Source organism: Actinomyces massiliensis 4401292 (genome assembly GCF_000269805.1).
Taxonomy (GTDB): Bacteria; Actinomycetota; Actinomycetes; order Actinomycetales; family Actinomycetaceae; genus Actinomyces; species Actinomyces massiliensis.
Map to the genome: position 1 here is coordinate 1438634 of NZ_JH711481.1, position 113364 is coordinate 1551997.

At 68.9% G+C, this 113364-nt stretch carries 101 protein-coding genes (1 of these 101 running past the window's edge); 67 read left to right on the forward strand and 34 right to left on the reverse strand.

From position 1 onward, the window contains the following. Window positions 1-670 precede the first annotated feature (670 nt). From rplM to W5W_RS0106100, 4 genes are all read left to right on the forward strand, one after another. Complete coding sequence (gene rplM / locus W5W_RS0106080; protein ID WP_017194745.1) at window positions 671-1114, forward strand: 50S ribosomal protein L13; 444 nt, start codon at window positions 671-673, stop codon at window positions 1112-1114. Window positions 1115-1157: 43 nt separating this feature from the next. After that, window positions 1158-1652 (forward strand): 30S ribosomal protein S9, encoded by a 495-nt coding sequence (gene rpsI / locus W5W_RS0106085; RefSeq protein WP_008732069.1) that lies wholly within the window; start codon window positions 1158-1160, stop codon window positions 1650-1652. A 176-nt stretch (window positions 1653-1828) separates the two neighbouring features. Further along, window positions 1829-2950 carry a daunorubicin resistance protein DrrA family ABC transporter ATP-binding protein gene (locus tag W5W_RS0106095; RefSeq protein WP_008732068.1) on the forward strand — a complete coding sequence of 374 codons (1122 nt, stop codon included), beginning with the start codon at window positions 1829-1831 and terminating at the stop codon, window positions 2948-2950. After that, the gene (locus W5W_RS0106100; protein ID WP_008732074.1) at window positions 2947-3780 is read left to right on the forward strand and encodes an ABC transporter permease; all 834 of its coding nucleotides are present in this window, start codon (window positions 2947-2949) and stop codon (window positions 3778-3780) included. The genes W5W_RS0106095 and W5W_RS0106100 overlap by 4 nt, the downstream gene beginning before the upstream one ends. Before the next feature lie 37 nt (window positions 3781-3817). Here the strand turns inward: W5W_RS0106100 and W5W_RS16675 are convergent, their stop codons facing one another. The 4 genes from W5W_RS16675 to coaA form a co-directional block, all read right to left on the reverse strand. Then, a complete protein-coding gene (locus tag W5W_RS16675; RefSeq protein WP_081486212.1) occupies window positions 3818-7195 on the reverse strand; it encodes an ATP-binding protein in 3378 nt (1125 codons plus the stop codon). Further along, a complete protein-coding gene (gene glmM / locus W5W_RS0106110; protein WP_017194748.1) occupies window positions 7192-8553 on the reverse strand; it encodes a phosphoglucosamine mutase in 1362 nt (453 codons plus the stop codon). The genes W5W_RS16675 and glmM overlap by 4 nt, the downstream gene beginning before the upstream one ends. Window positions 8554-9030: 477 nt before the next feature. Then, window positions 9031-10530, reverse strand: a complete 1500-nt coding sequence (locus W5W_RS0106125; RefSeq protein WP_008734247.1) for a dihydrolipoyl dehydrogenase family protein — start codon at window positions 10528-10530, stop codon at window positions 9031-9033. A gap of 293 nt (window positions 10531-10823) precedes the next feature. Further along, on the reverse strand, window positions 10824-11807 hold the full coding sequence (gene coaA, locus W5W_RS0106130; RefSeq protein WP_029574111.1) for a type I pantothenate kinase: 984 nt from the start codon (window positions 11805-11807) through the stop codon (window positions 10824-10826). Between the two features lie 114 nt (window positions 11808-11921). On the opposite strand from coaA, the gene glmS reads away from it, so the two are divergent. The 10 genes from glmS (at window position 11922) to W5W_RS0106180 (ending at window position 24379) form a co-directional block, all read left to right on the forward strand. Beyond that, window positions 11922-13826, forward strand: a complete 1905-nt coding sequence (gene glmS / locus W5W_RS0106135; RefSeq protein ID WP_017194750.1) for a glutamine--fructose-6-phosphate transaminase (isomerizing) — start codon at window positions 11922-11924, stop codon at window positions 13824-13826. 165 nt (window positions 13827-13991) lie between these two features. Beyond that, window positions 13992-15776, forward strand: coding sequence for a bifunctional ADP-dependent NAD(P)H-hydrate dehydratase/NAD(P)H-hydrate epimerase (locus tag W5W_RS0106140; RefSeq protein ID WP_017194751.1), 1785 nt, complete (start codon window positions 13992-13994; stop codon window positions 15774-15776). Further along, entirely contained in the window at window positions 15764-17098 is a 1335-nt protein-coding gene (gene alr, locus W5W_RS14740; RefSeq protein WP_050980348.1) for an alanine racemase, read from the forward strand. The genes W5W_RS0106140 and alr overlap by 13 nt, the downstream gene beginning before the upstream one ends. A 96-nt stretch (window positions 17099-17194) precedes the next feature. Beyond that, window positions 17195-17836: a tRNA (adenosine(37)-N6)-threonylcarbamoyltransferase complex ATPase subunit type 1 TsaE gene (gene tsaE, locus W5W_RS0106150; RefSeq protein WP_017194753.1), complete on the forward strand. Its 642-nt coding sequence runs from the start codon at window positions 17195-17197 to the stop codon at window positions 17834-17836. 11 nt (window positions 17837-17847) lie between these two features. After that, window positions 17848-18813: a hypothetical protein gene (locus tag W5W_RS0106155; protein WP_232611796.1), complete on the forward strand. Its 966-nt coding sequence runs from the start codon at window positions 17848-17850 to the stop codon at window positions 18811-18813. Between the two features lie 150 nt (window positions 18814-18963). Further along, window positions 18964-19671 carry a tRNA (adenosine(37)-N6)-threonylcarbamoyltransferase complex dimerization subunit type 1 TsaB gene (gene tsaB, locus W5W_RS0106160; RefSeq protein ID WP_008731464.1) on the forward strand — a complete coding sequence of 236 codons (708 nt, stop codon included), beginning with the start codon at window positions 18964-18966 and terminating at the stop codon, window positions 19669-19671. Then, entirely contained in the window at window positions 19668-20513 is an 846-nt protein-coding gene (locus W5W_RS0106165) for a GNAT family N-acetyltransferase (protein WP_017194755.1), read from the forward strand. Before tsaB ends, W5W_RS0106165 begins: the two co-directional genes overlap by 4 nt. A gap of 303 nt (window positions 20514-20816) precedes the next feature. After that, window positions 20817-21596, forward strand: coding sequence for a succinate dehydrogenase cytochrome b subunit (locus W5W_RS0106170; RefSeq protein ID WP_017194756.1), 780 nt, complete (start codon window positions 20817-20819; stop codon window positions 21594-21596). Window positions 21597-21608: 12 nt separating this feature from the next. Then, the gene (locus tag W5W_RS0106175) at window positions 21609-23609 is read left to right on the forward strand and encodes a fumarate reductase/succinate dehydrogenase flavoprotein subunit (RefSeq protein WP_017194757.1); all 2001 of its coding nucleotides are present in this window, start codon (window positions 21609-21611) and stop codon (window positions 23607-23609) included. After that, on the forward strand, window positions 23606-24379 hold the full coding sequence (locus tag W5W_RS0106180; protein ID WP_017194758.1) for a succinate dehydrogenase/fumarate reductase iron-sulfur subunit: 774 nt from the start codon (window positions 23606-23608) through the stop codon (window positions 24377-24379). The genes W5W_RS0106175 and W5W_RS0106180 overlap by 4 nt, the downstream gene beginning before the upstream one ends. 73 nt (window positions 24380-24452) lie before the next feature. Here W5W_RS0106180 and W5W_RS0106185 read toward each other — a convergent pair whose 3' ends face one another. Next, window positions 24453-25160, reverse strand: coding sequence for a TetR/AcrR family transcriptional regulator (locus tag W5W_RS0106185; RefSeq protein WP_017194759.1), 708 nt, complete (start codon window positions 25158-25160; stop codon window positions 24453-24455). A gap of 177 nt (window positions 25161-25337) precedes the next feature. Between W5W_RS0106185 and W5W_RS15650 the strand changes: the two genes are divergently transcribed. Both W5W_RS15650 and tsaD read left to right on the forward strand, forming a co-directional pair. After that, window positions 25338-29087: an ABC transporter ATP-binding protein gene (locus tag W5W_RS15650; RefSeq protein ID WP_154650257.1), complete on the forward strand. Its 3750-nt coding sequence runs from the start codon at window positions 25338-25340 to the stop codon at window positions 29085-29087. A 725-nt stretch (window positions 29088-29812) separates the two neighbouring features. After that, window positions 29813-30859: a tRNA (adenosine(37)-N6)-threonylcarbamoyltransferase complex transferase subunit TsaD gene (gene tsaD / locus W5W_RS0106200; protein ID WP_008731474.1), complete on the forward strand. Its 1047-nt coding sequence runs from the start codon at window positions 29813-29815 to the stop codon at window positions 30857-30859. 1022 nt (window positions 30860-31881) lie between these two features. Here the strand turns inward: tsaD and W5W_RS0106210 are convergent. Both W5W_RS0106210 and W5W_RS0106215 read right to left on the reverse strand, forming a co-directional pair. Then, window positions 31882-33066: a glutamate--cysteine ligase gene (locus tag W5W_RS0106210; RefSeq protein WP_008731471.1), complete on the reverse strand. Its 1185-nt coding sequence runs from the start codon at window positions 33064-33066 to the stop codon at window positions 31882-31884. A 66-nt stretch (window positions 33067-33132) separates the two neighbouring features. Then, window positions 33133-34449 carry a class I SAM-dependent methyltransferase gene (locus W5W_RS0106215; protein ID WP_017194763.1) on the reverse strand — a complete coding sequence of 439 codons (1317 nt, stop codon included), beginning with the start codon at window positions 34447-34449 and terminating at the stop codon, window positions 33133-33135. Between the two features lie 116 nt (window positions 34450-34565). On the opposite strand from W5W_RS0106215, the gene W5W_RS0106220 reads away from it, so the two are divergent. Continuing rightward, on the forward strand, window positions 34566-35270 hold the full coding sequence (locus tag W5W_RS0106220) for a SanA/YdcF family protein (RefSeq protein WP_050980349.1): 705 nt from the start codon (window positions 34566-34568) through the stop codon (window positions 35268-35270). Between the two features lie 267 nt (window positions 35271-35537). After that, the gene (groES, locus tag W5W_RS0106225) at window positions 35538-35834 is read left to right on the forward strand and encodes a co-chaperone GroES (RefSeq protein WP_008729888.1); all 297 of its coding nucleotides are present in this window, start codon (window positions 35538-35540) and stop codon (window positions 35832-35834) included. A 194-nt stretch (window positions 35835-36028) separates the two neighbouring features. Here groES and W5W_RS0106230 read toward each other — a convergent pair whose 3' ends face one another. Next, a complete protein-coding gene (locus W5W_RS0106230; protein ID WP_017194765.1) occupies window positions 36029-36331 on the reverse strand; it encodes a WhiB family transcriptional regulator in 303 nt (100 codons plus the stop codon). Window positions 36332-36589: 258 nt separating this feature from the next. On the opposite strand from W5W_RS0106230, the gene guaB reads away from it, so the two are divergent. Further along, window positions 36590-38119, forward strand: a complete 1530-nt coding sequence (gene guaB, locus W5W_RS0106235; RefSeq protein ID WP_017194766.1) for an IMP dehydrogenase — start codon at window positions 36590-36592, stop codon at window positions 38117-38119. 110 nt (window positions 38120-38229) lie between these two features. Here guaB and W5W_RS0106240 read toward each other — a convergent pair whose 3' ends face one another. After that, on the reverse strand, window positions 38230-39015 hold the full coding sequence (locus W5W_RS0106240; protein WP_017194767.1) for an exonuclease domain-containing protein: 786 nt from the start codon (window positions 39013-39015) through the stop codon (window positions 38230-38232). Window positions 39016-39207: 192 nt separating this feature from the next. Between W5W_RS0106240 and W5W_RS0106250 the strand changes: the two genes are divergently transcribed. Beyond that, window positions 39208-40332: a GuaB3 family IMP dehydrogenase-related protein gene (locus tag W5W_RS0106250; RefSeq protein ID WP_017194769.1), complete on the forward strand. Its 1125-nt coding sequence runs from the start codon at window positions 39208-39210 to the stop codon at window positions 40330-40332. 53 nt (window positions 40333-40385) lie between these two features. Here the strand turns inward: W5W_RS0106250 and W5W_RS0106255 are convergent, their stop codons facing one another. Further along, window positions 40386-40652 (reverse strand): Txe/YoeB family addiction module toxin, encoded by a 267-nt coding sequence (locus tag W5W_RS0106255; RefSeq protein ID WP_017194770.1) that lies wholly within the window; start codon window positions 40650-40652, stop codon window positions 40386-40388. Continuing rightward, window positions 40649-40891, reverse strand: a complete 243-nt coding sequence (locus W5W_RS0106260; protein ID WP_008729875.1) for a type II toxin-antitoxin system Phd/YefM family antitoxin — start codon at window positions 40889-40891, stop codon at window positions 40649-40651. The genes W5W_RS0106255 and W5W_RS0106260 overlap by 4 nt, the downstream gene beginning before the upstream one ends. Window positions 40892-41423: 532 nt before the next feature. Between W5W_RS0106260 and W5W_RS16930 the strand changes: the two genes are divergently transcribed. Both W5W_RS16930 and W5W_RS0106280 read left to right on the forward strand, forming a co-directional pair. Beyond that, window positions 41424-41858: a type II toxin-antitoxin system VapC family toxin gene (locus W5W_RS16930; protein ID WP_081486214.1), complete on the forward strand. Its 435-nt coding sequence runs from the start codon at window positions 41424-41426 to the stop codon at window positions 41856-41858. A 9-nt stretch (window positions 41859-41867) separates the two neighbouring features. Continuing rightward, on the forward strand, window positions 41868-42920 hold the full coding sequence (locus W5W_RS0106280; RefSeq protein WP_017194773.1) for a S66 family peptidase: 1053 nt from the start codon (window positions 41868-41870) through the stop codon (window positions 42918-42920). Here W5W_RS0106280 and W5W_RS0106285 read toward each other — a convergent pair. Continuing rightward, window positions 42911-43552, reverse strand: coding sequence for a TetR/AcrR family transcriptional regulator (locus W5W_RS0106285; RefSeq protein ID WP_008729884.1), 642 nt, complete (start codon window positions 43550-43552; stop codon window positions 42911-42913). The two genes, W5W_RS0106280 and W5W_RS0106285, sit on opposite strands and share 10 nt — an antisense overlap. Window positions 43553-43676: 124 nt before the next feature. Here W5W_RS0106285 and W5W_RS0106290 point away from each other — a divergent pair, with 124 nt between their 5' ends. Continuing rightward, window positions 43677-44639: an alpha/beta fold hydrolase gene (locus W5W_RS0106290; RefSeq protein WP_017194774.1), complete on the forward strand. Its 963-nt coding sequence runs from the start codon at window positions 43677-43679 to the stop codon at window positions 44637-44639. A 156-nt stretch (window positions 44640-44795) separates the two neighbouring features. After that, entirely contained in the window at window positions 44796-45062 is a 267-nt protein-coding gene (locus W5W_RS0106295) for an HPr family phosphocarrier protein (RefSeq protein WP_008729880.1), read from the forward strand. A 170-nt stretch (window positions 45063-45232) separates the two neighbouring features. Here W5W_RS0106295 and W5W_RS0106300 read toward each other — a convergent pair whose 3' ends face one another. Next, entirely contained in the window at window positions 45233-45529 is a 297-nt protein-coding gene (locus W5W_RS0106300; protein WP_008731810.1) for a hypothetical protein, read from the reverse strand. A 12-nt stretch (window positions 45530-45541) separates the two neighbouring features. Then, complete coding sequence (locus W5W_RS0106305; protein ID WP_008731811.1) at window positions 45542-47299, reverse strand: sodium:solute symporter family protein; 1758 nt, start codon at window positions 47297-47299, stop codon at window positions 45542-45544. 171 nt (window positions 47300-47470) lie between these two features. Between W5W_RS0106305 and W5W_RS0106310 the strand changes: the two genes are divergently transcribed. The 3 genes from W5W_RS0106310 (at window position 47471) to W5W_RS0106320 (ending at window position 49651) form a co-directional block, all read left to right on the forward strand. Beyond that, window positions 47471-48139: a MarC family protein gene (locus W5W_RS0106310; protein ID WP_008731808.1), complete on the forward strand. Its 669-nt coding sequence runs from the start codon at window positions 47471-47473 to the stop codon at window positions 48137-48139. A 210-nt stretch (window positions 48140-48349) separates the two neighbouring features. Continuing rightward, window positions 48350-48964, forward strand: a complete 615-nt coding sequence (locus W5W_RS0106315) for a ribonuclease H family protein (RefSeq protein WP_017194775.1) — start codon at window positions 48350-48352, stop codon at window positions 48962-48964. Between the two features lie 174 nt (window positions 48965-49138). Continuing rightward, window positions 49139-49651, forward strand: a complete 513-nt coding sequence (locus W5W_RS0106320; RefSeq protein ID WP_008731449.1) for a GtrA family protein — start codon at window positions 49139-49141, stop codon at window positions 49649-49651. 85 nt (window positions 49652-49736) lie between these two features. Here W5W_RS0106320 and W5W_RS0106325 read toward each other — a convergent pair whose 3' ends face one another. From W5W_RS0106325 to W5W_RS0106370, 9 genes are all read right to left on the reverse strand, one after another. After that, entirely contained in the window at window positions 49737-50450 is a 714-nt protein-coding gene (locus W5W_RS0106325; RefSeq protein ID WP_008731442.1) for a response regulator transcription factor, read from the reverse strand. After that, entirely contained in the window at window positions 50447-51742 is a 1296-nt protein-coding gene (locus W5W_RS0106330; RefSeq protein WP_008731452.1) for a sensor histidine kinase, read from the reverse strand. Before W5W_RS0106330 ends, W5W_RS0106325 begins: the two co-directional genes overlap by 4 nt. 251 nt (window positions 51743-51993) lie before the next feature. Further along, the gene (locus W5W_RS0106335; protein ID WP_017194776.1) at window positions 51994-52815 is read right to left on the reverse strand and encodes an ABC transporter permease; all 822 of its coding nucleotides are present in this window, start codon (window positions 52813-52815) and stop codon (window positions 51994-51996) included. Then, entirely contained in the window at window positions 52812-53579 is a 768-nt protein-coding gene (locus tag W5W_RS0106340) for an ABC transporter permease (RefSeq protein WP_017194777.1), read from the reverse strand. Before W5W_RS0106340 ends, W5W_RS0106335 begins: the two co-directional genes overlap by 4 nt. 113 nt (window positions 53580-53692) lie before the next feature. Next, on the reverse strand, window positions 53693-54709 hold the full coding sequence (locus W5W_RS0106345; protein WP_017194778.1) for an ABC transporter ATP-binding protein: 1017 nt from the start codon (window positions 54707-54709) through the stop codon (window positions 53693-53695). A 326-nt stretch (window positions 54710-55035) separates the two neighbouring features. After that, window positions 55036-56220, reverse strand: coding sequence for an acetate/propionate family kinase (locus tag W5W_RS0106350; protein ID WP_017194779.1), 1185 nt, complete (start codon window positions 56218-56220; stop codon window positions 55036-55038). A gap of 151 nt (window positions 56221-56371) precedes the next feature. Then, on the reverse strand, window positions 56372-58426 hold the full coding sequence (gene pta / locus W5W_RS0106355; protein WP_017194780.1) for a phosphate acetyltransferase: 2055 nt from the start codon (window positions 58424-58426) through the stop codon (window positions 56372-56374). Window positions 58427-59132: 706 nt separating this feature from the next. After that, window positions 59133-59879, reverse strand: a complete 747-nt coding sequence (locus W5W_RS0106365; protein ID WP_008731453.1) for a GntR family transcriptional regulator — start codon at window positions 59877-59879, stop codon at window positions 59133-59135. 458 nt (window positions 59880-60337) lie between these two features. Continuing rightward, the gene (locus tag W5W_RS0106370) at window positions 60338-62002 is read right to left on the reverse strand and encodes an MFS transporter (protein ID WP_017194782.1); all 1665 of its coding nucleotides are present in this window, start codon (window positions 62000-62002) and stop codon (window positions 60338-60340) included. 245 nt (window positions 62003-62247) lie between these two features. Here W5W_RS0106370 and W5W_RS0106375 point away from each other — a divergent pair, with 245 nt between their 5' ends. The 4 genes from W5W_RS0106375 to W5W_RS0106390 all read left to right on the forward strand — a co-directional run bounded on the left by W5W_RS0106375 (window position 62248) and on the right by W5W_RS0106390 (window position 66310). Beyond that, entirely contained in the window at window positions 62248-62880 is a 633-nt protein-coding gene (locus W5W_RS0106375; RefSeq protein ID WP_029574116.1) for an HXXEE domain-containing protein, read from the forward strand. Continuing rightward, a complete protein-coding gene (locus tag W5W_RS0106380) occupies window positions 62877-63323 on the forward strand; it encodes an HXXEE domain-containing protein (RefSeq protein ID WP_008731444.1) in 447 nt (148 codons plus the stop codon). The genes W5W_RS0106375 and W5W_RS0106380 overlap by 4 nt, the downstream gene beginning before the upstream one ends. A gap of 53 nt (window positions 63324-63376) precedes the next feature. Continuing rightward, window positions 63377-64975, forward strand: coding sequence for a glutamine-hydrolyzing GMP synthase (gene guaA / locus W5W_RS0106385; RefSeq protein WP_017194784.1), 1599 nt, complete (start codon window positions 63377-63379; stop codon window positions 64973-64975). 162 nt (window positions 64976-65137) lie between these two features. Continuing rightward, a complete protein-coding gene (locus W5W_RS0106390; RefSeq protein WP_238533270.1) occupies window positions 65138-66310 on the forward strand; it encodes an ATP-binding protein in 1173 nt (390 codons plus the stop codon). Here the strand turns inward: W5W_RS0106390 and W5W_RS0106395 are convergent. Continuing rightward, the gene (locus W5W_RS0106395) at window positions 66262-67371 is read right to left on the reverse strand and encodes an alpha/beta hydrolase (RefSeq protein ID WP_017194786.1); all 1110 of its coding nucleotides are present in this window, start codon (window positions 67369-67371) and stop codon (window positions 66262-66264) included. The two genes, W5W_RS0106390 and W5W_RS0106395, sit on opposite strands and share 49 nt — an antisense overlap. A gap of 319 nt (window positions 67372-67690) precedes the next feature. Here W5W_RS0106395 and W5W_RS0106400 point away from each other — a divergent pair, with 319 nt between their 5' ends. After that, entirely contained in the window at window positions 67691-68485 is a 795-nt protein-coding gene (locus W5W_RS0106400) for an SDR family NAD(P)-dependent oxidoreductase (protein WP_029574118.1), read from the forward strand. Between the two features lie 247 nt (window positions 68486-68732). On the opposite strand, the gene W5W_RS0106405 is transcribed toward W5W_RS0106400, so the two are convergent. From W5W_RS0106405 to W5W_RS0106415, 3 genes are read right to left on the reverse strand one after another with little or no spacing between them, the layout of a single operon-like run. Then, a complete protein-coding gene (locus W5W_RS0106405) occupies window positions 68733-69917 on the reverse strand; it encodes an ABC transporter permease (protein ID WP_029574119.1) in 1185 nt (394 codons plus the stop codon). Further along, window positions 69904-71076 carry an ABC transporter permease gene (locus W5W_RS0106410; protein ID WP_017194788.1) on the reverse strand — a complete coding sequence of 391 codons (1173 nt, stop codon included), beginning with the start codon at window positions 71074-71076 and terminating at the stop codon, window positions 69904-69906. Before W5W_RS0106410 ends, W5W_RS0106405 begins: the two co-directional genes overlap by 14 nt. Window position 71077: 1 nt before the next feature. Then, entirely contained in the window at window positions 71078-71986 is a 909-nt protein-coding gene (locus W5W_RS0106415; protein ID WP_232611490.1) for an ABC transporter ATP-binding protein, read from the reverse strand. A gap of 340 nt (window positions 71987-72326) precedes the next feature. Here W5W_RS0106415 and W5W_RS0106420 point away from each other — a divergent pair, with 340 nt between their 5' ends. The 3 genes from W5W_RS0106420 (at window position 72327) to W5W_RS0106440 (ending at window position 76028) form a co-directional block, all read left to right on the forward strand. Continuing rightward, a complete protein-coding gene (locus W5W_RS0106420) occupies window positions 72327-73505 on the forward strand; it encodes a sensor histidine kinase (RefSeq protein ID WP_238533271.1) in 1179 nt (392 codons plus the stop codon). Next, complete coding sequence (locus tag W5W_RS0106425) at window positions 73502-74158, forward strand: response regulator (protein ID WP_017194791.1); 657 nt, start codon at window positions 73502-73504, stop codon at window positions 74156-74158. Before W5W_RS0106420 ends, W5W_RS0106425 begins: the two co-directional genes overlap by 4 nt. 859 nt (window positions 74159-75017) lie before the next feature. Beyond that, entirely contained in the window at window positions 75018-76028 is a 1011-nt protein-coding gene (locus W5W_RS0106440; RefSeq protein WP_029574120.1) for a nucleotidyltransferase domain-containing protein, read from the forward strand. A gap of 91 nt (window positions 76029-76119) precedes the next feature. Here the strand turns inward: W5W_RS0106440 and W5W_RS0106445 are convergent, their stop codons facing one another. Then, window positions 76120-76815, reverse strand: a complete 696-nt coding sequence (locus W5W_RS0106445) for a helix-turn-helix transcriptional regulator (RefSeq protein WP_008729971.1) — start codon at window positions 76813-76815, stop codon at window positions 76120-76122. A gap of 554 nt (window positions 76816-77369) precedes the next feature. On the opposite strand from W5W_RS0106445, the gene W5W_RS0106460 reads away from it, so the two are divergent. From W5W_RS0106460 to W5W_RS0106470, 3 genes are all read left to right on the forward strand, one after another. Then, entirely contained in the window at window positions 77370-77900 is a 531-nt protein-coding gene (locus tag W5W_RS0106460) for a GNAT family N-acetyltransferase (RefSeq protein WP_017194797.1), read from the forward strand. Window positions 77901-78249: 349 nt separating this feature from the next. Then, window positions 78250-80670 carry a glycoside hydrolase family 3 N-terminal domain-containing protein gene (locus W5W_RS0106465; protein ID WP_017194798.1) on the forward strand — a complete coding sequence of 807 codons (2421 nt, stop codon included), beginning with the start codon at window positions 78250-78252 and terminating at the stop codon, window positions 80668-80670. Between the two features lie 56 nt (window positions 80671-80726). Further along, the gene (locus W5W_RS0106470; RefSeq protein ID WP_017194799.1) at window positions 80727-81497 is read left to right on the forward strand and encodes a carboxymuconolactone decarboxylase family protein; all 771 of its coding nucleotides are present in this window, start codon (window positions 80727-80729) and stop codon (window positions 81495-81497) included. A 43-nt stretch (window positions 81498-81540) separates the two neighbouring features. Here W5W_RS0106470 and W5W_RS0106475 read toward each other — a convergent pair whose 3' ends face one another. Beyond that, window positions 81541-82104 (reverse strand): NAD(P)H-dependent oxidoreductase, encoded by a 564-nt coding sequence (locus W5W_RS0106475; RefSeq protein ID WP_017194800.1) that lies wholly within the window; start codon window positions 82102-82104, stop codon window positions 81541-81543. A gap of 564 nt (window positions 82105-82668) precedes the next feature. Here W5W_RS0106475 and W5W_RS0106480 point away from each other — a divergent pair. From W5W_RS0106480 to W5W_RS14750, 5 genes are all read left to right on the forward strand, one after another. Beyond that, a complete protein-coding gene (locus W5W_RS0106480; RefSeq protein WP_017194801.1) occupies window positions 82669-83502 on the forward strand; it encodes a class I SAM-dependent methyltransferase in 834 nt (277 codons plus the stop codon). Between the two features lie 50 nt (window positions 83503-83552). After that, window positions 83553-84131, forward strand: a complete 579-nt coding sequence (locus W5W_RS0106485; RefSeq protein WP_029574123.1) for a methylated-DNA--[protein]-cysteine S-methyltransferase — start codon at window positions 83553-83555, stop codon at window positions 84129-84131. 778 nt (window positions 84132-84909) lie between these two features. Continuing rightward, a complete protein-coding gene (locus tag W5W_RS0106490) occupies window positions 84910-85119 on the forward strand; it encodes a type II toxin-antitoxin system HicA family toxin (RefSeq protein ID WP_008729968.1) in 210 nt (69 codons plus the stop codon). Between the two features lie 14 nt (window positions 85120-85133). After that, window positions 85134-85520 carry a hypothetical protein gene (locus tag W5W_RS0106495; protein WP_008729973.1) on the forward strand — a complete coding sequence of 129 codons (387 nt, stop codon included), beginning with the start codon at window positions 85134-85136 and terminating at the stop codon, window positions 85518-85520. Window positions 85521-85551: 31 nt separating this feature from the next. After that, window positions 85552-85956: an alpha/beta hydrolase family protein gene (locus W5W_RS14750; protein WP_017194803.1), complete on the forward strand. Its 405-nt coding sequence runs from the start codon at window positions 85552-85554 to the stop codon at window positions 85954-85956. Here the strand turns inward: W5W_RS14750 and W5W_RS15655 are convergent. Further along, the gene (locus W5W_RS15655; RefSeq protein WP_008734219.1) at window positions 85874-86293 is read right to left on the reverse strand and encodes a type II toxin-antitoxin system death-on-curing family toxin; all 420 of its coding nucleotides are present in this window, start codon (window positions 86291-86293) and stop codon (window positions 85874-85876) included. The genes W5W_RS14750 and W5W_RS15655 overlap by 83 nt on opposite strands. Continuing rightward, window positions 86290-86493 (reverse strand): hypothetical protein, encoded by a 204-nt coding sequence (locus W5W_RS0106505; protein WP_008734221.1) that lies wholly within the window; start codon window positions 86491-86493, stop codon window positions 86290-86292. Before W5W_RS0106505 ends, W5W_RS15655 begins: the two co-directional genes overlap by 4 nt. 150 nt (window positions 86494-86643) lie before the next feature. On the opposite strand from W5W_RS0106505, the gene W5W_RS0106510 reads away from it, so the two are divergent. From W5W_RS0106510 to W5W_RS0106520, 3 genes are all read left to right on the forward strand, one after another. Next, window positions 86644-87567 (forward strand): alpha/beta hydrolase family protein, encoded by a 924-nt coding sequence (locus W5W_RS0106510; protein ID WP_017194804.1) that lies wholly within the window; start codon window positions 86644-86646, stop codon window positions 87565-87567. A 55-nt stretch (window positions 87568-87622) separates the two neighbouring features. Beyond that, on the forward strand, window positions 87623-89122 hold the full coding sequence (locus W5W_RS0106515; protein WP_017194805.1) for an alpha-amylase: 1500 nt from the start codon (window positions 87623-87625) through the stop codon (window positions 89120-89122). A gap of 105 nt (window positions 89123-89227) precedes the next feature. Further along, entirely contained in the window at window positions 89228-89812 is a 585-nt protein-coding gene (locus tag W5W_RS0106520; RefSeq protein WP_008731637.1) for a DJ-1 family glyoxalase III, read from the forward strand. Between the two features lie 98 nt (window positions 89813-89910). Here W5W_RS0106520 and W5W_RS0106525 read toward each other — a convergent pair whose 3' ends face one another. Both W5W_RS0106525 and W5W_RS0106530 read right to left on the reverse strand, forming a co-directional pair. Beyond that, entirely contained in the window at window positions 89911-90471 is a 561-nt protein-coding gene (locus tag W5W_RS0106525) for a hypothetical protein (protein ID WP_017194806.1), read from the reverse strand. A gap of 26 nt (window positions 90472-90497) precedes the next feature. Continuing rightward, complete coding sequence (locus W5W_RS0106530; protein WP_017194807.1) at window positions 90498-92852, reverse strand: PspC domain-containing protein; 2355 nt, start codon at window positions 92850-92852, stop codon at window positions 90498-90500. A 399-nt stretch (window positions 92853-93251) separates the two neighbouring features. On the opposite strand from W5W_RS0106530, the gene W5W_RS0106535 reads away from it, so the two are divergent. The 16 genes from W5W_RS0106535 to W5W_RS0106610 all read left to right on the forward strand — a co-directional run bounded on the left by W5W_RS0106535 (window position 93252) and on the right by W5W_RS0106610 (window position 107051). Beyond that, the gene (locus W5W_RS0106535) at window positions 93252-94418 is read left to right on the forward strand and encodes an ATP-binding protein (protein ID WP_017194808.1); all 1167 of its coding nucleotides are present in this window, start codon (window positions 93252-93254) and stop codon (window positions 94416-94418) included. A 6-nt stretch (window positions 94419-94424) separates the two neighbouring features. Further along, window positions 94425-95120 (forward strand): response regulator, encoded by a 696-nt coding sequence (locus tag W5W_RS0106540; protein WP_008731644.1) that lies wholly within the window; start codon window positions 94425-94427, stop codon window positions 95118-95120. Between the two features lie 60 nt (window positions 95121-95180). After that, window positions 95181-95663, forward strand: a complete 483-nt coding sequence (locus W5W_RS0106545) for a DUF456 domain-containing protein (RefSeq protein ID WP_008731641.1) — start codon at window positions 95181-95183, stop codon at window positions 95661-95663. A 27-nt stretch (window positions 95664-95690) separates the two neighbouring features. Continuing rightward, window positions 95691-96926: an exo-alpha-sialidase gene (locus W5W_RS0106550; RefSeq protein WP_238533272.1), complete on the forward strand. Its 1236-nt coding sequence runs from the start codon at window positions 95691-95693 to the stop codon at window positions 96924-96926. A 65-nt stretch (window positions 96927-96991) separates the two neighbouring features. Beyond that, complete coding sequence (locus W5W_RS0106555; protein ID WP_017194810.1) at window positions 96992-97762, forward strand: L-threonylcarbamoyladenylate synthase; 771 nt, start codon at window positions 96992-96994, stop codon at window positions 97760-97762. Further along, window positions 97759-98892 carry an MraY family glycosyltransferase gene (locus tag W5W_RS0106560; protein ID WP_017194811.1) on the forward strand — a complete coding sequence of 378 codons (1134 nt, stop codon included), beginning with the start codon at window positions 97759-97761 and terminating at the stop codon, window positions 98890-98892. Before W5W_RS0106555 ends, W5W_RS0106560 begins: the two co-directional genes overlap by 4 nt. Beyond that, window positions 98889-99380, forward strand: coding sequence for a hypothetical protein (locus tag W5W_RS14755; protein WP_029574127.1), 492 nt, complete (start codon window positions 98889-98891; stop codon window positions 99378-99380). Before W5W_RS0106560 ends, W5W_RS14755 begins: the two co-directional genes overlap by 4 nt. A 108-nt stretch (window positions 99381-99488) precedes the next feature. Further along, the gene (atpB, locus tag W5W_RS0106570) at window positions 99489-100313 is read left to right on the forward strand and encodes a F0F1 ATP synthase subunit A (RefSeq protein WP_017194813.1); all 825 of its coding nucleotides are present in this window, start codon (window positions 99489-99491) and stop codon (window positions 100311-100313) included. Window positions 100314-100491: 178 nt separating this feature from the next. After that, the gene (atpE, locus tag W5W_RS0106575; RefSeq protein ID WP_008732544.1) at window positions 100492-100695 is read left to right on the forward strand and encodes an ATP synthase F0 subunit C; all 204 of its coding nucleotides are present in this window, start codon (window positions 100492-100494) and stop codon (window positions 100693-100695) included. Between the two features lie 15 nt (window positions 100696-100710). Continuing rightward, entirely contained in the window at window positions 100711-101325 is a 615-nt protein-coding gene (locus tag W5W_RS0106580) for a F0F1 ATP synthase subunit B (protein WP_017194814.1), read from the forward strand. Then, window positions 101322-102146 (forward strand): F0F1 ATP synthase subunit delta, encoded by an 825-nt coding sequence (locus tag W5W_RS0106585; protein WP_017194815.1) that lies wholly within the window; start codon window positions 101322-101324, stop codon window positions 102144-102146. The genes W5W_RS0106580 and W5W_RS0106585 overlap by 4 nt, the downstream gene beginning before the upstream one ends. 67 nt (window positions 102147-102213) lie before the next feature. Next, window positions 102214-103845, forward strand: coding sequence for a F0F1 ATP synthase subunit alpha (gene atpA, locus W5W_RS0106590; protein WP_017194816.1), 1632 nt, complete (start codon window positions 102214-102216; stop codon window positions 103843-103845). A 1-nt stretch (window position 103846) separates the two neighbouring features. Next, complete coding sequence (locus W5W_RS0106595; protein ID WP_008732547.1) at window positions 103847-104791, forward strand: F0F1 ATP synthase subunit gamma; 945 nt, start codon at window positions 103847-103849, stop codon at window positions 104789-104791. Window positions 104792-104844: 53 nt separating this feature from the next. After that, the gene (atpD, locus tag W5W_RS0106600) at window positions 104845-106284 is read left to right on the forward strand and encodes a F0F1 ATP synthase subunit beta (RefSeq protein ID WP_008732543.1); all 1440 of its coding nucleotides are present in this window, start codon (window positions 104845-104847) and stop codon (window positions 106282-106284) included. A gap of 1 nt (window position 106285) precedes the next feature. Further along, window positions 106286-106624, forward strand: coding sequence for a F0F1 ATP synthase subunit delta/epsilon (locus tag W5W_RS0106605; protein WP_008732550.1), 339 nt, complete (start codon window positions 106286-106288; stop codon window positions 106622-106624). A 16-nt stretch (window positions 106625-106640) separates the two neighbouring features. After that, entirely contained in the window at window positions 106641-107051 is a 411-nt protein-coding gene (locus W5W_RS0106610; protein ID WP_008732549.1) for a DUF2550 family protein, read from the forward strand. A 39-nt stretch (window positions 107052-107090) separates the two neighbouring features. Here the strand turns inward: W5W_RS0106610 and W5W_RS0106615 are convergent, their stop codons facing one another. Continuing rightward, a complete protein-coding gene (locus W5W_RS0106615; protein ID WP_017194817.1) occupies window positions 107091-108602 on the reverse strand; it encodes a DUF418 domain-containing protein in 1512 nt (503 codons plus the stop codon). Between the two features lie 108 nt (window positions 108603-108710). On the opposite strand from W5W_RS0106615, the gene nucS reads away from it, so the two are divergent. From nucS to W5W_RS0106640, 5 genes are all read left to right on the forward strand, one after another. Then, window positions 108711-109406: an endonuclease NucS gene (gene nucS / locus W5W_RS0106620; protein WP_017194818.1), complete on the forward strand. Its 696-nt coding sequence runs from the start codon at window positions 108711-108713 to the stop codon at window positions 109404-109406. A 30-nt stretch (window positions 109407-109436) separates the two neighbouring features. Further along, on the forward strand, window positions 109437-110711 hold the full coding sequence (locus W5W_RS0106625; protein WP_017194819.1) for a DNA glycosylase AlkZ-like family protein: 1275 nt from the start codon (window positions 109437-109439) through the stop codon (window positions 110709-110711). A gap of 485 nt (window positions 110712-111196) precedes the next feature. Further along, window positions 111197-112111: an ABC transporter ATP-binding protein gene (locus W5W_RS0106630; RefSeq protein WP_017194820.1), complete on the forward strand. Its 915-nt coding sequence runs from the start codon at window positions 111197-111199 to the stop codon at window positions 112109-112111. Window positions 112112-112176: 65 nt separating this feature from the next. Then, the gene (locus tag W5W_RS0106635; RefSeq protein WP_017194821.1) at window positions 112177-112983 is read left to right on the forward strand and encodes an ABC transporter permease; all 807 of its coding nucleotides are present in this window, start codon (window positions 112177-112179) and stop codon (window positions 112981-112983) included. Further along, on the forward strand, window positions 112983-113364 hold the 5' portion of the coding sequence (locus tag W5W_RS0106640; protein WP_017194822.1) for a hypothetical protein. 119 nt of this gene lie beyond the right edge of the window; the window shows 382 of its 501 coding nt (coding positions 1-382); it begins with the start codon at window positions 112983-112985; the stop codon falls past the right edge of the window. Before W5W_RS0106635 ends, W5W_RS0106640 begins: the two co-directional genes overlap by 1 nt.

Sequence of the window (113364 nt, forward strand, 5' to 3'; positions counted from 1 at the left end):
AGGGGGTGGCCTGCGTCCGGGGCGACGGATGGTCCGTGGGGCTCGCGGGGATTCTGGGGGCTTGTGAGGCTCTGCCGTCGGCTCCGCGGCAATGAGCGGTTCCGACTGGGTGGTGTTCCACCCGCCGGGCCGGTGCGCATCCCGCCCCGCCGGCCTCCCGGAGCATCCGGCGCCGACTTGCCGGCAGATGCTGAGACGCGCTCTCCGGGAAGCCAGTTGCTTCAGTCGTCTCTGGCCGCTGACGAGCGCTGAGGGCCGTGCGGGCTGTTCGGGCGGATGGGGTGGTGCAGGCTGTGCGGCCTGCACGGGCGCTTACACGGCCGATGGAGCCCAGATCTCTTCGCCGGCTTCCTCCGCGTCCCCTGGGATGTGGTCGTGGCGATGGGGGCGGGTGTGAGTCGGGTGTGAGTCAGGTGTGGGCCGGGTGCGAGCCGGCTGCGTGGTGCGATTCACGCGAATGAGAAGCCGCGTCTTTTGACCCTTCTCCGGCGCCACCGGTATCGTTGGTGACCGTCGTGCAGCACGCGATTGCATCCGCGGTGTTATCCCACTCGCCCCGGGTCGCCGGTGCGCCGACCACTCACCTGACCATGGTGGTCTCGTCGTCCAGTGATGCTTCAGCGCTGGAGTCGGCGCGTCCACCCGCCAAAGAGAAACGAAGGCAACGCCCGTGCGCACGTACACACCGAAGCCCGGCGACGTCGAGAAGAACTGGTACGTCATTGACGCCACCGACGTCGTCCTCGGCCGCCTCGCGGCTCAGGCCGCGAACCTGCTCCGTGGGAAGCACAAGCCCCAGTTCGCCCCCAATGAGGACTGCGGCGATTACGTCATCATTGTCAACGCCGACAAGGTCGCCCTGACCAACGGCAAGGCCGACAGGAAGTTCGCCTACCGCCACTCGGGCTACCCCGGTGGTCTCAAGGCGATCTCCTACCGCGAGCTGCTGGCGACCCGGCCCGAGCGCGCCGTTGAGAAGGCCGTCAAGGGCATGGTGCCCCACACCAAGCTCGGTCGCGCGCAGCTCAAGAAGCTCAAGGTTTACGCAGGCGCGGAGCATCCGCACGCCTCGCAGAACCCGCAGGCCTTCGAGATCACCCAGGTCGCCCAGTAAGCGCTCCGGCGCCCGGCATACCGCGACAAGCAAAGGACATATCGTGGCTGAGACCACTGTCGACATCGACGCGCTGGATGAGGAGAACGCCCCTTCCAGCTACACCACCGAGACCACCGGCTCCTCCGAGGGCCGCGGCCAGTCCGTCACCGCTCCCGGCGCCGGCCTGGGCCGCCGCAAGGAGGCCGTCGCCCGCGTCCGTCTCGTCCCCGGCACCGGCCAGTGGACGCTGAACGGCCGCAGCCTGGAGGACTACTTCCCCAACAAGCTGCACCAGCAGCTGGTACGGGCTCCTTTCACTGTTCTCGACCTTGAGGGTCGTTTCGACGTCATCGCCCGCATCGACGGCGGCGGCGTTTCCGGGCAGGCGGGCGCGCTGCGCCTCGGCATCGCCCGCGCTCTGAACGAGATCGACCGCGACGCCAATCGCGCCACCCTGAAGAAGGCCGGTTTCCTCACTCGCGACGCCCGCGTCGTCGAGCGCAAGAAGGCCGGTCTGCACAAGGCCCGCCGCGCTCCGCAGTACTCCAAGCGCTGATCCAGCCGCTGGAGCGGCCAGTCGCCCTGCAGTGCCCCGCCTCCCCGTCATGATGACGGCGGACGGCGGGGCACTGCTCTGCTCGCGCTCCGCCATTGAAGGCGGCTGGAAGCGGATGAAAGCAGGTGAAGTCGCGCTGAAGGCGATCTGAAACCGCGAGGGGCCAGCCTCATGGCATGACATCGCAAACAGCACCACGATCAACGCTACGAACTGCGTCACAGGCAGCCCCGAGTCCGTCTTCCGGCCCGGCCATCGAGACCCGTGGCCTGACCCGCAGATTCGGCACGTTCACCGCCGTCGACTCCCTGGACCTGACGATCCCCGCGGGCATCGTCTACGGCATGTTGGGACCCAACGGCGCCGGGAAGTCCACGGCGCTGCGCATGATCACCACACTGCTGGCGCCCAGTGGCGGCACTGCCCGGGTCCTGGGGCACGACGTCGTCCGCGAGCGCCATGCGGTGCGCAGCGTCATCGGGGTGACGGGCCAGTACGCCAGCGTCGATGAGATGCTCACCGGGGTTGAGAACCTGTGGCTCTTCGGCCGCCTGCTGGGTCTGAGCCGGCGTCGGGCCCGCGAGCGGGCCGACGAGCTCCTGGACTCCTTCAGCCTGACGCAGGCCGGGGGTAAGCGGGTGAGCGGGTACTCCGGCGGCATGCGGCGCCGGTTGGACCTGGCCGTCTCGCTGATCGCCAGGCCCCCGCTGATCTTCCTCGATGAGCCCACCACCGGGCTGGACCCGCGCACGCGCGAGCAGATGTGGGACGTCATCCGCTCCCTGGTGGACGGCGGCTCCACGATCCTGCTGACCACGCAGTACCTGGAGGAGGCCGATCGCCTGGCCCACCACGTCGGCATCATCGACGGCGGCCGGCTCATCGCCGAGGGCACCCCGGACGACCTCAAGGACAGGGTGGGCTCCAGCGCCCTCATCCTGACCCCGGCCACGCCCGAGGATCAGGCAGCCACCGCGACGATCATCGAGCGGGTGACCGGTCACGCACCCGCCGTCGTCGACCAGGGCGCCCATCTCCAGGCGCCTCTGGCCGAGGCGTCCGTGGCCACCGAGGTGCTCGTGGCCCTGCGCGACGCCGGGCTGCCTCCCAAGACGGTCTCGGTGGACCGCCCCAGCATGGACGCGGTCTTCATGGCCCTGACCGGCGAGCCCCGGCAGAGCTCCGGGCAAGGGTGCCCGGCCCGAACGACGTCTCGCACGACGCCGTCGGCTCCTGGTCCAGCAGCCGCCTTCACTCGTCCTTCCGCCCGCGCCTCCGAGAACCAGGAGCAGTCATGACCTCCACCGCCACTGCCGCAGCCACTCCCACGACTTCCTTCTCCTCAACCGGTCTCTCCCGCTTCAGCGAGGCGCGCCTGATCCCGGACACCCTGTCCATGGCCTGGCGCTCGCTGATCACGATGGTGCGCAACCCGGGAGAGTTCTACGACATCCTCCTCCAGCCGGTGCTCTTCACCATCATGTTCGGGCAGATCTTCGGCGGCGCCATTGCCGGGGACGTCAAGGGCTACCTGCCCACGATCGTCTCCGGCCTGGTCATCATCAATGCGCTCACCACCAGCCAGAGCGTGGGTGTGGACCTGCGCGAGGACATGGACAAGGGGGTCTTCGATCGTTTCCGCACGATGCCGATGTCCCGCATCGCCCCGGTGCTGGGCCCCATGGTGGCCGATGTGCTGCGCTACGCCGTGTGCACCTCGCTGACGATCCTGACCGGTGTGGTCATGGGCTACCGCCCGGTCAACGGCTGGTCGGGGGCGCTGGGCGCCGTCGTCCTGGCGGGCGGCTGCGCCTGGGCCATCGCGTGGGCCTTCCTGTTCCTGGGGACGGTCTTCTCCTCCTCCCAGGCGGTCACCTCGTTCGCGATGATCGTGCTGTTCCCCCTGACCTTCCTGTCCAACGCCATGGTGCCCACCTCGACGCTGCCGGGCTGGCTCAAGGCCTTCACCCGCAACAACCCGGTCTCGCACATCGTGGACGGCTGCCGCTACCTGCTGGACGGGGCGGGATCGTCCGCCGATGTGCGCTCGGCGATCATCGGCTCGCTCCTGGTGCTGGCCGTCATGGCGCCCTGGACGATCGCCCGCTACCAGCGGCGCAACGCCTGATACTGCAGGCCCGCACCGTCGTCGTCCGCACGTGCGGTCAGCCGGCCTCGTTCGCCAGACGGCGGGCGAGGCCGGCCGCATGCGTGAGAAGGCGGGCGCGGTCCAGGTGCCGCACCCGCGTCTCGGCGTCGGCGAACAACCGCGCATCTGCCGTCCGGGCGCGGTCCCGCAGGTAGCCGTGGGAGAGCAGGCGACAGGTCTGGTTGGTGCCCACAGTCAGGGCGGTGGCCACCAGCTCGGCTCCCGTCGCCGGTTGGGTCGTACCCGAGGCCGCGGCGACCATGGTCGACAGTCCCACCGCCGCGGTCAGTGCCATGATGGTGGGCACATCGCGCTGCTGAGGGGCGGGATCGGTCAGCATGTCGCACAGGAGGCGCACGGCCCGGGCGCGGATGTCGGGCGCATCGAGCTCGGCCGCCTCGGCCTCGTCGAGCTCGACGTCCGTGACCAGGCACATGCCCAGGATGTAGAGCTCCCACGGGGATCCGGCCCCCATGATGGATCGCCACCTCCCGGCGTAGCGCAGGCTCTCGCGCTGGATGAGGGCGGCCCGCCGGGCGCGCCCCTGAATCAGTTCCAGTTCGCCGCTCACGGATCGGGCCACGAAGCGCAGCGTTCCGGGAAGAGAGCTGACGTCGGTCGCGGCCAGGAGCGCGGAGGCCAGATCATTACGGGGACTGATGTAGGCCTGGCAGTAGGCCCTGTCGAGTTCCAGCGCCTTCCGGTAGGAGACTCCCCAGGCCGGCAGCAGACGGTCCACCAGCTCCAGCGCCCGGGTGCACTCGTCGGCCACCTGCTCGTACCTGCCCAGGGTCATGAGCACCTGGAGTCGGCTGGAGCTCAGCTCGAGCAGGTAGATCCCGGCCAGGTCCGCTTCCCGCAGCCGGTTCAGCAGGTTCTCGACGATGTCCAGCGCAGCTTCGGACATCCCGGCGTTCTCCAGCTGGGCCGACAGGCAGCGGCCCGCGATCCAGGCCACCCACGGGTCGGCGTCGTGGACGAGGTCCGGCCAGTGGCCGGCCGGGGCGCGCAGGAAGCGCCGGACTCGGGCCATGGACGGGTCCTCGCCGTCGAAGGAGCGGGGCAGTTCCTTCCCGATTCGCTCGGGCAGGGGGCCGAGGAGTCCCGAAAGACTGGCGTACAGCGCCATGAAGGTGAGTCGGGCCTCATTGCCGCGCAGGCTCCGAGCGGGTCGCGCGGCCAGTTCGATGAGGCGCGGCGCGTAGTCGGCCACGCGGTCGTAGCTCCAGGTGACGCTCCACAGTCTCATGAGGGCGGCGCCGATGAGGCAGGCGTCATCCTGCGGGTCCGTCGCGCCTCGTCCGGCATCCTCGCCGCACTGCTCCTGGACCTGTTCCCGGTCCTGGTTCCGGTCCTGGTTCCGGTCGCCGCCCGCGCCCCCGCCGTCCCGGTGCGCCCGACCGGATACGGTCTTCTGGGTCTCCTGCGTCTCTCGCACCTCCTGCAGGACGTGCTCGAGCACCTGGATGACGACGGCCTCGTCGTCTCTCAGCTGCTGGAAGAGGCGGTTCTGCCTCTCGGCCTGCGGGCCGCCGGCGTCGCCGAAGCTGCGCGCACCGGAGGACAGACGGATCTCGGAGCACATGTCCAGCACCCAGTCGCGCAGGCGGCCCGCGGTCTCCGCCTCGTCGCCGGAATCGGCCAACTGCGCCAGAGCGAAGTCTCTGACGGTGACGAGCATGTGGAAGCGGGGGACGCCGTGATCGCGCACGCTGAGCAGGGAGTGCGCCACCAGGGCGTCGAGGATGTCTGCGGCGCCGACCCCGATCAGCGCCTCGGCGGCGGCGAGGGTGAAGCCGTCGGCGAGTACCGCCAGCCGCGCCAGACCGCGGCGCTCGGCGGCGTCGAGCAGGTTCCAGGACCACTGGATGACGGCGGTCAGGGTGCGTTGGCGCGCCGGGGCGTTGCGTGCGCCCGTCAGCAGGTCGGGGCGTCCTGGCAGGCGGGCGAGGATCTGCCCCGCGGAGAGGGTGCGGGTGCGGGCGGCCGCCAGCTCGATGGCCAGGGGGATGCCCTCGAGGCGGTCCAGGAGCAGCTCGAGATCCGCCTCGTCGATCATCTGGCCGGGCCGGGCGGCCAGGGCGCGCACCCGGAAGAGCCCGGCGCTGGAGGCGTGATCCAATGGCTGCAAACGGTGGACGTGCTCCGCGCCCAGGTCCAGGGGGCGGCGTGAGGTCGCCAGTACCCGCAGGCCGGTGCAGCTCGCCAGGAACGGCCCGATGAGATCGGCCACCTCCTCGGCCACGTGTTCGCAGTTGTCCAGGACGAGGAAGGTCCCCGGCGAAGCCAGGGCGGCGCCCAGCGATCTGCGAGAGTCGGCCTCGGCGACGGGCGGGCTCCCCAGGGCGTCGAGCAGGACCCTGATCAGGTCCGCTCCGGGCGCGACATCGGCCAGGGCGGCCACGTACACCGCGGGGCGGCGGCTGCGGGCCGCCACGGCCTGGGCGAGTGTGGTCTTGCCGACGCCGCCCGGCCCGGTGATGGTGACCAACTGGCGGGTGCTCAGGGCCTTGAGGACGGCTGTCACATCCTCCTCGCGGCCCAGGAAGTGCTCGGGAGCTGGCTCAAGCCCCCGGCGCACGGGGCTCTCCGAGGCCAGGGCCGCCTCGTGGGCGGCGCGCATCGCCGGGCCCGGCACGGCCCCCTGCTCGCGCAGCCGGAGGCGGTAGTCCTCGTAGATCTCCAGGGCGGTCGCGGGCGAGCGCACCCAGGCCTCGGCGCGCATGAGCGCGGCCAGGACGGCCTCGTCGCCGGGGTCGCCGTCCGCCGCGGCGCGCAGCATGGGTACGGCCTGCTCGTACTCGCCGGCGGCCTCCAGGGCGAGGGCCCGGTCGCGCCGGGCCGTGCTCGCATGGGCGGCGGCCCGTCCGAGAAGCTGGGCCAGGGGGCCGGAGACCTGATCGCCCGCCTCGGGCGGTCGGGGCAGGCCGGCGGTCAGCTCCAGCACCCGGCTCCACTGGCCCGCCTGCGCGCAGATGTGCGCCTGCTCCGTGCGAGCAGCCAGGTCTCGGGCGTCAATGTCTGAGGCGGGCAGCGCCAGCCGGTACCCGCGGCCGACGCGCTCAATGACGTCCTCGCCCGTCAGAGCGCGGGTTCTGGAGACGACGACGTGCAGGGCGCGCAGCGGGCGGGCGGGGGCGTTCTCCGGCCACAGGGCCTCAATGATCTCCTGATCGCTCGCGTCCTGCCGTCCGGCCAGGACGGCGAGCAGGTCGAGGGGCCTGCCGCTCAGGCCGATGCCGCGCCAGGTCGGCACCGGCTCCAGCACAGCCAGGGGATAGGCGGGTGATGAGAGCCGGGGGAGTTCCGCCCGACTGTCCCGCGGTCCCCGGCGAGCTGCGGGCCCGGGGCGTCCGGAGCCATCTGCGGCCGCCCCGGGCCCGGAGGAGCTCATAGCGAGAGGTTGTCCTTGACGACACCGGCCAGGTGGTTCGCGACGCGGTCGGCCTCCTCCTGGGTGGCGGCCTCGACCATGACGCGCGCGAGCGGCTCGGTGCCGCTGGGGCGCAGCAGGACGCGGCCGGTCTCGCCGAGCTCGTCCTCTGCCGTGGCGACGGCGTCCTGAACGACCTGGTTGGTGCCCGCGGCCGCCTTGTCCACTCCCTTGACGTTGATGAGGGTCTGGGGCAGGCGCGTCACGATGCTCGCCAGCTCGGCCAGAGTCTTGCCGGTGCGCTTGAGGCGGGCGGCCACGCGCAGGGAGGTGAGGACTCCGTCTCCGGTGGTGGCGTGGATGGTGTCGATGACGTGACCGGACTGCTCGCCGCCCAGTGTGAAGCCTCCCTGAAGCATCTTCTCCAGGACGTAGCGGTCGCCCACGCCCGTCTGGACGATGCGGATGCCGTGCTCGCGCATGGCCAGGATCAGGCCGAGGTTGCTCATGACGGTCACCACGAGCGTATCGGAGCCGAGCGTGCCGTCGGCTTTCATGCCCACGGCGAGCATTCCCATGATCTGGTCGCCGTCGACGAGGTTGCCCTCGGTGTCCACGGCGAGGCAGCGGTCGGCGTCGCCGTCGTAGGCCACGCCCATGTCCGCGCCCACGGACCGCACGTAGTTCTGGAGCTGCTCGGGGTGGGTGGAGCCGCAGTCGGAGTTGATGTTGAGGCCGTCCGGGGAGGCGTTGATGGCGATGACCTCGGCGCCGGCGGCGCGCAGGGCGGCGGGGCCGACGTTGCTGGCGGCGCCGTTGGAGGCGTCCACGACGATGCGCAGCCCCGACAGATCGGTGGCGACGGAGTCGACGAGGTGGTTGATGTAGTTCTGGTCGGCGACCGTCTCGCCCTTGATCACGCGGCCCACGCCCGCCCCGGTCGGCAGGTCCTCGACCTTGCCCAGCAGGGACTCGATCTCGTCCTCGACGGCGTCCTCGAGCTTGTAGCCGCCGCGGGCGAAGAACTTGATGCCGTTGTCCTGGAAGGGGTTGTGCGAGGCGGAGATCATGACGCCCAGGTCGATGTCCTGAGTGGCGGTCAGGTGGGCGATGGCCGGAGTGGGAAGGATGCCGACACGGGTGACGTCGACGCCGGAGGAGGCCAGACCCGCACTGATGGCGTGGTCGAGGAATTCGCCGCTGGCGCGCGTGTCGCGCCCGACGATGGCGCGCGGGCGCCCGGAGCGGGAGTGGTTGGAGGCCGGGTTCTCTCGGGTCAGGACGCGGGCTGCGGCCTCGCCGAGCTGGACTGCGAGGGCCGGCGTGAGCAGATCGTTGGCCAGGCCCCGCACCCCGTCGGTGCCGAAGAGTCGTGTCATGAGCGGATTCCTCCTGTGCGGTAGGTGTCGCGAGTGCACCACATATCCTTCCACTCCTTTCACGTGTGCGAGGGCACTGGGCGATGGCGGAGGTGCCTGGAGGTGCCTGGAGGTGCCTGGAGGCGCCTGGCCGGGGGCATGAAGGCGCGTGGGGAGGTCCGCCCGGCGCCTCGGGGAGGGCTCAGGGCGGGCGCGAGGCTTCCCTTCGACGCGCTTCCAGCGAATTCTCTACCGACGGCTACTGAGTTCCACTGAGTTCGACTGAGTTCGATTGAATTCCAGCTGGATTCCGCTGACTTCCAGCAGACCTCTACGGGCCTTCGAAGCTGTATTCTGCTTTTCCTCGAATCCGCTTTCGCGGTTTCCGTCATACTTCTATCATTGCGTCATCTCCGGGCGTGCGGTGATGATGACCGTCATCGTCATTTTCCGGATTTCATGGAATTCGCCGGGCTCCATTCGCTGGATTCACCGGATTCACCGGATCTCCTGGCCGGGGTGGAGCATGTCGGTGGGCAGGGACTCGATGAGGCGCAGCCAGATCTCACTGGCGGTGGGGTAGGCGGGTATGGCATGGCGCAGCAGCGGAATCGGAACCTTGGCGGTGATGGCGATGGTCGCGGCGTGGATGAGCTCTCCGGCCTCCGGTCCCACGAAGGTCGCTCCCACGACGGTTCGACTGGCGCGGTCCACGACCAGGCCGGCCTCGCCGTGGGCGTCGTCGCGCATCAGGGCGGCGCCCGCCGCGGAGGTGTAGGCCACGCGGGCGGTGACGATATTCATGCCCGCATCGCGCGCCTGCGCCTGAGTGAGCCCGCTGGAGGCCACCTGCGGGTCGGTGAAGACCACCTGGGGAACCGGGATGTCGGTGGGGATCGGCTCGGGGGGCCATCCGGCGGCGCGCGCCCCGATCCGCTCCCCGATGATCCGGGCCTGATACTTGCCCATATGAGTCAGCGTCGCCTGGCCGCTGGCATCGCCGACCGCGTAGAGCCACTCCGGGAGCCTGCCGCTGACGACGTCGTCGGGGCTCAGCCCCACCGTCTCCAGACCGACCCGGTCCAGGGCGGGCCTGCGGCCGGTGGCCACCATGATCTCGTCGGCGTCGAAGGCCTCCTGATCGCACAGGATGCGCACCGCACCGCCGTGGATGCGGCCCGTACCCCGATCGGAGGCCCCGGCGCGCTTGCAGGAGGTCACTCGGGCCCCGGTGAGAATCCTGACCCCGCGTTCCGCCAGGGACTCGGTCACGATCTTGGAGGCGAAGGGCTCGGCCCTGGCCAGCAGGCGCGGGCCGCGCACGAGCATGGTCACCTTGCTGCCCAGGGCGGACATCCAGGTGGCGGCCTCGCAGGCCACGACGCCTCCGCCGACGATGATAAGCCGCTTGGGCACCTCCTTGACCCCGGTGGCGTCGCGCGATCCCCATGGATGAACATCCTGCAGCTCGGCGGGGATGACGGGCTGCGAGCCGTTGGCCAGGACGACGGCGCGGCGCGCCTCCAGCAGGCGCACCCCCTCGGGGGTGCTCACCACCACTCGGCGCTCTCCGTCCAGGCGCGCCCAGCCGCGCATCACGTCGATGCCGGTGCTGGCGGCCCAGAAGACCTGCCCGGCGTCGTCGTAATGGGAGACCCACTTGTCGCGACGCTCGAGCAGGCCGGGCGCCGATACCCGGGCGGCCTCCAGGCCGGTGAGGTGAGCCGAGGCGCCCGCAACCTCCAACGGGCGGAGCAGGGCCTTGCTCGGCATGCAGGCGTAGTACGAGCAGTCCCCGCCCACCAGCCCGCCCTCGATGAGCACGGCGCTCAGGCCGCTGCCCTGGGTGGCGTATTGCGCAACGTTCTCGCCGGCCGGTCCCGCGCCGATGACGGCGACGTCATAGACGTTGTGCTCGTCATGGGTGTTGGCGAGGTGGTGCCCGGGAGCCGTGTTATTGCTCGCGCTATTGCGGCTGATGTCGGCGGTGCTGTTCATGGCGCCGATACTGTCACACGCGGGTGCCTGTCGGATCGAGCCGTGCCGCTATTCGATTAATTTCGAGCGATTCCGATGGATTTCCTAGGATCGGTCGTCGGCGACTGTCCGGAGATGCCGGAGACGCAAAGGAGTTCTATCCCAGGATCATTCATGGTGCCAGTCGCCGCCCCGGGAGAGCCGGGAGGGTCGGGAGGGGAAGGACCGTGCGGGCGAGCCGCCGAGGCTCGGAAAATATCAGATGATTATTCGGTAGATATTCGCCGAACATTCGCCGAATGTTCGGAGAGTACTCAGATCTTGCGCAACAGAACCCGACTCATGTGGTGCTGGGAGTCCTTGCGCAGCACCAGGGTCGCCCGCCCCAGCGTCGGGGCGATGTTCTCCCGCAGGTTCACCAGGTTCACGCTCTCCCAGACCTCGTCGGCCGCCGCGACGGCGATGTCGTCGGGGATGGCGGCGTAGCGCTGGAAGTAGGAGCCCGGCTCCCTGAATGCCGTGCGCTTGAGCGTGAGGAAACGATCGAGGTACCAGCGGCGGATGTCCTCGGGATCGGCGTCCACGTAGATCGAGAAATCGATGAAATCGCTCACCGCCAGTGCTGAGGCCGCCGCCTCGCGCGCGGGCGAGCCGGTGCCCCGTCCGCGCGGGGCCGGCTGGAGGACGTTGAGCCCCTCCAGTACCAGGACGTCGGGCCGCTCCACGACGACGGAGCGCCCCGGCACGATGTCGTAGACGGTGTGGGAGTACACCGGGGCCTCGACCCGCTCGGCCCCCGACTTGACGGCCGCGACGAAGTCGAGCAGCGCCCGGCGGTTGTAGGACTCGGGGAAGCCCTTGCGGGCGGCGAGTCCCCGCTCGTCCAATACCTTATTGGGCAGGAGGAAGCCGTCGGTGGTCACCAGCGCGACCCGCGGGGTCTGGGGGAAGCGGGCCAGCAGATGGGCGATGAGGCGGGCCGTCGTCGACTTGCCGACCGCCACCGAACCGGCCACCGCGATGACGAAGGGCGTCGGATGGGGGTCGACGCCCAGGAAGTCGGATATGCGCCGGGCCTGCTCGCGGGAGGTCGTGATGTAGTCCTCCAGCAGCGCCGTCAGCGGCCGATAGACGACATCGACCTCCGCCAGGTCGATCGGGTCGCCCAGGCCCCGCAGTTTCTCGACGTCCGCCTGGGTCAGCGGCAGGGGAGTGGTCGAGGCGAGCGCGCGCCACTGGTCGCGGCCGAACTCGATATAGGGGGACGGGGCGGAGCACACCGACCAAGTGTGACTCATCCGCACGGGCGGTGCGCACATGCGGGCGCTGCGCGTCCCGGAATGCCGCAGGTCTCACGTGATGCGGGAAACGATCCGTTGTCTCCTCGGGATGAGCGTGATTCCATCATCCCCATGTGTGGAATTGTCGGCCACGTCGGCCCCCTGCCCCCGTCCGAGCGCTCGTTGACCGTCCTGATGGACGGGTTGGGGCGTTTGGAGTACCGCGGCTATGACTCCGCCGGCGTCGCCCTCGCGGGTCCGAGCGGGCTCGACGTCGTCAAGGCGGCGGGCAAGCTCGACAACCTCCGCGATGCGCTGGCGGCCGCTCCGCCGCACCCCGCCGTCTCCGGCATCGGTCATACGCGCTGGGCGACCCACGGCGGCCCGACGACGGCCAACGCCCACCCGCACCGGGCGGGCAGCATCGCCGTGGCCCACAACGGCATCATCGAGAACTTCCGCGCCCTGCGCGCCGAGGTGGAGCAGGCCGGCCGCGAGCTGCTCTCCGCCACCGACACCGAGGTCGTGGCCCACCTGCTCGACATCGACCTGGCGGCGCGCCTCGACGCCGCCGGCGAGTCCCACGACGCCATTGACGAGCAGCGGGCCGCCGCCCTTCTCGTGGAGTCCATGCGCGCGGTCACCGCCCGCCTGGAGGGCGCTTTCGCGCTGCTGGCCATCACGCCGCTGGCCCCCGGCGTCATCGTCGCCGCCCGTCGCTCCAGCCCCCTGGTCATCGGACTGGGCGAGGGCGAGAACTTCCTGGGCTCGGATGTGGCCGCCTTCGTCGCCTTCACCAAGCGCGCCGCGGAGGTCGGCGACGACCAGGTCCTCCTGCTCACCGACGAGGACGTCACCGTGTGGGACGCCGACGGCGCCGTCGTCCAGCCGGCCACCTGGGAGGTCTCCTGGGACGCCTCGGCCGCCGTCAAGGGCGGATATGAGACCTTCATGGACAAGGAGATCCACGAGCAGCCCACTGCCGTGGGCGACACCCTGCTCGGACGCGTCGATGAGGCGGGCGACCTCATCCTGGACGAGATGCACATCGACGCCTCGGTGCTGCGCAGCGTCGACAAGATCATCGTCGTGGCCTGCGGCACCGCCGCCTATGCCGGGCACGTCGCCAAGTACGCCATCGAGCACTGGTGCCGCATCCCGGTCGAGATCGAGCTCGCCCACGAGTTCCGCTACCGCGACCCGATCGTGAGTGAGAAGACCCTCACCGTCGCCATCTCCCAGTCCGGCGAGACCATGGACACCATCCAGGCCGTGCGTCACGCCCGCGAGCAGGGATCGCGCGTGCTGGCGATCGTCAACACCTACGGCTCGACCATCGCCCGCGAGGCCGACGCCGTCCTGTACACCCATGCGGGGCCGGAGGTCGCCGTGGCCTCCACCAAGGCATTCCTCGCCCAGATCACCGCCTGCTACCTGCTGGGCCTCTACCTGGCCCAGCTGCGCGGCAACAAGTGGCACGACGAGGTCGCCGACTACCTGACCCAGCTCGGGCGGATGCCTGCCAAGATCCAGAAGCTCCTCGACGAGCAGCAGGAGGCCGTCGAGGATCTCGGCGCGAAGTTGGCGGACCACGCCTCCTTCCTCTTCCTGGGCCGGCACGTCGGCTTCCCCGTGGCGCTGGAGGGGGCGCTCAAGCTCAAGGAGCTCGCCTACGTCCACGCCGAGGGCTTCGCGGCCGGCGAGCTCAAGCACGGCCCCATCGCCCTGGTGGAGGACGGTCTGCCGGTCTTCGTCATCGTGCCCACTCCGCGCCGGCCCGTCCTGCACGACAAGGTCATCTCCAACATCCAGGAGATCCGCGCCCGCGGCGCCCGGACCATCGTTATCGCCGAGGAGGGCGACGAGGCGGTCACGCCCTTCGCCGATCACGTCATCCGCGTCCCGGCGACACCCACGCTCATGTGGCCGCTGCTGACGGTCGTCCCGCTGCAGATCTTCGCGGCCGCCCTGGCCAAGGCCAAGGGCCTGGACGTGGACCAGCCCCGCAACCTGGCCAAGTCCGTCACCGTGGAGTGAGCTCGGGGGCGCGGGAGTGAGCTCGCCGAGATCGGTCGCTCTCCGGCTCGAGATCGGTCCTAACCCGCGCTGAGATCGGTCCGGTTTCCGCTCCGAGAACACGAGAGCGGATGGGACGGGCGCGTGGGGCCGCGCGCAGGCGCTTCCCGATGACACCATGGGACTGTGAGCAGCGCGTCCACCCTCGTATCCACTTTCTCGCCGAATCTCTCGCAGACCCTTTCGCAGACCTTTTCACCAGGCACCGCCTACCGCGCCGAGGCCGTCGCCCGGGCCGAGCGGGACCTGACCGCTTCGACGGATCGCTACATGCGTCATGCCGCCCACGCCCTCGCGCTCGCGGCCGTGCGCGAGCTGCGCGACGCCGTGGGCCGGGTGGCGGGGGCCGGTGTCATCCTCCTGATCGGGGGCGGGCATAACGGCGGTGACGCCCTGCTGGCGGGCGCCTTCCTGGCCGGCCGCGGCTGCGCCGTCACCGCGGCGCTGGCGACCGACCACCCGCATCCGACGGCCATGGAGGCGGCCGAGCGCGCCGGAGTGCGCGTGGCTCACGAGCCCCTGGAGGCGTGCGAACGCGCCGCGGCGGGCGGGGTCGCCCTCGTGATCGATGGCCTGACCGGTATCGGTGCGACCGGTCCTCTGCGCTCTCGGGCGGCTGCTCTGGTGGCGCCCTTGAGAGCGGCCGGGAGGAGAGGGGCGCGTCCTTTCCGGGTCGTGGCGGTTGATCTGCCCTCGGGCACCGGCGTGGACGACGGCGCTGTGGCCGGCCCCGTTCTGGCGGCGGATCTCAGTATCACCTTCACCTGTCTCAAGGGCGCGCATCTGCTGCCGCCGGCGGCGGGGCTGTGCGGGCGCGTCGAGGTCGCGGACCTCGGCCTGCCCCTCCCCGCCGATCCTGATGCCATCCTGGTCTCACGCCCCGCCGACTCCGAGCTCGGGCGCCTCCTGCGCGTTCCCGGTGATACGGACCATAAGTACACTCGCGGGGTCGTCGGCCTGTGGGCCGGCAGCCGGGCCTACCCGGGAGCCGCCGTCCTGACCGCGTCGGCGGCCGTGCGCACGGGAGCCGGAATGGTCCGTCTGGCCGCACCCCAGCGCGTCGAGGACCTCGTCGTGGCGCATCGCCCCGAGGTCGTCCTCGCCTCCGGCCGCTGCCAGGCCGCCGTCATCGGCCCGGGCACCGACCCGGCCGACATCATGCGCGGTGCCGAGCTCGACGCCGTCCTCATGGACCTGCTGGGCCAGCACGACGACTCGTACTCGTCGTGCTCAGTGTCTCCCGGGAGCAGGCCCGCCGTGATCGACGCCGGCGCCCTCCTGCTGCTGGCCGAGCGTCTGCGGGGCGGAGTGCGCTGCGCGCCCACACATGTGCTGACGCCGCATGCGGGGGAGGCCGCCGCGCTCCTGACGACGCTGGGCGCCTCGATCAGCCGCACCGAGGTCGAGGCCGCGCCGGCCGCGTGCGCCCTCGACCTGGCCCGGCTGACGGGAGGCACCGTCGTGCTCAAGGGCGCGCCAACGCTCATCGCCGGTCCCGTCAGCCCCGCGGCACCCTCTGGATCATCTCCTGAGTCTTCTGCGTCCTCCGACTCCTCTGCGTCATCCGCTGGCTCTTCCGGGCCCGCCGCCTTTTCTGAATCCGCTGCGCCCGCAGCGCTGCGCCTCCTGTCGGTCAATGCCGGGCCCGGATGGTTGGCGACCGCCGGCAGCGGTGACGTGCTGGCAGGAATCCTCGGCGCCGTACTGGCGGCCGCACAGTCCGAGGCCGAGCGCGGCGGCCCCGCCGTCGCCGTGTCGCACTGCGCCGCGCTGGCCGTGCGCCTTCACGCTGTCGCCGCCGAGCTCGCCTCGGATTGCCGCCGGCCCTCGTCCGGGCGCCCGCTGGCCGCTCTCGATCTGGCCGATCATCTGCCCCGCGCCTGCGCGACAGTGGGAGGATGGGCGGCGTGACCCGTTCGGCTTCCGCAGCTCCCGCCTCATCCGTCCCTTCTGCTCTTTCCTCGTCTCCCGCGCCTCCCACCACGTCGCGGGCCGTCGTCGATCTGGAGGCGCTGGCCCACAATGCCCGCGTACTGGCCGGCTGCACCGACGCTCCCTGGATGGCCGTGGTCAAGGCCGACGCCTACGGGCACGGCCTGGGCCCGGTGTCCCTGACCTGCTTGCGGGCCGGCGCCACCTGGCTCGGCGTCGCCCAGCTCGCCGAGGCCCTTCACCTGCGCCGTCTGCTCGACGCCGCCGGCGTCGCGCGCCCGCAGCCCGAGGACGAGCCCGCCCCCGACCGCCCGCGACTGCTGTGCTGGCTCGTCCCGGTGCTCTCGCCGGAGCGCGCCGCCGCCCCGGGCTCCGCGCTGCGCGCAGCGCTGGACGCCGACCTCGACCTGACGGTGTCCACCGTCGGCCAGCTCGCCGCGGTAGCCGCGGCGAGTCGCGCGGCCGGCCCCGGCGCGCGGCCGGCACGCATCCATATCAAGGCCGATACCGGCATGTCCCGGGGCGGCGCCGTCGCTGCGGATCTCCGGGCGCTGGCGGTCGCCGCGCGCGAGGCCCGGGATGCCGGCGACGTCGAGGTGGTCGGCCTGTGGTCCCATCTCTCGCGCGCGGATGAGCCCGCCTCCGGTTCGACCGAGGAGCACCTGTCCCGCTTCCGCGAGGCCGAACAGGTCGTGCGCGGCGTTGGACTGAGCCCGCGCGTGCGTCACCTCGCCGCGACCGGCGGGCTCCTGTGGCACCCCGCCACCCATCTGGATCTGGTGCGCGTCGGCATAGGCCTTTACGGGCTGTCGCCCGACCCGTCCGTGGCCACCGCCGCCGAACTGGGGCTGCATCCGGTCATGCGCCTCGAGGCGCCCCTGATCCAGGTCAAGCGCGTGCCCGCGGGCGAGGCGGTGTCCTACGGAGGCACCTGGAGGGCGCCCACCGAGCGCTGGCTCGGTCTTGTCCCTCTGGGCTACGCAGACGGCCTGCCGCGCGCGGCCGCCTCGGCCGGCCCCGTCGCCGTCAACGGCCTGCGCACGAGCGTGGTCGGCAAGGTGTGCATGGACCAGATCGTCATCGACCTCGGGCCGGGCGACGTCGACGCCCCGGCCGAGGCGGGCGACGTCGCCGTGCTGTGGGGCGATCCGACGGCGGCCGACGGCGATCCGGCCACTCCGACGGCCCAGGACTGGGCCGAGGTCTGCGGCACCATCGGCTATGAGATCGTCGCCCGCCTGGGACCCCGGGTTCCCCGTGTGAGCCCGTGTGAGTCTCAGCCGCGGATGGGACGGCGCTAACGGTTCTGATACGCCCGCCTCTGTCGAGCCCGTCCGAGAACCCCGAGAACAGGGGTCCGCTACAGTCGGGGGCAGGACAGAGCCTCAGGAGGAGTGATGACCGGCCAGACCCCGGATGATCTGGATGAGCAGCGCCGCGAGGTGGTGATCGAGACCGCCGACGCCGAGTCGACCCGGGCCCTGGGCGGCCGTCTGGCCGTCCTGCTGAGAGCGGGTGACCTCGTCATGCTCTCCGGTGATCTTGGAGCGGGCAAGACCACCCTCGCTCAGGGCGTGGGCGCCGCCATGGGCGTGCGGGGCCGTGTGTCCTCCCCGACATTCATCATCGCCCGCGTTCACCCGGCCCTGGCGGACGGCCCGGACCTCATTCACGTGGATGCCTATCGTCTGAGCTCCTTGGAGGAGGTCGACGCCCTCGATCTGGACTCCTCCATGGACGATTCCGTGACCCTGGTCGAGTGGGGCCGGGACAAGGTTGAAGCGCTGTCTGCGGATCGCCTCGAGATCACCATCGCCCGGCCCCGCGGCGGCCTCGTGGGGGGCGGGGCCGAGGCCCCGGATGAGTCCTCCGGTGCTGGCTCTGGCTCCGCTGATTCGGCTGACTCGGCTGGCTCGGCTGGCTCTGACGTGACCGACCTGACCGAGGCGGACGACTCCCGGCGCTCAGTACGTTCAGTGACCGTCACCGCGGTCGGCCCCAGGTGGACCGGCGTCGACCTGACCCGCCTCCAGGTATGAGGCGGGTGCTCATGCGCGTGCTCCCGGGCCTGAGCGCTCTCCTGCTGGCCGTCGTCCTTCTGCCGGTTCCGCGGGCGCTCGCGCAGACCTCGGCGCCGGACCCCGGATCGACCGCGGTGGCCTCGCAGGTCCAAGGGCAGCTCCAGGAGCAGGTCGAGGAGTGGGCGGCCGGCGCAGGGCAGGACGTGGCTCGTCAGGCGACCTCCGAGGATGCCTCCGTGAGTAGCCCCGTCAACGTCGAGACCTGGTCGGAGGGCGTGCTGGAGGCCGCCGATCTGGACGATCCCACCGACCCGACGACCACCTGGGTCGCCGTCATCTCCACCGCGGAGGGGCCGGTCGGCGTGCTCGTGATCGATGCCGACGGCTCCGAGCCGTCCGGGGCGGTGCAGCAGGACGCCGAGCTCGCCGCTGCTCTGGCCGCTCTGCCCGAGCGGGCCATCGTCCTGCGCCAACCGGCGCCTCCTTCTGCGGCGATGGGCAGCGCGACTCCTTCCGCGGCCTCACCGCAGTCCTCATCGGAGGGGACGGCCGATACCGATATGACGAGCCCGGCGAGCCCGGCGACGGCGGCCGGCCGCGGCGATGCTGGCGATGCTGATGCTGAGAACTATGCGGATGCTGGGGATTCAGCGGACCCCGCCGCGAGTGACGCCTGGTACGCCCTGGTTGACGAGGTCGTCACCGCATTGGACGAACAGGCGATGGCGGGTATGTCCGGACCGGTCGGCCTGCCGGCCTACGCCCAGGTCCTTTACGACCGGACGCATCACGTCAGCGACACTGACAAGGCCGAGCCCCAGGAGACCTCGCGCACGCTGGACATGGCCATCGTGTACACGGGCCTGGGAGTCCTCGTCATCGGCATGATCATCGTCACCACCACGTTCGTGCACGAGCGGCGCGTGATGGCGCCCTTGCGCGAGGGACCCGAGTCGCAGAAGGCGAAGGAGCCCGATCAGACTCGGACTCCGTGAGAGTGAGCGTCGAGATCGACTTTTTCGAACGAGATCGACGGTGGCACCGTCGATCTCGTTCGAAAAAGTCGATCTCGATAAGGGGGCGGTGGCCGGACACCCGAAAACCCGTCCCGCACACCGCCGGAACCAACCATCTAGGCTGTGGCCGTGCGCATCGTCTCCATCGACTCCTCCCACGGTTCCCAGCTCCTGGTCGCAGACGCGGTCCTCGACGCCGAGCATGCGACCCTGAGCGTGCTCAGCCTTGCCGAGCAGGCCGAATCCCGTCGCCATGCGGAGTCGCTGGGAGGCATGCTCGCCGAGGCTCTGAGCAGCCCGGCTGTTGCGGAGCGCCGGCTGGACGCCGTGGTGGCGGCTACCGGTCCTGCGCCCTTCACCGGGCTGCGCGCCGGGCTTGTGACCGCTCGGGCGCTCGGCCGCGCCCGCGGCATTCCCGTTCACGGCGTGCCCAGCCTGGATGCGGTCGCCCGAGCGGCTCTCGATGAGCTCGCCGATGAGGGGGCCACCGTTCTCGTGACCACGGACGCCCGCCGCCACGAGGTCTATGCGGCTCGCTACCGGGCCAGGGGTGCGGACGACGTCGAGTGCTTGGACGGGCCCGCGGTCCTGACCCCCGAGGCTGCGGTCGCTCTGGGCGATGTCGATGCCGTGGCCGGCTCAGGCGCCGCGCTGTACCCGCAGATCGGGGAGGGCCGGCGGAGTCTCGCCCCCATCTCCGGCGATGCCCGCGCCCAGGTCCGTATCGCCATGGCCCGGCTCGCCCATGCCGGGCCCGATGCGACGTTGTCCGCCGAACCTCTGTACCTGCGCCACGCCGACGTGCAGGTGTCGTCCGCGCGCAAGCGAGTCCGGTGACAGTGTCCGATCCGCCCAGCTCGTCCAGTCCGTCCGTATCGCCCGATTCCTCCGAACCGCCGTACTCGGCTGATGCGCCCTCCTCGGACGCGCCGGATCGGGAGGATCAGGGGCCGGGAGCGGCCCAGGGGCCGGGACGGGCGTCTGCCGACGTCGAGGGTGCGGGGGACGCCCTGCCCGGCGATGCGGTGCTCAGGCCCATGGGATGGCTCGATGTGCCGGCCGTCGCCGCGGCTGAGGAGGCCCTGTTCGGCGCGGAGGCTTGGAGCCCGGCGCTGCTGCGCACCGAGCTGGCGGCCGCCTCCGGCCCCGCGGCCGATCGGTACTACCTCGTTGCCGAACGGATGCCGCGGATGTCGGGGCGGGGGAGCGCCGGGGCGGGCGCGGATAGCGCGCTCGACGGTGTCAATGCGCCTGGCGGAGAGCTCCTGGGCTACGCCGGGCTCTGGTTCGGCGACGGCGCCGGCGACGCCGATCTGCTGACCATTGCGACGCTCCCCGCGGCGCGCAGGCGGGGCGTCGCGACCGCCATGCTCACCCGTCTCGTGGGGCGTGCTCGGCAGGCGGGCTGCGGCGCCGTCCTGCTGGAAGTGCGCGTCTCCAACACGGGCGCCCAGGCGCTCTACCGCCGCCACGGCTTCGTCCCGATCGGCAGGCGGCGTCGCTACTACCTCGCGCCTGTGGAGGATGCGCTCGTCATGCGCGTCGATATTGGCGCGCATTGCGCTCCAGGGCCGGCGGGTCCTGCAGAGCTCGCAGGCCCTGTGGGACCCGTGGGGGCGGAGGCGGTGGACGCCGATCTCCGGGGCGGCCGGATGAGGCGTCGAGGCCCCGGGGACTGATCAGCGACTGACCGGCGGCCGATCGGCAACTGTTCTGCGGCCGACCGGTGGCTTGCCTGCGGCCGACCGGCGGCCCACCGGCGGCAGCCGCCCTCCGGCGTCGTCGTTATTTGTCTGACTAGCGCGTCACGAAATGGTGGATCGTACGGCCCTCCAGAGACGCGCAACCGGGTCTCGATTCCCTCTCGACGACAGCGGCCGACAGGGCTCTTTCGTTGTTATAGAGCGCCTTCTCGCCGATGGCCTCGAGCAGCCCGCGGGAACCGGGACCATTGACTGGACGGTTTTCGTTAACCTGTACTCGTGGTCAAAACGTCTGTTCCCTCCAAGAAGAGGACCGCCTATACGACGACGGTCTTCATGAAGCGCCTGATGGCCTGGTCGGGCCTGTTCTTCCTGGTGTTCGTCCTCTTCCACGCCTACGGCAACACCCATTACTTCGAGGGCGAGATCGCCTACGACCACTACGCCTACTTCCTGCGCCAGCTGCTCGTGCCGATTCTTCCCCCCAGCGGTGTTCTGTGGCTGCTGCGCGCAGCGCTCATGGCCTGCCTGCTGGCTCACGCCGGCAGTGCCTTCCACCTGTGGGCCCGTAACAAGAAGGCGCGCGGCACTGACAAGTACGCCGTGAAGAAGCCGGGCGCCGATTACTTCGCATCCCGCTACGCCATGCGCACCATGCGCTGGGGCGGCGTCATCCTGCTGCTGTTCATCATCTGGCACATCCTGCAGTTCACCACCTTGACGATCACGCCCGGCGGTCACTACGAGCACGGCCGCGCCTATATGAACATGTGGTACGGCTTCCAGCTGTGGTGGGTCTACCTCATCTACCTCGTCGCGCTCGCCGCCCTGTGCCTGCACCTGTGGCACGGCGTGTGGTCCGCTCTGCAGACCTTGGGCGCCACTCGCGGCAACACCGTTCCCTTCGTCCGGCTCATCGCATTCGTGGTCGCCTTCGGGGTGTTCGTCGCCTTCATGTGCGTGCCCACGGCGATCCTCTTCGGCTGGGTGCCGGAGCCCATGGGCGCCGCCGACTATGCGATCAAGGCCGCCGAGGCCGGCATCGTCCTTTCCCACTGAGAGTGAACGATCATGACTGAACTCATCGACGGCCTGTACTACGAGGGCGAGAAGATCGCCGACACCAAGGCGCCCCACAGCGTTCCCATCGACCGGCGCTGGGAGCAGCGCAAGTTCGAGGCCAAGCTTGTCAACCCCGCCAACCGCCGCAAGCTCGACATCATCGTCGTCGGCTCCGGCCTGGCGGGCGGCGCCGCGGCCGCGTCCCTGGGCGAGCAGGGCTACAACGTCAAGTGCTTCTTCTACCAGGACTCCGCCCGCCGGGCGCACTCGATCGCCGCCCAGGGCGGCATCAACGCCGCGAAGAACTACCGCAACGACGGCGACTCCACGTACCGCCTCTTCTACGACACGGTCAAGGGCGGCGACTACCGCGCCCGCGAGGACAACGTCTACCGCCTGGCCGAGGTGAGCGCCAACATCATCGACCAGTGCGTCGCCCAGGGCGTGCCCTTCGCCCGCGAGTACGGCGGCCTGCTCGACAACCGCTCCTTCGGAGGCGTCCAGGTCTCCCGCACCTTCTACGCCCGCGGTCAGACCGGTCAGCAGCTCCTCATCGGCGCCTACCAGGCCCTGGAGCGCCAGGTCCACGCCGGCACGGTCAAGGAGTACCGCCGCCACGAGATGGTCGAGCTGATCATCGTCGACGGCCGCGCTCGCGGCATCGTCACGCGCGACATGGCCACCGGCGAGATCGAGACCTTCACCGCCGACGCCGTCGTCCTCGCCACCGGCGGCTACGGCAACGTCTTCTTCCTGTCGACCAACGCCATGGGCTGCAACGCCACGGCCATCTGGCGCGCGCACCGCAAGGGCGCCTACTTCGCCAACCCGTGCTACACGCAGATCCACCCCACCTGCATCCCGCAGTCCGGGGACTTCCAGTCCAAGCTCACCCTCATGAGCGAGTCCCTGCGCAACGACGGGCGCATCTGGGTGCCCAAGCGGGCGGAGGACTGCGACAAGGACCCGCGCGACATCCCCGAGGAGGACCGCGACTACTACCTCGAGCGCATCTACCCGGCCTTCGGCAACCTGGTGCCGCGCGACATCGCCTCGCGTCAGGCCAAGAACATGTGCGACGAGGGACGCGGCGTCGGCCCGGCCATCAAGGAGCGGGACGCATCCGGCAATGAGCGCATGATGCGCCGCGGCGTCTACCTCGACTTCTCCGAGGCCATCGGGCGTCTGGGCAAGGACGCCGTCTCCGCCCGGTACGGCAACCTGTTCGAGATGTACCAGCGCATCACCGGCGACGACCCCTACGAGGTGCCGATGCGCATCTACCCGGCGGTCCACTACACGATGGGCGGCCTGTGGGTCGATTACGACCTGGAGTCCAACGTCCCCGGCCTGTACGTGGGCGGCGAGGCCAACTTCTCCGACCACGGCGCGAACCGCCTGGGGGCCTCCGCCCTCATGCAGGGCCTGGCGGACGGCTACTTCGTCCTGCCGGACACCATGAACGATTACCTGGCCGACATGCTCCGCCTGGGCAAGGTGGATCCGAACGCCCCCGAGATCGCCGAGGCCAAGCGCAGTGTCGAGGAGCGCATCGCGCGCCTCATGGCGCTGCGCGGCACCCGCAGCGTGGATGACTTCCACATGGCGCTCGGGCGCATCATGTGGGAGTACTGCGGCATGGAGCGCCGGGATGCCGGTCTGCGCGAGGCCATCAAGCAGATCCGGGCTCTGAAGGAGGAGTTCTGGCGCGACGCCCGCATCACGGGCAAGGCCGACGAGCTCAACCAGGCCCTGGAGAAGGCGGGCCGCCTGCTCGACTTCTTCGAGCTCGCCGAGCTCATGTGCATCGACGCCCTGCATCGTCGCGAGTCCTGCGGTGGTCACTTCCGCGGGGAGTCCCAGACTCCCGAGGGCGAGGCGCTGCGCCACGACGACGAGTTCCTCTACGTCGGCGCCTGGGAGTGGGGCGGTGAGGGGCAGCCCCCGATCCTCCACAGGGAGGACCTCATCTACAAGGACATCGAGCTCAAGCAGCGGAGTTACAAGTGAACATCAAGCTCAAGATCTGGCGGCAGCAGAACCAGAACTCCGAGGGGTACTTCGAGGAGTATCCGATGTCCGGCATCGAGGAGCACATGAGCTTCCTCGAGGTCCTGGACCTGCTCAACGAGCAGCTCTTCGCCGAGGGCAAGGAGCCGGTCGCCTTCGACTCGGATTGCCGCGAGGGCATCTGCGGCCAGTGCGGCGTGGTCATCAACGGTCAGGCCCACGGCCCGATCCGCTCGACGACGTGCCAGCTGCACATGCGCCACCTGGCCGAGGACCCCTCCTTCAAGGATGGCGACACCATCACCATCGAGCCCTGGCGCTCGGCGGGCTTCCCGATCCTCAAGGACCTGATCGTCGATCGCTCCGCCCTGGACCGCGTCGTCCAGGCCGGGGGGTACATCTCGGTCAACACCGGCGCCGCTCCCGAGGCCCACTCGGTGCCCGTGCAGAAGGAGAAGGCCGACGCCGCCTTCGAGGCCGCGGCCTGCATCGGCTGCGGCGCATGCGTGGCGGCCTGCCCGAACGCCTCGGCCATGCTGTTCACCGGTGCGAAGATCTCGCATCTGGGTCTGCTCCCGCAGGGCCAGCCCGAGCGCCTCGCCCGGGTGGTCAACATGCTCAACCAGCACGACGCCGAGGGCTTCGGGGGCTGCACGAACATCGGCGAGTGCGCCGCGGTGTGCCCCAAGTCGGTGCCGCTGGAGGTCATCACGCGTTTGAACCGCGACCTGGGCCACGCCCTGTGGAAGGGGCAGAAGGCGCACGCCTGAGTTCGCCCGGCCCCAAGCCCTCGGCTGCCTCGACTGGTTCGGCGGCCTCGGGCGGCTAGCCCGAGGCTTCACCTCACCTCGAGGCTTCAACGCCGCGGATGATGATCTCGATCTTCCGATCCAGTCCGCCCCGCTGGATCCAGCTCTCATCGGGGGTCAGGACCGCGGGCATGGTGCGGGTGCGAGTGGAGGCGAAACGACTCGCCTCCTCCAGCCCCGTCGGGCGGTTTGCCCGATTCGCCTGGCGCCCTTCGTCGTCTGGGCCCCTCTCGCCCGCTGCTGCGGGTGATGGTGCGGCCTGATCGATGGGGGAGCGCATGACCTCGATCTGCGCGTGCATGGTGATGACGGTGTCGCCCACGAAGTCGAGGACGACGCCGGCCTCCTCGGGGTCCAGGCCGCGCTCGACCAGGCTCTGGTGCGCTTGGGCGAAGGGACCGGCGAAGAGTTGATGCGCCCAGGGCACACTCACGACCACTCCGGCCAGTCCCGGGTACTGCTCGAGCAGATTCCACATGCTCTCGGCGTGAGCGCGTATCGCGTCCTGCCAGGTGGTGCCCGGGTGGGTGAGGTCCATCTGAGTCGCCACCCGTTCGAGGCAGGCGGCCAGGAGGTCCTCGCGCGAGGAGATCGTGCGGTACAGCCCGGAGACGGCCACCCCGAGGCGCCCGGCCACAGCGGTCAGGGTGAAGTCGGCTATTCCGAGGGCCAGGGCGGCCTCGACGACGTCCGCGCGCGAGAATCGAGGCTTCGGCCCGGTGGGATTGCCCAGTCGTGTCATGGGTCCACCGTAATGCGCGGGGACGGTGGTTGCCCTCTGTGCAGCACTAAGAGTAAGGTCGCCCTTCGTCAGATCTGAAAGTCATTCAGTATTGGATTCGGCATTGGATTGAGGCGCTCGATGAGCAGGCGAACCAGGCGAACCAGGCGAACAGAGTCAGCGGAATCATCAGCATCAGTGGAATCTCGCACCGCATCCGACGGCGGCCCAGCCAGCCCAACCAGCCCAACCAGCCCAGCCAGCTCAGGCGGCTCGAACGGCTCGGAGATCTCGGACAGCAAGGCCTCCAGGCAGAGGCGCTCCCGTGAGGGGCAGGCGGCCATCAAGCGACTCGGCGCGCCCGTGCGCACCCGGTTGCGGATAGGGCAGGTCCTGGTCCTGCTCTCGGGCATCCTCGCCGTCGCGCCCTACCTCGCCCTGGTCCGGCTCGGAGACATCCTCCTGGACGCCTACAACGCCGGCGCCGCCCCCGACCCGCAGCGCGTGCGCACCGTCGTCATGATGCTCATCAGCGCCTACTCCACGCGCCTGCTCCTGTACATGGTGGCCCTGATCATCACCCATATGGCCGACCTCTCCCTGCGGGACCAGATGCGCCGCGACATCGTCCAGCGCATCTCCCGCGCCCCGCTGGCCTGGTTCACCGCGTCCACCTCCGGGCGGATCCGCAAGGCCGTCCAGGACGACACCACCACCGTCCACACCGTCATCGCCCACGGCCCCGTCGAGCAGCTCAATGCCATCGTCACCCCGCTGGCGCTCGTCGCCTGCGCCTTCTGGACCGACTGGCGCCTGGCCCTGCTGGCGCTGTCAACCCTCCTGCTGTACGTACTGACCTACTCCTTCTCCATGCGCGGCATGAATGAGAAGACCGTCGAGATGGACCGCAAGCTGGCCGCCGTCTCCTCCACCATGGTCGAGTTCGTCTCCGGCATCGGCGTGGTCAAGGCGTTCGGGCGCGTCGGGCGCGCCCATGCCGCCTACCTCAACGCGGCCGACGACTTCTCCGCCTTCTACCGGGCCTGGGCGATGCCGTTGGTGACCATGACCTGCCTGTCCTTCACGTGGGTCTCGGTCCCCGTTCTGCTCCTGGTCAACCTGGGCGGTGGGGCGCTGCTCATCAGTGCCGGGCTCGTCACCCTGCCCGAGGTCCTGGCCACCACCCTCATCGCCCTGGTGCTGCCCGGCGCCCTCCTGACCGTCGCGTCGATCTCCTGGTCCTACCAGATGGCCGGCGCCGCCGCTCTGCGACTGTGCGAGGTCATCGACACCCCCGTCCTGCCCACGGCCGAGGAGTCCCGGCGGCCCGAGCGGGCGCGCGTCGAGATCGACCGCGTCTCCTTCTCCTACGGGGACACTCTCGCCGTTGACGAGGCCTCGCTCACCCTGGAGCCCGGCACCGTCACCGCTCTGCTCGGCCCCTCGGGCTCGGGCAAGTCGACGCTGGCCACCCTCATCGCCCGCTTCGCCGACCCCGACTCCGGCGCCGTGCGCGTCGGCGGGGTGGATCTGCGCGACATGGATGAGGAGACGCTCTACTCCACGGTCTCCTTCGTCCTCCAGGACGCCCAGCTCCTGGGCGCGACGGTGCGCGAGAACATCGCGCTGGGACGCCCCGACGCCGACCTGGAGCAGGTGCGCGACGCCGCCCGGGTCGCCCATGTCGATGAGGAGATCATGGCCCTTCCCGATGGTTACGACACCGTCCTTGGGAGGGATACGGCCCTGTCCGGCGGCCAGGAGCAGCGCATCGCCATCGCCAGGGCCGTGCTGCTGGACACCCCCGTTCTGCTGCTCGACGAGGCCACCGCCATGGCCGATCCCGAGTCCGAGGCCGAGATCCAGGAGGCGCTGAGCGCCCTCGTCGCGGGGCGCACGGTTCTGGTCATCGCCCATCGCCCGGCCGCCGTGCGCGGCGCCCACCGCATCGCCGTCATGGAGCGCGGGCGCGTGGTCGCCGCGGGCAGTCACGAGGAGCTGCTGGACGAGCCCCACTACCGCGCCCTGCTGCGTCAGTCCGGTGCACTGGACGACGACGCCCCCGGAGGTGGGGCGGACACCGCTCGCGAAGCCGACGTGTTGAGATCCTCGGCGCCGCGCCCGGTCGGTGCCGATGCCTCCGAGGGCGCCAGGCCCCGGGCCTCCCGTCCGGCCTCCGCGTCCACGGGCCCCGGCGGGGCCTCGAGCTCCCTGCTGTCCCGATTCCGCCGGCTCATGGCCGAGGCCTCGTGGCAGCAGACGCGGGCCGGCCTCATCCTGGGCGGAATCAATGGCGTCGTGTCGGGCCTCGCACTCCTGGCGCTGCTGCCCGCCTCGGTCGCCCTGGCCACCGGCGAGCCCCATTGGGGACTGTCCTTCGGCGGCTGGCTGGCGGTTCTGGGCGCCTGCGCCGTTGGCGCTGCCGTCACCGAGTTCCAGGGCCAGCGCAAAAGCATGTCCGGAGCACTCGGTTTCATGCACGACGTTCATTATGCGGTCGGCGACCAGATAGCGCGGCTGCCCCTGCGCTGGTTCACGGCCGAGACCGCCGGCACCATGTCGAGGGCCGTCAGCCAGGAGATGGTGTCTCTGGGGGAGTCCGCCGCCCACTTCATGTACACGCTCACCTTCACGATCGCCGGCTGCGTCGTCGTCGGTATCGGATCGTGGGCCTGGGACTGGCGCCTGGGTCTGCTGCTCACGCTCGCCGCTCCGCTGTTCGCCGGGCTCATCCGCGGCGCGCGCCGTCTGCTGGACCACGGCAAATCGATCTCCGAGCTCGCCGAGCGCGAGCTCGCCATCCGCGTGGTTGAGATCGCCCGCTGCCAGGGCGCTCTGCGCTCGTGCCGGGCCACCACGCGCTACGGCCGTCTCAAGGCCGCCTTCGACAATGGGGCCCGAGCCTCCAGGCGCAGCCTGTGGTGGGAGACCGCGGGCAATGTCGTCAACGGTGCACTGGCGCAGATCATCATCATCGCCATGATCGTCCTGACGGCGATGCTCGCTGTGGGCGGCTCCATGGCGCCGCTCGCCGCGGTGGCCACCATCGGCATGTGCCTGCGCTTCACCACCATGCTCGACGACATCGGCGCCTCGGTGATGGCCATGGAGGAGCGCCGCCAGATGATGAACCATCTCGATGCGGTCATGGACGCCGAGCTCATGGCCGAGCCCGAGACGCCCGCCGCACTGCCCGCTCCCGGTGCCGTTCAGTTCGACGACGTCGCCTTCGGCTATCGGGCCAGCGAGCCCGTGCTGAACGGGGTCTCGCTGAGCGTGCCCGCCCACGGCATGTGCGCGATCGTGGGTCCCTCCGGCAGTGGCAAGACGACGATCGCCAGGCTCATCGCCCGCTTCTGGGACGCCGACTCCGGGACTGTGCGCGTGGGCGGCACCGATGTGCGCGATATGCCGACGGCGCAGCTCATGGAGCAGCTGTCCATGGTCTTCCAGGACGTCTATCTCTTCGACGACACCCTGGCCGCCAATGTCCGCGTCGGCGATCCGAGCGCCACTGAGGAGCAGGTGCGCCGGGCGGCCGATCTGGCCGGTGTCACCGAGGTCGTCGATCGGCTGCCGCACGGCTGGGATACCCGGGTGGGGGAGGGCGGTCGGGCTCTGTCCGGCGGGGAGCGCCAGCGCGTCTCCATCGCCCGGGCGCTGCTCAAGCGCGCGCCGATCGTGCTGCTCGACGAGGCCACCAGCGCATTGGATGCGGAGAATGAGGCCAATATCGTCGCCGCCATGGAGGAGCTGCGGCGCACCTCGACGCTCATCGTCATCGCCCACAAGCTCGAGACGATCGCCGCGGCGGATCAGGTGGTCGTTCTCGGCGACGACGGACGGGTGGCTCAGCGCGGTCGGCACGAGGAGCTCGTCAATGTGCCCGGCCCCTACCGGGAGTTCTGGGAGCAGCGCTCCCGGGCCCATGGTTGGGCGCTTGTGTAAGACGGCCGCGCCCCTTTCGTCGAGATCGGTCCGGTTCCGCGTCGAGATCGGTCGAAACTCGCGTCGAGATCGGTCCGGTTCCGCGTCGAGATCGGTCGAAACTCGCGTCGAGTTCGGTCCGGAGCGGCAGCCGAGTGCCTGCCGGGCGCCGCTGTCATGAGAGAAGGCGGCGCTCCTGCGCGGCTCCTGCGCGCTTTTGGTGCTGGGCCCGCTTCGCCTGCGCTGAGGAACCTCGAGATCACGCGATCCGCGTCAGGTGCGACCATGGTGATCACGTCAGAAGTGCGTGGGAACCAACTCTTCTCGACCGAGGACGGGACGTGGCGAGGGCCTTTCGAGGCCTCAGCAAGCTCCATGGGTCCGGTGCCGGCTGGCGTCCCGGGCCGTTGTCTTGGTCGTCGGCCAAGGCCGACGGCAGCTGGTGACGTGAACGTGCTTTTCCAACACGGACGTACCTTTCTCCCACTCTTCTGAAGGTAAAGCTCAGAGAAATGGGAGAAAGGTACGTCCGTATGACAAAGGTACGTTGATGTTCCGTCTCGCCTGGGAGCCGTGGGCCCGGGCGGGTATCCCCGAACAAGTCTCGGTACGGAGGCCGGCCGATCTCGGTGGAACGTTGAAGGGAACTGGCGGAGACGGTCGGATGCCGGGCGACCGGGCGCCCGTCCGGGACTCCTGCGCTGTCTCGATCCTTCCCTGCGGTAGGCGCGCTAGGCTGGACGCTCGTGAGCGACCCCTTGATTCTCGGCATCGAGTCCACCTGCGATGAGACCGGCGTGGCGCTCGTGCGCGGCCGCGAGCTCCTGGCAGACGTCACCGCCACCTCCATGGACGAGTACGCCCGCTTCGGCGGCATCATCCCCGAGATCGCCTCGCGCGCCCACCTGGAGTCCTTCATACCCACCCTCGACGCCGCCCTGGAGGCCGCGGGTGCGGACCTGGGCGAGGTCGACGCCGTCGCCGTATGCGCCGGACCCGGCCTCATCGGCTCCCTGACTGTCGGCATCTCAGCGGCCAAGGCGCTGGCCGCCTCGCTGGGCAGGCCCGTCTACGGCGTCAACCACGTCATCGGGCACCTGGCGGTCGATGAGTTGGTGGACGGCCCCCTGCCCGAGCGCTTCATCGGGCTCATCGTCTCCGGCGGCCACTCCAATCTTCTGCGCATCGGGGACATCGCCACCGACGTCGTCGAGCTGGGCGGCACCCTCGACGACGCCGCGGGCGAGGCCTTCGACAAGGTCGGCCGTCTGCTCGGTCTGCCCTACCCCGGCGGGCCGCACGTGGACCGGCTCTCCCAGCAGGGGGACCGCAAGGCGATCCGCTTCCCCCGCGGACTGGCGGCCGCCAAGGACAGGGAGCGCCACCGCTACGACTTCTCCTTCTCCGGGCTCAAGACCGCGGTGGCCCGCTATGTGGAGTCCCTGGAGGATGCCGGGAAGCAGGTTCCCGGCGCGGACGTGTGCGCGGCCTTCTCCGAGGCCGTCAACGACTCCCTGACCGCCAAGGCCGTTCAGGCCTGCCTGGATACGGGCTGCGACACCCTTGTGGTGGGCGGCGGCTACTCGGCCAACTCCCGTCTGCGCGAGTTGGCCGCTGAGCGCTGCGAGGCCGCGGGCATCACCCTGCGCCTGCCGCCTCTGCGCTTCTGCACCGACAACGGCGCCCAGATCGCCGCCCTGGGCTCGGCAGCCGTGCGGGCGGGCGTGGAGCCCAGCCCCATGGGCTTCGCCCCCGACTCGGGCATGCCCCTGGACATCGCCGTCGCCTCCTGACGCCTTCCGCCCCTTCGCCGAGATCGGTCGTACTCCGCGTCGAAATCGGTCCGCTTCCGCGTCGAGATCGGTTGATGCGGTTGCTGTCGACCGGTGCGCGTGGCTCTCTGTCTGCCGGTCAGGCGAGTGCGCGCTCAAGTACCTCCCGTATGAGCTGGCTTCGCGTCCTGCCGCGAGCCCTCGCCTCGCTCCGCCGCTTCTCCGAGGCGCTCGATATCCTCGTCTGTGAGGTGTGCGCCGCTCTTCGTCCTATAGGCGCTCATCTGTTCTCCTTCCCGATACAGAGTTCGTCGGCCATCTTCGTTGTCAGTCGCATCGCGTGGAAGATTAGGAGGCGGCTGTCCTCGAGCTCCACGCCCACCATCTCGATCATCCGTCCGCGCGGGTCCGCACCCGCGGCTGCGTAGTAGTCGGGGGATTGCATACAGGGGTGTGACTCGTAGTGAATAGAGCCCTGGAATTCTGAAGAAATACCGTTGCGCGGTAGATGATTCGCTCCTCCCATGTGCGCTGACCCCCATTGGTGCGTATGGGAGTTGATGAGCTATTTGCGACGAATATTGAGGAAATTCAGGAACATGACTAGAAAAGGCTTTCCGTCAATGAGGGAGCCTTACTCCCAGGCGCAATCTTCGCGTGTAGCCGTCCTGATCGGAAGAGCGGACGAGGCCAACGGGCATGGAAGTAAACGGGCATGGAAGTAGCGGAATCGGCGGGACTGGCGGAACCGTTCTTGAGAGGCATCGCGTGCAGTTGCCCGATTGATGTGATGTTCCGATTTCCGGCCGGGTGGGGTCAGAGACGGCGTACCCCAGCCAGGACCGATCTCGGTGCGGAAGTGAACCGATTTCGAGGCGGAGTTCGACCGATCTCGGTGCGGAACTGGACCGATTTCGGTGCGGAAGTGAACCGATCTCGGCGAATCGGGCCGGCCTGACGCTTTGTTCGCGCGCTCGACGACGCCGGGCCCTCGCATGAACCGCACGGCCCGCATGACCCGCACGGCCCGTATGAGCAGGGCGTCAGCCCGAGGCCACCAGCGACGCCACCTCATCGGGCCGCAGCGGGCGACCCGCCCGCACCTCGGCCAGCAGGAGCCGCACTGCCGCCTCGTTGCCGCCCCCGGAGCGCACGGCCGCCAGCTGGCGCTGGTAGGAGGCCCCCGCCTCCAGGGTGGCCCGTACTCCCTCCAGCTCGGCCTCGCATCCCAGGTCTGCCGCCACGGGCGCCAGCTCGGTCACCATCCGCTCCACCGTGTCGGTCACCAGCTCCTCGTTGCCGAGGGAGTCGGTGATGAGGATGGCGTCCATGCCGTAGCGGGCCGAGCGCCATTTGTTCTCATCGACGTACCACGCCGGCATGGCGTCCAGTTCCTCGCCGCGATCCAGGGCCCGCGAGAAGCTCTCCACCAGGCACTGGGTCAGCGCCGCGATGCCGGCCAGTTCGGTGAGATTGGTGGCGGCGTCGCAGGCCCGCACCTCGATCGTGCCCAGGCGCGGCGAGGGCCGCACGTCCCAGCGGACCTCGGTGAAGTCCTCGATGACCCCGGTGTGGATCATGTCCCCGGCGTAGGCCTCGAGTTCGTCCCAGGTCTCCAACTGGTGCGGCGCTCCCGCCGTGGGCAGCTGCTGGAACATCATCGCCCGGTTGTCGGCGTAACCGGTGTCCAGGCCCGCCCAGAACGGCGAGGATGCGCTCAGGCACTGCAGGTGGGCCGTGCGGGTCAGCAGCGCCCGCAGGATCGGCAGCGCCTTGGCCCGGTCCTCCAGGCCGACGTGCACGTGGGTGCCGAAGATGAGCATCTGATGCCCCCACAGGCGCGTGCGGTCCACCAGCCGCGCGTAGCGCTCGGTGTCCGTCACCTTCTGCACCAGGGGGTCGGCGAAGGGGTGGGTGCCGGCGCTGGACAGATCCACGCGCAGAGGCTCGGTCACCGGCAGGAGCCGGTCGAAGGCCAGCGCTATGTCCTCCAGGCATTCAGCCACGGTGCGCCGCGCTCCCGATACCAGCTCGACGGTGTTGAGCATCATCTCGCCGTGGATGTGCGGGTCGGGCCGCACTGCTCGGAGGATCTCGGCCGCGCACTGGCGCAGGTCGAGGCTGTCGCGGTCGATCAGCTGGAGCTCCCACTCCACTCCGAGTGTGGAGCGCTCGGAATGGGCGAAGGGCAGGGGCTGACGATGGACGAGGCGTGCAGACGGGCTCACGGCGGCTCCTCAATGGTTCAGGGGTGGCCGGGACTGTGATCGGACGCTTGACGCGACGGGCGGGCCTTAGGATACGGGGACGTCGGGCTCGGTGCTCAGGGGGGCCGCCTGACAGGGCTCCGCGACGACGACCACGCCGCGCGCGCGCTCCCCGTGCTCCCCGGGAGAACCGATCCGGGTCATGATCCAGGTCTCGTGGGCCTCGCCGCTCGGGCGGACGGCCGAGCGCACGATCTCGGGCGCAACCGGTACGCCGCGCTTGTGGATATCCAGACGGCCGATGTCGCGTTCACGGACACGAGCCTTGAGAGACTTCAGGCTCAGCGGCAGTACCTCGCTCACCCGCCACGAGCGCACGAACGGGGCCAGGTCGGAGTCGGGGAGCTGATCGCCGCTGAGGTAGGCGATGCGCTCGCCCACCGGTGTCGCCTCGAGCCGCTCGGCGAGGTGCGCCACGAGTCCCGCGCGGATCACCGCGCCGTCCGGCTCGTGGATGTAGGCGCCCAGGTCCTCGACGCCGGTCAGCGGCGCGAGTTGGACGGGCGGCATCGAGGGGTCGTGGCAGTCGGGGTCGCGCAGCGTGCGCGCGATCGGGTGGGCTCCGGGGACGTGCGGGCCGTCCCCGGTCGGCAGGATGAGAGCCGAGCGCCCGGGGCCCTCGACGGCGAGCGGACCGCACCAGATGCCGGCTTCGACGACGTCGCCGCCCACACTGACCCACTGCACGTGGGCGTCGGCGGGGAGCGCCGCGTGGTCGATGCCCGGCGCGACCTTGATGCCGAGCGCCTCCACGTCGTCGCGCAATGCCAGGATCCGGCCGAGCGCCGGCGACCACTGCTCGGGATCGGCGATACGACGGCCGTCGGCCCGGCGCGCCGGGTCGGCGAAGACGGCGTCGATGCCGCGGGCCGCCAGGTCGAGCTCAAGCGCATCGGCGCACAGCACCTCGACATCGGGGAAGGCCATGAAATTGACTGTCGCCAGTGCCGCCGTCGCCTCGTCGCGCTCGACGGCGAGCACGGGGAGGCCGAGCCCCGCCAGGGCCAGTGCGTCCCCGCCGATGCCGCAGCCCAGGTCGGCCACGCGCCGGGCGCCGGCGCGGGCGTAGCGGGCGGCATGGTGGGCCGATACGGTCAGGCGCGTGGCCTGCTCCAGCCCGTCGGGCGTGAAGAGCATCTGGGAGGCGAATGGCCCGAATTTGGCCTCCGCCCGGGATCGCAGTCGCTGCTGGGTCAGAGCGGCCGACACGAGCTCGGGCGCATGCCCCTGGTCGCGCAGGGACTGGCCCACCGACAGCGCCGCGGATTCGTCGTAGGGCGGAAGCTCGGCGAGCAGGGCCCAGCCCTCGGGCGTGAGCAGGGGGGCGAGGTGCGAGGCGTCCATCGGGCGATCATGGCACGCATCGGGGCGGCGCGGAGCGACGAATCGCCTGAGAGCGGCTACGGTTGTGATGCGCCCGGCCGTCGAGACCGGGGCGGCGGAAGGGAAAGGGGCTCCTCATGAGCGCGGGTAGTCGAAGCGCGCGTCGGATCTGGCTGACCCGAGTGACCTGGGGCATCGCGGTTCTGGCCGCCGTCGTCCTCGTCCTGCCCAATGCGTGGATCCTGGTGGCGAGCGCCGGCCGGGTGAGCGACTACGGTAAGAGCGGGGACACGGCGAAGGCGCCCGTGGCCATCGTCCTGGGTGCGTCGGTATGGGCTCCGGGGGAGCCCTCGCCGTGGTTGAAGTACCGCCTTGAGACCGCCGCCGGTCTGTACCAGTCGGGGCGCGTGGACGCCATCCTGGTCTCGGGGGACAACAGCCGTATCGACTACGACGAGCCCACCGCCATGCGCGACTACCTGGTGGGTCTGGGGATTCCCTCCGAGGCGATCGCACTGGACTACGCCGGGTTCGACACCTATGACACCTGTGTGCGCGCCCACAAGATCTTCGGAGTCGATGAGGCGCTCCTGGTCTCCCAGGACTTCCATGTGAGCCGGGCGGTGGCGGTCTGCCGCGCGGCAGGAGTGGATGCTCGCGGCGTGGGCGACACTCGGGCCAGCCAAGACCGCAGCACTTGGGCGGCCAGTTGGCTGCGCGAGCGCCCGGCCGCCGCCAAGGCGGCCTGGGACGTGGCCACGAGGCGCGAGCCCACGCTGGGGAACAGGGAGACCACCGTGGATGACGCCCTGGCGTGGACGCGGGCGAACCGCGGGAAGTGAGGCGGTGAGAGCGAGTCTGATCTCGCGTCGCGGGCGTTTGTTGGCTGCGCTGCACGCCCAGGGCGAACCCGGGTCGCTTTCTTGGCACTCGCGTTGACTGAGTGCTAATCGCCCGCGTACATTCCTCGTCAGGCGCGGGGCCTGTGCGGTCCCGCGGCACGCGCCCTCGGCGCTGACGGACCGACCCCCGCGACGGCGGACCGGCACCGTCAGGACGCGGACCCAGACACTATCCGCATACGAAAGAAGCGAGAAGGGGAGGACGACATGTCGATCTCCATCAAGCCGCTCGAGGACCGGATCGTCGTGCAGACGGTCGAGGCCGAGCAGACCACCGCATCCGGTCTGGTCATCCCGGACACCGCCAAGGAGAAGCCCCAGGAGGGCAAGGTCGTGGCCGTGGGCCCCGGCCGCATCGACGATTCCGGAAAGCGCGTCCCGGTTGACGTTGCCGAGGGCGACCTCGTCATCTACTCCAAGTACGGCGGCACCGAGGTCAAGTACGCGGGCGAGGACTACCTCATCCTCTCCGCGCGCGATGTCCTCGCCGTCGTCACCAAGTGAGCTAGTGAGCTGACGCGAGTCGAGTCTGTTCCGCGGACCAGACGACCAGACGAAGGGCGGCGCTGCCAGTAGGCAGCGCCGCCCTTGATCGTCGTGTCGCCTCGGAGCGCAGCTGGAGCGTTCGCGCCCGAGAGCGAGCGGTGGATGATGATGGAGATGAAGAGGAGGCGGAGCGGGGGGAGGACCAGAAGCCCTCAGGCCACGGGAGTCCCGCGTCCGTTCTCCTCTCGGTCTATCCAGGCACGGCGCTCCTCCTCCGTCATGCCGCCCCACACGCCATAAGGCTCGTGAGTGGCCAGAGCATGGTTGCGGCAATCGACGATGACGGGGCAAGTGCTGCACACGGCCTTGGCATCCTCGTCGCGCTTGCGGCGTGAGCTGCCGCGTTCGCCTTCGGGGTGGAAGAACCGCATGGAGTCCATGCCAATGCAGGCGCCCTGGTACTGCCATTCCCACAGCGTCGTGATGGGCTTGGGGAGACGTGCATTCCCTGCCATCACGCCCCTTTCTCGCGCGGATGCACGATCGCACTTGGACACGTTGTGCCCGGTACAACAGTAGGTACAGCTCACGGGCGATATCAAGCACTTGGACGATGATTTTCTTAGGAAATCCGCCAAGTCTTGTTGTGCAAGATGGCCTTTTCGGGGCCTTTAGCCAACAGGTCGCCTCTGACGCACGATGGGCACAGCGGAACGTTTTCAGACAATCTGCAACAACGGTGCAAGGTGCATTCACGTCCGTACGGCCCTACCATGCGAAGCGTGAGCGACTCGATCACCAACCCCGACCTGTTTGCCCCTACCGGACTGACCTACGACGATGTCCTCCTGCTGCCCAGGCTGACCGACGTGGTCCCCTCCGAGGTCGATACGACCTCGCGCCTGACCGGCAGGATCAGTCTGGCCACCCCCCTGCTGAGCGCGGCGATGGACACCGTCACCGAGTCGAAGATGGCGATCGCCATGGCCCGTCAAGGCGGTATCGGCATTCTTCACCGCAATCTGTCCATTGAGGATCAGGCTCAGCAGGTGCGTCTGGTCAAGCGCTCCGAGTCGGGCATGGTCTCCGACCCGGTGACCGTCGGCCCCGACGCCACCATTGCGCAGCTCGATGAGCTGTGCGGCCACTACAAGGTCTCGGGATTGCCCGTCGTCGATTCCGACGGCAACCTGCTGGGCATTATCACCAACCGCGACCTGCGTTTCGTGCCCCCCGAGAAGTGGAACGCGCTGACCGTGCGCGAGTGCATGACGCCGCGCCAGCGCCTCATCACCGGTGCTACCGGCATCTCGCGCGAGGACGCCAAGTCGCTGCTGGCCGAGCACCGTATCGAGAAGCTTCCGCTCATTGACGACGCCGGTCGGCTCACGGGCCTGATCACCGTCAAGGACTTCGTCAAGACCGAGCAGTACCCCCGCGCCACCAAGGACGAGGCGGGACGCCTGGTGGTCGGAGCGGCCGTCGGCTACTGGGGCGACACCTGGGAGCGGGCCGGGGCGCTCGCCGAGGCGGGCGTGGACGTCATCGTGGTCGATACCGCCAACGGCGGCGCTCGGCTCGCTCTGGATATGATCGCCCGGCTCAAGCAGGACCCTGCTTTCTCCGAGGTGCAGATCATCGGCGGCAATGTCGCCACCCGCGAAGGCGCCCAGGCTCTCATCGACGCGGGTGTCGATGCCGTCAAGGTGGGGGTGGGCCCGGGCTCTATCTGCACGACTCGGGTTGTGGCCGGTGTGGGCGTGCCGCAGGTGACGGCGATCTACGAGGCGGCCCGTGCCTGCTCGCCGGCGGGCGTGCCGCTCATCGCCGATGGCGGTCTGCAGTACTCGGGCGATATCGCCAAGGCACTGGTGGCCGGTGCGGATACCGTCATGCTGGGCTCCCTGCTGGCTGGCTGCACGGAGTCCCCCGGGGATCTCGTCTTCGTCAATGGCAAGCAGTGGAAGCGCTACCGCGGCATGGGCTCACTGGGCGCCATGAGCTCGCGCGGCCGCACGTCCTACTCCAAGGACCGCTATTTCCAGGCCGATGTCTCCTCCGACTCCAAGATCGTCCCCGAGGGCATCGAGGGGCAGGTTCCCTACTCCGGGGCGCTGGGCGATGTGGTCTACCAGCTCATGGGCGGTCTGCACCAGTCAATGTTCTACGTGGGTGCTCGCACGATTCCGGCGCTCAAGGAGCGGGGGCAGTTCGTGCGCATCACCAGTGCGGGGCTGAAGGAGTCCCACCCCCACGACGTCAAGATGACCGTCGAGGCTCCCAATTACGCCGGTCGGGAGTGACGACGGGCAATGATGACGACTCGGCGTGAGGGGCGCGCCGGGTGCTCCGGGTACCGGGCTCAGGGCTCACAGGCCGAGTAGCCACAACCGGGTAGTCTCGGGCCGGGCGGTTACAGGCCGGCGGGCAGGGGCCAGTCGAGCTCGGCGCGCGGGCGATCGGGATTCTTGCGGGCCAGCCACTCGTTGAGGGACTCGGCCCACTGCCGGTGGGCGGCGGCTTGGAAGGGGACGAGCTCGTCGAGCTTCAGGCGGGCCAGCTCGGGGTAGACGTGCACCATCGCCTCCAGGATGTCGAGCGTCGCCATGACATCCACCTCGGCCGTGTGCAGTGACTCGTCCACGCTCACGCCGTAGACCTCGCACAGGTCACTCAGACGCCGCTTGCCCCGGCGGTAGCGGTCCACCCGACGGTCCAGTACGAGCGGGTCGAGCACCGGGCCCAGCTCGCGCCCCAGGCGCTCGCGCACAGTCGGCAGGGCGTGCCGGGCCAGCTCGGACTCCATGAGCGTGAGGTCGTAGGAACCGTTGAAGGCGACCACCGGTGTGCCCGAGTCCATCGCGGTGGCCAGGGCGGCGGCCACCTCGTCGAGCACCTCGGGTGCGGCCAGCCCCTCGGCCCGGGCGCGCTCGGTGCTGATGCCGTGGACCTCGACAGCGCTTGCGGGGATCTTCACGCCGGGATCGGCCAGCCAGGTGCGCACCTGCTGGGACCGCGTGCCGTCGGCGGCGACCGGCCCGCGTGCGACGATGGCGGCGGTCACGAGCCGGTCCCTGCGCGGATTCACGCCCGTGGTCTCGGTATCGAATCCGAGCAGTGGACCGCGAATCCATGACTCATCGGATTCGGGCAGCCCCGGGGAGGCGGTGGGGAGAGGACGTCCGTGCTGGTGGCTCATGGTGGGAAGTGTGCCACCGGGGTGCGACATGATTCGTGCGCGCCTGGGTGGAGGCAGTCGAGTCATTCGCGGCAGTGTTGTCGGCTGAGGCAGCGGAGTCGGTGGAGGCAGTCGAGGCAGCGGAGCCGGCGGATTCAGGGGACGTGGCGCGCCACCGCGGCCGCCCCTCGGAGGCGCTCTAGGATGCGGGCCATGAGCGGTGAGATCGAGATCGGGCGCTCCAAGCGCGCCCGGCAGGCGTACTCCTTCGACGACATCGCGGTCGTTCCGGCTCGCCGCACCCGGGATGTGCGCGATGTCCGCGTGAGCTGGCAGCTTGACGCCTACCACGTCGACCTGCCCGTCATGGCCTCGCCCATGGACTCGGTGATGAGCCCCGAGACGGCGATCCTCGTCGGCCGGCTGGGCGGCATCGGCGTGCTCGACCTGGAGGGCCTGTGGGCTCGCTACGAGGATCCCGCCGACGCCCTGGATCGCATCCGCACCGCCTCCTGCGAGGAGGCCACCCGCGTTCTCCAGGAGGTCTACCGCGCCCCGGTGCGCCCCGAGCTCATCGCCGCCCGGCTGACCCAGATCCGTGAGGCCGGGGTCGTCGTGGCTGGGCGCCTCGGCCCGGCTCAGACGCAGCGGCACTGGCGCGCCGCGGTGGAGGCCGGCGTCGATCTGCTCGTCATCCGCGGCTCGGTGGTCTCCGCCGAGCACGTCTCGGGCAATACCGAGCCCCTCAATCTCAAGCGCTTCATCTATGAGTTGGACGTGCCCGTCGTCGTCGGCGGGGTGACCACCTACACCGCCGCCCTCCATCTCATGCGCACCGGTGCCGCTGCCGTGCTCGTCGGCCAGGGCGGCGGCGCCTCCTCCTCCGTGCGGCAGGTGCTGGGCCTCGATATGCCCATGGCCACCGCGGTGTCCGATGTCGCCGCCGCCCGCCGCGACTACCTCGACGAGTCCGGAGGGCGCTATGTCCATGTGATCGCCGACGGCTCGGTGGGCAACTCCGGCGACGTCGTCAAAGCCATCGCCTGCGGGGCCGACGCCGTCATGCTCGGAGCCGCCCTCGCCCGGGCGGCCGAGGCCCCCGGAGGGGGGTACCACTGGGGCGCCGAGGCGCGTCACGAGCGTCTGCCGCGCGGATACCGCAGCTATGTGGGCACCGTCGGCACCATGGACGAGATCCTCAACGGTCCCTCCGACCGTGCCGACGGCACCCTCAACATCATGGGGGCGCTGCGCCGCACTCTGGCCACCACCGGGTACGCCGATGTGAAGGAGCTTCAGAAGGTCGAGGTCGTCCTGGACCCCCACGACCCGAGTTGAGACACGAGCCGATCCGGCGCCGGAGAGGCTCCTCTGCGATCCATTCGCATCATTTATTCATAGTGCGTCCACATCCGCAGGATCAGGATCACCCGTTCCTCCGGGTGCACCTCGTAGACGAGTCGATGCTGGATATTGATCCGACGGGAGTAGCAGCCTGCCAAGTCGCCCACCAGGCGCTCGTAAGCCGGAGGCCGGGTGAACGGATCGTCTGCGATGATATCGAGAAGACGTTGTGCGCGATTCTTGAGGTTCGAGGCGGCGAGTCTGCGCGCGTCCTTCTGCGCTTGACGTGAGTAGCGCAGAGTCCAGTCGCTCACCAGTCGAGTTCTTCCGACGCGGCCTCGACGCTCTCCTCGCGGGCCTGTCGAATGGAGTCAACCATTCCGGGTATCGCCTGGAGATACAGAGTCTCCTGGATCGCCTCCCAGTCCTCCTCGGACACGAGGACCGCGGTTGATCGCTGCCCGGCGATCCTAACGGGTCGCGACTCCTCAGAGACCTGGTCGATGAGCCGGTACAGGTTGGACCGCGCCGTCGTGACATTGATAGTGCTCATGGCACACCTCCTCCCAGAACGTACGATCATCCGTACGTATTGGCAAGTGGCGCTCTCCGTGCCCACTGCGCCGGTGAGCCCTCATGAGATCGCGTTCGTCGTGGAGGGGGAGCCTGGTCAGCTCTCTCTTGAGGCCGTCTCTGAAGCGCTCGAGGCTTTCAAGACCTTTCTGCAGGGAACAGGGAATGATTCATGGGTTCTGGGATCGCTTGCGGTCGGAAGTGCCCGTCTCGGGGCCGCTATCGCTGATCTCTCTCAGGAGGAGGCCGACTCGCGTTTCTAGGAGATAATTGAGGGTATCGAGTCTATTGAATCGGGTGCCGAGGCTCCTGCGAGCTGGTCTACCCATGCTCTTGGAGGGTTGGTCAAAATGGCGGGAATCGGGAACCGGCGTGACGCTAAGCGAGAGTTCGGTCTTATCGATGAGGCGACGAAGCGTCCAGTGACGGTTCAGTTCTCTGAGAATGACCTTGAATAGTGACGACAGAGATGATCTCTCGCCGTGTGACGGTATGGGGTCCGCTCCAGCACAATGCAGACGGCGGCAAGGACGTTCTCACCATGGAGGGCTTCGAACGTTACGGTTGCTGAAGTTCTCGCCTCTCCTCGAGTCCGGGGCGACCATCTAGAAAGGGAAACCAGGTACCAGAGGAGTCGCAAAGCTCGGGCCTGGATGGAAAGCGGCTCATTCATGGTGATCGACGCTGACGAGGTGCTTGCTCGTCGGGCCGGCGAATTGGCTCAGGAGTTTCAGTTGAGGGGGGCTGATGCGCTCATTCTCGCGTCCGCGGTGCGCGTGCGCGCCCCGTTTCTCTTCACCTGGGATAAAGGCTTGACCAAGGTCGGATCGCAGATGAGGGGACTCACAGTATGCGCACCGGATTCTCCCGATGACAAGCATCAGTCCTCCCTCGCGCTTCGGGAGATGGGCGGTGAATCGGGCGAGTCGCCTCAGACTGGCGAGTAGCCTCGGCTCATGAGTGCCAATGCCCTTCTCTCGCCTCCCAAGGCCCGGCCCGGGGATCGGGTCGCCGTTCTGTCCCCGTCCTTCGCGGCCCCGGCCGTCGCCCCCGAGGTTCACGAGCAGGCCATGCGGAGGCTTCAGGAGATCACGGGTCTGATTCCCGTTGAGTATCCGACCACCCGGAAGCTCGGGGCCCGCCCGCGTGAGCGCGCCCGCGACCTCATGGCCGCCTTCGCCGACGACTCGATCCGCGCCATATGCGCCACTATCGGCGGCGACGATCAGATCACCGTCATCCCGCACCTCGATCCCGAGGTCGTCCGCGCTCACCCCAAGCCCTTCCTCGGCTACTCCGACAACACTCATCTTCACCACTTCCTGACCACCTGCGGTCTGCGCAGCTTCTACGGCGGCTCCACGCAGGTCCATCTGGGCCCCGGCCCGCACGTGGACCCCGAGCATGCGGCCGGCCTGCGCGCGGCGCTCCTGACCGGCGAGAAGCTGAAGATCACCCGGCCCGCTCAGTCCGAGGATCACGGCCTTGACTGGGGCGACCTCGCTGTCCTGACCTCCTTCGGCCAGCGCGAGGACACCGAGGAGTGGACCTGGGCCGGGCCGCGGGCCGGCGTTACCGGGCGCACCTGGGGCGGGTGTCTGGAGGTCGTCAGCGACCTTCTCGCCGCAGGGCGCTTCGCCATGGCGCCCACCGATCTGGAGGGGGCCGTGCTCCTCATCGAGCTCTCCGAGGAGATCACCCCGACCCGTGCGGTCTTCCGCATGCTGCGGGCGCTGGGGGAGAGGGGGGTGCTGGCCGCCGCCGCGGCTGTTCTGTTCGCCCGCTCGCCGGTCTCCAGCTTCCAGACGCGCCCCGACGACGAGACCCGCAGGGCCATGCGGGGCGAGCGCGACGAGATGGTCATCGAGACGATCGCCGACTACAACCCGCAGGCCGTCGTGTGCTGCGGCATCCCCTTCGGGCACACCTGCCCGCAGTGGATCCTGCCCTACGGCGGTCGGGTCGCTATCGACGGTGCGGCGCGGACGGTGGAGGCTGACTATTCCTGAGCCGATGACTTGCGAGCCGACGGTGTCGATGGGGCGGGTCGACCGGCATCCGCGTCGGTGCTGTTGACCGCCGCCCGCAGCGAGGCGACTTCGCTGCCGAGGATGTCCGTGGCCCGGTCGGGGGAGAGGGCTCCGATCAGAACGCTTTGAGCCAGTCCGTTGCTGAGCGCCACGAGGCGGGCGGCCTCGTGCGCGGGTGCGGGGGCGCCGGCGCTGCGCAGCAGGGAGGCGGCGTACTCCAATGTCTCGCGGGAGGCGCCGCCGATGATCTCCGCGATCTGCGGATCGGCCACGGTCTGTGCCAGGTAGGCGTACCACACGGCGCTGCCGAGCCTGAAGGCATCGCTGCGAGGAATGGGCTGGATGAGCAGTTCGGTCAGGGCCGCCAGCGGCTCCAGGGCGTCGGTGCGCTGCTCGTGGGCCTCGGCCGCGCCCTCCACCATGGCTCGGCAGCCCGCATGAACCAGGTCCTGCTTGGAGTCGAAGTAGTGCTGGATCCTCCCCACTGAGACTCCCGCAGCCTGCGCCACCGCCTGGTAGGTGACGGCGTGAATGCCGCGCTCGTAGATGACCGCCCATAGGCCGTGGATGATCTCGGTGCGGCGCTGTTCGGGGTCGACGATCTTCGGCATGCCTTCACAGTACAGTTGTATCGCGATAGGATGCAGTATGTCTGTATTGCAAAAAGATTCTGCCGCTGTCGGTTCCGTTCGCGGGCGGGTCCTGCGCCGTCCTCATCCGCGGATTCGCCGTGTCATGACAGCGCTCGTCGTGGTGCTGGCACTCGTCGGGGTGGTGGGCCTCTATAGGACCTTTGCGGGCCCCGCGGGCGTCGGCCACTTCAGAAGCGCACAGGACAGACAGGAGTACCTCGGGTACTACCAGCAGGTCATGGAGACCATGCCCGCCCCCAGCCAGGTGGAAGATGTGATCACGAGCTACGGAACCGTGCGCGTCTACACCTGGGAGAGCGGCGCCGGGCGGGACTCGCCTCCTGTGGTTCTCCTGCCCGGGCGCGCCTCGGGCGCGCCGATGTGGGCGGTCAATATTCCGCTGCTGATCCAGTCCCGACGAGTCATCGCATTCGATGCGCTCGGCGACGCCGGTATGTCCGTCCAGTCCGCGCCCCTGACGTCCGCAGACGATCAGGCCGCCTGGGTCGATGAGGTTCTTGCCGACGTCGCGCCCGACGGGGTCCACCTCGTCGGCCACTCCTTCGGGGGTGCGACCGCCGCGCTCTACGCCCGGATCCACCCCGAGCGGGTGCGCTCCCTGACGCTGCTGGAAGCCGTCTTCGTCTTCGCGTATCCGCCCGCGGACATCATGGGCTGGACGGTGGTGTCGTCCATACCGGCTCTCCCCGAGGGCTGGCGGAACAAGGCGCTGGAGCGCATCGGGGGCGAGAAGCTCTCGGGCACCGACCCCATGGAACTCATGATCAAGGCGGGGGCGGAGAAGTTCGACGCCAGTCTGCCCACGCCGAGCCCGCTGACGGATGAGCAGGCCGAGGCACTGACCATGCCGGTCTATGTGGCGATCGCCGGCAGGAACTCCGTGGCGGGCGGGAGCAAGGCGGTGGAGCGCGCGCAGAAGATCCTTCCTCAGGCGAGTATTCAGGTGTGGGACAACGCGACTCACTCCCTGCCCATGCAGGAGGCCGAATCGCTCACCCCGGTGCTGGAGCAGTTCTGGGCGCAGGGCGACACTGGATCCTCGTGAACCATGACTCGTCTTTACGGCATCTTTACGGCACCGTCGGCCGTCGAAGTCGGGTAGTGTGAAGGCGCAATCAGCCGTCGGCTGGTCTCTCGCATCGGCGCGCAGGTGCCGATGCCGCCCCATCGCCGTCGGCCCCATCCCCGTAAGGAGCACTCCATGGCCCAGGTCACCGCCACCATCGCCTCCAAGGTCGGCCTCCACGCCCGCCCCGCCGCTACCTTCGTCAAGGCAGTCGCTGAGAAGGGCGTTCCAGTCACCATCGCCAAGGAGGGTGGCGCCCCTGTCGACGCTTCCTCCATCCTGGGAGTCATGACGCTCGGAGCCGGTTTCGGCGACGTCGTCACCCTGGCCTCCGACGCTGACGGCGCCGACAGCGCTCTCAGCGAGCTGAAGGACCTGCTCGAGACGGATCTCGACGCCTGAGTCGCCGTCATCGACGTCAGTCGGTCACAAACCCAGTAATACGCAGGCGGGGGCGGCCACCACACGGTGGCCGCCCCCGCCTGCGTCGTGCCTCTCAGTGCTCCCCAGCGCCTCCCAGCGCCCCCTGTGTTAAGGAGCTGAGAGGCCGGGGAGTCGGGCGCGCTCGAACCTCAGCGCGAGTTCTGCTCGATCTCGCCCCCCGCTGTATCCGCTGTATCGGCTGTATCGGTGATGCCCTCATCCCCGGACGCCCCGCGCGGCTCCGCCACCCACCACAGGATCATGAGGATGGCGATGACCACCAGGCCCAGGCCGGACCACAGGTTGGCGTTGACGCCGCCGGTTTTGGCCGTCTCATCGGGTCCGTTGAGGAAGGCCGAGCAGACGAGCAGGAACAGGCCGATGATGCTCAGGACGGCGCCGATGACGACGCGGATGTCGGCCAGGGAGCGAGTAGGTGTCTTCATCAGTGGCTCCGATCAGTGGAAGACGAGATTGAGCAGGATGACGAGTCCGCCGGACAGCAGCGCCAGGGGGACCGGGCGGCGGAACCAGGCCAGCTCGCCGGCCGCCGGATCGCGCCGCTCGGATGCGGGCGTCAGCGAGTAGACGAAGCCCTTGAGTTGGCTGTCCGGGCGCGGTGCCGTGACGAGGGAGACCGCCACGGTCACCACGACGTCGACGGCGAAGGCGATGCCTGCGGCCAGGAAGGCGGCTCCCTGACCGGGGAAGCTGACGATGTGGTTCCAGTTGAGGATGTTGACGGCCAGGGCTGCGAGCGTTCCGGCTGTCAGGCCCGCCCAGCCGCCGTGGTTCGTCGCGCGCTTCCAGAACATGCCGATGATGAAGGTGGCGAACAGGGGCGCGTTGAACATGGAGAAGAGCTGCTGGAGATAGTCCATGAGGTTGGAGTAGGTCGAGGCGATCAGCGCCGTGAAGATCGCGACGATCGTGGCCACGCCGGTGGCGATGTGCCCCATGCGCAGGTACCGGGCGTCGTCGGCGTCCTTGTTGACGTAGCGCTGGTAGAGATCCACGGTGAAGACCGTGTTGAAGGCCGAGATGTTCGCCGCCATGCCGGCCATGAAGGAGGCCAGGAGTCCGGTGATCGCCAGGCCCAGCAGGCCGTTGGGCAGCACATCGCGCATGAGCAGCAGGACGGCGTCGTTGTACTTGATGTCCCCGAGCCCGGCATCGGTCCCCGTCAGTGTGCCGAGCTTGAGGTCGTGGATCTCGCTCACGAGCACCGCGGCCACCATGCCGGGGATGATGACGAGGAAGGGCACGAGCATCTTGGCGAAGGTGCCCACGATCGGCGCCGAGCGCGCTGAGGAGATGGAATCGGCGGCCATGGCGCGCTGGACCTCGACGAAGTTGGTGGTCCAGTAGCCGAAGGACAGCACGAAGCCCAGGCCGAAGACGATGCCGATGACCGACAACGTCGAGGAGCTGAAGCCCGACAGGAGCACGCCGGGCCAGGAGTGCAGCTGAGCGTCGGCGCTGGCGTAGGCCCCCGTCCCGTGGGCGGTGGCATCGGCGATGATCGACTCCTTCAGGCCGCCCCAGCCTCCGACCCGGTGCAGACCGACCAGGGTCAGGGGGAGCAGCGCGGCGACGATGACGAAGAACTGCAGAACCTCGTTGTAGATCGCCGCGGACAGGCCGCCGAGGGTGATGTAGGAGAAGACGATGATGGCGGCGACGACGAGTGCCACCCACAAGGGCCAGCCCAGCAGGCGCTGCACGATCGAGCCCAGCAGGTAGAGGTTGACGCCGGCGATGAGCAGCTGCGCCAGGGCGAAGGACAGGGCGTTGATCAGATGGGCCGCGGTCCCGTAGCGGCGGAACATGAACTCCGGAACCGAGCGGACCTTGGAGCCGTAGTAGAAGGGCATCATGACCAGGCCGAGGAAGATCATCGCCGGGATCGCGCCGATCCAGAAGTAGTGGAAGGTCGGCAGGCCGTATTGGGCCCCGTTGGCGGACATGCCCATGATCTCCACGGCGCCCAGGTTGGCCGAGACGAAGGCGATGCCGGTGACCCAGGCGGGCAGTGAGCGCCCGGAGGTGAGGAACTCGTCGGAGGAGGCCGCCTTGCGCCTGGCCATGAATCCCACGCCGATGACGAAGGCGAAGTAGATGATGATCGGGAAGTAGTCGTACCAGCGAGCATCGATGAGCGTGGAGCCGGAGGAGCTCGCGCTGAGGATGGGGACTGAGACTGGTAGGGATGTCATAGGAGTCCTAGAGGTGTGCAGATCGTGACGGGCGGCGTTGCCCGGCGCCGATCACTCTACGTCGTGAGCGTGAGGCGCATTACCGAAATGGGAGGATCATGTTGAATGCGGGGCATGAGTCTTGCGCGGTCAGCCCACCGATCCCGGGGTCCGCAGGGCATGATGCTGCACATGGATCTGCACATGAATCTGCACATGGATACAGCCCTGCTCGTCAAGGCATTCGGGGCGTTCTTCGCCATCATGAATCCTTTCGTCAACCTGCCCCTGTTCCTGAGCCTGACGACCGGTCAGGAGGCCGCCCAGCAGCGCCGGACCGCCTGGCGCACCGTTGTCTTCAGTGCGGTCATGTGCGCAGTGGTGGCGGTGGCCGGCACAACGCTCCTGGGCTTCTTCGGCGTCAATGTGGACGACTTCCGGGTGGCCGGAGGGATCGTTCTGCTCATCATCGCTCTGGGCATGCTCAGCGGGCGCGGGGCGAGTGCCCATGAGGGCACCTCGGCGGAGAAGGAGCACGCCACTGAGCGGGTCGGGACCGCGGATGTCTCCTTCTACCCCATGACCTTCCCGATCCTCGTAGGACCCGGCACGATCACGACCATCATCGTCATGGTGTCCCAGGGGGAGAGCGTGACCGGCAAGCTCACAGTGGCGCTCGCGCTGTTCGCCGTTCTGGCGATCCTGGGGGTCGTGCTCCATTTCTCCAGTGTCATCGGCCACCACATGTCGATGACGCTGCGCACCATCATGACCCGTCTCATGGGCATGATCCTGGCGGCGATCGCCATTGGAATGCTGAGCGCCGGCCTGAAGGACCTTCTGCCCGGTCTGGCGGGCTAGGGGTGTCCCAAAACGGGACAAACGGTGCGGCTGCGTCGGACAGCGCGCAGGCGACTGTTGGAATAATGCGGTTTCTCGCAGCGTCTTGAGGTGCGATTGCGGCGTTTGTCCCGGATTTGGACATGCTGGGCTCTCGGGGCGAGGTTCGGACCGCCCGTCGTCCTGTCGCCGGGGAAGTACCCGTCTCGCGCGCCCGGTAGGGTGGCGGGCATGACGATCATCGCCGCCGCGGACGGCTCCGCGCTCGGGAATCCCGGACCCGCCGGTTGGGCCTGGTACGTGGATGAGGACTGCTGGGCGGCGGGCGGCTGGCCGGAGTCGACGAATAACCGCGGTGAGCTCACCGCCGTCCTCGAGCTTCTGCGCGCCACCGCCGGTACCGGTGAGGACCTGCTGATCCAGGCGGACTCGCAGTACGTCATCAACTCCCTGACCAAGTGGCGCCACGGCTGGAAGAAGCGGGGATGGCGCAAGGCCGATGGCAAGCCGGTCCTCAATGACGACCTCATGAAGGCCCTCGATGCCGAGTTGGCAGGGCGCACCGTGCGCTTCGAATGGGTGCGCGGGCACGTGGGGCATCCCCTGAACGAGGCTGCTGATTCACGGGCCCGCGCAGCCGCCACCGCCTATCAGCAGGGCGCGGCCGTGCCCGCGGGCCCGGGCTGGCCGGGCGCGGGCGGTGATGCCGGCGGCGCTCGCGGCTCAGTGACGGCGGGCGCCGAGGGCTCTGAGTCCTCCGCCGCATCCAGCGACGCCGAGGTCGTCCCCGGTGCCACCGCCGCCCGTCGCGCCCGTCTTCGCCAGGACGAGGGGATGCTCTTCTAGCGTTTCTAGCTTTCTGTCGCGCGTCAGTTCGTCGGCCTCCGTCCGGCGAACGAGGGCGGTCGTTGCGAGAAGCCTGCAGCCCTCAAGCTGGTCGAAAGCTAGCCGGCGCTTCTTCACAGGAACAGCACAGGAGGAGCAGGCCGGCGGCACAAGGCCGCCCAGCAGTCTGAAGGCATGACCACGAGCCTCGCCCTCCCCGCTCAGCCGGCTCTTCCGGCTCTCCCGAGTATCCCGACCGACCTGACATCCGTCCTGCGGACTCTGAGGATGCTCCGCCGCCGTTTGCCCACGGTGGTCCTCTTCGCCACCGTCTCCTTCTCCAGCTGGACGCTGGACTACGTTCTCGCGCTGACACTCAACTCCGTGACGGGCTCGGTCCTCCTCGCTGTCGTCGGCGCGCGTCTGGTCTCCTGCACCGTGAGCTTCCTGCTCAACCGCCGTCTGTTCCGGGCGGCCCCGGAGACCTTCATGCGCTCGGCATTCGGCTACGCGGCCGTTCAGGGAACCACGACGACCACCTCCTACCTGGCGATCGCCGTCCTCACCTGGGCGGGGATGCCGCTGTGGCTGGCCAAGATCCTCGTCGACTCCAGCCTTTTCGGGCTCAACTACCTGCTGCAGTCCCGACTGGTCTACCGCTCCGGTTCGACGGCGCCCCACGTCGGGATCAGGGCCGCAGCGGCCTGAATAGCCGAGACGGTCGAGCCTGCGGGTGACCCAGGTCGGCCGTCCGGCGGGTGGGACAGGGCCGGGAACGGAGCGCGAGGGCAGATCAAGACTGGGCGTCGCGCAAGAGGATGACGAGCTGCACGCGGTCGCGCAGATTCAGTTTGCCCAGGATGCGGGTGACGTTCTTCTTCACCGAGTCGGCGGCGATGGTGAGGCGCTGGGCGATCTCGGCGTTGGTCAGGCCCTGGGCGACGAGCTCGGCCACCTCGCGCTCGCGCGGGCTGAGCATGCCCAGTTGCTGCTGGGCGGCGCGCTGCTGCGGGGTGACGATGGGGCGGAGCATGTGGCGGTTGAGCAGCTCGCGGGTGATGCGCGGGGTGAGAATGGCGTCCCCGGAGTCGACCGCGCGCAGCGCCTGGTGGAGCTGGGCCGTGCGGGTGTCCTTGAGGAGGAAGCCCGACGCCCCTGCGGACAGGGCGCCGAAGGCGTAGTCGTCCTGGTCGTAGGTGGTCATCACCAGCGTCCTGATGGCGGGGTAGAGCTGGGCGATGCGCGCGGTGGCGTCGATCCCGTTGAGCACCGGCATGCGCACATCCATGAGGACGACGTCGGGCAGGGGGCGCCCATTGGCGGTCAGTGCGGCGAGCTGGTCGAGGGCGTCCTGGCCGTTGGCGGCCTGGGCGATGACGTCGAGGTCATCTGCCCGATTGACCATGAGGGCCAGGCCCATGCGGGCCGCCCGCTGGTCGTCGACGATCATGACGGTGATGACGGGACGGCCTGGACCGACCGGGCCGGTGGGGATCGTGCTCGTCATGCGCGCGCGGGCTCCTGGAACGGGATGACGGCGTGCACTCTCCAGCCTCCTTCGGGGGCGGGGCCGGCGGTCAGGCTGCCGCCGTGCTCGTGAACCAGGCCGGTCAGATTGGCCAGGCCGTGGCCGGCGGGTCGCTCCTCCCACAGGGCGGGCCTGCCGTCGTCGGTGAGCGTCAGGATGGTGGCGGAGACGGTGTGGTCCAGGGAGAGGACGACGCGGCTGGCGCCGTCGGCGTGGCGCATGGCATTGGTCAGTGCCTCGCGGGCGACGGTGTACACCAGCGCGCCGGTGGCCGGGCTCTCGGGCCGATGCCCGGTCTCGGTCAGGGTGGCGCTGAGACCGGTGGCCCTCACCGTGGTCAGCAGGCTGTCGATATCGGCCCAGCCGCGCGGCCCGGTGGATGAGTCTGCAGGGTAGGCGATGGAGTCGGTGATGTCGTCGGACGTCTGGGATGCGCGTGATTCTCTACTTTCGGAGCCCTGGCCCCGGGAGGAGCCGGCCCTGCCGGCAACGGCTGGGGGCGGGTGGAGGGCGGAGACGGCCTTCCTGGTGTCGGCCAGCCCGTCGCGGGCGAGGGCGTTGATGGTGCCGATGGCCTCGTCGAGGTCGGGGTCGGCGCTGGTGCCGCGCAGTCCTTCGGACAGGGCGATGATGGCGGTGAGGTCGTGTCCTACCGAATCGTGCAGCTCTCCGGCCACGCGCGCCTGACGACGGGCGGTATCCCGCTGCGCGGCCAGTCTGCGCTCCGCGGCCCTCGCCGCGAGCTGGGCGTCGCGATGCTCCAGTGTCCGCCTGCGGGACCGGGAGAGCAGCGCCGCCGTGACGACCAAGGCGATGGTGAGGAATGCCGGTACGAGCCGTGAGATCAGGGGGAAGGGAGAACTGATGAGGAAGCCGGGCACGATGTCGCACGCGGTCGCCAGAATCAGGCCGATGGCGCAGCGCACCGGGCCCGTGCCCGTTGTGGCGATGAGTGCGTAAACGGCGATCAGCAGCGGCGTGCCGAGTCCTGCTCCGGCTCCCAGGAACTCCCCCAGGACTGAGGCGATTCCGGTCAGGGCGATGACCGTCAGCGGCCAGCGGCGCCTGCCCACCAGGCAGGCGACGACGAGCAGATTGGCCACCGCCCAGTGCCAGGTCTGCACCTCGGCATTGCCCGCCATCGGCAACTTCCACAGGAGCAGCTGGTAAAAACCGGATGCTGCTGCACCGATCCACGCTCCTGCGGGGCGCGTGCGCCAGGCCTCGGCGATCTGATCCAGGAAGGTGCGCGGGGCTCTCGCGGGAATCATGCCCTCGTCCTCGGTCCCGGCCCCGTCGTCAGTCGGGAGTGGAGCCGAGACCGGGCCGGCGGCAGATGCGGACGGACCGTACGGGTCGCGAGCCGGAGTAGGGGGTAGGGCGCTCATAGGAGTGGTCTGATTCGGTGAGGACGATGCAGCCGGGGAATGTGCTGGATACCTGGATGCGTGGCGGTCGGAGACTGCGGTGCCGTAACCGGGAGTGTCAGCAGCGTGGTCAAGTGTATTCAGCGGAGTCGTCGTCATGACTGCTTCTTCACGGAGCGGCGCAGGGCCAGGCTCAGGGCACCCACCCAGACCAGGCAGACGATGCTGCTGGCCAGTAGCGAGCCGGGTGAGGAGATGTCCTCCAGCGAGCGGACTGAGCTGGCCGATGTCAGCAGGGCCAGGGGGTCCAGGACTGCCAGGGGCGGCATCATGGTGCTGAGGGGGAAACCCAGGACGACGCCGATCAGGACCGTGATCATGATGGCCGCGAAGGACTTGAGAACGGCTCCCAACCACATGACGAACACCTCGATGGCCCATACCGCCAGAGTCATGGTCACCATCCGGGGCAGGAAGGGCACCAGCCCGGCCAGGTCGAAGCCCAGGAGCATTCCGGTCACCGCGAATTCGATGAAGAAGACGAGCGAGGTGAGGAACCCGACTTGGAGGCCGTGGAGCAGCTTGCCGGCGATCATGGCGGTCTCCAGGCGGCCCGCGGTCATCCGCTGCCAGTTCCGCCCCTCATGCTCGCCGGTAGCCATCTGAGCCGTGAATCCTCCGATGGTCAGAGGCAGGAACAGCATGGCGCCCAGTAGCATGCCCTGACCCCACAGGATCTCCCAGGTCACTCCTTGGGAAACGAATATATCCCTATAGGAGACGTACTGCGCGTAGCCGGATGCCAGGCTCAGCGCGTTCAGAATGGCGGTAACCGGCCAGTACCAGCGGTTCGGGGCTTTGCGGTTCTCCCAGCGCCAGGCGGCGCGCACCGAGGGGCGGCGCCGCTGAGGCAGCCGGGGTGCAGCAGAGGCGGGACGCATGGGAATGGCGGGTGCGGGGAAGGTCGGGGTGCTCATGAGCGGCTCTCCTTACGGACGATGGCGACATAGGAAATAACGGCCCAGCCGGCGGCGACGATGATGGTCAGGACGGCCGTGAGCCAGGGGTGGGCGATGACAGTCACGTCCCCGGTGGTGGTGACGGACGTGTAGGAGGCCGGGGTGTTGATGGGACTGGCAGCCGAAGTCAGGCCCCAGGGGAGGGCCCATGCCACCGTCTCGAGTTTGTAGAAAGGCAGAATGGAGCAGATCAGGCCGCCGATGATCGCCGCCCCCAGGCCTATCGCCTGCCTGCTCACGCACGTGGACAGTGCCAGCTGGCATGCCGATACCGCTATTGAGAAGCCGATGACGATGATCAGTGTGGGTACCAGCGTCGTGCCATAGGAGGGGGTTATTCTCGAACCTGAGGCGCAGAGGAGCGTTGCTCCTATCACGGCGGCCTCCACCGCTATGACGGTGAGTGACAGAACGGTCAGCTTGGCCAGGAAGCGCGTGGTGGGCCGTTGGCCCAGAGCGGTCATCATCTGGCCCATCCGCTCTTCTGTGTCTGCCGTCACCATGCGGGAGGCGAGGGCCCCTATCGCAGCGGGCATGAACATGGCGATGAGTTCGGCCGCCTCGTTCATGCTCATCACTGCCAGACGGGTCTCCTCGGGGCCGGAAACCCTGTAACGGGCGAGCCCGCCTGACCATAGGGCAAGGATAATCCCCGCGGCTGCGGCCATGAGCCAGTAGTGCTTTCGCCGCAGCTTGCGCACCTCGAGGGCCAGGGCGGTCAAGAACGGCGGGCTCTGCCGGCTTCGTCGTGATGGACCGGCTGCGGGGGTCTTCGGACCTGTTGGCAGCGATGGTGCTGCTGACGGTACTGACTGAGTCATTCCAACGGCGGTGGTCATCGTGCCACCCCCGCGGTGCTCTGGGCCTGCACCTGAACCCGGGCCTGGGCTCGGGCCAGCGGGGAGGCGGCGTGAGCTGGAGACGCGGCAGCGGGCTCCGTCAGTTCCAGGAAGGCCTGCTCCAGGGTCTTGCGAACCGTCTGCACCCGGAAGACCGTCTGACCCGAGCGCACGATGCGGGCCACCAGATCTCCCGCCACCTCATCGGGCAGCATCGGCGTGCGCACCGTCCGTCCCCTGACCTGGTGGGTGATCCGGTGCTCGCTGAACAGTGCGGCGGCACCGGCCGGGTCCGAGACGGTGAAGTCGATGACTCCGGCGTCCTGCAGGCCGGACAGCGGTCCCTGGTAGCGCAGGCTTCCGGCGCAGATGATGCCGACGGTGTCGGCCATCTGCTCGATCTCGGACAGGATGTGGGAGGAGACGATGACGGTCACCCCCTCCTGGCGGGCCAGAGCCACGATGAGCTCGCGGATCTCGGCGACGCCGGCCGGGTCCAGGCCGTTGGTGGGCTCGTCCAGGAGCATCAGGGGAGGGTCGGCCAGGAGGGCCATGGCCAGGCCCAGGCGCTGCTTCATTCCCAGGGAGTACTGCTTGACCAGCTTGCGATCCTGGCCGGCCAGGTCCACCGTGGCCAGGGCGTGGTCCACACGGGAATCGGGCAGTCTCAGGTAGGAGGCCACCATGGCCAGATTCTCCCGTCCCGTCAGGCTCGGGTAGTAGGAGGGGCCCTCGATCAGGGAGCCGATCGTTCCCGGCGGCAGGGGGGTGCGCGGGCCGACCGGGCGGCCCAGGATGCTCATCCGCCCCGAGGTCGGGGAGGTCAGCCCCAGCAGGAGCTTCATGGTGGTGGACTTCCCGGCTCCATTGGGGCCCAGGAAGCCGTAGATGCCGCCCGTCGGCACTCGCATGCTGACATTGTCGACGGCATTGACCCCGTTGTAGGTCCGGGTGAGGCCGTCCGTGGTCACGACGAAGTCGCCGCCCGGGACGCTGCCCGTGGGACTCGGCATGGCTGTGCGGGCGGCCGTTCGGGCGGGGGCCGACGTCGCGCCCGCCGGGGCGCCGGGCTGTGCGGGCGCAGTGCTTTGAGCGCTTGGAACGGCGGAGTGGCGCATGCCTCCTGAACGTGGGGCTCGTGCGATGGGCGCGGTTGCGGGGAGTTGTGCTGTGCTCATGGCTCTATGCAAGCCGCCCGGGCATTGCGCGCGCACCGCTATCGGCCCGATTGTCCCCCGTGGGGGACGGGCATGATGTCCCCGAATGACGCGGAAAGGCGGGTGGGTCCGCTCCCAGGTCGGGAGCGGACCCACCCGTGGTCCGGCTATGGGATTCGGGTCTACAGGAGGGTGACGGACTGGCGGGCGATGGCCAGCTCCTCATTGGTGGGGAGGACCGTGATCACCACAGAGGATTCGGGCGTCGAGATCGTGATCGGCTCGGAGACCCGCGCATCGTTGGCGGCGGCGTCGATGCGCACCCCTAGGTAGCTCAGGCGCCGGCACAGCTCGGCGCGCACGCGCGCGTCGTTCTCACCGATGCCGGCCGTGAAGGTGATGGCGTCCACGCCGCCCATGACGGCGGTGTAGGCGCCCACGTACTTCAGCAGGCGGTGGATGTAGACGTCGATGGCGTCGCGGGCGTTCTGGTCGCCGGCGTCGACGAGCCTCCACACCTCGCGCATGTCCTGCTGCCCGGTCAGGCCCTTCATGCCGGACTCGCGATTGAACAGGTGGTCGATCTCATCGATGGACATGCCGGCCACGCGTGACAGATGGAAGACGGCGGCCGGGTCGATGTCGCCGGTGCGTCCGCCCATGACCAGGCCCTCCAGCGGTGTCAGTCCCATGGAGGTCTCCACGGCGCGGCCGCCCACGACGGCGGACACCGACGCCCCGTTGCCCAGGTGCAGGACGATCTGCTTGAGATCCTCGCGTCCCAGGCGCTTGGAGATCTCGCCGGAGACGAACTGGTGGCTGGTGCCGTGGGCGCCGTAGCGGCGGATGGAGTAGGTGTCGGCCACCTTGCGGTTCAGGCCGTAGCGGGCGGCCTCCTCGGGAAGATCCTGGAAGAAGGCGGTGTCGAAGACGGCCACGTGGGGCACGTCCGTCAGAAGTTCGCGCCCCACCTCGATGCCCTTGAGGTGGGCCGGGTTGTGGAGCGGACCGAGCGGTACGAACTCCTCGATCCTGGCGACGACGTCATCGTCGATGAGGGCGGGCCCGGAGAAGTAGTGGCCCCCCTGGACCACGCGGTGACCGACCGCCACGATATTGGCCTCCGTCAGGCTGGGGCCCTTCTCCTCGAACAGGCGCAGGACCTCGGCCAGTCCGAAGCCGTGGTCCGGCACGGGCTCGTCGATCACGGTCTTCTCACCGGCATGTTTGTGGGTGATGGAGCCGGTCACGTCACCGATGCGCTCGACGATGCCCGAGGCGAGGGATTCCCCGGCGTCGGGGTCGATCAGCTGGTACTTGATGGAGGAGGAGCCGGAGTTGATGACAAGAACGGTCCGGGTGGTCACGGGTGTGCCTTTCTGGCTATTCGACGGAGCCCGCTGAGCGGGCGCGATGGGTGACGGGGAGGGCCGGCGGTTCGGGCGCCTTCCCCACGATATTGGCGGCAGGGGCGGCAGAGGTGTTCGCGCTGCGCCGGCTGCGCCGTCGCAGGGCGCGTCAGACCTGCGCCTGGACGGCGGTGATGGCGACGGTGTTGATGATGTCCTCGACCAGGGCGCCGCGCGACAGGTCGTTGACCGGCTTGTTCAGGCCTTGGAGGACCGGACCGATGGCGATTGCGCCCGAGGAGCGCTGGACGGCCTTGTAGCCGATGTTGCCGCTGGACAGGTCGGGGAAGATCAGGACATTGGCGCGCCCGGCCACGGCCGAGTCCGGCGCCTTCTTGGCGGCCACCGTCGGGTCGACGGCCGCGTCGTACTGGATGGGGCCGTCCACGGCCAGCTCAGGGGCCTTGGAGCGCACGATCTCGGTGGCCTCGCGGACCTTGTCCACGTCCGCCCCCTTGCCGGACGTGCCGGTGGAGAAGGACAGCATGGCCACGCGCGGGTCCACGCCGAACTGCTTGGCGGTCTCGGCGCTGGAGATGGCGATGTCGGCGAGCTGCTCGGCGGTCGGGTCGGGGTTGACGGCGCAGTCGCCGTAGACCAGGACTCGGTCCTCCAGCAGCATGAGGAAGACCGAGGAGACGATCGAGGTGCCCGGCTTGGTCTTGATGATCTGGAAGGAGGGCACGATCGTGTGGGCCGTGGTGTGGGCCGCTCCGGAGACCATGCCGTCGGCGTCGCCCATGTGCACCATCATGGTGCCGAAGTAGGAGACGTCCTGGATCTTCTCGCGGGCCTGCTCCAGGGTGACGCCCTTCTTGGCGCGCAGACGGGCGAACTCAGCGGCGTACTTCTCCAGCAGGTCGGGATCGCTGGTGGACGCCACGCGCGCCGCGGCGATGTCCAGGCCCAGCTCGGCGGCGCGGGCCCGCACCGATGCCGCGTCGCCCAGCAGGACGACGTCGGAGATGCCGCGGCGCAGGATCGCATCGGCGGCGCGCAGGATCCGGTCGTCGTCGGGCTCGGGCAGCACGATCGTCCGGCGGTCGGCGCGGGCGCGCTCGACCAGCTCGGCCTGGAACATGATGGGCGTGACCACGTCGCTGGGCTCGACCTCCAGGGCCGCCAGCAGGGACTCGACGTCGGCCTCCTGCTCGAAGGCCGTCACGGCCACATCGACTTTGCGCTCCGAGCCGTGCGCCAGCTCCCCTGTCAGGGAGCCCGCCGTGGAGGCCGCGGCGAAGGTGTCCAGCGGAGAGGTGAAGACCGGCAGGGGCAGGCCCAGGCCCTGGATCAGTCGCAGCGCGTGCTGGGCGACCGAGAATCCGCCGTTGAGGACGAGACCCGACATGCTGGGGAACGAGGAGGAGGCCTGGGCCGCCGCCAGCGAGATCAGCGCGGCGGACCGGTCGGCGGGGACGATGACCAGCTGGCCCTCGGTCAGGCGCTCCAGGACGTGGGAGACGTCCATGGCCGCCACGAGGACGGATTCCGCCTCGCGCTCCAGGAGCGCGGCGTCGCCGGAGATCAGCTCGCCGTCGAGGGCCTCGAGAACCTCGCGCACGCTCGGCGCCGTCAGGAGCGGGATCTCGGGCAGGGTCGTCGTCGTGATCCCCTTGATGCCGGCGATGGCCTCGGAGACGGCCCGGCGACCGGCGGCCGGGCACTTGTTGGCCACCGCCGCGACGGTCCGGGCGTGGTTCTCGGCGATCTCGGCGATCGAGACCTCGACGCTGCTGCGCACATCCTCGGGAGAGCCCTGGCCGGAGACCACCAGGAGGACGGGAACGCCGAGGTTCGCGGCGACGCGCGCGTTCAGGGCCAGCTCGGGCGTGCCCGCGACGTCGGTGAAGTCCGAGCCGTCGATGATGACGACGTCGTGGTCGCGGGCGAGCGCCCGGTAGGAGGAGACGATTCGGGACAGCGCCTCCTCGGGATCGGCGTGGTACTCGTCCCAGGTCACGCCGATGCAGCCCGTGGCGGGTGCGCTCGAGCCGGAGCGCGCCAGGAGCAGGGCCAGGAAGGGATCGGCGTCGCGCGAATCGACGAAGGGGCGGAAGACGCCGACCTTTGCGACGACCTTGGTCAAGGAGGCGACCAGCCCCAGGGCCACGGTCGATTTACCGGTTCCGGCACTGGGGGAGGCGATGTAGATGCTGCGCGCCACTGTGTAGGTCCTTTTCGCGTCTCGACGTCGAGTGCATCGCGCCGGGGGCCTCCGGCGGCACTCGCCTCTGATTGTGCCCCCATATGGCGGACGCATGTGACCAAAGGCCTGGGCCTATGGTGCTTTCCGGCTGTGGGAACCCGCACATGGTGGTGCTGATGATGCATAGTGATGCTGGTGGTGCCGTTGGATGCCGCGCCCCGGGACTGCGGCGGTCGGGGTGCCCCGCGGCCACGTGGGCGCAGCAGGATCCCAAGGGGGGTGAGCGTCGCGTCGGCGAAGTGTTATTGGTGGATAGCCTGTTGCATACTCAGGGCGGGTCGCTGTCCGACTTCTCCTCCTCTGTCGCCAATTATGGTGATTCTCGGCCCAGCTGTTATGAGTTCAAGGGGTACGGTGAGAGCCGGGGTACGTGCATGAAGAATGAGGTGGCCTCTGTCGAGAATCGGACCGGTCTGCCTGTGACCATCTATTTCAACTCTGGTTATCGGGGAGATTCTCAGGTCGTTCCGGCAGGCGCCTCCGCCAACCTGGTCGACGACCTCAAGAACGATAATGCCTCCCATCGCCTCGGCGGGGAATGATTCGTTCGAGGAGGCGAGTGAATCCCTTCCGTCGGGCGGCGCCGCGTGGACGCGATGCCCCATTGCGCCCACGCGGTTGCGCGCCTCCCCCCCCGCACGGTGCGCCTCCCGCACGCTGCGGACTAGGCGTTGAAGAGCGTCGTCTCGAAGGAGTAGCGCGACGCCCGGTAGACATGGGTGCCGTACTCGATGACGGCGCCTGAGGAGTCGTAGGCGGTGCGGGTGACGGTCAGCAGGGCCGCCCGACGCTTCTCGTCGAGCGCCTTGGCCTCGTCGGTTGTGGCGTTGCGGGCCCCGATGGCCTGGGTGGCGGTGGTCGGCACCACTCCCTGGGTGCGCAGGAGGTTGTAGAGCCCCTCGTGCTCCAGCTCCTCGTGGGCGGGGGCGATCGCGGTCGGCAGGAGGTTGTCCATCAAGGCGATCGGCTCGCCGTCGGCGCAGCGCATCCTCCGAATCCTCGTCACGTTCGTGCCCGGCTCGATCTCGAGCCGCTCCGCCTCCTCCTCGTCGGCCGGGTGCGTGGAGTAGTCGGTGATCGTCGTGGATACCGTGTGTCCGCCCCTTGTCAGGTCCGCCAAGAGGCTCGACAGCTCCATCGGCCTGCGCACATGCGGGGAGGTGACCACTGTCCCCGCTCCGCGTCTGCGTGAGATGAGACCGCGATCGACGAGGCGCTGAAGCGCCTGCCTGGTGGTCGGGCGCGATACCTCCAGGCGTCGTGCCATGGAGACCTCGTCCTCAATTCGGGTACCGGGCGTCAACGTGCCGTCGAGAATGAGCGCGGCGAGAGCTTCCGCGATCTGACTGTAGAGCGGGACCTCGTTCGTGCGATCGATGGCGATGTCAGGCTGGAACGGTGTGGTGGGCATGGGAATTCCCTGAAGCGTGGTGGGTCGCCTCATGATACATTGCGCGGCTCAATCGTTCGTGGGGTGTCAGATTCTGTTCTGAATATTGGGTTCACTCCGATTTGTTCGGATAAATTGCACGGCTAGGCGTGTTGGTTCTGGAGGCTTTTGGCGCTTCTCTCACGTCGAGATGTCTTCCTCTGGGTAATCTGTGCCGATTATGTCGTGACTAATCAGAACTCAATGCCCGCTTGACCTTCTGCGAGATTCTTCGGCTCGCTTCCCCTCGAGAGGGGAAGCGGCCCGCGGCCATGTCGTCGTTCTCTGTCCCCTGGCGCCCCTGGCGCCCCTGGCGCCCGGTGCCCCGGGAGCCCGGCGCCCCGGGGGCTCGGGGAGATCGTTGGGGCCGCAGGGCTTCGGGGGAGTCCGGGGGGAATCCGGAGGGGGGGCACCTGTGGACGGCCCGGCCGTGCCCGACATCAGGAGTATCGGGCCTGCATGTCCCTCTCGATCTGCTCCAGAGAGCGCCCGGAGGTCTCGGGCATGATCTTGAACAGGATGACGGCTATGAGCAGGTTCAGCGCGCCGTAGATGGTGTACGTCAGGCCGCCGCCAAGAGTCTCCATCATGCGCGGGAAGGTCCAGGTGATGAGGGCGTTGGCCACCCACATGCAGAAGATCGCGCTGCCGTTCATCACGCCGCGGACGTTGGCCGGGAAGAGCTCACCCATCATCGTCCACACCACGGTGCCGTTGGAGGACTGGACGATGAGCATGAAGACCGCCATGAGGCCCAGGATGAGGAAGGCGGCCCATGAGGGAGGGGCGGTGCCCGCATTCATGTGCGGGGCGATGGCCAGCTGGAAGGTCGCGGCGATGCTGAGCAGGCACACGCCCGCACCGGTGACGTCGGCGATGAGGATCTGACGGCGTCGGAATCGCATGATCAGTCCGATGCCGATGATCGATCCGATGACGCTCATGATGCCGTTGGCGACCTGTGCGGTGATCGAGCTGGACGTGGACATGCCGGCGTACTCCAGGACCTTCGGTGCGTAGTACATGACGGTGTTCACGCCGGTGGTCTGGTTGACGACGGCCAGGAACATGCCGACGAGCAGGAGCTTGCGCAGCCACGGAGTCCGCCAGACGTATACCAGGCCGCGGCGCTGGGCCTCCTCGGTGATCTCGCGCTGGCGCGCCTCGGCCATCTCCAGGAGCTCGTCCTCGACGGGGCCGTCCTTGTGGGGGTCGCGTATCCGCTTGAGGGCGCCGATGGCGTCGTAGAGGCGCTCCTTGGAGATGTACCAGCGGGAGGACTCGGGCATGAGCCGGATGCCGATCCACAGGGCGATGGCGGGCAGGGAGCACAGGACGAGCATGTATCGCCAGATCTCGCCATTGCCGGTCGAGACGGTGAGTTCATTGAGGAACTGGTGATACGCGGCGGGATCGAGCGGGCCCCCCTTCGAGGTCTGCAGTCGCGAGATGTTGTCGAAGGACTGCAGGCCCGTCGTCACCCCGTAGCTCTGCGCGGGCGTGGAGACGACGTTGATCTCGGGGCCGCCCAGCGCCTTGCTGATCGCCGCGTTCATGGCGAAGGCGAGCAGTTGGCCGGTGACGATCATCATCTGGTCGATGGCGACGATCGATCCGCGGACGCGCTTGGGCGCCGTTTCGGCCAGGTAGACGGGGACGGTGGCGCTGGCGCCGCCGACCGCGAATCCCAGGATGACGCGGAAGACGTACATCACCCACACATTGGGGGCGAGGGCGGTGCCCAGGGCGCCCAGCAGGAAGAGGATCGCCAGCATGGTGATGTTGTGCCGCCGACCGTGGCGATCCGACAGGCGCGCGCCGATGAGCGCCCCCAGTGCGGCGCCGATGAGCAGGGTGCCGCCGACTGCTCCCTCCTCGAAACTGCTCAGCTGCAGGCCCTTGGCCCCGTAGGGCATGTACATGTAGGGCAGGGCGCCGGAGATGACCCCCGTGTCGTAGCCGAAGAGCAGCGAACCGAGAGTGGCCACGCCGGCGATGGCGAGGATTCCGCGGCGCTTGCCCGATGGCGGGGTGTCGTCGACGGCCTGTTTCATCGCCTCCGGGGTGATCCCCTTCAGGGGGATCGACTGCGCGGTGGTGCTCATGCGGTTGTCTCCTTGGATGGGATCCTGGGGCTGCGAAGAGGCTGACGGATGGCGAGCGCCTGGTGAGGCGGTGGGCTCTCGTCGGGAGGATGCGTGTGTGATGGGAAGAAGTCTGCCTCAGGCGGCGGCGGTTGTGGGCGGATCGATGCGTGCCGCGCCGTGTTCGTGGACGCCGGTCTTGTGTGCACTCGTCGGGAAAGGCGACAATCGTTATATCGCTACTGACGGTATCGATGGGGGGCGCCATGAATGCCGCTGACGATAGTCCTAATGGTGGTGATGGCGCCCTGAGCGGTCCCATGCGGATTCTGGTCCCCGCATCGCTCCTGGTGTCCTTCGCCGCCAATGATGGCGAGGAGTTGGTGACGATGTCGTCGATGCCCTCGATGGTGGCCGACGTCCTGAGCCGCCTGCCCGCTCCGTTGCGCTCCCTGGCCGGCTCCCGCCTGAAGACGCTGACCCTCTCCCGCAGGCATGTCCAGGTGGGGGTAGCCACCATGGGGGTGCTATTCGGGGTCGCGGTCCTGGACGGGGTGCGCACCGCCGGACGGAGTCGGTTCTACCAGGATGCGCAGCGGATCTTCGGCCTGCACGCCTACGGTCATATGGCCGCCGCTCTGCTGACCCGTGGCTACACCCCGGGCGTGGCCACATCGCCGACTGTCGTGCTGCCGGTGTGGTGGTGGGCGCGCTCGCGATTGCGGCGCGCCGGCGTGCCCGACCGCTCCAGCCTGCCTCGGGCGGCGCTCGTCGTCGGCTCCTGGCTCGTACTCGCTCACACCCTGGGCGCCTGCGCCGCGGCGCATCACATCCGCACTGACGTGGCCGGGGCCCGGACCCGTGCAGACGACCGAACCTCGGCCGGGAGGCTCCAATGAGTGGACCCGCGCGCCGTGCCCTGAGCCCGGACCAGGTCTGGGCGCTGACCCTGGGGCTGTTGGCAGTCCACCAGACCGAGGAGGTCGTCTACTCGATGGAGGCCTGGCTCGAGCACGTCGGCTCGACGGGGTGGCCCCTCCTGGACGCCCACATCCGAGGTCCCGCAGGCATCGGCAACCCGCTGGCCGACGTGCGTCCGTCCCGGCGCCTGGCCGCCGTCGGGGCGCAAGCGCTGGCCGCCGGTGTCCTGTGGGCGTATACGCGCCGCTCCGACCGGGCCACCCGGGTGCTCGCCACCGGACTGTGCCTCGGATGGTCCGCAGCCTTCGCCACGCATATCGCCGTCTCGGCGCGCACTCGTTCGGCCATGCCGGGGCTGGCCACCTCCCTGCTGCCCGGCCTGCCCGGGGCCGCCCTGACTCTGCGCGCCATCTGGGCGTGAGCGAGATCAGCCCCGTCCCCGGAGCCCGGCGGGCCGCCCGTTATGCTTGGCCGGTGACCACCTTCTCCCAGGGCGCCGCGGCCGCGGACGAGGCCGTCGGGCCCGTCCTGGTCGTCGATTTCGGCGCCCAGTACGCTCAGCTCATCGCCCGCCGCGTGCGCGAGGCCTCGGTCTACTCCGAGATCGTGCCCCACACCATGGATGCGGCCGGCATGCTGGCCAAACGGCCCGCGGCCGTCATCCTCTCGGGCGGGCCGTCGTCGGTCTACGCCGAGGGCGCCCCCTCGCTCGACGCCGCCATCCTCGACGCCGGGGTGCCGGTCCTCGGCATCTGCTACGGCTTCCAGGCCATGGCCCAAGCCCTGGGCGGGACCGTGGGACGCACCGGCACCCGCGAGTACGGGCACACCCCCGCCCGCACCGAGCCCGGATCCTGCCTGTTCGACGGCGTGCCCGCCGAGCAGGTGGTCTGGATGAGCCACGGCGACGCCGTCCAGGCGGCCCCCGAGGGGTTCACGGTCACCGCCACCACCTCCCAGACGCCGGTGGCCGCCTTCGAGAACCCGGCCCGCCGCCTCTACGGCCTCCAGTGGCACCCCGAGGTCCTCCACTCCGAGTACGGCCAGGCGGCGCTGGTGAACTTCCTCCACAAGGAAGCGGGCATCCCCGCCACCTGGACGCCGGGCAACATCATCGACGAGCAGGTGGCCCGCATCCGCGAGCAGGTAGGCGATGCTCACGTCATCTGCGGCCTGAGCGGGGGAGTGGACTCCTCGGTGGCCGCGGCCCTCGTGCACCGCGCCGTCGGCGACCGGCTCACCTGCATCTTCGTGGACCACGGCCTGCTGCGCGCCGGCGAGCGCGACCAGGTGGAGCACGACTACGCCGAGGGCATGGGCATTCGCGTCATCACCGTGGATGAGACCGAGCGGTTCCTGAGCGCCCTGGCGGGCGTCACCGAGCCGGAGGCCAAGCGCAAGATCATCGGCCGGGAGTTCATCCGCTCCTTCGAGGCGGCCCAGCGCCGCGTCGTCGAGGAGGTCGGCGAGGCCGGCGGCAAGATCCGCTTCCTGGTCCAGGGCACGCTCTACCCCGACGTCGTCGAGTCCGGGGGCGGTGAGGGCGCCGCCAACATCAAGAGCCACCACAACGTGGGCGGCCTGCCCGAGGACCTGGACTTCGAGCTGATCGAGCCGCTGCGCGAGCTGTTCAAGGACGAGGTGCGCGCCATCGGACGCGAGCTGGGCGTGCCGGACAAGATCGTGGCGCGTCAGCCCTTCCCCGGGCCGGGCCTGGGGATCCGCGTCATCGGCGAGGTGACGGCCGAGAACCTGCGCGTGCTGCGGGCTGCGGACGCCATCGCCCGCGAGGAGCTCACGGCCGCCGGGCTCGACGGCGAGATCTGGCAGTGCCCCGTGGTGCTGTTGGCCGACGTGCGCTCCGTGGGCGTCCAGGGCGACGGGCGCACCTACGGCCACCCCGTCGTGCTGCGCCCGGTGAGCAGCGAGGACGCCATGACGGCGGACTGGACGCGCCTGCCCTACGACGTCCTGGCCCGCATCTCGAGCCGGATCACCAACTCCGTGCCCGAGGTCAACCGGGTGGTGCTCGACTGCACCTCCAAGCCTCCGGGCACCATCGAGTGGGAGTGAGGGCAGCGGGCGTACCGGTTCGCGAGGCCCGCGACATGGGGGTGTGAAAATCTGGAGTGCGACTCCAGATTTTCACACCCCCATGTACTATCGTTGATATTGCTGGGATTGGGGGCAGGCATGTATGTGCACCGGGAGGCTGAGTCCACACTGCTGGACCTCATGCGCCAGTTCAAGGTGGTGCTGGTGACCGGGGCGCGGCAAGTCGGCAAGACCACGATGCTGCACCATGTTCTGCCCGAGGGCTTCCACTATGTGACGCTCGATGATCCGCGGGCGAGTGCGCTCGCCCAAGCCGACCCGGTGCTCTTCTTCGACGATCATCGGCTGCCGGTGGCCGTCGATGAGGTTCAACGGGTTCCAGGTTTGTTCCAGCAGGTCAAGTTCCTCGTCGATCAGACTCCCGAGACCGGCCTTGTGGTGCTGACCGGATCTCAGACGTTTCATCTGATGCAGGGGGTCAGTGAATCCCTAGCGGGACGGGTTGCCGTTCTTGAAATGAGTGGCATGTCCTTGCGGGAGATCATCGGCTGTGGCGGGAATGGCCCTTATATTCCTGGAAGGCCCGGCAATGGGGGAGAGGCGGAGCCGCCTGAGGGGCTGCATATATGGGACATTATTCATCGAGGATCGATGCCGCGTCTCCTGGATCCTTCTATATCCTGGGATGCATACTATACGGGATATGTGCGGACTTATCTGGAACGGGATGTGCGGGATCTCGTCAACGTGAAGGAGGAGGAGAGTTTTTACAGATTCTTGGTGGTCTGTGCCGCACGCACTGGTCAGCTCCTCAATCGCAACGACCTCGCCCGTGATTCCGGAGTCGATTCCAAGACCGTCCAGAGTTGGCTCTCGGTTCTCCAGGCATCCGGTATAGTGCGGTTGCTGCGTCCATTCTGGTCCAACGCTTCCAAGCGGCTGACGAAGACTCCCAAACTCTATGTGATGGACACGGGGCTGGCGTGTCATCTCTTGGGATGGGGGACTGCGGAAACGCTGCGTAGAGGCGCGATGGCGGGCCACATGTTCGAGACCTTCGTCGTCGGTGAAGTGCTGCGCTCGCATCTCAATGCCGGTGGCGATGCCCGCGGCGTTCAATTCTACCGGGATTCCCGGAAGCGTGAGATCGATCTGGTTATTCAGGAGGGGCGCGTCCTGCATCCCGTTGAGATCAAAATGGCGGCCACAGTGAATCCTGGAGCGGTTGCGAACTTCTCCGTCCTCGACGGCATTGACGACTATGACGTGGGTGCGGGTGCCGTCATCTGTCAGACCCGTCAGCCTTATTCCGTCACCGCCGGGGTGCGAGCGGTTCCCGTCTGGTCCGTCTGATCCGGCTGACAGTTCTCAACCGCCGGCGAGCCGGTGATGATCCGGATGATCTCCTCGCGAGCCCTGCGGCCCTCGGGCGTGGGCGACATCGGGTAGACGTGATTGAGATTCTCCCCGATGTGCAGTGTGGAATGGGTGCCCGCCTTGATGAGTTCGGCGTGGAAGAGCGAGTTATCCGGCAGGAATATCTCCCGGCTTCCTACGAATGTGGTGACCCTTTCCAGGGCGGAGAGGTCTCCGTAGATGGGGGACAGGTGCCAGTCGGTCGTGGGTGTCTCGCCCGCCCATGTCTGCCCGATGACCGTGAGCGGATCGGGGGCCATGAGCGGATCGACATCGACGTAGTCTGCGATATCCGGATTCGTATGGGTGACATCCACCCAGGGGGATAGAAGAATCAATTCGTCGGGCTGCCGAATTCCCCGCTCCGCAAGCGATAGGGCGATGACGGCCGCCAGGCCCCCGCCAGAGCTGTCGCCCATGAGGATGATCCGCTTATCCGGATTCTCGGAGAGTATGCGCAGATACAGGTTGAGAACGAGCTGGTGCGCCTCCTGCCACGTGTGGTGGGGCGCCAGCGGGTAGAGCGGCATGACGACGTCGGCCCCGGTCTTGCGGGCCATGGTGTCGACCAGGAGGGAATGGGGCAATACGGCCGTGGAGACGTAGCCGCCGCCGTGGAGGTAGACGATGATCGTGTCCGATGGCGAGTGCGGGCGGAGGGTATACACGGGCATGCCGTCGTCCTCGTTCCGCTCGAGGTCGTAGAAGAGGCGGCCCCAGGCGGGGAAGGCGACGGCCCGGCGCGGCTCCGGACGGTTCGCCATCCATGCGATCCGTTCGGCGATCGGGACGCGGGAGGTCAGCTTCTTGACCGGCAGAGTTCCGTATTCCACCAGGGTCGCCGAGGCCGAGCGCCGGTAGTGCATGCGGGAGAAGGCGCTGAAGGCGCCTGCCGCCAGGCCCGCGGCCGCCAATGCGCCGGCTGCCGCCGTGAAGGTCCTGAAGGTCGTGAGGGGCTTGAGGGGCTTGAGAGGCTTTAGCCGGGATGTTGTGCTCATGGTTCCTCCGCTCTGCAGGGGGTGCCCAGGTGGCTTTCCAGCGCTGGTCGGAAACGTCGAGCCCGGCGCCCGGTACGCATCGTAGGCGGAAATGGGGCGACAATCCCGATCGCCGCCCTCGACATCGAATATGACACTCTGTGATGGGCGGCACTTTCTCAACTCCGCGTCATCTGCCTCAGGTCAACTGCTGATTTATCACGTGTACTGACAACTCTCGTTTGCGTAGGTTTTAAATGCCCGGAATATCCGGGAACCACTCAGCAGGCCCCGGTGCTCTGATCGGGGAACGACCTGAGAAAGAGAGATGGATAGCAAGATGAGCAGCAAGATAAGCTCTGACCGCAACTACTTCGACCTGACCGGCCAAGTCGCCCTCGTGACCGGCTGCTCCTCGGGCATCGGTATTCAGATGGCCAAGGCATTGGCCAGTGCCGGTGCCAATATCGTGGCGGTGGCTCGCCGCGTTGACCGCCTCGAGGCCGTCGCCAAGGAGATCACCGAGGAGTTCGGGGTGAAGGCCCTCCCCGTCCACTGCGACGTGCGCGATACGGCCAGCGTCGAGAGCGCCGTCGATGCCGCCCTGGAGGAATTCGGCCGCCTCGACATCGTCATCAACAATGCCGGGACCGGCAGCTTCGGCCCTGCCGAGGACCTGACCGATGAGCAGTTCGACACCGAGGTGGACATCGACCTCTACGGCATCTTCCGCGTCTCGCGCGCCGCCGCGAAGAAGGCCATGATCCCGGCCGGGTACGGGCGAATCATCAATGTGGCCTCCATGTACGGGATGGTCGGCTCCAATGTCGCGGGCATGGCCGCCTACCACGCGGCCAAGGGCGGCGCCGTCAACATGACGCGCGCCCTGGGCGCCGAGTGGGCGAAGTACGGCATCACCGTCAACGCCCTGTGTCCCGGCTACTTCTACTCCGAGCTGACCGCCGACGTCCTGGACGACGAGGACACGGGCTCCGCCTTCCGCTCCATGATCCCCCTGGACCGCTTCGGCAAGGAGGGCGAACTCGACACGGCCATCCTGTTCCTGGCCTCGAAGGCCTCGGGTTACGTCGTCGGTGCGCCGATCCTCGTCGACGGCGGCTACAGCGCCATCTGAGACGGTCTGAGGGCGCTGGACCGCCCCTGGGCACTTGCGCCCCTGCGCAACCGCAGTCCTGCCGGGCCTTCGACGACGGAAGGCCCGGCAGGACTGAACTCGAGTCGGAGTGCGACCGATCTCGAGGCGGAAGCGGACCGATCTCGGTGCGGAGTGCGACCGATCTCGGTGCGGAGTGCGACCGATCTCGGTGCGGAAGTGGACCGATCTCGAGCTGGAGTACGACCGATCTCGGCGAAAGGTTCGGCTAGAGCGCTGATCGCGCCCGGGTGCGGCCGACCGCGATTCCCACGCTGAGCAGCGCTACGGCGAACAGGGCGCACACCCCGCAGTCGGCCAGTAGCGGCAGGATGGTATCGCTCGAGATGGAGGCGGCGTCGTGGAGGCCGGTGATCGCCCGAGCCGCCCAGTAGCCGGGGGTGAACCTGGAGAAGGCGACCACGGCGTCGGGCAGCATGTCGACCGAGATCCAGGCCCCGCCGAGGACGGACATGACCATGCCGCCGATGTTCGCGATGGCATTGGTCGCATTGTCCCCCAGTCCCAGCTGGCCCAGAAGGAAGCCGAGCGATACCGACACCAGTGTGTAAGCACCCAGTGCGGCGCCGAGCACCCCCACCATCGGGGCCGACGTCGCCAGATACTCCTTGCCGAAGAAGTGCACCCCCAGGCCAAAGATCCACGCCCATCCCACCAGGCCGATGATCAGGCAGGCGCCCAGTAGTCCCAGGCCGCGTGCTCGGCCGCTGACGGGTGCGGCGGACATCCGGGAGCGCACGGGTCTGCGGTCCAGAGCCGTCATGAGCGTCGAGATCGACACGACGGAGAATGTCAGCAGCGGGTAGAGGGAGAAGGTGGCGAAGGTCATCAGGCGCTTCGGCATGGGGGCGGAGTCCTGGGGGACGAGCTGCGCCGACGCGGTGCGCTCCATGGCGCCGTCCGCGAGGGAGACGGCCTGGGCGGGGTCGTCGTTCAGGGCTCCCAGGTAGTCGTGCACCTGCGCCAGATAGGAGCCCGTGCGCACGTCCATGAGCGATCCGGCCGCGGACTCGTAGTTGACCACGGTGTCCGCCGCCGGCGGCTCGGTCCCCTGGCGGGCCGCCTTCTGGAACTCCTCGCCGTAGCCGGCGGGGATGATGAGGATGTAGGCGATGCGGTTCTGCGCAGTGGCGTCCTGCAGTGCCCGGGTGGAGTCCTCCAGGGGCTGGGCGTCGCCGATGGATTCCACATAGCGCGCCACGCCCTGCGAGATCGTCGAGCCGTCGCGGTCGATGACCGCCACGGGGATGGGCGCGTCGATGACCTCGTCGGATGCTGCCGAGGCGCCGCCGCCGGCGGCGAGCAGGCCGAACATGGACAGCAGCACCAGGTACCTCCGAATGTGGACCCGGTGGGCCCACAAGATCTTCAGCGATGTCTTAAAGGTGCTCATGGCTCATCCTCCTCATGCGGACCATGGCGATGCTCAGGAATAGACAGGTCATACCCGCCAGAACGGCACAGCTGCGGGCGAAGGGGGCGAGGCTGTCGTAGTAGAGCAGCCCGTAGAAGCAGTGAGCGGACTGCCACAGCGGATTGGCCTGCGCCAGGACGGGGGCGTTGAACTCGACGGCAGCGGCCAGATTCTGTGCCGGGCTGCCGTACAGTCCGGTGAACAGCGACAGCAGACAGCTGATCCCGGAGACGGTTCCGGCTCCTATCTCTGCGCGTACGGTCCCGAGTGCGGCGCCGGCCGCACAGGACATGAGACTGGAAACCCCGATGGCCACCAGTGCGAGCAGCGTGTGCGGTCCGAAGTCGACGCCGATGACCAGCCGTATGAAGGCGAAGGCGATGACCAGGCATCCCAGGATGCAGACCCATGAGGCGGCGAGGGTTCCCGCCAGGACCCTCCATCGCGGCAGGCTCGCCAGGCTCAGGCGCGCCCCGAGGCGGGAGGGCCGAGCGGACGTGGCCATGATCCCTTGAACTGCGAGCGTGGAGACGGTCATGCCCATGCCGCAGGCGAAGGCGAGCAGTGAGAAGTAGTAGCGCGTCTCCGACTTGATGAGACTCGGGGTCACCTGCGTCTGGTGGGTGAAGGCGCGCCCGGCCTCGGGCCGGCCGACCTGCTCCGCGGGCGCCCCGGCGGAGGCGAGAGCCGCGTGCTCGGCCCCGGTCTGCACATAGGAGTCCATGACCGCGCGCAGGACGAGGATCGTATTGGCCTGACTCCCGGACGCAGTGTTCCACTCCTGGGTCACGTGCAGGACGGGGGCACCGTCCTCGACGTCGATGTAGCCGGCGGTCTCGCCCCGCTGGGCCGCGGAGACGGCCTCGTCCTCGGTGGCGTAGGAGGTGGCGTCGATCAGGTGGAGGTCACTGCCGTCCGCGGAGATGGACGAGATCGTCTCGTCCAGGCCGGGGGCGGCTCGGTAGGCGTTGTCCTGCACGACGCCGAGGGCGACGGCATCGGCCTTGTAGTCGTCGTCGAGGTTGGAGAACATCGCCATGAAGATCAGCGACAGGATGATCGGGAACCCCAGGGTCCATACCAGGAGGACCTTTTCGCGCAGGAGCCGGAGCACCTGGTAGGTGAAGACGGAGAGCATGTCAGGCCGCCTCGTCCCGCAGGGCGCGCCCGGTGATCTCCAGGAAGACATCATTGAGCGTCGGGGGCTCGGAGGTGATCCGCCCGCAGGTCACTCCCGCCCGAGTCAGCGCCTCCAGGACGTCGGAGAGGTTGTGCGCCCCCGAGGAGCACTCGACCAGGAGCTCGGACGCCTCGTAGGAGACGGTGCGCACGTGCTCGAGACGGCGCAGATGCTCCAGGTGCTCCTCGTCGAGCGATACCGGCGAGACGACCTCGACCCGGATGCGCTCACCGGTGCCGATCATCGCCTTGAGCTCATCGGCCGTGCCGGAGGCGACCCGCCTGCCGGCGTCCATGATGACGATCCGGTCGCACAGCTGCTCGACCTCCTCCATGTAGTGGCTCGTGTAGATGATGGTGGCGCCCTGCTTGTTCAGCTTCTTGATGCCGTCGAGGATCGCGTTGCGGCTCTGAGGGTCGACGGCGACCGTCGGCTCGTCCAGGATGATGAGCTCCGGAGCATGCGCGATGCCGCAGGCGATGTTGAGTCGGCGCAGCAGGCCGCCCGAGAGCTTCTTGGGCTTGAACTTCGTGAACTTCTCCAGTTCGACGAAGGCGATCGCCTGCTCGACCAGACGGCGCCGCTCAGCGCGATTCTTCACGTAGAGGGCGCAGAAGGCGTCCACGTTCTGGGCCACGGTGAGCTCGTCGAAGACGGCCACCTCCTGGGGCACCACGCCGATCCGGCGCTTGAGGTCGTAGGAGGTCGCCGTCATGGGCTTCCCGAAGACCTGGATCTTCCCCCTGTCATAGGTGAGCAGTTGCAGCAGGCAGTTGATCGTCGTCGTCTTGCCCGAGCCATTGGGGCCGAGCAGGCCGAGCACCTCCCCGCGGGGGATTCTCAACGACAGGCCGTCGACCGCGACCATCTCCCCATAGCGCTTGATCAGGGATTCGATCACGACCGCCTCATGGCCGGCTGCCCTGCCGGCTCTTTCGTCAGGCACTGTCCTATCCGCCCTATCCTCACCGCCCATATCGACTCCTGGAATGTCGGCTCTCATATCCAATCGACTCCTTGAACGTCTGTTCTCGATTCCAGTACTTCCCGTCTTCAGCGGGTCACCCTCCGTATGGTTCCGCCGGCGGGCTCGAGCCGGGAAGTGCCCGCTGTCATGGCCTGCGGGGCGGGGCATGACATCTGTCATGAGATCGTCAGGAGTGGTCCGAGAAGGCCGTTCCGCGGTGGTGGAGGTCCATAATCGTGGTGTGAAGGTGCTGACGGACAAGGGCGTGCTTCTGGGCGCCTGCGTCCTGTCGGCGCTGGCGGGGGGAGCGGTGAGTGCCGCCGTCGTGGTCTGGCTGCTGCTGGCCGTCGCCGTCGGCGGGCTGTGCGCAGTGGTGGAGCACCGACGCGAGGCGATCGCCGCGCCCGCCTGCTACCTCGTCCTCGGCTGTTTCACGACGGCGTCGCTGGTGGGCGCCCCGCTGGTCGTCTACGACCTGACGCGCGCGGCGGCGCTCGGTCCCCGATGGGCTCGGCTGGTCGCCCCGGTCTGCTGCGCCTTGTCGGCCTTGTCAGTCTTGTCTGCCTTGTCGTCCTTGACGCCGGTGGCCGTATCCCGGTGGGCGCCGGATGCGCCGTCGGTCGCGTCCGTCATCGTCTCGGCCGTCATCTCGGTCCTCGCCGCCTGCCTCGCCCTGCGCACCGTCCAGGAGGAGCGCGTGCGCGGGAGCCTGCACGCGGTCAGGGACGATCTTCACGAGAAGATCCTCGCCCTGCAGGACTTGAACGCCCGGATGCTCGAGGCCCAGGACTATGAGACGCGCGCCGCCGCCCTGTCCGAGCGCACGCGGATCGCCCGCGACATCCATGACGGCGTCGGGCACCTCCTGACCCGTCTTGTCCTGCAGGCCAAGGCCCTGCAGGTCACCCACCGCGACGAGCCCGCCGTCGTCGCCGACCTGGCGGAGCTGGACTCCTCGCTGGGCGAGGCCCTGGACTCCATGCGCAGGAGCGTCCACGCGCTGTCCGACGAGGGCGAGGACCTGCCGACCTCCCTCAACCTGCTGGCCTCCCGATGCGGCATAGAGCAGGTGCCGGTCGACTGCTCCCTGGAGGAGGCGCCCCCGCCGGAGGTGTCGCGCTGCGTGATCGCGGTGGTGCGCGAGGCCCTGACGAACGCTGCCCGGCACAGTCGGGCCGATTCGGCGCAGGTCAGGGTCGTCGCCTACCCGGCGTTCTGGCAGATCACGGTCGTCAACGAGGGGGGCCCGCCGCGCGACGATCTGCCGGCAAGAGGCGGCGGGAGGACCGGAATGGGGCTGCGCTCCATCACCGAGCGGGTAGAGGCGCTGGGCGGAACCGTGCGGATCACCCCGCAGCCGAGGTTCACGGTCTTCGCCATGATTCCCAAAGGTAGAGAAAGTAGAGAGGCCGGAGCATGAAGGTCCTCATTGTTGACGATGACGCTCTCGTCACCCAGTCGCTCGCCACCATCCTGTCGGTGGAGCCCGATGTCGAGGTCGTCGGCCGGGGCGGGTCCGGGCCCGAGGCGGTCGAGAAGCACCGGGAGCTGAGCCCCGACATCCTGCTCCTGGACATCCGAATGCCCGGCGGTGACGGGCTCGGCGCGGCCGAGCAGATCCTGGCCGAGGACGAGGATGCGCGCATCGTCTTCCTGACCACCTTCTCCGACGACGAGTACATCGTGCGGGCCCTGAGAGTGGGGGCGCGCGGGTACCTCATCAAGCAGGACGTCGCGCGGATCGCCCCGGCGCTGCGGTCCGTCATGGCCGGCGTGAGCGTGCTGGAGGGGGAGGTGGTCGAACGCAGCGCCGCCATGGGTCTGGGCGGTGGCGGGTCCGCAAGCGGGAGCGGGCAGATGCCCAGGAGCGCCGTCTTCGAGAGGCTCACCGAGCGGGAGTACGAGGTCGTCGAGGCGGTGTCCGAGGGGCTGGACAATGCTGAAGTGGCGGACAGGCTCTTCATGAGCGAGGGGACGGTGCGCAACCACATCAGCTCGATCCTGGCCAAGCTGGGGCTGAGGAATCGCACCCAGGTCGCGGTGCTGTACTACCGCTCCGCGCGGGCCGGCTAGGCGGCTGATTTTCGTTCCCGGGGCGGCTGGTCGCGGTTGGTCGCGGATGGCGAGGGCTGACACTCGCCTGCGCGTCGGCCTGGCTCATGCGGGTACGCTGTCATCATGTGAAGGAGGAAGGAGGTAGGCCATGGTGAAGACGGCGACAGCCCGTATACGGTTCTGCGACATTAAGCCCTATGATGCGCCGGTATCGCTGGACGAGTTGCGGGGCCCGTACGATGGTCCTATCGACCTGCCCCACGCAGTGCGCTGGCAGGCCGACCGGTTCGACGTAAATGTGAGCGTACCCGGTTGGCGGCGTATGGCTTACCAGGCCCTGGTCGCCGAAGGCACCGCTGATGAGCAGCGGCGGCTTATGAACCGCGCCCGGCTTATCGAGACGTGGCCGGTCCTCAGCATTGATCCGCGTGTGCGTGCCTTGTGGGAGAGCCGGTTCCCCGAGCTGCGGGCCATGCGGAACCATCGTCATCACCGGGGCGAGCGCAGTCAGCCGGTTCCCCGAGCTCCAGGTCGCATAAGTCGTGCGCGGTGACCAGGAGGAGCAGCGGAACATCGCACGCCTCGCTCTGAAGGCGGTCGGCGAGACGGCCGGCTTCGCACTCGCCGGGTCCGGTGCGATCCGCGAGCATGCCTTGCGGAAGAACGCCTGAATCGGGTGGTGCTGTACTACCGCTCCGCGTGGGTCGGCTAGGTGAGCCCGAGGATTTCCGACTCGTCGCTTTCGCATGGTGGCGGCCCTGCCCCGTCGTGCCCCCCTCGCCGTCGCTGTGGCATGCTGCGCTCGGGTCCGGTAGCCGCTACGGCGCGTCGGGTCGTCTCGGGGCTGTTCCGGGGAGAAGCGATGAGAGGGGCTGCGATGACTCGGTCAAGCCATGAGGACAATGAGGACAACGACTCGTATGTTGATAGTCCTGTCGACAGTCCTGTTAGCGCGGCCGATGCTGCCAACTCTGCTGCTCTAGCCGGTTCCGCCAGTCCCACTGGCCCTACTGGTCCTGACGCCGCTGCTGTCGCCGACTTGCGCGCCGCCGACAGCGCTAGTGCCGCTCGCGCCGTTTCACACGAGCTTCGTTGCCTCGAAGCGGCCGAAGGCGTGCGGGTTCTGCTCGCCGTGGAGTCGGGTAGTCGGGCCTGGGGCTTCGAGTCGCCCGACTCCGACTTCGACGTCCGCTTCGTCTACGTCCGCCCCATCGAGTACTACCTGCGCCTGCAGTCCACGCGGGACGTCCTGGAGTGGCGGCTCGACGAGGTCCTCGACGTCAGCGGCTGGGATCTCGACAAGGCCCTGCGGCTCATGCGGGGCGCCAATCCGTCGCTCTTCGAGTGGCTCGCCTCCCCGATCGTCTACGCCGAGTACTCCGCCTTCGCCGCCGTGAGGGACCTGGCCGCCGACTGCTTCTCGCCGGTCTCCTCAGCCCACCACTACCTGAGCATGGCCCGAACCGGTATGAGCGGCTTGACCGGCACGACCCGTATGGCCGATAAGGCTGATAAAGCCGCCGTCGCGGGGGAGACGATCCGCCTCAAGAAATGCCTGTACGCCATGCGGGCGATCCTCGCCTGCCGCTGGGTGGTGGCTGAGCGCGTGCCCGTCCCGATGCTCTTCCGCGACCTGGTCGATGCCCAGCTCGAGGCGTCCATGCGCGGACTCGTCGACGAGCTCCTGGAGGCCAAGGCGGTGGCAGGGGAGTGCGACGAGTATCCGCGCATTCCGGCGCTCAGCACCTGGGCTGCGAGTGCTGTCGCCGAGCTGGAGGAGGACGTCGCCGCCCTCGTTCCGAAGCCCAAGATGGCCTGGGAGCGTCTCAACGACGTCTTCCTCGGCTTCCTCGACATGGACCGGACCCCGGTGGGCGACTCGCGCTGACCGGGCCGACGGCCTGCGACGTCTGCGAGGGTCTTGCCCGCGTGGACCGATCTCGAGGCGGAACCGGACCGATCTCGGCGAATCGGACTGCTCAGGCGACGTAGAAGCGGATCCGATCCTCGCCGTCCGTGATGTCGAGGAGCGTGCTCGTGTCGGCGGCCTCAAGGGCGCTGTGGGCGGTCGCCAGCAGCGCGTCGAGGTCGATGCCGTGGGTGTCGATGGCGTCGCGCACTTGCGGTACGGCGGCCGCCATACTCGTCAGGATGGTGGCCGCCTGCATGGGGAACGCCAGGTTGACGTTGTTGTGCGGACCTCGGACCTCGATGCAGAGCTTGCGTCCGGCGGCGGAGGCCGTGCTCTGCTCCTTCCTCCCGCGAGTCGGTTCGGGCCGTACGAGGACGGCGCTCGTCGAGGTGAGCTCTGCGGCGGGAGAGGGCATTGAGGGGGTCTGCGCCGGTTCGGCAGCAGGATTGCTCGAGTCGTTCGGACCGGCCGGCTCAGTGGGCGTCTCAGTGGGGGCGTACGGGGCACGATCGGGGTTCGACGCACTCGCTTGAGCGGGGCCGTCCGCTTGCGCGCCGTCGTCCGGCACCGTCAGCAGCGCATCGACGCTCGTGCCCAGCAGCGCCGCCAGGCCGGGCAGCGCTGCGATATCCGGGTAGTTGAGATCGTTCTCCCACTTGCTGACCGCCTGCGGAGTCACGCCCATCCGCTGGGCGAGCCGCTCCTGCGTCATCCCCTGTGACAGTCGCAGCTGTGCGATATTGCGTCCGACCGAGTGCTTCATCTGTGTTCCTCTTATCCGTGGGATGCCTGCGGCCCGTCTGCGGGCCTGTCTGCTGACCGCCGGCCTGGCGGCGGCGTGCCGGGCCCGCTGGTGCTGTCGCGGGTCCTTCCGGCCGGCATCCATGGTGGCTCCCGCCCCGGCGGTGCGGTAGCACGTGTTCGTTGATCACCGAACGCGTGCGGGCAGTGACGGCTGGAGCATACGGCCTCAACCGCTGGTTGAGGCTGGTCGAGGCGCCCGAGCGCCAGGCGATCGGTCCGGCTGACGAGTACGAGTAGATGTCGGCCCAAGTCCCGCAGTGCCGTGTACTTAGTACTTAGTACTTAGTACTTATCGCGCTTATCCCCGAGACGACAGTCTTCTGCGAGCTCATCGCCTTCGCGGTGAGTGCTGAGCTCATCATCAATGGGCCTCATCAATGAGCCTCACGGGCCGCTCACGGCAGCGGCCGCCCTGCCCGGCTTGCTCGCCGTGGCGGCCACGGACGTCTGCCTGGCGGGTATCGGTATGTGGTTCAAGTGCGATGCGATCGGCGTCATACGCAGAATGGGTGCATGAGAATCCGCCCGAGAATCCGCACGGCCTCGCCCGCCGACCTCGACGCCATTGCCGAGCTGGAGGCCCTCTGCTTCCCGCCCGCCGAGGCCGCCGACCGCGACGCGATCGCCGCGCGCCTGGCGGCCTACCCCGACCACGTCTGGCTCGCCGTCGAGGACGATCCTGACGACCCCGACGGCCCTGAGCGGCTGGTCGCCGGGGTCAACGGCATGTGCACCGACCTGCCCGACCTGACCGACGAGATGTTCTCCCGCGCCGAGCTGCATGAGCCCGACGGCGCCTGGCAGATGATCTTCAGCGTCATGACCGCTCCCGACCGCCGGGGCGAGGGCCTGGCCGCTGCGCTCGTGAAGCATGTCGTCCAGGAGGCCCGCGTGAGTGGGCGCCGTGGGGCAGTGCTCACCGCCAAGCCCGAGCTCGTCGGCTTCTACGCGCGCCTCGGTTTTCGCGACGAGGGCGTCTCGCAGGGATCGACCCACGGCGGTGCCGTCTGGCACCAGATGCGACTGACTCTGCTGACTCTGTGAGCCCGTCATCCGGACCGATCTCGAGGCGGAGTGCGACCGATCTCGGTGCGGAACCGGGCCGATCTCGAGGCGGAAGTGGACCGATCTCGGCGAAATTGACCGATTGGCAGGAATGCGCCAAGCTCGTGCCCATACAGCAGCTACGACAGTCACGTCAGTTACAACAGCTACAGCAGCTACGGCGGCACAGCGATGTGCGCCCCGCGGACGGTCGCAGCAGGTCACAGCGAAGGAGCTCCACGTGCTATCGCCTCAGCCGACCCGGCCGCCCCAGCCGATCCAGCCAGCTCAACCGGCCCGGGATGAAGCCGACCACCTCGCCGTTGTGCGCAGGAGCGCACCCGAATCCATGGTGCTGCTCAGATCCGACGGCTCCTTCCCGCTTCGGGGGACCGGCGCTCTGGCCCTGTACGGCTCGGGCGCCCGCCGCACACTCAAGGGCGGCACCGGATCGGGCGACGTCAACTCCCGCCATGTCGTAACCATTGAGGAGGGACTGGAGAAAGCCGGCTTCACGCTGACCACCAAGGCGTGGCTGGACGCCTACGAGGTCCTCCACGAGCGGACCCGCGCCGATTTCATCGCCGATATCAAGGCCGGCGCCAAGGCCGCCGGCGTGCCCGCCGTCGTCCACGGCATGGGGGCCGTCATGCTCGAGCCCGAGCACGACCTCCCCCTCGGCGGCGAGGGCGCCGAGGGTGCCGGCGACGAGATCGCCGCGGTCTACGTGCTCGCCCGCGTCTCGGGCGAGGGCAGCGATCGGCGTCCCGAGCGCGGCGATGTCCTCCTCACCGATGCCGAGGTCCGCGACATCCTCGCTCTGAACGAGCGCTATGAGAAGTTCCTGCTGGTCCTCAACGTCGGCGGTGTCGTCGATCTGACCCCCGTCAAGGACGTCGGGAACATCCTCCTGCTCTCCCAGCTGGGCGCGGCCGTCGGCGACGCCTTCGCCGATGTGCTGCTCGGCCGGGCCTACCCCTCCGGCAGGCTCTCCACCACCTGGGCCGCCTGGGAGGACTACTCCGCCGTCGGCGATTTCGGCGACCCCGATGACACGCACTACCGCGAGGGCATCTACGTCGGCTACCGCTACTTCGACTCCACCGGTACGGCTCCGCTGCTCCCCTTCGGTTTCGGCCTGGGCTATACGAGCTTCGAGCTCGCCGAGCCGACCGTCACGATCGACGGATCGCGGGTGATCGCCCGGGTTCGGGTCACCAACACCGGCGGGCGCGCCGGCAAGGAGGTCGTCCAGGTCTACGTCTCGGTCCCGCCCGGCCGGCTCGACCAGCCCTACCAGGCGCTCGCGGGCTTCGGGAAGTCCGCTGAGCTCGCCCCCGGCGAGCGCCAGGAGGTCGCCGTCGCCTTCGACCTGGCCGACCTCGCCTCCTATGACGAGGCCCGGGCCGCCACGGTCCTGGAGGCCGGCGACTACGTGGTGCGCGTGGGCGCCTCCAGCCGCGACACCGTTCCCGCCGCCGTCATCCGGCTCGCCCGCACCGGGGTTGTCCGCGAGCTTCACGACGTCCTGGGCGACCCGGGCTTCACCGACTGGCGGCCGGCCGACCCGATCGCCGTCGAGGTGCCGGACGACGCGCCGCGCCTGACCGTCGAGGCCGCCGACCTGCGCCGGGCCGACCGATGCGAGCCGGTCGATCTGGCGGAGGCCCTGGAATTCGTCAAGGAGCTATCCGACGACGAGCTGTCCTACATCGTCCTGGGCGACTATCGGGAGGGGGCTGAATCGGCAGAATCCCAGTCGATCATCGGGGCGGCTTCCCAGACCCTGGTGGGTGCCGCCGGGCAGACCACGACCCGCTTCGCCGATCTGCCCAGCCTCATCATGCCCGACGGTCCGGCGGGCCTGCGCATCGCCCCCGAGGTCGGCGTCGACGACGACGGCGTCTTCGCGCTGAGGTCGTCACTGCCGGCCGACTTCAACGAGCTCATGGACGATGAGGGCGAGAAGACGCTCGGGGCCATGGCGGCGATGCCCGACGGCTCGCGCATCCCGGAGCGCATCGTGGAGCAGTACACCACCGCCATCCCCATCGGCACCGCCGTCGCCCAGTCCTGGAATCCCGAGCTGGCGGAGTCTCTCGGCGATCTCGTGGCCACGGAGATGGACCGTTTCGGTGCGCACCTGTGGCTGGCCCCGGCCTTCAACCTGCACCGCTCGATCCTGTGCGGGCGCAACTTCGAGTACCTCTCGGAGGATCCGCTGCTGGCGGGGCGCATGGCCGCCGGAATCACCCGCGGCGTGCAGAAGCACCCGGGGCGCGGCGTGACCGTCAAGCACTTCGCCTTCAACAATCAGGAGACCAATCGGCTGAACTCGTGCAGCCGTGTCTCCAAGCGGGCCGCCCGCGACCTGTACCTGCGCAGCTTCGAGATCGTTATCCGCCAGGCCCAGCCCCATGCGCTCATGACCTCCTACAACCTCCTCAACGGCGTCCACACCTCCGAGTCGGCCGAACTGCTGGAGAGTATTCTGCGCCAGGAGTGGGGGTTCGCGGGCCTGGTGATGACCGACTGGGTGGTCGACGGCATGACCCGCCCCGATTGCGCGTACCCGCGCGCTACGGCCGCTGCCACCATCAAGGCGGGCAACGAGTTGTTCATGCCCGGTTGCGAGGCCGATCGGCAGGATATTCTGGCTGCGCTGCGGGGAGGCGATGATCAGGTGCCGCTGAGCCGCTCCGAGCTCGAGAAGCAGGCTGCGCGCGTCGTGCGCATGGCTCGGGCGCTCGGCGCTCGCCGCTCGTCGTGAGCCGGTCGTCGGAGAAAGAGACTGAGGAGATTGCAAGGAGATTGCGAGGAGATTCCATGGCCCTGACCCCGCAGGCGCGCCGGACCTACACCCGACTGTTCGGCGTCGAGCCGACGCCCCACCCCACCGACCCCGAGCTCTACGAGATCCTCCAGAACCAGATCTTCGGGGAGGTCTTCGCCACCGGAGTCCTCACCGACGTCGAGCGCGAGCTGCTCACCGTGACCGTGCTGGCCACCATGCAGACGCTCCCGCAACTCGCGGCTCACGTCAGGGGCGCCCTGAGCGCGGGCGCCACGCCGCTGCAGGTGCGCGAGGCGATCTACCAGTGCGCGCCGTACATCGGCTACCCCAAGACGCTCAACGCCGCCGCCACCGCCGCCGAGGTCCTGGCGTCCGCCGGCGTCGATCTGCCCCTGCCCGAGGCCGCCACCGTCGCCTATGAGGACCGGGCCGCGGCGGGCCGCGCCATCCAGGAGCCGCTGTACGGCGACGAGGTCGAGCAGGTCTTCTCCGCGCTGCCCGAGCCCTTCAACCGGGTCGTCCCGCAGCTGCTGACTGCGGGCGCCTTCGGCGAGTTCGAGACCCGCGGTGGCCTCGACGTCGCCATGCGCGAGCTCATCTCCCTGGTCGCGATCGCCGCCCTCGGAGCGGCCGCCCAGATGCGGCCCCATGTCGCGGGTGCGATCCGGGCGGGCAACAGCAGGCAGAAGGTCGCCGCGGCACTCGTGCAGGTCCTGCCCTACATCGGCGGCCCTTACGCCCTGTCGGGTCTGGTCCTAGTGGCGACCTACGACGAGAACGACTCCTCGGAGGCGTACCGCTGAGCGCCTGATCGCTCGAGCGCGTGAGCCCTCCGACGCGCGCCGACTACTCGAAGGCTCCGAGCTCGGGATGGTCGGGGGCGGTGAGCCAGGCGGTGTAGGCCTGAGCCCGTTCGGCTAGCTCCTCGTCGGTCAAGTCCATGGTGCCGGCAGTGATGAAGGGCGTGATGAAGCGGGTGCCGATCAGGCCGCTCGTCGCCTGGAAGGGGCGCAGCAGCTCATGCGGCCCGTAGTGGACCGAACCCGTATGCGTGTAACTCTCGGCTGAGCCGCCCGATGAGACGGCCAGGGCCAGCTCCTTGCCGTGCAGGGCGGTGCCGGTGGGCCCGTATGCCCAGCCGTAGGCGAGGACGTCGTCCTCCCACTGCTTGAGAAGAGCGGGTGAGGAGTACCAGTACATGGGGAACTGAAGGATGATGCGGTCGCAGGCCTCCAGTACGGCGTGCTCGGCGGCGACGTCGATGCGGAAATCCGGGTAGAGCCCGTACATGTCGCGCACCTCGAGAGGGCGCTCGGGGGTCCCGGCGCGGCGGGCCGCCTGCGCGAGGCGCGCGTTGACGCGGGAGGCGTCCAGGTGAGGGTGGAACAGGAGGACGGCGGTGGTCGTCATGAGGCTCCTTCGAGATTTGAAATCAGGCCGCCTAACAGTGCGAGCCTACGCCCGGCCCCTGCCCGGCATCCGCGTGCGAGTGGGCGAATCGGACGGGTGAGACCCGCTGGGCCCCGGCGTCGACGACGGTTTGCCGCATGTACTGAGCTTTCTCCCATCCTTCTGAGCCCTACCACCAGAAGGATGAGAAGAACCTCCGTTCACATCGCAAAGGTACGTTCGAGTTCCGTGATAGCCGCACCGTCGGTCTCTACTACCGGCATGCGAGGACCTGCCGGACCGATCTCGGTGCGGGTTGCGACCGATCTCGATGCGGAACTGGACCGATTTCGAGCCGGAGTGCGACCGATCTCGATGCGGAGTGCGACCGATCTCGGCGCGGAACTGGACCGATCTCGATGCGGAACTGGACCGATCTCGGTGCGGGTTGCGACCGATCTCGATGCCTCGGGTGATGCTGACGGCCCTGGAGATTTCTGCGGCCGGCGGAGCATGATGCTGATCATGACTGCGACGACTGCGACTAATGCGACGAGTGCAGAGAGCACTAGGAGCGCGAGGAGCATGAAGAGCGCTGCGGGTCGAGCCGTGAGCGCCGGTGAGCGGGTGGACCTGACCGGCGTCAGCGAGACGATGCTGCTCCCGCTGCACGCCAGGGCCGAGCACACCCTGTCCGCCCGCCCGCGCTTCGAGGACTGGACCGCCGTCGATCTCGTCTCCCGACTCGACTACGACTTCTCGGAGGCGGCGCGCGATCGCCTCATGTCCGGCGGCGTGGTCATGCGCACCCTCACGTTCGACTCCCTGGTCTCCGGATTCATCTCGACCCACCCCGAGACCACCGTGGTCAACATCGCCTGCGGCCTGGATACGCGTCTCCATCGCCTCGATAATGGCCGCCTCACCTGGTACGACCTCGACCTCCCCGACGTCATCGACCTGCGCCGGCAGCTGCTGGGGGAGGGCGAGCGCCGGCATATGATCGCCGCCTCCGCCCTCGACCCGGACTGGCCCGAACAGGTGAGGGCGGCCGGCGATGTCCTGGTGATCATCGAGGGACTGACCATGTACCTGACCCAGGATGAGGTGGCCGCCCTGATGGACCTGATCGCCACGCGCCTCCCGGGGGCGACGGTTCTGATCGAGGTCATGCCGCATTTCTTCCAGCAATACGGGCGAGAGCGATCGGTGGCGGCTACCGGTGCCCGTTTCACCTATGGATGCTCGGGCGCCGAGGAGTTCTGCAGCACCGTTGCCCCGGGCTGGAGGGCTCTCCACGACGTCACCTTCGGTGAGACCATCGCGCGCCTGCGCCCCTGGCTGTCGCCGATGATGCGGCTCCCGATGGTGAACAGGCTGTCCGAGCGCGTACTGGTTCTGCGGGCGCCGCGCCGGTGACGAGCCGCGGCGCGCAGGACGACGGCGCGATGCTCTGGAAGACTGCTCTCATGCGCCGCACCACTATGTTCGCCTATGACTCGCCGCTGGGGTCGATGACGCTGGCCGCCGAGGACGGCGAGGGCCTGCCCGCAGGCGGCGCGCTCATCGGAGTGTGGTTCGACGGACAGCGCCGCGATCGGGCCGGGCTGGACGACGGCGCCGTAATCGCCGAGCCCGGGAGCGATGACGAGCTGACCGTCCTGAAGCGGGCTCGGGCATGGCTCGACCGGTATTTCGCCGGTGAGGAACCGGCGCACACGCTCGCGCTCGCCGCCCGGGGCACCGACTTCCAGCAGCGCGTATGGGCGCAGCTGCGCACTATTCCGTACGGAAGTACCCGTACCTACGGGCAGATCGCCGACGCTGTCGAGGCGCAGACCGGTCACCGCTGCTCGGCCCGCGCTGTTGGGGGCGCCGTGGGGCGCAACCCGATCGGAATCATCGTTCCCTGCCACCGGGTGGTGGGCGCGGACGGGTCGCTGACCGGCTACGCGGCCGGCACCGACCGCAAAACCCGGCTGCTGCGCCTGGAGGGAGTCCGTCTGCCCGATCTCGGTGTCGACCAGGATGGCCTGCCGGGGTTGTGAGCCGGCTGCGGGCCGGCCGCGAACCGGCTGCGGGCCAGCTGCGAGCCAAGGCAGTGCCGCGCCACTTCGCCGAGATCGGTCGTATTCCGCCTCGAGATCGGTTCAGTTCCGCATCGAAATCGGTTCAGGAGACCGGCGGAGCAGGAGCTGCGGTCGCGTTGACGAGGTGTGAAAGGGCTTTTGGGGAAGGTCGCGCATGGGAGAGGAGGAGCTTCGCTGGGGCGAGTGCAGTTTTCCGCGTGGTTCCGCGATTCCCGGGCATCAGCCAAGACAGGCTGACATGCTCCCATGTGCACAGACCCCTCTATGTGCACATGGGAGCACATCGCTCGATCGTGAGGACGCGGATAGATTGGCGGGATTACAACGAAAACTTGTCTTCGCTCTGTTGGGTGGCCCCTCTCCCATGTGCGGATCGCCTCCGGGCCTGCCTCACCCTGCCCCTGGGCAGGGGGTAGCCGAGGCTGATGCACATGCATGTGCTCGGTCGATCCGACGCCTCCCGGCACGGTCGACGGCGCATCCTCGGTCCAGGGGCTGATCCGGTAACGGGGCAGTCCGCCCGGTGGGGGCTTACCCGAGTGGAAGCGCCCAGCTTGGGGAGGCCGGGCGCGACCCGTTCGCCTGCGGTGACGCGTACTGCCTATCCCTCGCTATCTCTCGTGCGCTCGCGCCTTGGCGCTGCTCGGGTGTTGGGGTGATGGGGGCTTCGCGTTCTCTGCACATCAAGGCAAGCCCCTATTGTTCTTGTAATAAAGGGGGGAGTAGATTATCTTTGATGAAGCCTCAGAAGACGCGGGACGTGCTCAGATATCTCAAGAGCATCGGTTGGGTGCGCTTGCGTGGCGGGCAGGGCAGTCACGAGATCTGGGGGCTGCCTGATGGCTCGATCAGAGCCGTGATCCCGGCCGGGCATCGCGAGATCTCGGCCGGGGTGCTGATGCAGCTCAAGCGAGCGGGCGTGGATGTGCCCACGCAGTGGCAGTGAGGAAGGAGAACGTTATGGGCGTGCGAACTTATGAGGTCGTCGTCGAGCGAGAGGGAAGGTGGTGGGTGTTCGAGATTCCCGAGCTGGGCATCGGGGGTCAGGCGCGCAGTCTCGCCGAGGTCGACGACGAGGCGCAGGGTGTGGTGGCCATGTGGCTCGACGCCGATCCCGCCACTATCGCTGTTCACGTCACCGTCAAGGCCGCCGAGCACGCCCTTGCCGAATGGCGGGCCGCCGGGCGTGATGAGGAGGAGGCCAGGAAGGCCCAGGCCGGCGCGGCGGCACGCCGTCGGGGTGTGGTGCTCGAGCTGCGCAAGCAGCGCTACAGCGCCGCCGATGTCGGGCGCGTGCTGGGCATCAGCAAGCAGCGCGTCTACCAGTTGGAGAAAGCCGACGCCTGAGTCCGGATCATCCAGGAAAGGGCAGATCGTCATGTCACCCCGCACTGCTCAACTCCCGGCAGCGGGCGAATTCCTCACTCGTGAGTTCAGCACATCGGTTGCCGCCGTCGGTGGTCCGGGCGGATCGGACCCGCTGGGCTCGCAGGTTCACTCGCTGGTCTATGTGCCCCGCGACGCCGCCGCCGGACGAGTGCGTGCGCCCCTGGTGGTGTGCTGTCACGGCTTGGGGGAGTCGGGGCTGCGGGTGGCGGGAATCGCGCAGCGGTTCGCGACGGCCGGGGCGGTTGCCGTCGTCCCCTCCTTCCGCGGGGGCGGGTCGCCCACCGCGGGGTCCATGACCGGCATGTCCGTGCTCACCGAGATGACCGACACCGCTCCCGTTCTGGCCCGCCTCGCCTTCCGGGGCACGGCGAATGCCATTGCGACAGAGCCGTAGCGATCTCCTCAAGCGCGGGTCGACCGCATGCGATAGCGATGACCAAGTCGTAGGCGTCGTCGTCGGGAGCCTCTATCCAGTGACCATTGATATCCAGGAAGACGAGTGCAGCGAGCCATCCCAAGCGCTTGTTCCCGTCCACCAGGGGGTGGTTGCGCACCACAGAGTCAAGCAGTGCAGCGGCCTTCTCATTGATCGTCGTATATGCGTCACGACCCCACAGGATGGTTGCCGGTCGGCGCACTGCCGACTCCAGTAAGCCGAGGTCGCGCACCGGCCCGACTCCGAGTTCGGCCGTAAGTGCAAGCAGGTCTTCGAGTGCGAGGTACTCGGTCATCGACCGAGGCGCTCCAGAACATCGGCGTAGCGGTCTCGAACGCGAGCCGAGGCGTCTTTCACGCGCTGTTCATGGCCGCGACGTTCGGCTGTCTCGCGGATCGCCCGAATTGTCGCCTCTTGAAGAGTGATCCCGTCCTCCTGCGCCAGGCGGGCCAGGACACGTTCGTCGTCCTCGGTCAAACGCAGAGTCATCGTCATGCGCCCATGATACCGATGCGGTATCCCCGGACTCAGCGGTGTGCGCGCTGGGCGGCCTCCCGTAGGCTGTTGTGGCCCGTCGGCAGCCTGATGCCGGCGTCATCGGGTGCAGAAAGGTTGCAGAAGGGTGTGGAAGGGAAGGGTGCGCATGTGCGCAGTCGCGCTCAGGGCGCGCGGGACGTCCAGGCCGTGCGGGATGAAGGCAACCGGGACGGGGCCGGGACGGTGAGTGCGGCGGGCGAGTTCCTCACGCGTGAGTTCAGTGCGTCGGTTGCCGACGGCAGCAGCCCGGCTGGATCGGATCTGCTGGGCTCGCAGGTTCACTCGCTGGTCTACGTGCCCCGTGACGCCGCCGCCGGACGAGTGCGTGCGCCCCTGGTGGTGTGCTGTCACGGCTTGGGGGAGTCGGGGCTGCGGGTGGCGGGAATCGCGCAGCGGTTCGCGACGGCCGGGGCGGTCGCCGTCGTCCCCTCCTTCCGCGGGGGCGGGGCACCCACCGCGGGGTCGATGACCGGCATGTCGGTGCTCACCGAGCTCGCCGACCTGGAGGCGGTGCTGGACGCTGCGGGAGCCTGGCCCTTCGTGGACGCCGGTCGGACGGCTCTGTTCGGTCGCAGCCAGGGCGGGCTCGTCGCGGTTCTGGCAGCCGCCCGCAGGCCGACCCGGATGAGCGCCCTCGTCCTGTGGTACCCGGCGCTGCGCCTGCCGCAGACGACGCGCGCCCGCTTCGGCTCGGCATCGTCCGCCTCCGCGGTGCCGCAGACCTTCACGCACCGCGTCGACGGGCGCGATGTCACCCTCGGGCGCCGCTACGCCGTTGACGCGTGGTCCCTGGACATCGATGCCGAGCTGGCACGGCTGGCACGGCTGCGTCTCCCGGTGCTGCTGGTCCACGGCGAGCAGGACGCCGATGTGCCGATCTCGGTGTCCGAGAATGCGGCGCGCCTGCTGCCGGACGCCCGCCTCGTGCGGATTCCCGGTGCCGCCCATGGATTCGGCGACGAGCGATTCGCCGACGCCGTGGCGCGCACCGAGGCCTTCCTGGCCTGGTGCGAGGTGCTGGAGGGCGCCTGATCCGGCTGCCGGACTCTCAGGAATTTCTCGGGATCGCCTGGCACTGTCGCTGCGCGTGAGCGACGACCCGATCAATCCCCTCCTGCTCCAGGCCTTCGCCTGGGATCTGCCCGCCGACTCCTCCCATTGGCGGCTCCTGGCCGACAACGCCTCCCTGCTGGCGGACTGCGGCGTCACCTCCGCGTGGCTCCCGCCCGCCTACAAGGGACGGGCCGGGGCCGAGGACGTCGGCTACGGCGTCTACGACACCTACGACCTGGGCGAATTCGACCAGAAGGGCTCCGTGGCCACCAAGTACGGCACCAAGGACGAGTACCTCGCCGCCGTCGAGGCCCTTCACGCCGCCGGAATCGCGGTCGTCGCCGATATCGTCCTCAACCATCGCATGGGGGCCGACGACACCGAGGTCGTGCGCGCCTTCCCCGTCGATCCCGAGGATCGGCGCCGCCCCATCGGGCCGGCCGAGGAGATCACGGCCTGGACCCGCTACACCTTCCCCGGGCGCGCCGGGGCCTACTCGGACTTCACCTGGGACTGGACCTGCTTCCACGGCACCGACTGGGATGAGGCGCGCCATCTGGCCGGCGTGTGGCTCTTCGAGGGCAAGCAGTGGAGCGAGCACGTCACCGACGAGCTCGGCAACTACGACTACCTCATGGGCGCCGACGTCCAGGTCACCGACCCCCGGGTCGCCGCCGAGCTCGACAGGTGGGGCCGGTGGTACGTGGAGACCACTGGCGTGGACGGGCTGCGCCTGGACGCGCTCAAGCACATGGGCGCCGACTTCTTCGCCAGGTGGTTGCCCGAGCTGCGCCGGGCCACCGGGCGCGACCTGCCCGCCGTGGGCGAGTACTGGTCCCGCGAGGTCTCCGAGCTGCAGCGCTACCTGGAGGTCGTGCCCTTCACGAGCCTGTTCGACGTTCCCCTCCACTTCCACCTCCACGCGGCCTCCGCCTCCAACGGCGACGTCGACCTGTCCCGCCTCTTCGAGGGGACCCTCGTGGGGGCCGACCCCGCCCGCGCCGTCACCTTCGTCGAGAATCACGACACCCAGCCCGGCCAGTCGCTGGCCTCCACCATCCAGTCGTGGTTCAAACCATCCGCCTACGCCCTCATCCTCCTTCGCGAGGCGGGGACCCCCTGCATCTTCTGGGGCGACCTGTTCGGCACCCCCGAGACGGGCGACCTGCCCGCCGTCACCGAGCTTCCGCTGCTGATGACCATGCGCCGCTCTCTGGCGCACGGTCGACAGCACGACGCCCTCGACGAGCCGGACATCATCGGTTTCGCGCGCGAGGGGGACGACGCCCACCCCGGTTCGGGGCTGGCGGTCGTGCTGTCCGACCGCCGGGCGGGTTCCAAGCGGATCGACGTCGGAGCCCGTCACGCGGGGGAGCGGTGGATCTGCGTGCTGGGCGGCCACGAGCCGGTCGTGATCGGCGACGACGGCGCGGTGGAGCTGCCCGTGTCCGACGGCGGCCTGAGCGCGTACGTGCCCGAGGCGGCGCAGGCGATTCTCGAGGGCGCCGAGCAGCGCCTGCTGCGGCAGCGCTGACGGGCATGTCGATCCTCTAGCATTGATGGTCAGGGGACCGTATGCGCATCCGCCGTACGCGCCCGTGCATGTCCCGTGCATGTCTTGTATGTCTGAGGAGGAATCGTGCCCGCACCGGACCAGCTCACCACTGATGACAGGGTCGCCGTGCTCGTCGCCGATGGCCTGGAGGAGGTCGAGGCCCTGGCCGTTGTCGACCTGCTCTACCGCGCCGGGATCGGAGTCGACATGCTCGCCGTGGGCGACGACCTCGAGATCACCAGCTCCCACCGTGTCACCTTCCGCTGCGATGCGCTCCTGTCCGACGTCGATTTGGCCGACTACGCCCTCGTCTTCCTGCCGGGCGGCATCCCCGGCACCCCGAACCTCAAGGGCACCCGGGCGGTGACCGATGAGGCGACCCGCCGCCTGGAGATGGACCTGCCCCTGGCGGCGATCTGCGCGGCGCCGTCGATCCTCGCCGAACTCGGGCTGCTGGACGGGCGCCGCGCCACCGCCAACCCGGGCTTCCTTCATGTTCTCCAGGAGAACGGCGCCGAGGTCAGCGAGGACAGCGTCGTGGTCGATGGCAACCTGCTGACCAGCCGCGGCATGGCCACCGCTGTCGACCTGGGGCTGGAGATCATCCGCTTCCTGCTCGACGATGCCGCTGTCGAAGCGGTCAAGAAGGGCGTCGTCCACCAGTACTGAGAGCAGTGCTGACTGCCGGCGCTGAGGCCGTTAATGACATGAGGGGCCGGATTCCGTCACGGAATCCGGCCCCTCATATCGGGCGACTCGCTGAGGCCTCAGGCCTGTGCGGAGCTCCTCGGGGATTGGGGGATCAGCGCGGCCAGCAGGATGAGCAGTCCGGTGCTCCCCAGCAGGATGATCCCCGTCGCGGCCAGATCGACGTGCAGGCCGGCTCCGAAGGCGACGACCAGCCCGCCCAGAATCGCCAGGATCATGCCCCAGGCCAGTGTGGTCCTACGGATCGGCCTGCGCTGGTGGTGAGAATCCGGCTCCCGTTCCAGGGAGCTGGACGTCCAGACCCCGTCAGGGCCGAGGTGTGCCGACGCCTTCCTGCCGGGATCGCTGGACTTCGTGCGGTCACTGGACTCAGTGGACTTATCGGGTTCGCCGGGCTCGGTGGGCGTTGTCATGTCGGTGATGGTGGCGGCCGCCTCGGCCTCCTCGGGGCTCATCGTCGCCGTGGCGTCGGCCGTCGGCAGAGGCTCGGTGTGCGTGATGCCGTCGGTTGGCAGGCTCTCTGTATTCTCTGTGTTTTTAGCGTTCTCGGCGTCGGCGGACATGCGGGTGGTGGGGGTGTTGTCTGTGCTGTCGGGGCTGTGAGTGCTGTTGGTGCTCATGATTTCGTCTCCTGGAGGATGTCGGGTCAGTTCGTCGGGGTTGGCGAGGGCGTGGCGCTGGGCGTCGTCGCGGGTGTGGACCCCGGGGTTCCCTTGCCCTGCTCCCATGCGGTGGTCAAACAGTTCTCGTATGCGGAGCGCTGCGCGCTGGACAGCTCGGACAGTTCGCGCCATGAGCTTTCGCCCGCGTCCGGGAACGAGTCGTCGTCGGCGCGGAGCTGTTCCAGGCACTGCTCTGCGTCATCCGAGCCGACAGCCGGATGAGTCATGCCCTCCACCGGAAGCTCACCGTGGTGGACGCCGTCGCTGTCGGTCCAATAGTCCACGACCCATGTGCTGGTCTGCGTCGATCCCCTCCAGCGCACCTGAGGGGAGGACTCCTCGACCTGGACCGCGCCAGTCCCGAGCTGGGCGTCGACATCGAGGGCGGTGGTCCCCTCAGTGGCGGGCGAGGTGAGCTGGGTGAAGCCGTGGGCGGGCTGCAGCAGACTGGACGAGTACGATTCGTTCCCATCCACCGTGTAGTTCCTCACGGCCTCGCCGGACCAGCCATGGTCTTGCTCGACGGTGGAGCCGCTGAGGATCCACGGCGAGCCGAGCTCGGCTTCGACCATCCCGAGTCTGGGGCGAGCGCCCACGCGCACCTTCTGCCCCTCGTTGGTCTTGATGCGGATGCGCCCGGTACCGACTGCCAGGTGCACCTGGGCGCTTTCAGAGCTGTCAGGACCGGCGGCGCGGGTGACCTGGCGCAGGTCGAGGGTGATCGAACCGGCTCCGTATGTGCCCAGATCAATGGCGCCCTCGGATGTGGTCGGGTAGGTGGTCGTGCTGGGGTCCAGGTCGGTATCGCTCAGAGTGATGGTGACCGGGTCGGTGACCGCAGGACTCTTGATGGCATCTGGGGGAAGGACCGAGCCGAAGGCGAGCAGCGGCAGGGCGACCAGGGCGGCCAGCCAGCCGAATCCGGTCATCCATCCGCCCCGCCGTCCCCGCAGCGCGGAGATCACGATGCCGCCCGCCAGCAGAAGAACCAGGCCGCCGGATGTGATGAACACCGTCTGCAGGACACTGATGGTGTGCCACGCGCGCATCATGCCCAGGACTGCCAGACCGATCAGGGCCAGCCCGATCACCAGCAGGCTCACCGTCTTGCCGGGGCCCGGGATACGGGGGCGCGGTGGCGGCACGGGTCGGGGAGCGTAAACGGATCGGGGCGGGGCGCTGGGCATTCCCTGCATCCCCTGCATCCCCGGCATTCCGGCCGTGCCCGGAGCGGGTCGTCCCGCTCCGAAGGGCGTGGTCGGGGCGCCCATGGGCGCCGCGCGTCCAGGCTGCGGGGCCATGCGGCCTCGCGGCGGCATCGGCGAGGGCCCGGGGGCCGTCCACCCGTGAGCCGGGCGGGACTCGCCGGTGCTCTCGGGGGCGAAGGCCGTCTGCGCGCCGTGCGCGTCGTTCGGGGCGCCTGTCGACGGCTTCGGTGTGTTTTCTGTATTGGCTGTACTTGCTGCTTCGGCTGCATTCGTTGCATCTGCGGCAACTGCTGCATCCGTGCCGGTCCGGGGACCGCCGGCGGTCTGCGCAGCCTGTGCCGCCGGCGCTCCCTCGGCCCGCGCAGTCTGCTGTCGGCCCGGAGCGCGTCCGCCGTTGGCGGGTCCGGTGCGAGGTGCCCATGGCTGTCCGTTCCATACGGGCCGTCCGAACTGGTCGAACTGGCCGGGGTGCGGTTGCGGACCGTGCTTCTCCCGGGAGCTCAGTGATCGGATGAGCCAGATGATCAGTGCGCTGATCAGGAAGACCCAGAACAGCACCCAGAAGAGGCCCCAGATGAACGACAGGCCGCCGGTTGCGTGATAGGTGCCCAGGAGCCATGTGGGGAACAGGCCGTCGTCCGCGGAGGCCAGGCCGGCGATGAAGAAGAGGATCGACCCGGCCAGGCCGGCGCTCACATCGCCGACCAGGGCCTGCTCGACGTGAATCCTTCCGTCGGACTCCTCCGGCAGGAACGCCCAGCCCAGGGCGTAGATAATCGCCCCCAGGCCGGTGAGGATCGACAGGACCACCCAGATGCAGCGCACGAGTGTGGCGTCCACGCCCAGGCGCTGTGCGACACCGCCGGCCACCCCGCCGACCCACCGATGTTCGGTGCGCACCAGGCCGGAGCGCCGGATCGAGTCGAAGAAGCCGGCCGTTGAACTGCGTCGCGGCGGGTAGTACCACTGGCCCTGATCGGCGCCGTTGGCAGGACCCTGGGAGAACGCCGCATCGGGGTTCGGCTCGGCTCCTCCTGGCGACGACGTCGGAAAGCCATCGGGAGACGGATTAGACGGAGCAGACGGGTCATTGTCGGGTGGGCCGGTTGGGGGCAGGTCGGAATTGCTCATGGCTCTATGGTCGTCGTCGGATGGGCGCCCCGGCGATCGGGAGAGACCCTGAGCCGTCCCCTATTTCGCTCCCCACCTGCCCTGAAACTGCCCTGAATTCTCCGCGCAGCGGGCTTCGGGCCCCGCCCGGCGTGCCACGATAGTGCCGTGACGACCGCGACGACCATGGCCCGACAACAATCATCCGGGGGGCGACCCGTGCAGGGGCGGCCCCCATCGCCGCAATGGTCGAATGAATGGCCGCATGGAGCCGGGCCCCTCCGATCCTCCGCACGGGGCAGCCGCGCCGCTGCCAGACCGCTGCCGCTGCGGCGCCCTCGTCGCCATCTGTCCCGTCTGACCTCCGCTCAGCTCGCCGCGCTTTCCGTGCACACGTCCTCGCGACGGCGGGCCCCGCGCATGGTGGCCGGTGTGTGCGCTGGCGTTGCCGCCCACCTCGGCCTGTCCGTGACCCTCGTGCGATTCTTCGCCGTTGCGGCCGCTTTATGCGGGGGCGCCGGCGTCATGCTCTACGTGCTGCTGTGGATCGCCGTCCCGGTGGGCGACCCGTGGGCCGAGGCTGCCGGGGCAGCACCCCCGAGTCGCGCCCGGCTCGCCGGCAGGCCGACCGAGCTCATCTCGGTGTCGGGGCGCCTGCGCTCCATCCTCGGCGGAGGGGCTCTCCTGCTCGCGGCCGTTCTGCTCGAACTGTGGCGGGAGGGGCTCCTGTCCTCCGTCAGCTGGGGCGGGCCGCTGATCGTCACCGGTTGCGGAACCGCGCTCGTGTGGTCCCAGGTCGATGCCGTGACCAAACCCGGACACGGCGTCGGCGCGCGTGTGCGCATGACCGGGGGCGTGGCCCTGGCGGCAGTCGGGATTCTGATGTGGATGAGCCGCGACACCGCCCCGGGCGCCCTGCTGGCGGGCTCTTTGACCAGTATTGCTCTCATCATCGGCATCGGGCTCATCCTGACTCCGCTGTGGCTGCGCACCAACCGGGCGCTGGCCGAGACCCGCGCCGCCGAAGTGCGCGAGGCCGAGCGCGCCGACATCGCCGCTCATCTTCACGACTCGGTCCTGCAGACCCTCACCCTCATTCGCAAGCGCGCTGACGAGCCCGCGACCGTTGCCCGTCTCGCCCGCTCCCAGGAGCGCGAGCTGCGGGCCTGGCTCTACACCGACCGTCCCGAGGCGGGCACGTCGGTGGCCGACGCCATGCGCGACCTCGTCGGGGAGGCCGAGGACCGCTACGGCGCGGACGTCGAGCTGGTGGTCGTGGGCGACCGCGTCCCGGACCGCGCCACCGAGGTCATCGTCGCCGCTGCGCGCGAGGCTCTGTCCAACGCCGTGCGCCACGGCGCCCCGCCGGTGTCCGTCTACGCCGAGCTCAGCGACAGGCAGATGGAGGTCTTCGTGCGCGATCGCGGCCCCGGCTTCGATCTCGATACGATCGCCTCCGACCGCCACGGCGTGCGCGAGTCCATCATCGCCCGCATGGATCGCCACGGCGGTAAGGGCGTCATTCGTCGCCTCGCCCAGGGCACCGAAGTCATCCTCTCTCTTCCCACCCCGTCCCAAGGAGCATGATGCCCGATGATGGTTGATCCCGTCGCCCCCGCCGATTCCAGCGATTCCGCCCTGCGCGTCCTGGTCGTCGACGACCACGCCCTCGTGCGCGCCGGTGTGCGCTCCGAGCTCGCCGCCCACGCCGCCGACCTCGAGGTTGTCGGGGAGGCGGACGACGTCGAGGGCGCCGTCGCCGCCGTGCACGCGCTGACGCCCGACGTCGTCCTGCTCGACGTGCACCTGCCGGGCGGCAACGGCGGGGGAGGGGCCGAGGTAGTGGTCGCCTGCCAGGACGCGCCGGCCACGCGCTTCCTCGCCCTGAGCGTGTCCGACGCCAGCGATGACGTCGTCGGCGTCATCCGCGCCGGCGCTCGCGGCTACGTCACCAAGGCGATCTCGACGGCCGATCTGGCCCAGGCGGTGCGGCGCGTGGCAGCCGGGGACGCCGCCTTCTCCCCGCGCCTGGCCGGCTTCGTGCTGGACGCTTTCGGAGCAGGTGCGGGGGAGGTGGCCGTGGCGGATTCCGAGCTCGACCGCCTGTCGTCCCGGGAGCGCGAGGTCATGCGGCTCATCGCCCGCGGCTACACCTACAGGGAATGCGCCGGCGAACTGTTCATCAGCATCAAGACCGTGGAGACGCACGTCTCGGCGGTGCTGCGCAAACTGCAGCTGTCCAACCGCAACGAGCTCACCCGCTGGGCCGCCGCCCGCCACCTCCTGTGACCCGCCCGCCCGGCGCCCAGTCGGCTCATCGGTCGCTGAACGGTATGGCAAGCTGTGCCTGTGGGAACTGTCGGGAACGTGATTGTCGGTCTGGTCATCGTCATTGGACTGGGCGGTGCCCTGACGCAGATCTATCCCGGTCCGGCTCTCGTGCTGGCGGCCGTCGCCGTGTGGGCGGTCGTCACGGGCGGGGCCGCCGCCTGGATCGCGCTGGCGGTGTCCGCCCTCGCCGTGGCGATCACGAGCGTGGGCAAGTACGTCCTGGTGGGGCGGCGGCTGCGCCGTGCAGGAGTGCCCGGCCGCTCCCTGCTCGTGGGAGGCCTGGTCGGGGTGATCGGCTTCTTCCTGGTGCCGGTGGTGGGATTGCCGCTCGGCTTCTGCCTGGGCGTGTACCTGTGGGAACTGGTCCGTGGCGCCGACCAGGCCACTGCCCGGGCCGCCGTCTGGGAGGCAGTCAAGGCGCAGGGCCTGGCGATCCTCTTCGAGCTGAGCGGCTGCCTGGTCGCCGCGGTCGCGTGGGCCGTGGCCCTTGCGGCTGGCTGACGTCCGGTCCCGCGGATCCGTGGGAGGATGTCCGCTGTGACTGATGCGATAGACCAGCCGGATGTGACGATGACCGGGCGCCTGAGCACCCGCGATCTGCCTGGCGGCTCATCCGGGTCGCTGCGCGTGCCCGCCCTGGTCGCCCTGCCGGACGGTCCGCTCCTGCTGGTCCATGATCACCGCCCCCGCCCCGGCGCCGGCGCCTGGCGCGAGCACGGCGGCGCCCTGCCCGACGACCTGCCCAACCCCAACAGCCTGTGGCTGCGCCGCTCCGATGACGCCGGGGTCACCTGGTCCGCGCCCCAGCGGCTCATGCCCACCGACGTCGGGTTGGGCGGCGTCTCGGACCCCTCCGTCCTGTACGACCCGCAGACCGGGCGCCTGCACCTGTTCGCCGCCGCGGCCACCGACGTCGGCCTGTTCGGGGCCCACCCGCCCTCGCCCTCCGCTCGGGAGGGCCTGGCGCCCGAGCCGGGCACTCTGCGCCTGCTGCACGCTGTGAGCGCTGATGCGGGCATCACCTGGGACTGGGAGGACCTGACCGCCCTGCTCGCTCCCACGGTCGAGCGGCCCGACGGCGTCGTCGGCTTCCCCGTGTCCGGTCACGGCCTGACGCTGGCCCACGGCGCCCACGCCGGTCGGCTCGTCCAGCCCCTGGTCACCGCCCTGGCGCCGCGCCCCGACGGCACCCGGCCCGTGCGCGCCACCGCATTGCTGTCCGACGACGCCGGTGCCACCTGGTTCTTGGGGCGCGATGTGCCCGCGCCCGAGGGGACCGGGGCGGCGAGCCTGGCCGGCGGGGCCGCCACCACCGGCGTCGATGAATGGGCTCTCGCCGAGCTCCCGGCAGGATCCGGCGCGCAGGGCGGCCTTCTGCTCAGCGCCCGCGACGGCGGCTACGGCGGCAGACGCCTGACGGCGCAGTCCCACGACGGCGCCATGACGTGGACGACTCCGCATTCCGAGGAGACGCTGCCCGACCCCGGTTGCAACGGCTCTCTCGTGGTGCTGCCCGGCGGTGCCGTGGTCTGCTCCCACGCCGGCGACCACCGCAGCCGGTGCGCGGGCAGGCTCTCGGTGCTCCCCGCCGGAGCATCCGAATGGCGGGACCTGGCCGTTCTGACGGGTGCTGACGAGCCTTTCGGCTACTCGGACGCAGCCGTGATCCCCCGGTCCCAGGGGACCGGCGCGCGCGTCGTGGTGGTGGCCGAGCAGCCGCAGGAGCCCGATACGACGCTGGCGTGCTTCGTCGTCGAGACCTGAGTGCGATGCCGCCCGAGCGGCACCCGAGTCCTGTCCATCAGATCCGTGGGAGGATGTCCGCCGTGATGGACCAGTCAGATCACGACACCTGGGTGATGCGGGCGCAGCGGCGCCCGGTAACGTCTGAGGCCTTTGAGGCGCTGGAGCGCGCTGCGGCGCACGTGCAGGGCGGTGGCCTGCTGGTCGTGCCCACGGACACCGTGTACGGCATCGGCGCCCTGGCCTCGGATCCCGCTGCCGTCGCCCGGCTCCTGGCCGCCAAGGGACGCGGCCGCCAGATGCCCCCGCCGGTGCTGGTCGCCGGCCCCGACCAGCTCGCCGGCGTCGTGGCCGACATCCCGTCCGCCGCCCGCGCCCTGATCGAGACTTTCTGGCCCGGCGCGCTGACCCTGGTCCTCACCGCCGCCCCCGACCTGGGCTGGGACCTCGGCGAGACTGGCGGCACCATCGCGGTGCGCATGCCCGATCACCCGCTGGCCCTGTCCCTGCTGCGGGTCACCGGCCCCATGGCGGTCACCAGCGCCAACCGCACCGGTGAGCCCCCGGCCACCGACGCCGCCGCTGCGCGGGCCGCCTTCCCCTCCGGCGCCCCCCTCGGCGGCCATGACGACGGTTCCGGGGGCGTCATCGTGCTCGACGGCGGGCCGACGCCCGGCCCGGTGCCCTCCACGATCGTGTCCCTGGCGGCCGACCGCGCCCTGACGCCGGTGGTGCTCCGCGACGGGGTCCTGGCCCGCGCGGCCCTCGCCGCCGTCGTCGACCCCGTGCTGCGGGCGGCCGGAGCCGCGCCGCTCGCCGATGCGACGGACGGGCAGCCCAGGGAGGTCGGAGCATGAGGGTCTACCTGCTGGTTCTTCTGGTGGCGGCGGCCGTCACCTATGTGTCCGTTCCGATCGTGCGGCACGTCGCGCTGGTATCCAATGCCCTGACCCCGGTGCGCGCCCGCGATGTCCACTCCACCCCGATCCCGCGGCTCGGGGGCGTGGCCATGTTCGTGGGATTCGCCTCCGCCGTGACCGTGGCCTCCCAGATCCCCTACCTGGCCGCCGTCATCGACTCCTCCGCCTGGGCGGTCGTGCTGGGGGCGGGAATGGTGTGCTTCCTGGGGGTCGTCGATGACCTGTGGGAGCTGGACTGGTGGGCCAAGCTCTCCGGGCAGATCCTGGCCGCCGGGGTCATGGCCTGGCGGGGGGTTCAGCTCATCACCTTCCCCGTTGGCGGGGTCACCCTGGGATCCTCGCGGCTCAGCCTGTTCTCCACCGTTCTGGTGGTGCTGGCCGTCATCAACGCGGTCAACTTCGTCGATGGGCTCGACGGCCTGGCCGCCGGCATCATCGGCATCGGCGCGAGCGCCTTCTTCCTCTACGTCTACGTGCTGACCCGCACCACGCAGCCCGCCTCCTACACGTCCCTGGCGGCCACCGTGATCGCCGCCCTGATCGGGATCTGCGTGGGCTTCCTGCCCCACAACTTCCATCCGTCCACGATCTTCATGGGCGACTCCGGCTCCATGCAGCTCGGGCTCATCTCGGCGGCCGGAACCATCATCGTCACCGGCCAGATCGATCCGCTGTCCATCGAGGGCACCACCGCGGTGCCCGTGTTCCTGCCGGTGCTCATCCCACTGGCGGTGCTGCTGCTGCCCCTGACCGACATGATGATGGCGATCACGCGGCGCACCTGGGCCGGTCACAGCCCCTTCCACCCCGACCGCATGCACATGCACCACCGTCTGCTGGCCGCCGGCCACTCCCACCGCCGGGCCGTGCTGGTGATGTACGTGTGGGCGGCCCTGATCTCCTTCTCCTGCGCCGCCATGGCCTTCTTCCCACTGCGCAACGTGCTCGTGGGCGCCGGCGTCGGCGCGATCGCGGTGCTGGTCGTCACTGCCGACATGATGCCGGGATTGCGGCAGTCCTGGGCCCGCCGCCTCGGCGCCCGGCGCACCGGGAGGCGTAACCGATGAGCGCCGGTGGCAGCCGCGCAACGGACCCCCGAGCGGCCGGGTCGAAGAGGCGATCGGCATCGGGCTCAGCCGTCCGCACGCATCAGGAGGTCTTCCGGCTCGCCGCCGTGCGGGTGGGCCTGGTCGGAGGCGCGCTCGCGGCCCTCGGGCTCGCGGCGGGTCATCTGGCGGGAGGCCGGGCATGGGTCGGCGCCGCCTGGGGTGCGGGTGCGGGCGCGCTCCTGACGGCGATCACGGCGGCGGTTCTGGCCGCGCCCTGGGACCGCGTCCCGCGACTCGGCTCCAGCGGCGCCATGCTGTCCTTCATCGGCAAGATCATCGTCATGATCGGCGTGGTGGTGCTGGCGAGACCGTACAAGTCCGCCATGTCTCCGGTGTGGTTCCTGGGGACGCTGGCCGCGGTGCTGCTGGGCGTGGCCGCCATTGAGATCGTTTCACTGGCCAATAGGCGCTCTTTAACGGTCGATTCCAGGAGCGATGACGGGTAAGGTGTCACCCGGCGCCCCGCGATTCGGTGCCTGCTCAGAGCACCTGCTCAGAGCAGTTGAGGGCACTGCAGCTTGTGACGCCACGATTCGTTCGAAGGAGACCTGGTGATGACGAGCGCGACTCTCGCTGCCGGACTAGCAGCGGTCGCTCCAGCCGCCGGGGGCGGTGAGGGTTTCGAGCCTCCCACCCTGGCCGATTTCTTCCCCGAGGCCTTCCTGCTCGTGGGGACCCCGTTCGAGATCAATCGCATCATGATGGTGCGTCTGATCATGACTGCCGCTCTCGTGCTCTTCTTCGGTATTGGCGCTGCGCGCGCCAAGGTGGTCCCCGGGCGCTTCCAGAACGTGTGCGAGATGCTTCTCGGCTTCGCCCGGGTCAATATCGCCGAGGAGATCATCGGCGAGCGGCGCGCCAAGCCTTACGTGCCCATCATCACCACGATCTTCCTGGGCGTGCTCTTCCTCAATATCTCCGGCGTCATTCCCGGCCTCAATATCGCCGCCACCAGCGTCATCGGCATGCCGATCGTCTTCGCCGTGGTGGCCTACGTCGTCTTCTTCTACGCCGGCATCAAGAGTCACGGCCTGGGCGGCTTCCTGCGCAGCTCCGTGCTGCCCGCGGGGGTGCCGAAGGCCCTGTGGATCCTCATCATCCCCATCGAGTTCCTCTCCAACCTCATCATGCGGCCGGTGACTTTGACCATCCGTCTTCTGGCCAACATGGTCTCGGGGCACTTCCTGCTCGCCCTGTGCTACGCCGCCACGAGCGCCCTGTTCTTCCATGCGGCCTCCGCCCTCAAGGGGCTGGGAGTGGTCACCTTCGGCGTGGCGCTGGCCTTCGTCCTGTTCGAGGTTTTCGTCGCCACTCTGCAGGCCTATATTTTCGCTCTACTCACCGCCGTCTACATCGGATCCTCTCTGGACTCGCATTAGTACTTTCATTAGTCCCAATTTGTCCCAATTAGTCGCAACGGATTTCACGCCTTCTACGATCGCCGATATTTTGATATTCCAATATTCCAGCATTCCGATCCTCTAATATCCCATCTGAACACCCGCCCACAAGCCTCCGGGCTCGCCCCGGACGTCCGATCTCCAAGGAGAACCAACTATGACCGGCAGCATTGCGACCATCGGTTACGGCCTCGCCACCATCGGCCCCGGCATCGGCATCGGCCTCGTCGTGGCCAAGACCCAGGAGGGCACCGCCCGCCAGCCGGAGCTCGCCGGCGCGCTGCGCGCCAACATGTTCATCGGCGCCGCTCTCATCGAGGCCCTCGGTCTGCTCGGCTTCGCCGCGGGCTTCGCCTTCTGAGTCCGGGCGGTCCTGATGACCCTCGAGATCGCACTGAACGCAGCGAACGCAGTACTCCCCGCCGCTTCTGAGGGCGGCGAGGAGAGCGGCAACATGCTGCTGCCGGAGACCTCCGACCTCGTATGGGGCACAGTCGCCTTCGTCATCATCGCGGTGGTGCTCCTCAGATACGCCCTGCCCCGCTTCACCAAGGTCCTCGATGAGCGCACGCGCCGCATCGAGGAGGGCCTCGAGCTGGCCGATAAGGCCAAAGAGGACCAGACCAACGCCGAGCTCAAGGCCGCGCGCCTGGTCGAGGACGCCCGCCGCGATGCCGCCAAGATCCGCGAGGACGCCCAGGCCCAGGCCCAGGAGATCGTCGCAGCCGCCCGTGAGGCGGCCCAGGGCGAGGCGGGCAAGGCACTGGACGCCGCCGAGCGCCAGATCCAGGCGGACAAGCAGGCCGCTCAGATCAGTCTGCGCACCGACGTCGGGCTGCTGGCCTCCTCCCTGGCCGAGAAGATCGTCGGCGAGCAGCTCAAGGACACCGAGCTGTCCGCACGGGTCATCGACCGCTTCCTGGACGATCTCGAGGCGGCGCCCAGTGGTAGGCAGAGCGTCGCCCCGACCGGTGAGGGAGCAGTCCGGTGAGGACCGGGACCGCCACCAGTCGCGCCGTCGCCGCCGAGGCCTGGGACCCGGTCCTGGCGTCGGCCGGTCCGCAGGCGCAGGAGCTCGGCGAGCAGATCCTCGTCCTGGCTCATGAGGTGGCCGTCAAGCCGTTGCGCGGGCCTCTGACCGACCCCGGCCGCACGTCCGACGACAAGGCGCTGCTGGTCGCTCGTCTCTTCGCGGGACGGGTGGATGAGCGCGTTGTCGCCCTTCTGCAGGCGCTTGTTCGCGGGCGCTGGTCCCATCCGGTCGACCTCATCACCGCTCTGCACGACCTGGGCATCCAGGCCATTCTCACCGGAGCGCGCGCCGGCGGCACCCTCGACGACGTCGAGCAGCAGCTCTTCGCCGTTCAACGGGTCCTGGCCGACAACCGGGAGATCCGAGAGTCTCTCGAGCCCTCCCGGCGCAGCCGTCAGGACGATCGCGTCGACCTGGCCCGTCACCTGTTCGCCTCGCATATCTCGGCCCCGGCGATGAGCCTGGTGATCTGGTGCGTGCGGCATCGACCGGGGATCACGGCCGGCGGGGTGCCGCACAACCTGCGCCGGGTCACCGAGCTGGCCGCCGCCCTGCAGAATCGCACGATCGCCGACGTCGTCACCGCCATCCCGATGACGAGGGTCCAGGAGGCGCGCCTCCGCGCGGTCCTCGCCCAGCGCATCGGCACCGACATCGAGCTCAACATGAAGGTCGACCCCTCCGTCATCGGCGGGGTCAGGGTCTCCGTGCGCGACCTCGTCATGGATTCCACCGTCCGCAGCACCGTCACCGGACTGCGCAACCGGTTGACGGGCTGAACGCCCGCCCTCAGACTTCCGGCGCCCCGCAGGCGCCACCCAGCAGCACACAGCAAGGAGACGACAGATGGCAGAGCTGACCATCAGGCCGGAGGACGTCCGTTCGGCCCTGGACGAGTTCGTCGCGTCCTACAAGCCGGCGCAGGTCGCGGCGGAGGAGGTCGGTCACGTCGTCTTCGCCGCCGACGGCATCGCCCACGTCGAGGGCCTGCCCGGCGTCATGGCCAACGAGCTCCTCACCTTCGAGGACGGCACCGCCGGCCTGGCGATGAACCTCGACGAGCGCGAGATCGGCGTCGTCGTCCTGGGCGACTTCGCCGGCATCGACGAGGGGCAGACCGTGCGGCGCACCGGCGAGGTCCTATCGGTGCCGGTCGGCGACGGCTATCTCGGCCGCGTCGTCGATCCCCTGGGGCGCCCCATCGACGGCCTGGGCGCGATCCCCGCCGAGGGCAGGCGCGCCCTGGAGCTCCAGGCCCCCGGCGTCATGGCCCGCAAATCGGTCTACGAGCCGCTGCAGACCGGGTTGAAGGCCATCGACTCGATGATCCCGATCGGCCGCGGCCAGCGCCAGCTCATCATCGGCGACCGCAAGACCGGCAAGACCGCCATCGCGCTGGACACGATCCTCAACCAGAAGGCCGTCTGGGAGACCGGCGATCCCGCTCAGCAGGTGCGCTGCATCTACGTCGCCACCGGTCAGAAGGGATCGACGATCGCCTCGGTGCGCTCCGTCCTGGAGGAGCACGGCGCCCTGGAGTACACCACCATCGTCGCCTCCCCGGCCTCCGATCCCGCCGGGTTCAAGTACCTGTCCCCGTACACCGGCAGTGCCATCGGGCAGCACTGGATGTACTCCGGCAAGCACGTGCTGATCGTCTTCGACGATCTGTCCAAGCAGGCCGAGGCCTACCGAGCCGTCTCGCTGCTGCTGCGCCGCCCGCCGGGCCGTGAGGCCTACCCCGGTGACGTCTTCTACCTGCACTCCCGCCTGCTGGAGCGCTGCGCCAAGCTCTCCGACGACCTGGGCGCGGGCTCGATGACCGGCCTGCCGATCATCGAGACGAAGGCCAACGACGTCTCGGCCTACATCCCCACCAATGTCATCTCCATCACCGACGGCCAGATCTTCCTCCAGTCCGACCTGTTCAACTCCGACCAGCGCCCCGCTGTGGACGTGGGCATCTCGGTCTCCCGTGTCGGCGGCGCCGCGCAGGTCAAGGCCATGAAGAAGGTCGCCGGTACGCTCAAGATCACCCTGGCGCAGTACCGCTCCATGCAGGCCTTCGCCATGTTCGCCTCCGACCTGGACGCCGCCACCCGCCAGCAGCTGACTCGCGGGGAGCGTCTCATGGAGCTGCTCAAGCAGCCCCAGTTCACGCCCTACCCGGTCGAGGAGCAGGTGGTCAGCGTATGGACCGGGACCAACGGGTATCTCGACGATCTGGATGTTGACGACGTTCTGCCCTTCGAGACCGCCCTTCTCGATCGTCTGCGCCGCAACACCGAGATCCTTGACACCATCCGGGACAGCGGCACCCTCGACGAGGAGGCCGAGAAGTCCCTGCGCAAGGCCGTGGAGTCCTTCCGCACCACCTACCTGTCCGGGGACAAGATGCTCTCCAGCGAGGTCGCCGCCGCCGAGGACGAGGCTCCCGCCGAGCACACCGCCGAGCAGATCGTGCTCAAGAGGGGCTGACGTGGCAGGCAACCAGCGCGTTTACAAGCAGCGCATCCGATCCACCCAGACCCTTCAGAAGGTGTTCCGGGCCATGGAGCTCATCGCCTCCTCCCGGATCGGTGCCGCACGCCGCAACGCGCAGGAGGCGAGTCCCTACGACCACGCCCTGTCCGAGGCCGTGGCCGCCGTGGGCACCTACGCGCGCCTCGATCACCCGATCATTCAGGAGCGCACCGACACCAACCGCGTGGCCGTGCTCGTGGTCACCTCCGACCGCGGCATGGCCGGGGCCTACTCGGCGACCATCCTGCGCGAGTCCGAGCGGCTCATCGACCAGCTGATCGAGGACGGCAAGGAGCCGGTGATCTTCACCTTCGGGCGCCGCGCCCACTCCTACTTCACCTTCCGCCGGCGGGAGGTGGAGTACTCCTGGGTGGGCCAGTCCGATCGCCCCACCGATACGGCCATCGATGAGGTGGCCACCATGCTCCTGGAGTACTTCCTCCTGCCGGCCTCGGCCGGAGGAGTGGGCTCGGTCCACATCGTCTTCACGCGCTACGTCTCCATGGTCTCTCAAGTCCCCGAGGTCCGCCGCATGCTGCCGCTGACCGTCGTCGATGTCGATGGCCCCGGGCAGATCAACCGGGAGGACATCGTCGCGACCCAGCCCCGGGTCCACCCCGAGGCGTCGGGGGCCGAGCCGCTGTACGAATTCGAGCCCTCCGCCTCCGAGGTCCTCGACGGCCTGCTCACGCGCTACGTCCGCTCGCGCATCCGCAACTCCCTGCTCCAGGCGGCGGCCTCCGAGCTCGCCAGTCGCCAGCAGGCCATGCACACCGCCACGGACAACGCCGAGGACCTCATCATCACCTACACCCGCCTGGCCAACGCGGCGCGCCAGGGCGACATCACCCAGGAGATCACGGAGATCGTCTCGGGTGCCGACGCCCTGGGCGCCGAATAGACCGCGCGGGTCAGACCCCAGCTTCTGGCAGAACGGACACGGAAGAACGCATCATGGCTGACACCACCACCCCCGGTACCGGGCGCATCACCCGGATCATCGGCGCCGTCGTCGACGTCGAGTTCCCGCCGGACGCGATCCCCGCGATGTACAACGCCCTCAAGGTGACCATCCAGGCGACCGGCGAGGGCGAGGAGCCGCACGAGATCACTCTCGAGGTCGCCCAGCACCTGGGGGACAACATCGTGCGCACCATCTCTCTGAAGCCCACCGACGGCCTCGTGCGCGGCTCGGTGGTGCACGACACGGGCGCCCCCATCTCCGTGCCCGTCGGCGACATCACCAAGGGGCGCGTCTTCAACGTCACCGGTGAGGTCCTGAATCTCAACGAGGGGGAGCATCTGGAGATCTCCGAGCGCTGGCCCATCCACCGCCAGCCCCCGGCCTTCGACCAGTTGGAGTCCAAGGAGCAGATGTTCGAGACCGGCATCAAGGTCATCGATCTGCTCACCCCCTACGTGCAGGGCGGCAAGATCGGTCTGTTCGGCGGCGCCGGCGTCGGCAAGACGGTCCTCATCCAGGAGATGATCCAGCGCGTGGCCCTCAACCACAACGGCGTGTCCGTCTTCGCCGGGGTCGGCGAGCGCACCCGTGAGGGCAACGACCTCATCGTCGAGATGGACGAGGCCGGGGTCTTCGACAAGACCGCCCTGGTGTTCGGGCAGATGGACGAGCCGCCGGGCACGCGTCTGCGGGTGGCCCTGTCCGCGCTGACCATGGCGGAGTACTTCCGCGACGTCCAGCACCAGGACGTGCTGCTGTTCATCGACAACATCTTCCGCTTCACCCAGGCCGGATCCGAGGTCTCCACGCTGCTGGGCCGCATGCCCTCGGCCGTGGGCTACCAGCCCAACCTCGCCGATGAGATGGGTCTGCTTCAGGAGCGCATCACCTCGGCCGGAGGCCACTCCATCACCTCCCTGCAGGCCATCTACGTGCCCGCTGACGACTACACCGACCCGGCTCCGGCCACGACCTTCGCCCACCTGGACGCCACGACCGAGCTGTCGCGCGAGGTGGCCGCACGCGGCATCTACCCGGCCGTGGACCCGCTGGCCTCGACCTCTCGCCTGCTCGCGCCGCAGTACGTGGGCCGGGAGCACTACGAGGTCGCCACCCAGGTCAAGTCGATCCTCCAGAAGAACAAGGAGCTCCAGGACATCATCGCGATCCTGGGCATCGACGAGCTCTCCGAGGAGGACAAGGTCACCGTGGGCCGGGCGCGGCGCATCGAGCAGTTCCTGTCCCAGAACATGTACATGGCGGAGAAGTTCACCGGCGTCCCCGGCTCCACCGTGCCCGTGTCCGAGACCGTCGAGGCCTTCAAGCGCATTGCCGACGGCGACTACGACCACCTGCCCGAGCAGGTCTTCTTCAACATCGGCGGCATCGAGGATCTCGAGCGTCGGGCGGCCGAGAGCACGGCGGCCTGACATGCCCGGGGCGCTGACTGTCGAGATCGTCTCCCGCACCGGGGGAGAGGCCTGGAGCGGCCAGGCCGGGCAGCTCACGGTCCCGCTGGCCGATGGCGAGCTCGGAATCCTGCCGGGGCGCCAGCCGATTCTGGCGATCGTGGGTCGCGGCGCCGTGCGCATCGTGCCCGTCGATGGGGAGGCCTTCGAGGTCCCGGTGGCCGGCGGCTTCTGCTCGGTGAGCCATGACACCGTCACTGTGGCGGCCGATGCCGCGGGGGACGGGGCCGAGGACGCTCCAGTCAGCGATGTGCTGGCCGAGGCCGTGGACCTCCCGGACCTCCCTGATATCGAGGATTGATCGGGGACCAGAGCGCATGATGGGACATCCGGTCTGGACGGCGGCAGGCGCCTCGGCGCTGGTCGTGCTCGTCCTGATCGGGGTCTTCATCGTCCGCTTGCGTCGCCTGGCCGGGCGCGTCGGCTCCTTCGAATGCGCCTTGCGCCGCCCCGGGCGGAACCGCTGGATGAGCGGCATCGCCACCTTCGGCGGAGATTCGGTGGAATGGACGCGACTGGTCTCGCTGTCCGTGCGACCGCGTTACCGCTTCGAGCGCGCCGACATCGAGCTCGGTGGAGTCAGCCATAGGGGTGCGGAGGGCAATATCGTCGATGTCGAGTGCGTCTACCGCGGTGAGCGCTTCGATCTGGCGATGGTGGAGGACTCCCACTCCGCGATGGTCGCCTGGCTGGAGTCCGCGGCCCCGACGCAGCCCAAGCTTCTGTAGCTGTAGCCTCTGTGAGCCTGTCGAGCCCTATCCGGAGCCCTATCCGCGGGTCGCGCGCATGGAGACGACGTGGACGAGGTGCTCCAGCGGACCCCGGGCCCACACGGCGAACCAGGCCATGGCGAAGGCGATGAATCCTGTCGACATGACGGCCCACAGCAGGTTGTCCTCAGCGTCGGTGGTGAAGGTCAAGGCGTTGAGCGCCCAGATGGCGGCCACGTGCCCGCAGTAGACGGTCAGCGACATCGACCCCACGGCGGCCAACGGGGCGACCACCCAGCGCAGGCGCCGGGAGACGAGCTGGAGGAGGGCGATGACCAGCATGGCCGTGCCGCCCGAGCCCACCGCCTCGAAGGTCGTGTCGGTGTGCGGTCCCGCGGTGGCCAGGGCTTTCGCGTTGAAGGGGGCGGGATTGACGGGCTGTCCCCCCATGCGGTTCATGCCGCTCATGTCGTTCGCATCACCGCTCCCGGTGGTGATCCCGGTGCTGCTGTCGGTCGTATCAGCCGCCGTCGCGTCTGTCGCGTCCCTCCCGTCCGTCGTGTTCGCCGATTCCGAGTCCGAGTCCGAGTCCGAGGGCGGTTGCGCGGTATCCGGTGCTGCAGGGCCGTCGGCCTGCCCGCCCCGCGCTCGATTCGCGCCGATCTGCTGCGCGGACCGACTCTGCCCGTTGACGCACTGCTCGGCGTCCGCGGGGGAGACCAAGTGGTAGGCGTCGGGCTTGTCCGGATTGACGACCCGGCTGACGCTCCAGCCGGCGCCGTAGCCGATCACGGCGCACAGTGCGCCGACCGCGGCCAGGCGCCACAGGTTGCGCGAGCGCGACCAGTCCAGGCGCGACAGGCCCAGCCCCAGGAAGATGTAGGCCATCCACAGCGCGCCGGGGTAGAACCCGGTGATGAGGAAGGAGACGACGGCGGCATTGCCGTCCCCCGACGTCGGGTAGGCGGTCATTCCCAGGTGACTCAGAGCAACGGGTGTGCCGAGCTTGATGACCGGCCCGACCACTGCGATGACGGCCGCCAGGATGAACAGATTGCGGGGACGCCAGCTCAGGACGGGCAGGGCCAGGGCGAACCAGGCGGCGTAGTAGCCCAGAATGACGCCCACCGGCGGGCCGAGCAGAGCCAGGCCCGTGCCCATGGCCAGCAGCAGTGCTGAGCGCACGAGTATTCGCAGCCGGGTGCGGATCAGCGCCTCGCCCGTGTGGGGGCGGGCACGGCCGGACATGATGCCGAGCGAGAATCCGGCGATGACGGCGAAGAGCACCGCGGAGCGCCCGTGCGCCTGGTCGAGCACGCCGGACAGCGATGTCAGCCCGCAGGTCGTGAAGCCCACGTGCGCCGCCATCATGCCGAGCAGCGCCAGTCCTCGGGCGGCATCCAGCCCTCCCAGGCGGTTCGGACCGGCGGTGCCGGTGAGGTAGGCGCCGCGTCGTCGGGGCAGGATCCACCCGTAGCGCAGCGCGTCCGAGTGCGCAGCCGACGGCTGCCCGGCGGATACCCCCGGGGCAGGGGCGGTGTTGGAAGGCGTAGATGTCACGAAGAACATCACTAGCAGTCCTCGGGTAAGCACAGCGTTAACGGGCGGGGGCGCCGGTAAGGCGCCGTTAGAACGCCGTTGATGGGCGGGGGAGCTCCGGACCTGTAGGCTGCCGGGGTGCGTGTCGTCATTGCCAGCTGCTCCGTGGACTACTCCGGGCGCCTCGACGCCCACCTGCCCCGGGCCACCCGCCTCATCATGGTCAAGGCGGACGGCTCGGTCCTCGTGCATTCCGATGGAGGCTCCTACAAGCCCCTGAACTGGATGAGTCCGCCCGCCCGGCTCAGCGAGATCGACCCCGATGATGAGGATCGCGAGGCCGGCGTCGTCGCCCGGTGGGAGGTCGCGGCCGCCAAGACCGATGATCGGCTCGTCATCCGCATCTTCGAGATCCTCTCCGACGCCAGCGCGGATCTGGGCGTCGATCCGGGGCTGACCAAGGACGGGGTCGAGGCTCACCTCCAGGAGCTCCTCGCCGAGCAGATCGAGGTCCTGGGCGCCGGTTATCGGCTCGTGCGGCGCGAATACCCCACGGCCATCGGGCCGGTGGACATCATGGCCAAGGACGCCGACGGCGGCTCGGTGGCCGTCGAGCTCAAGCGCGTGGGCGGTATCGATGGCGTCGAGCAGCTGAGCCGCTACCTCGAGCTGCTGAATCGCGACCCGGTGCTGGCTCCTGTGCACGGGGTCTTCGCCGCCCAGACCATCAAGCCGCAGGCCCGGGTGCTGGCCGAGGACCGGGGCATCCGCTGCGTCGTGCTCGACTACGACGCCATGCGCGGCATGGACGATCCCGGCGCCCGCCTCTTCTGAAGCGTCTGAGCTGTTACTGGGAGCCTCCTCATGGCAGCCAAGCCCGCCAGATCAGCCAGACCGGCGAAGTCGACCAGGCCTGCTGCCTCCGCCCTGCCGCGTCAGGTGTCGCTGCTGCGGATCGTCGCCCACGGGCTGATCGAGGCAACCGCCGCGCCGACGCCCGTCGAGGCCGTGCGCCGCCAGCTCGCCGTTCAGGGTCAGCAGGTCTCCGCAGTGCCGCACGCCCTGATCGTGCGCACCTCGACCAGTACCGGCAGCGATGTGGTGGACGCCTTCGAGCGCGGGGACCTGGTCCGCTCCTGGCCCATGCGCGGCACCGTCCACATCACCGCCGCCTCGGATCACCACTGGCTGCGCGCGGCGCTCAGGCACCGCATGGATGCGTGGACGCGCCGCTCGGAGTCCGAGTTCGGCGTCGACGGGGCCCTGTGCGAGCGCGCCGCGGAGGCTGCTCTCGCCGTGATCGGGCGGCGCGGGCCGCTGTCGCGCTCCGAGTTGCTGGAGGTCTGGAGCGAGGCCGGCCTCATGGGCCCCTTCCAGGGTGCGAACGTCTCGTCCTACCGGCGCCGTCACCTTCTGGTCCGCCTCCAGGCCGAGGGGGTTCTGGTCCAGGGGCCGCGGACCGGTAACGAGCATCTGGTGATCGACGCCGGTCGGCTCCCCGATGCCGACAGCGGGCCGGTCGGACCCGGGGTCGGCCGAGGCGGTCCGGGGCACGCTGCGGCTCTGGCCGAGATCGCCCGTCGTTACGCCACCAGTCATGGACCCGTCAGCGCCGATGACCTGGCCAGGTGGACGACCCTGCCCAAACGGGAGGCCGCCCGGGCGCTGGAGGACGCCGTGGAGGAGACCTGCGCCGCGGACTACGGCGTCGATGCGGCCTCGGCCCGGGTGCCCCTGGTGCGCGCGGTCGTCGAGGGTGGGGCGCGCGGAGGTCTGCGAGTCCTGGGGGTCGGGGAGCGGGTGCCGTCCGCGGGCCTGCTCTACCTGCGCGCCGATCTGCTCGAATTGCTCGACGCCGGCCTCGGACGGGCCCGGGCGGCGCGCTTCCTGCCCTCCTTCGATGAGCTTCACGTGGGCTACAAGGATCGCAGCTGCTTGACCGATGCCTCCGGCGAGCGACTCATCTGCCCGTCGTCCAACGGCATGTTCCGCCCGCTCCTGGTGGATCGGGGGCGGCTGGTGGGCGTGCGGCCTGTGGGCGAGGGCGTGCTCTGGCTGGGTGGGAATGCGCCTTCGGCCCGGGTCGAGCGCGATACGGCTCGGGCGGTGGCCGCCGTCGAGAAGCGCCTGGCGCGGTAGGGGCGTGCTGGGGGCGCCCGGCGGAGGCGTGCGGTAGAGGCGTGCAGCGCTCTGCAGTCTGTGCAGCCTGCTAGCCCGCCCTGTTGAGCCTGTTGAGGCTGTCGAGATTGACATTCTCGAACGAGATCGACGGTCACGCCGTCGATCTCGTTCGAGAAAGTCGACCTCGACGCCGGGGATCTCTCCCGCGAAGGAGTTTGCAGATCAAACCTACGGAGGTATCCTTCTCTCATCAGTTTGAAATGCAAACTCATCTGTGAATGCGAGGAGTTCAAGTTATGGAACGTCTGTCCAGAAGCGGCTCGAGGCGGCGGTCGCCGTCGGTGGGGAGTAAGTGCAGTGTTGGCACCGCTGGCAGTACTAGCACCGCTGGCACCGCTGGCAGTGTTGGCAGTGTTGGCACCGCTGGCACTGCCTCTACTGCGGATGCAGCCGCCACCGCTACAACTGCTGCCGGCGCGCAGTACGTGATGGAGTGGGAGGGGGTGTCCAAGCGCTATCCGGGTGCCGATGCGCTCGCCCTCGACGACGTCTCCTTCTCGGTCCGCCCCGGTGAGATCGTCGTCCTCGTCGGCCCCAATGGCTCGGGCAAGACCACGGCCATGGAGATGGTCTCCGGTCTGCGCCTGCCGACCGCGGGCAAGGTTCGCGTCGCCGGCCGGGAGGTGCGGCCCTCGGGGGAGCAGCGGATGGTCGTCGGCGTTCAGCTCCAGGAGGCGGGCCTGCCTCGGCGGCTCAAGGTCGGTGAGGCCATCCGCGCCGTGGCGTGCCTGTACGACGATCCCGGGCCGGTTGAGCAGATCGTCTCCCAGCTCGGCCTGAATGACTATATGACATCGTCGGTCGGCTCCCTGTCGGGCGGGTGGCAGCGGCGCCTGGACGTCGCCCTGGCCTGCATCGGCCGTCCCCGCGCCCTGGTCCTGGACGAGCCGACCAGTGGGGTCGATCCGGTGGCGCGGGCGGAGCTGTGGGAGTTCCTCAGGCGGCGACGCCACGAGGGCACGGCGGTCCTGGCCTCGACGCACGATCTGAGCGAGGCCGAGGCCTATGCCGACAGGCTGCTGGTGCTCAACCAGGGCCGCCTGGTTCTTCAGGGTCCGGTCGAGGAGGTGCTGGGGCTCGCCGGCGGGCGGTGGAGGCTGCGCCTGATCGGAGTCGATGCCGCTGTTGATGCCTGGGCGCGGTGTCACGATGTCGAGTTCATCGGCGGCGGCGACACCCGAGTCCTCGTGGGCTCCAAGGAGGAGGTCGTGCGGGTCGGCGAGCAGGTCGAGGCCGCCTATGAGCGCGGCGAGCTGGGCTACCAGGACGTGCTGCGCGGACCGATCCGTCTCGAGGACGTCTTCACCCATGCGGTGACCGTCGGCGCAGCCGATGCGGAAGGGCGGGAGGCACGATGAACCAGTCCATGAAATCCGCGAAGTCCCAGAAGAAGTCCATCGGCCGGAGTGGGAGAACAAGAGCGATGGAGAATGCAGTTCAGCCCCTTCAGGCCCGGCAGCCCCGTCTGTCCCGGCCCGCACCCTGGTGGCGGATCCTGCTCGTGTGGGCGCGCCAGGAATTCATGCTGCTCCTGCGCGAGCCCGTCGCGGTGTTCTTCTCCCTGGCGTTCCCGCTGATCATATATGTCTTCATCGGTATTCCCTACGGCTCCACCGAGATCGCCCCCGGCGTGCACTTCATTGACGCCATGTTCTCCTCCCTCATCCTGACCGTGGCGGCCAACCTCCTGCTCATGGGTCTGCCGATCTACCTGGCCGAGCTGCGGAGTCGGGGTGTGGACCGGCGATACGCGGTCCTGCCTCTGCCGGGCCGACTGTTCGCCTCGGGCGTGCTGGCCTCCATGCTGATTCTGCTGGCCGGCTCCTCGGCGGTCATCGTCATGGTGGTCGGGCTGCGCGACGGCCTGCGGAACAGTCTGTGGAGTCCCGTCTATCTTCTGCTCCTCATCGGCTCGATTCTCTGGCTGTCGGCGCTGGGGTTTCTCATCGGGGCACTGCGCGTCTCAGCCCGTACCACCCAGGCCCTGTCCGCCGCGATCTTCTTCATCATGTTCTTCGGCTCGGGCGCGGCCGTGCCCCTGGAGGGCCTGCCCGAGATCCTTCAGAAGGTCCTGGAGTGGAATCCGCTCAAGCAGTGGCTCGACGTCATGGTCGGGGTCTACACGGGCACCGGGGCGAGTCGCACCGAGTGGCTGCGACTGCTCCTGGCCCTGCCCATGACCACGATCTGCGCCCTGGGCGGCCTGCAGCTGTGGAAGCAGAGGGGCTGATGAGCGTGCCATCCTCGTCGTCCCGGCCCAGTCGTCTGCCCTGGTCCAACCGGCCGAATCGGCCGGACCGCTCGAGCCGGCCAGACCGCTCGAATCGGACCGGTGTCGCTCCGCTGTGGCGCGCGCCGCTGCGAATCCGCCTCGGTCTGGGTGCGGCGGTCGCCTGCCTGGTAGTCAGACTGCTCGAAGTGATCGCTCTCCTGATCTCCCCCGAGGGGATTCCCGGGTGGCTGCCCGCCGCCCGCAGCTGGACGTATCTCTGGGTCATCCTCGGCTGGCTCGTGTCCAGCGCGGTCATGCTCTGCGCGCGCCATTGGGTCGGCGCGGTGTCGGCGGCCTGGCTGTTCATCATGTCGTCGATCGGCTCTGTCAGCTTGCTCA

Excerpts from the sequence above, each read along its gene's own strand:
- W5W_RS16930 (WP_081486214.1), top strand. The coding sequence starts at position 41,424 with ATGCAGACGGCGGCAAGGACGTTCTCACCATGGAGGGCTTCGAACGTT.
- W5W_RS0106335 (WP_017194776.1), bottom strand. The coding sequence starts at position 52,815 with ATGAGCACCCCGACCTTCCCCGCACCCGCCATTCCCATGCGTCCCGCC.
- W5W_RS0106230 (WP_017194765.1), bottom strand. The coding sequence starts at position 36,331 with ATGGCAGGGAATGCACGTCTCCCCAAGCCCATCACGACGCTGTGGGAA.
- W5W_RS0106395 (WP_017194786.1), bottom strand. The coding sequence starts at position 67,371 with ATGAGCACAACATCCCGGCTAAAGCCTCTCAAGCCCCTCAAGCCCCTC.
- W5W_RS0106240 (WP_017194767.1), bottom strand. The coding sequence starts at position 39,015 with ATGAGCCACCAGCACGGACGTCCTCTCCCCACCGCCTCCCCGGGGCTG.
- W5W_RS0106285 (WP_008729884.1), bottom strand. The coding sequence starts at position 43,552 with ATGCCGAAGATCGTCGACCCCGAACAGCGCCGCACCGAGATCATCCAC.
- W5W_RS0106330 (WP_008731452.1), bottom strand. The coding sequence starts at position 51,742 with ATGATTCCCGCGAGAGCCCCGCGCACCTTCCTGGATCAGATCGCCGAG.
- glmM (WP_017194748.1), bottom strand. The coding sequence starts at position 8,553 with ATGACACGACTCTTCGGCACCGACGGGGTGCGGGGCCTGGCCAACGAT.
- W5W_RS0106560 (WP_017194811.1), top strand. The coding sequence starts at position 97,759 with ATGAGGGTCTACCTGCTGGTTCTTCTGGTGGCGGCGGCCGTCACCTAT.
- W5W_RS0106305 (WP_008731811.1), bottom strand. The coding sequence starts at position 47,299 with ATGACATCCCTACCAGTCTCAGTCCCCATCCTCAGCGCGAGCTCCTCC.
- W5W_RS0106480 (WP_017194801.1), top strand. The coding sequence starts at position 82,669 with ATGAAGAGCGCTGCGGGTCGAGCCGTGAGCGCCGGTGAGCGGGTGGAC.
- W5W_RS0106320 (WP_008731449.1), top strand. The coding sequence starts at position 49,139 with ATGACCACGAGCCTCGCCCTCCCCGCTCAGCCGGCTCTTCCGGCTCTC.
- atpA (WP_017194816.1), top strand. The coding sequence starts at position 102,214 with ATGGCAGAGCTGACCATCAGGCCGGAGGACGTCCGTTCGGCCCTGGAC.
- W5W_RS0106555 (WP_017194810.1), top strand. The coding sequence starts at position 96,992 with ATGGACCAGTCAGATCACGACACCTGGGTGATGCGGGCGCAGCGGCGC.
- W5W_RS0106440 (WP_029574120.1), top strand. The coding sequence starts at position 75,018 with ATGACTCGGTCAAGCCATGAGGACAATGAGGACAACGACTCGTATGTT.
- W5W_RS0106380 (WP_008731444.1), top strand. The coding sequence starts at position 62,877 with ATGAGTGGACCCGCGCGCCGTGCCCTGAGCCCGGACCAGGTCTGGGCG.
- coaA (WP_029574111.1), bottom strand. The coding sequence starts at position 11,807 with ATGAGTCACACTTGGTCGGTGTGCTCCGCCCCGTCCCCCTATATCGAG.
- W5W_RS0106310 (WP_008731808.1), top strand. The coding sequence starts at position 47,471 with ATGGATCTGCACATGAATCTGCACATGGATACAGCCCTGCTCGTCAAG.
- W5W_RS16675 (WP_081486212.1), bottom strand. The coding sequence starts at position 7,195 with ATGAGCTCCTCCGGGCCCGGGGCGGCCGCAGATGGCTCCGGACGCCCC.
- atpE (WP_008732544.1), top strand. The coding sequence starts at position 100,492 with ATGACCGGCAGCATTGCGACCATCGGTTACGGCCTCGCCACCATCGGC.
- W5W_RS0106580 (WP_017194814.1), top strand. The coding sequence starts at position 100,711 with ATGACCCTCGAGATCGCACTGAACGCAGCGAACGCAGTACTCCCCGCC.
- W5W_RS0106505 (WP_008734221.1), bottom strand. The coding sequence starts at position 86,493 with ATGACGATGACTCTGCGTTTGACCGAGGACGACGAACGTGTCCTGGCC.
- W5W_RS0106365 (WP_008731453.1), bottom strand. The coding sequence starts at position 59,879 with ATGCCCACCACACCGTTCCAGCCTGACATCGCCATCGATCGCACGAAC.
- W5W_RS0106375 (WP_029574116.1), top strand. The coding sequence starts at position 62,248 with ATGAATGCCGCTGACGATAGTCCTAATGGTGGTGATGGCGCCCTGAGC.
- tsaE (WP_017194753.1), top strand. The coding sequence starts at position 17,195 with ATGACCGGCCAGACCCCGGATGATCTGGATGAGCAGCGCCGCGAGGTG.
- W5W_RS0106315 (WP_017194775.1), top strand. The coding sequence starts at position 48,350 with ATGACGATCATCGCCGCCGCGGACGGCTCCGCGCTCGGGAATCCCGGA.
- W5W_RS0106495 (WP_008729973.1), top strand. The coding sequence starts at position 85,134 with ATGGGCGTGCGAACTTATGAGGTCGTCGTCGAGCGAGAGGGAAGGTGG.
- W5W_RS0106485 (WP_029574123.1), top strand. The coding sequence starts at position 83,553 with ATGCGCCGCACCACTATGTTCGCCTATGACTCGCCGCTGGGGTCGATG.
- W5W_RS0106530 (WP_017194807.1), bottom strand. The coding sequence starts at position 92,852 with ATGAGCAATTCCGACCTGCCCCCAACCGGCCCACCCGACAATGACCCG.
- W5W_RS15655 (WP_008734219.1), bottom strand. The coding sequence starts at position 86,293 with ATGACCGAGTACCTCGCACTCGAAGACCTGCTTGCACTTACGGCCGAA.
- glmS (WP_017194750.1), top strand. The coding sequence starts at position 11,922 with ATGTGTGGAATTGTCGGCCACGTCGGCCCCCTGCCCCCGTCCGAGCGC.
- W5W_RS0106125 (WP_008734247.1), bottom strand. The coding sequence starts at position 10,530 with ATGAACAGCACCGCCGACATCAGCCGCAATAGCGCGAGCAATAACACG.
- W5W_RS0106325 (WP_008731442.1), bottom strand. The coding sequence starts at position 50,450 with ATGACGAGCACGATCCCCACCGGCCCGGTCGGTCCAGGCCGTCCCGTC.
- W5W_RS0106415 (WP_232611490.1), bottom strand. The coding sequence starts at position 71,986 with ATGGTCGCGGTCGACGGCCTGTCGTTGAGAATCCCCCGCGGGGAGGTG.
- W5W_RS0106525 (WP_017194806.1), bottom strand. The coding sequence starts at position 90,471 with ATGAGCACCAACAGCACTCACAGCCCCGACAGCACAGACAACACCCCC.
- W5W_RS0106550 (WP_238533272.1), top strand. The coding sequence starts at position 95,691 with ATGTCCGCTGTGACTGATGCGATAGACCAGCCGGATGTGACGATGACC.
- W5W_RS0106405 (WP_029574119.1), bottom strand. The coding sequence starts at position 69,917 with ATGAGCACCTTTAAGACATCGCTGAAGATCTTGTGGGCCCACCGGGTC.
- atpB (WP_017194813.1), top strand. The coding sequence starts at position 99,489 with ATGACGAGCGCGACTCTCGCTGCCGGACTAGCAGCGGTCGCTCCAGCC.
- W5W_RS0106460 (WP_017194797.1), top strand. The coding sequence starts at position 77,370 with ATGAGAATCCGCCCGAGAATCCGCACGGCCTCGCCCGCCGACCTCGAC.
- W5W_RS0106605 (WP_008732550.1), top strand. The coding sequence starts at position 106,286 with ATGCCCGGGGCGCTGACTGTCGAGATCGTCTCCCGCACCGGGGGAGAG.
- W5W_RS14750 (WP_017194803.1), top strand. The coding sequence starts at position 85,552 with ATGTCACCCCGCACTGCTCAACTCCCGGCAGCGGGCGAATTCCTCACT.
- W5W_RS0106410 (WP_017194788.1), bottom strand. The coding sequence starts at position 71,076 with ATGCTCTCCGTCTTCACCTACCAGGTGCTCCGGCTCCTGCGCGAAAAG.
- W5W_RS0106475 (WP_017194800.1), bottom strand. The coding sequence starts at position 82,104 with ATGACGACCACCGCCGTCCTCCTGTTCCACCCTCACCTGGACGCCTCC.
- W5W_RS0106155 (WP_232611796.1), top strand. The coding sequence starts at position 17,848 with ATGCGCGTGCTCCCGGGCCTGAGCGCTCTCCTGCTGGCCGTCGTCCTT.
- W5W_RS0106215 (WP_017194763.1), bottom strand. The coding sequence starts at position 34,449 with ATGGACGCCTCGCACCTCGCCCCCCTGCTCACGCCCGAGGGCTGGGCC.
- groES (WP_008729888.1), top strand. The coding sequence starts at position 35,538 with ATGTCGATCTCCATCAAGCCGCTCGAGGACCGGATCGTCGTGCAGACG.
- W5W_RS0106185 (WP_017194759.1), bottom strand. The coding sequence starts at position 25,160 with ATGACACGACTGGGCAATCCCACCGGGCCGAAGCCTCGATTCTCGCGC.
- W5W_RS0106625 (WP_017194819.1), top strand. The coding sequence starts at position 109,437 with ATGGCAGCCAAGCCCGCCAGATCAGCCAGACCGGCGAAGTCGACCAGG.
- atpD (WP_008732543.1), top strand. The coding sequence starts at position 104,845 with ATGGCTGACACCACCACCCCCGGTACCGGGCGCATCACCCGGATCATC.
- W5W_RS0106610 (WP_008732549.1), top strand. The coding sequence starts at position 106,641 with ATGATGGGACATCCGGTCTGGACGGCGGCAGGCGCCTCGGCGCTGGTC.
- W5W_RS14755 (WP_029574127.1), top strand. The coding sequence starts at position 98,889 with ATGAGCGCCGGTGGCAGCCGCGCAACGGACCCCCGAGCGGCCGGGTCG.
- W5W_RS0106465 (WP_017194798.1), top strand. The coding sequence starts at position 78,250 with ATGGTGCTGCTCAGATCCGACGGCTCCTTCCCGCTTCGGGGGACCGGC.
- W5W_RS0106175 (WP_017194757.1), top strand. The coding sequence starts at position 21,609 with ATGACTGAACTCATCGACGGCCTGTACTACGAGGGCGAGAAGATCGCC.
- guaB (WP_017194766.1), top strand. The coding sequence starts at position 36,590 with ATGCGAAGCGTGAGCGACTCGATCACCAACCCCGACCTGTTTGCCCCT.
- W5W_RS0106295 (WP_008729880.1), top strand. The coding sequence starts at position 44,796 with ATGGCCCAGGTCACCGCCACCATCGCCTCCAAGGTCGGCCTCCACGCC.
- W5W_RS0106490 (WP_008729968.1), top strand. The coding sequence starts at position 84,910 with ATGAAGCCTCAGAAGACGCGGGACGTGCTCAGATATCTCAAGAGCATC.
- W5W_RS0106300 (WP_008731810.1), bottom strand. The coding sequence starts at position 45,529 with ATGAAGACACCTACTCGCTCCCTGGCCGACATCCGCGTCGTCATCGGC.
- W5W_RS0106100 (WP_008732074.1), top strand. The coding sequence starts at position 2,947 with ATGACCTCCACCGCCACTGCCGCAGCCACTCCCACGACTTCCTTCTCC.
- W5W_RS0106390 (WP_238533270.1), top strand. The coding sequence starts at position 65,138 with ATGCGCCAGTTCAAGGTGGTGCTGGTGACCGGGGCGCGGCAAGTCGGC.
- W5W_RS0106540 (WP_008731644.1), top strand. The coding sequence starts at position 94,425 with ATGATGGTTGATCCCGTCGCCCCCGCCGATTCCAGCGATTCCGCCCTG.
- W5W_RS0106535 (WP_017194808.1), top strand. The coding sequence starts at position 93,252 with ATGGTGGCCGGTGTGTGCGCTGGCGTTGCCGCCCACCTCGGCCTGTCC.
- W5W_RS0106470 (WP_017194799.1), top strand. The coding sequence starts at position 80,727 with ATGGCCCTGACCCCGCAGGCGCGCCGGACCTACACCCGACTGTTCGGC.
- W5W_RS0106370 (WP_017194782.1), bottom strand. The coding sequence starts at position 62,002 with ATGAGCACCACCGCGCAGTCGATCCCCCTGAAGGGGATCACCCCGGAG.
- W5W_RS0106260 (WP_008729875.1), bottom strand. The coding sequence starts at position 40,891 with ATGAGCACTATCAATGTCACGACGGCGCGGTCCAACCTGTACCGGCTC.
- W5W_RS0106445 (WP_008729971.1), bottom strand. The coding sequence starts at position 76,815 with ATGAAGCACTCGGTCGGACGCAATATCGCACAGCTGCGACTGTCACAG.
- W5W_RS0106635 (WP_017194821.1), top strand. The coding sequence starts at position 112,177 with ATGGAGAATGCAGTTCAGCCCCTTCAGGCCCGGCAGCCCCGTCTGTCC.
- alr (WP_050980348.1), top strand. The coding sequence starts at position 15,764 with ATGGGCGGCGTGACCCGTTCGGCTTCCGCAGCTCCCGCCTCATCCGTC.
- W5W_RS0106095 (WP_008732068.1), top strand. The coding sequence starts at position 1,829 with ATGACATCGCAAACAGCACCACGATCAACGCTACGAACTGCGTCACAG.
- W5W_RS0106400 (WP_029574118.1), top strand. The coding sequence starts at position 67,691 with ATGAGCAGCAAGATAAGCTCTGACCGCAACTACTTCGACCTGACCGGC.
- W5W_RS0106615 (WP_017194817.1), bottom strand. The coding sequence starts at position 108,602 with ATGTTCTTCGTGACATCTACGCCTTCCAACACCGCCCCTGCCCCGGGG.
- W5W_RS0106290 (WP_017194774.1), top strand. The coding sequence starts at position 43,677 with ATGACAGCGCTCGTCGTGGTGCTGGCACTCGTCGGGGTGGTGGGCCTC.
- W5W_RS0106425 (WP_017194791.1), top strand. The coding sequence starts at position 73,502 with ATGAAGGTCCTCATTGTTGACGATGACGCTCTCGTCACCCAGTCGCTC.
- W5W_RS0106220 (WP_050980349.1), top strand. The coding sequence starts at position 34,566 with ATGAGCGCGGGTAGTCGAAGCGCGCGTCGGATCTGGCTGACCCGAGTG.
- W5W_RS0106250 (WP_017194769.1), top strand. The coding sequence starts at position 39,208 with ATGAGCGGTGAGATCGAGATCGGGCGCTCCAAGCGCGCCCGGCAGGCG.
- W5W_RS0106345 (WP_017194778.1), bottom strand. The coding sequence starts at position 54,709 with ATGCCGAGTCCCACGGGCAGCGTCCCGGGCGGCGACTTCGTCGTGACC.
- W5W_RS0106280 (WP_017194773.1), top strand. The coding sequence starts at position 41,868 with ATGAGTGCCAATGCCCTTCTCTCGCCTCCCAAGGCCCGGCCCGGGGAT.